At 56.5% G+C, this 115,343-nt stretch carries 110 protein-coding genes, 1 pseudogene and 1 other annotated feature (2 of these 112 running past the window's edge); of the genes and pseudogenes, 41 read left to right on the top strand and 70 right to left on the bottom strand.

The genetic code is table 11. The features are described 5' to 3' along the window. The 13 genes from BLU11_RS16665 to rpmH all read right to left on the bottom strand — a co-directional run. Positions 1–167, bottom strand: the start of a protein-coding gene (locus BLU11_RS16665; RefSeq protein WP_090275339.1) for a F0F1 ATP synthase subunit B. Its footprint begins 304 nt before the window's first position; 167 of the gene's 471 nt are visible here — the first part of the coding sequence; its start codon is at positions 165–167; its stop codon lies off the left edge, out of view. Positions 168–259: 92 nt separating this feature from the next. Beyond that, entirely contained in the window at positions 260–499 is a 240-nt protein-coding gene (gene atpE / locus BLU11_RS16670; protein ID WP_036991621.1) for a F0F1 ATP synthase subunit C, read from the bottom strand. 64 nt (positions 500–563) lie between these two features. Continuing rightward, a complete protein-coding gene (atpB, locus tag BLU11_RS16675; RefSeq protein ID WP_090275342.1) occupies positions 564–1,415 on the bottom strand; it encodes a F0F1 ATP synthase subunit A in 852 nt (283 codons plus the stop codon). A gap of 13 nt (positions 1,416–1,428) precedes the next feature. Continuing rightward, on the bottom strand, positions 1,429–1,956 hold the full coding sequence (locus BLU11_RS16680) for a F0F1 ATP synthase subunit I (RefSeq protein ID WP_331456685.1): 528 nt from the start codon (positions 1,954–1,956) through the stop codon (positions 1,429–1,431). A gap of 37 nt (positions 1,957–1,993) precedes the next feature. Then, positions 1,994–2,854: a ParB/RepB/Spo0J family partition protein gene (locus tag BLU11_RS16685; protein WP_090275345.1), complete on the bottom strand. Its 861-nt coding sequence runs from the start codon at positions 2,852–2,854 to the stop codon at positions 1,994–1,996. A 22-nt stretch (positions 2,855–2,876) separates the two neighbouring features. After that, positions 2,877–3,674 carry a ParA family protein gene (locus BLU11_RS16690; RefSeq protein ID WP_090275347.1) on the bottom strand — a complete coding sequence of 266 codons (798 nt, stop codon included), beginning with the start codon at positions 3,672–3,674 and terminating at the stop codon, positions 2,877–2,879. 25 nt (positions 3,675–3,699) lie between these two features. Next, positions 3,700–4,338, bottom strand: coding sequence for a 16S rRNA (guanine(527)-N(7))-methyltransferase RsmG (rsmG, locus tag BLU11_RS16695; protein WP_172828720.1), 639 nt, complete (start codon positions 4,336–4,338; stop codon positions 3,700–3,702). Then, positions 4,335–6,233, bottom strand: coding sequence for a tRNA uridine-5-carboxymethylaminomethyl(34) synthesis enzyme MnmG (gene mnmG, locus BLU11_RS16700; RefSeq protein WP_090275351.1), 1,899 nt, complete (start codon positions 6,231–6,233; stop codon positions 4,335–4,337). Before mnmG ends, rsmG begins: the two co-directional genes overlap by 4 nt. A gap of 535 nt (positions 6,234–6,768) precedes the next feature. Next, positions 6,769–8,139, bottom strand: a complete 1,371-nt coding sequence (gene mnmE, locus BLU11_RS16705) for a tRNA uridine-5-carboxymethylaminomethyl(34) synthesis GTPase MnmE (protein WP_090275353.1) — start codon at positions 8,137–8,139, stop codon at positions 6,769–6,771. A gap of 79 nt (positions 8,140–8,218) precedes the next feature. Next, positions 8,219–9,907 carry a membrane protein insertase YidC gene (gene yidC, locus BLU11_RS16710; RefSeq protein ID WP_090275355.1) on the bottom strand — a complete coding sequence of 563 codons (1,689 nt, stop codon included), beginning with the start codon at positions 9,905–9,907 and terminating at the stop codon, positions 8,219–8,221. A 3-nt stretch (positions 9,908–9,910) separates the two neighbouring features. Continuing rightward, on the bottom strand, positions 9,911–10,153 hold the full coding sequence (yidD, locus tag BLU11_RS16715) for a membrane protein insertion efficiency factor YidD (protein ID WP_090275357.1): 243 nt from the start codon (positions 10,151–10,153) through the stop codon (positions 9,911–9,913). Further along, the gene (gene rnpA, locus BLU11_RS16720; protein ID WP_090276620.1) at positions 10,146–10,544 is read right to left on the bottom strand and encodes a ribonuclease P protein component; all 399 of its coding nucleotides are present in this window, start codon (positions 10,542–10,544) and stop codon (positions 10,146–10,148) included. The genes yidD and rnpA overlap by 8 nt, the downstream gene beginning before the upstream one ends. 14 nt (positions 10,545–10,558) lie before the next feature. Beyond that, complete coding sequence (gene rpmH, locus BLU11_RS16725; RefSeq protein ID WP_090275358.1) at positions 10,559–10,693, bottom strand: 50S ribosomal protein L34; 135 nt, start codon at positions 10,691–10,693, stop codon at positions 10,559–10,561. 575 nt (positions 10,694–11,268) lie between these two features. Between rpmH and dnaA the strand changes: the two genes are divergently transcribed. The 5 genes from dnaA (at position 11,269) to BLU11_RS16750 (ending at position 18,312) form a co-directional block, all read left to right on the top strand. Continuing rightward, entirely contained in the window at positions 11,269–12,747 is a 1,479-nt protein-coding gene (gene dnaA, locus BLU11_RS16730) for a chromosomal replication initiator protein DnaA (protein WP_090275360.1), read from the top strand. 49 nt (positions 12,748–12,796) lie between these two features. Next, complete coding sequence (gene dnaN / locus BLU11_RS16735; RefSeq protein WP_090275362.1) at positions 12,797–13,900, top strand: DNA polymerase III subunit beta; 1,104 nt, start codon at positions 12,797–12,799, stop codon at positions 13,898–13,900. A gap of 5 nt (positions 13,901–13,905) precedes the next feature. After that, positions 13,906–15,000, top strand: a complete 1,095-nt coding sequence (gene recF / locus BLU11_RS16740) for a DNA replication/repair protein RecF (RefSeq protein ID WP_090275364.1) — start codon at positions 13,906–13,908, stop codon at positions 14,998–15,000. A gap of 20 nt (positions 15,001–15,020) precedes the next feature. Continuing rightward, complete coding sequence (gene gyrB, locus BLU11_RS16745; protein ID WP_090275366.1) at positions 15,021–17,435, top strand: DNA topoisomerase (ATP-hydrolyzing) subunit B; 2,415 nt, start codon at positions 15,021–15,023, stop codon at positions 17,433–17,435. A 229-nt stretch (positions 17,436–17,664) separates the two neighbouring features. Further along, entirely contained in the window at positions 17,665–18,312 is a 648-nt protein-coding gene (locus BLU11_RS16750; protein ID WP_090275368.1) for a metallophosphatase domain-containing protein, read from the top strand. 74 nt (positions 18,313–18,386) lie between these two features. On the opposite strand, the gene BLU11_RS16755 is transcribed toward BLU11_RS16750, so the two are convergent. From BLU11_RS16755 to ppnN, 5 genes are all read right to left on the bottom strand, one after another. Then, positions 18,387–19,121 (bottom strand): lysophospholipid acyltransferase family protein, encoded by a 735-nt coding sequence (locus BLU11_RS16755; RefSeq protein ID WP_090275370.1) that lies wholly within the window; start codon positions 19,119–19,121, stop codon positions 18,387–18,389. 4 nt (positions 19,122–19,125) lie between these two features. Then, the gene (gene gmhB / locus BLU11_RS16760) at positions 19,126–19,659 is read right to left on the bottom strand and encodes a D-glycero-beta-D-manno-heptose 1,7-bisphosphate 7-phosphatase (RefSeq protein ID WP_090275371.1); all 534 of its coding nucleotides are present in this window, start codon (positions 19,657–19,659) and stop codon (positions 19,126–19,128) included. After that, positions 19,656–21,710, bottom strand: a complete 2,055-nt coding sequence (glyS, locus tag BLU11_RS16765; protein WP_090276622.1) for a glycine--tRNA ligase subunit beta — start codon at positions 21,708–21,710, stop codon at positions 19,656–19,658. The genes gmhB and glyS overlap by 4 nt, the downstream gene beginning before the upstream one ends. Further along, complete coding sequence (gene glyQ / locus BLU11_RS16770; RefSeq protein WP_090276624.1) at positions 21,710–22,657, bottom strand: glycine--tRNA ligase subunit alpha; 948 nt, start codon at positions 22,655–22,657, stop codon at positions 21,710–21,712. The genes glyS and glyQ overlap by 1 nt, the downstream gene beginning before the upstream one ends. 215 nt (positions 22,658–22,872) lie before the next feature. Continuing rightward, on the bottom strand, positions 22,873–24,246 hold the full coding sequence (gene ppnN, locus BLU11_RS16775; protein WP_172828721.1) for a nucleotide 5'-monophosphate nucleosidase PpnN: 1,374 nt from the start codon (positions 24,244–24,246) through the stop codon (positions 22,873–22,875). Between the two features lie 135 nt (positions 24,247–24,381). Here ppnN and BLU11_RS16780 point away from each other — a divergent pair, with 135 nt between their 5' ends. The 6 genes from BLU11_RS16780 to BLU11_RS16805 are packed head-to-tail and all read left to right on the top strand — an operon-like array spanning position 24,382 to position 29,642. Next, entirely contained in the window at positions 24,382–24,987 is a 606-nt protein-coding gene (locus BLU11_RS16780) for a DNA-3-methyladenine glycosylase I (protein ID WP_231702224.1), read from the top strand. A 15-nt stretch (positions 24,988–25,002) separates the two neighbouring features. Then, positions 25,003–25,956, top strand: a complete 954-nt coding sequence (locus BLU11_RS16785; RefSeq protein WP_090275377.1) for a TAXI family TRAP transporter solute-binding subunit — start codon at positions 25,003–25,005, stop codon at positions 25,954–25,956. Positions 25,957–25,982: 26 nt separating this feature from the next. Continuing rightward, a complete protein-coding gene (locus BLU11_RS16790) occupies positions 25,983–28,007 on the top strand; it encodes a TRAP transporter permease (protein ID WP_090275379.1) in 2,025 nt (674 codons plus the stop codon). Continuing rightward, on the top strand, positions 28,004–28,402 hold the full coding sequence (locus tag BLU11_RS16795) for a DUF1850 domain-containing protein (protein WP_090275381.1): 399 nt from the start codon (positions 28,004–28,006) through the stop codon (positions 28,400–28,402). Before BLU11_RS16790 ends, BLU11_RS16795 begins: the two co-directional genes overlap by 4 nt. Before the next feature lie 50 nt (positions 28,403–28,452). Beyond that, positions 28,453–29,340, top strand: a complete 888-nt coding sequence (locus BLU11_RS16800) for a lysophospholipid acyltransferase (RefSeq protein WP_090275383.1) — start codon at positions 28,453–28,455, stop codon at positions 29,338–29,340. Positions 29,341–29,372: 32 nt separating this feature from the next. After that, positions 29,373–29,642: a PilZ domain-containing protein gene (locus tag BLU11_RS16805; RefSeq protein WP_090275385.1), complete on the top strand. Its 270-nt coding sequence runs from the start codon at positions 29,373–29,375 to the stop codon at positions 29,640–29,642. Between the two features lies 1 nt (position 29,643). Here BLU11_RS16805 and BLU11_RS16810 read toward each other — a convergent pair whose 3' ends face one another. The 5 genes from BLU11_RS16810 to def form a co-directional block, all read right to left on the bottom strand. Next, complete coding sequence (locus tag BLU11_RS16810) at positions 29,644–31,092, bottom strand: TrkH family potassium uptake protein (RefSeq protein WP_090275387.1); 1,449 nt, start codon at positions 31,090–31,092, stop codon at positions 29,644–29,646. Positions 31,093–31,120: 28 nt separating this feature from the next. After that, positions 31,121–32,494 (bottom strand): Trk system potassium transporter TrkA, encoded by a 1,374-nt coding sequence (gene trkA, locus BLU11_RS16815; RefSeq protein ID WP_090275390.1) that lies wholly within the window; start codon positions 32,492–32,494, stop codon positions 31,121–31,123. Continuing rightward, the gene (rsmB, locus tag BLU11_RS16820) at positions 32,491–33,840 is read right to left on the bottom strand and encodes a 16S rRNA (cytosine(967)-C(5))-methyltransferase RsmB (RefSeq protein ID WP_090275392.1); all 1,350 of its coding nucleotides are present in this window, start codon (positions 33,838–33,840) and stop codon (positions 32,491–32,493) included. The genes trkA and rsmB overlap by 4 nt, the downstream gene beginning before the upstream one ends. Beyond that, positions 33,837–34,790 (bottom strand): methionyl-tRNA formyltransferase, encoded by a 954-nt coding sequence (gene fmt, locus BLU11_RS16825; RefSeq protein ID WP_090275394.1) that lies wholly within the window; start codon positions 34,788–34,790, stop codon positions 33,837–33,839. The genes rsmB and fmt overlap by 4 nt, the downstream gene beginning before the upstream one ends. A gap of 111 nt (positions 34,791–34,901) precedes the next feature. Further along, positions 34,902–35,414, bottom strand: coding sequence for a peptide deformylase (gene def / locus BLU11_RS16830; protein ID WP_090276625.1), 513 nt, complete (start codon positions 35,412–35,414; stop codon positions 34,902–34,904). Positions 35,415–35,555: 141 nt separating this feature from the next. Between def and BLU11_RS16835 the strand changes: the two genes are divergently transcribed. From BLU11_RS16835 to BLU11_RS16860, 6 genes are all read left to right on the top strand, one after another. Then, positions 35,556–36,581, top strand: a complete 1,026-nt coding sequence (locus BLU11_RS16835; protein ID WP_090275396.1) for a LysM peptidoglycan-binding domain-containing protein — start codon at positions 35,556–35,558, stop codon at positions 36,579–36,581. Positions 36,582–36,661: 80 nt separating this feature from the next. After that, positions 36,662–37,780, top strand: coding sequence for a DNA-processing protein DprA (gene dprA, locus BLU11_RS16840; RefSeq protein ID WP_197674214.1), 1,119 nt, complete (start codon positions 36,662–36,664; stop codon positions 37,778–37,780). A gap of 97 nt (positions 37,781–37,877) precedes the next feature. Continuing rightward, complete coding sequence (locus tag BLU11_RS16845; protein ID WP_090275398.1) at positions 37,878–38,435, top strand: L-threonylcarbamoyladenylate synthase; 558 nt, start codon at positions 37,878–37,880, stop codon at positions 38,433–38,435. A gap of 9 nt (positions 38,436–38,444) precedes the next feature. Further along, the gene (gene hemF / locus BLU11_RS16850; protein ID WP_090275399.1) at positions 38,445–39,377 is read left to right on the top strand and encodes an oxygen-dependent coproporphyrinogen oxidase; all 933 of its coding nucleotides are present in this window, start codon (positions 38,445–38,447) and stop codon (positions 39,375–39,377) included. Then, complete coding sequence (gene aroE / locus BLU11_RS16855; protein WP_090275401.1) at positions 39,377–40,189, top strand: shikimate dehydrogenase; 813 nt, start codon at positions 39,377–39,379, stop codon at positions 40,187–40,189. Before hemF ends, aroE begins: the two co-directional genes overlap by 1 nt. A gap of 137 nt (positions 40,190–40,326) precedes the next feature. Continuing rightward, on the top strand, positions 40,327–41,040 hold the full coding sequence (locus BLU11_RS16860; RefSeq protein ID WP_090275403.1) for an SDR family NAD(P)-dependent oxidoreductase: 714 nt from the start codon (positions 40,327–40,329) through the stop codon (positions 41,038–41,040). A 48-nt stretch (positions 41,041–41,088) separates the two neighbouring features. Here BLU11_RS16860 and BLU11_RS16865 read toward each other — a convergent pair whose 3' ends face one another. The 7 genes from BLU11_RS16865 to BLU11_RS16895 form a co-directional block, all read right to left on the bottom strand. Beyond that, a complete protein-coding gene (locus BLU11_RS16865; protein ID WP_197674215.1) occupies positions 41,089–42,105 on the bottom strand; it encodes an NAD(P)H-quinone oxidoreductase in 1,017 nt (338 codons plus the stop codon). 45 nt (positions 42,106–42,150) lie between these two features. Then, positions 42,151–43,629, bottom strand: a complete 1,479-nt coding sequence (locus BLU11_RS16870) for a tripartite tricarboxylate transporter permease (protein WP_090275405.1) — start codon at positions 43,627–43,629, stop codon at positions 42,151–42,153. Positions 43,630–43,665: 36 nt separating this feature from the next. After that, entirely contained in the window at positions 43,666–44,217 is a 552-nt protein-coding gene (locus BLU11_RS16875) for a tripartite tricarboxylate transporter TctB family protein (RefSeq protein WP_197674216.1), read from the bottom strand. Between the two features lie 26 nt (positions 44,218–44,243). Next, positions 44,244–45,230 carry a Bug family tripartite tricarboxylate transporter substrate binding protein gene (locus BLU11_RS16880; protein WP_090275407.1) on the bottom strand — a complete coding sequence of 329 codons (987 nt, stop codon included), beginning with the start codon at positions 45,228–45,230 and terminating at the stop codon, positions 44,244–44,246. Positions 45,231–45,646: 416 nt separating this feature from the next. Then, positions 45,647–46,432: a zinc ABC transporter permease subunit ZnuB gene (gene znuB / locus BLU11_RS16885; RefSeq protein ID WP_090275409.1), complete on the bottom strand. Its 786-nt coding sequence runs from the start codon at positions 46,430–46,432 to the stop codon at positions 45,647–45,649. Next, positions 46,425–47,201, bottom strand: a complete 777-nt coding sequence (gene znuC / locus BLU11_RS16890; RefSeq protein ID WP_090275412.1) for a zinc ABC transporter ATP-binding protein ZnuC — start codon at positions 47,199–47,201, stop codon at positions 46,425–46,427. Before znuC ends, znuB begins: the two co-directional genes overlap by 8 nt. After that, positions 47,198–47,692, bottom strand: a complete 495-nt coding sequence (locus BLU11_RS16895; RefSeq protein ID WP_090275414.1) for a Fur family transcriptional regulator — start codon at positions 47,690–47,692, stop codon at positions 47,198–47,200. The genes znuC and BLU11_RS16895 overlap by 4 nt, the downstream gene beginning before the upstream one ends. A 71-nt stretch (positions 47,693–47,763) precedes the next feature. On the opposite strand from BLU11_RS16895, the gene znuA reads away from it, so the two are divergent. Then, a complete protein-coding gene (gene znuA / locus BLU11_RS16900) occupies positions 47,764–48,711 on the top strand; it encodes a zinc ABC transporter substrate-binding protein ZnuA (protein WP_090275415.1) in 948 nt (315 codons plus the stop codon). A 21-nt stretch (positions 48,712–48,732) separates the two neighbouring features. Here znuA and BLU11_RS16905 read toward each other — a convergent pair whose 3' ends face one another. Next, a complete protein-coding gene (locus BLU11_RS16905) occupies positions 48,733–49,506 on the bottom strand; it encodes an SDR family NAD(P)-dependent oxidoreductase (RefSeq protein ID WP_090275416.1) in 774 nt (257 codons plus the stop codon). 194 nt (positions 49,507–49,700) lie between these two features. On the opposite strand from BLU11_RS16905, the gene BLU11_RS16910 reads away from it, so the two are divergent. Further along, a complete protein-coding gene (locus tag BLU11_RS16910) occupies positions 49,701–51,464 on the top strand; it encodes a SulP family inorganic anion transporter (RefSeq protein WP_090275418.1) in 1,764 nt (587 codons plus the stop codon). A 96-nt stretch (positions 51,465–51,560) separates the two neighbouring features. Then, positions 51,561–52,028 carry a c-type cytochrome gene (locus BLU11_RS16915; RefSeq protein ID WP_090275421.1) on the top strand — a complete coding sequence of 156 codons (468 nt, stop codon included), beginning with the start codon at positions 51,561–51,563 and terminating at the stop codon, positions 52,026–52,028. 33 nt (positions 52,029–52,061) lie between these two features. Here the strand turns inward: BLU11_RS16915 and BLU11_RS16920 are convergent, their stop codons facing one another. The 4 genes from BLU11_RS16920 to BLU11_RS16935 all read right to left on the bottom strand — a co-directional run bounded on the left by BLU11_RS16920 (position 52,062) and on the right by BLU11_RS16935 (position 54,399). Continuing rightward, a complete protein-coding gene (locus tag BLU11_RS16920; protein ID WP_197674217.1) occupies positions 52,062–52,733 on the bottom strand; it encodes a cytochrome b/b6 domain-containing protein in 672 nt (223 codons plus the stop codon). 101 nt (positions 52,734–52,834) lie between these two features. Further along, positions 52,835–53,161, bottom strand: a complete 327-nt coding sequence (locus tag BLU11_RS16925; RefSeq protein ID WP_090275427.1) for a YajD family HNH nuclease — start codon at positions 53,159–53,161, stop codon at positions 52,835–52,837. A 168-nt stretch (positions 53,162–53,329) separates the two neighbouring features. After that, positions 53,330–53,494: a DUF1328 domain-containing protein gene (locus BLU11_RS16930; RefSeq protein WP_036991535.1), complete on the bottom strand. Its 165-nt coding sequence runs from the start codon at positions 53,492–53,494 to the stop codon at positions 53,330–53,332. Positions 53,495–53,553: 59 nt separating this feature from the next. After that, positions 53,554–54,399 carry a BON domain-containing protein gene (locus BLU11_RS16935; RefSeq protein WP_090275430.1) on the bottom strand — a complete coding sequence of 282 codons (846 nt, stop codon included), beginning with the start codon at positions 54,397–54,399 and terminating at the stop codon, positions 53,554–53,556. Between the two features lie 216 nt (positions 54,400–54,615). On the opposite strand from BLU11_RS16935, the gene algB reads away from it, so the two are divergent. The 3 genes from algB (at position 54,616) to BLU11_RS16950 (ending at position 58,341) form a co-directional block, all read left to right on the top strand. Continuing rightward, positions 54,616–55,959, top strand: a complete 1,344-nt coding sequence (gene algB / locus BLU11_RS16940; protein WP_090275433.1) for a sigma-54-dependent response regulator transcription factor AlgB — start codon at positions 54,616–54,618, stop codon at positions 55,957–55,959. Beyond that, positions 55,956–57,722, top strand: coding sequence for an ATP-binding protein (locus BLU11_RS16945; RefSeq protein WP_090275436.1), 1,767 nt, complete (start codon positions 55,956–55,958; stop codon positions 57,720–57,722). The genes algB and BLU11_RS16945 overlap by 4 nt, the downstream gene beginning before the upstream one ends. A 64-nt stretch (positions 57,723–57,786) precedes the next feature. Beyond that, a complete protein-coding gene (locus tag BLU11_RS16950) occupies positions 57,787–58,341 on the top strand; it encodes a DUF4136 domain-containing protein (RefSeq protein ID WP_090275438.1) in 555 nt (184 codons plus the stop codon). Positions 58,342–58,357: 16 nt separating this feature from the next. On the opposite strand, the gene BLU11_RS16955 is transcribed toward BLU11_RS16950, so the two are convergent. Both BLU11_RS16955 and alr read right to left on the bottom strand, forming a co-directional pair. Next, entirely contained in the window at positions 58,358–58,903 is a 546-nt protein-coding gene (locus BLU11_RS16955; protein ID WP_090275440.1) for a cupin domain-containing protein, read from the bottom strand. A gap of 100 nt (positions 58,904–59,003) precedes the next feature. Further along, positions 59,004–60,074, bottom strand: coding sequence for an alanine racemase (gene alr / locus BLU11_RS16960; RefSeq protein WP_090275442.1), 1,071 nt, complete (start codon positions 60,072–60,074; stop codon positions 59,004–59,006). Between the two features lie 189 nt (positions 60,075–60,263). On the opposite strand from alr, the gene BLU11_RS16965 reads away from it, so the two are divergent. Next, positions 60,264–61,562 carry an NAD(P)/FAD-dependent oxidoreductase gene (locus BLU11_RS16965; protein WP_090276634.1) on the top strand — a complete coding sequence of 433 codons (1,299 nt, stop codon included), beginning with the start codon at positions 60,264–60,266 and terminating at the stop codon, positions 61,560–61,562. 23 nt (positions 61,563–61,585) lie between these two features. Here BLU11_RS16965 and BLU11_RS16970 read toward each other — a convergent pair whose 3' ends face one another. Genes BLU11_RS16970 through BLU11_RS16980 form a run of 3 tightly spaced genes read right to left on the bottom strand, consistent with a single transcriptional unit; the run spans position 61,586 to position 65,389 of the window. Further along, positions 61,586–62,392, bottom strand: coding sequence for a DUF3037 domain-containing protein (locus BLU11_RS16970; RefSeq protein ID WP_090275443.1), 807 nt, complete (start codon positions 62,390–62,392; stop codon positions 61,586–61,588). After that, entirely contained in the window at positions 62,389–63,129 is a 741-nt protein-coding gene (locus BLU11_RS16975) for a HipA family kinase (RefSeq protein WP_090275445.1), read from the bottom strand. Before BLU11_RS16975 ends, BLU11_RS16970 begins: the two co-directional genes overlap by 4 nt. Positions 63,130–63,145: 16 nt before the next feature. Further along, on the bottom strand, positions 63,146–65,389 hold the full coding sequence (locus BLU11_RS16980) for a class I SAM-dependent DNA methyltransferase (RefSeq protein ID WP_090275447.1): 2,244 nt from the start codon (positions 65,387–65,389) through the stop codon (positions 63,146–63,148). Positions 65,390–65,655: 266 nt separating this feature from the next. Here BLU11_RS16980 and BLU11_RS16985 point away from each other — a divergent pair. Beyond that, a protein-coding gene (locus tag BLU11_RS16985) for an IS3 family transposase (protein ID WP_090275450.1) occupies positions 65,656–66,893 on the top strand; the annotation gives its coding sequence in 2 pieces (ribosomal slippage) (positions 65,656–65,941 and positions 65,941–66,893; 1,239 coding nt in all). Further along, positions 65,934–66,065, top strand: a sequence feature (AL1L pseudoknot). Its footprint overlaps the gene before it by 132 nt. Here the strand turns inward: BLU11_RS16985 and BLU11_RS16990 are convergent. Next, positions 66,875–67,141, bottom strand: a complete 267-nt coding sequence (locus BLU11_RS16990) for a hypothetical protein (protein ID WP_090275452.1) — start codon at positions 67,139–67,141, stop codon at positions 66,875–66,877. The two genes, BLU11_RS16985 and BLU11_RS16990, sit on opposite strands and share 19 nt — an antisense overlap. A 214-nt stretch (positions 67,142–67,355) precedes the next feature. Here BLU11_RS16990 and BLU11_RS16995 point away from each other — a divergent pair, with 214 nt between their 5' ends. Then, complete coding sequence (locus tag BLU11_RS16995; protein WP_090275454.1) at positions 67,356–67,691, top strand: DUF2790 domain-containing protein; 336 nt, start codon at positions 67,356–67,358, stop codon at positions 67,689–67,691. A gap of 179 nt (positions 67,692–67,870) precedes the next feature. On the opposite strand, the gene BLU11_RS17000 is transcribed toward BLU11_RS16995, so the two are convergent. The 10 genes from BLU11_RS17000 to BLU11_RS17040 all read right to left on the bottom strand — a co-directional run bounded on the left by BLU11_RS17000 (position 67,871) and on the right by BLU11_RS17040 (position 79,695). Then, a complete protein-coding gene (locus BLU11_RS17000; RefSeq protein WP_268895863.1) occupies positions 67,871–68,212 on the bottom strand; it encodes a DUF3147 family protein in 342 nt (113 codons plus the stop codon). A gap of 27 nt (positions 68,213–68,239) precedes the next feature. Next, the gene (locus tag BLU11_RS19840) at positions 68,240–68,344 is read right to left on the bottom strand and encodes a hypothetical protein (RefSeq protein WP_407920216.1); all 105 of its coding nucleotides are present in this window, start codon (positions 68,342–68,344) and stop codon (positions 68,240–68,242) included. Positions 68,345–68,799: 455 nt separating this feature from the next. Then, complete coding sequence (locus BLU11_RS17005; protein ID WP_090275456.1) at positions 68,800–69,702, bottom strand: cation diffusion facilitator family transporter; 903 nt, start codon at positions 69,700–69,702, stop codon at positions 68,800–68,802. Positions 69,703–69,795: 93 nt separating this feature from the next. Then, a complete protein-coding gene (locus BLU11_RS17010; protein WP_090275458.1) occupies positions 69,796–72,927 on the bottom strand; it encodes an efflux RND transporter permease subunit in 3,132 nt (1,043 codons plus the stop codon). Between the two features lie 14 nt (positions 72,928–72,941). After that, positions 72,942–74,174 (bottom strand): efflux RND transporter periplasmic adaptor subunit, encoded by a 1,233-nt coding sequence (locus tag BLU11_RS17015; RefSeq protein ID WP_090275460.1) that lies wholly within the window; start codon positions 74,172–74,174, stop codon positions 72,942–72,944. A gap of 223 nt (positions 74,175–74,397) precedes the next feature. Beyond that, positions 74,398–75,684: a TolC family protein gene (locus BLU11_RS17020; RefSeq protein ID WP_090275462.1), complete on the bottom strand. Its 1,287-nt coding sequence runs from the start codon at positions 75,682–75,684 to the stop codon at positions 74,398–74,400. A 48-nt stretch (positions 75,685–75,732) separates the two neighbouring features. Continuing rightward, positions 75,733–77,133, bottom strand: coding sequence for a heavy metal sensor histidine kinase (locus BLU11_RS17025; RefSeq protein ID WP_231702225.1), 1,401 nt, complete (start codon positions 77,131–77,133; stop codon positions 75,733–75,735). Continuing rightward, positions 77,130–77,804 (bottom strand): heavy metal response regulator transcription factor, encoded by a 675-nt coding sequence (locus BLU11_RS17030; protein WP_090275464.1) that lies wholly within the window; start codon positions 77,802–77,804, stop codon positions 77,130–77,132. Before BLU11_RS17030 ends, BLU11_RS17025 begins: the two co-directional genes overlap by 4 nt. Positions 77,805–78,144: 340 nt before the next feature. Then, entirely contained in the window at positions 78,145–79,113 is a 969-nt protein-coding gene (locus BLU11_RS17035; RefSeq protein ID WP_090276301.1) for an IS5 family transposase, read from the bottom strand. A 366-nt stretch (positions 79,114–79,479) separates the two neighbouring features. Then, positions 79,480–79,695, bottom strand: coding sequence for a hypothetical protein (locus BLU11_RS17040; protein ID WP_090275465.1), 216 nt, complete (start codon positions 79,693–79,695; stop codon positions 79,480–79,482). A 251-nt stretch (positions 79,696–79,946) separates the two neighbouring features. Here BLU11_RS17040 and BLU11_RS17045 point away from each other — a divergent pair, with 251 nt between their 5' ends. Next, a complete protein-coding gene (locus tag BLU11_RS17045; protein WP_090275467.1) occupies positions 79,947–80,276 on the top strand; it encodes a DUF2790 domain-containing protein in 330 nt (109 codons plus the stop codon). A gap of 406 nt (positions 80,277–80,682) precedes the next feature. Here BLU11_RS17045 and BLU11_RS17050 read toward each other — a convergent pair whose 3' ends face one another. The 5 genes from BLU11_RS17050 to BLU11_RS17075 all read right to left on the bottom strand — a co-directional run bounded on the left by BLU11_RS17050 (position 80,683) and on the right by BLU11_RS17075 (position 87,870). Next, positions 80,683–81,144, bottom strand: coding sequence for a methyltransferase family protein (locus tag BLU11_RS17050; protein WP_090275469.1), 462 nt, complete (start codon positions 81,142–81,144; stop codon positions 80,683–80,685). 528 nt (positions 81,145–81,672) lie between these two features. Beyond that, on the bottom strand, positions 81,673–82,017 hold the full coding sequence (locus tag BLU11_RS17060) for a copper-binding protein (protein WP_090275473.1): 345 nt from the start codon (positions 82,015–82,017) through the stop codon (positions 81,673–81,675). Next, positions 82,017–85,178: an efflux RND transporter permease subunit gene (locus BLU11_RS17065; protein WP_090275475.1), complete on the bottom strand. Its 3,162-nt coding sequence runs from the start codon at positions 85,176–85,178 to the stop codon at positions 82,017–82,019. The genes BLU11_RS17060 and BLU11_RS17065 overlap by 1 nt, the downstream gene beginning before the upstream one ends. Next, positions 85,175–86,620 carry an efflux RND transporter periplasmic adaptor subunit gene (locus tag BLU11_RS17070; RefSeq protein ID WP_090275476.1) on the bottom strand — a complete coding sequence of 482 codons (1,446 nt, stop codon included), beginning with the start codon at positions 86,618–86,620 and terminating at the stop codon, positions 85,175–85,177. The genes BLU11_RS17065 and BLU11_RS17070 overlap by 4 nt, the downstream gene beginning before the upstream one ends. Then, positions 86,617–87,870, bottom strand: a complete 1,254-nt coding sequence (locus BLU11_RS17075; RefSeq protein WP_090275477.1) for a TolC family protein — start codon at positions 87,868–87,870, stop codon at positions 86,617–86,619. Before BLU11_RS17075 ends, BLU11_RS17070 begins: the two co-directional genes overlap by 4 nt. 731 nt (positions 87,871–88,601) lie before the next feature. Here BLU11_RS17075 and BLU11_RS17085 point away from each other — a divergent pair. Beyond that, positions 88,602–88,931 carry a four-helix bundle copper-binding protein gene (locus tag BLU11_RS17085; RefSeq protein ID WP_090276638.1) on the top strand — a complete coding sequence of 110 codons (330 nt, stop codon included), beginning with the start codon at positions 88,602–88,604 and terminating at the stop codon, positions 88,929–88,931. 52 nt (positions 88,932–88,983) lie between these two features. Here BLU11_RS17085 and BLU11_RS17090 read toward each other — a convergent pair whose 3' ends face one another. Then, positions 88,984–90,390: an Imm58 family immunity protein gene (locus BLU11_RS17090; protein WP_090275479.1), complete on the bottom strand. Its 1,407-nt coding sequence runs from the start codon at positions 90,388–90,390 to the stop codon at positions 88,984–88,986. Positions 90,391–90,393: 3 nt separating this feature from the next. Beyond that, the gene (locus BLU11_RS17095; RefSeq protein ID WP_090275480.1) at positions 90,394–91,077 is read right to left on the bottom strand and encodes a heavy metal response regulator transcription factor; all 684 of its coding nucleotides are present in this window, start codon (positions 91,075–91,077) and stop codon (positions 90,394–90,396) included. Between the two features lie 316 nt (positions 91,078–91,393). Between BLU11_RS17095 and BLU11_RS17100 the strand changes: the two genes are divergently transcribed. Continuing rightward, a complete protein-coding gene (locus BLU11_RS17100) occupies positions 91,394–93,718 on the top strand; it encodes a heavy metal translocating P-type ATPase (RefSeq protein WP_090275481.1) in 2,325 nt (774 codons plus the stop codon). A gap of 102 nt (positions 93,719–93,820) precedes the next feature. On the opposite strand, the gene BLU11_RS17105 is transcribed toward BLU11_RS17100, so the two are convergent. The 7 genes from BLU11_RS17105 to BLU11_RS17135 form a co-directional block, all read right to left on the bottom strand. After that, positions 93,821–94,165: a c-type cytochrome gene (locus BLU11_RS17105; protein WP_197674218.1), complete on the bottom strand. Its 345-nt coding sequence runs from the start codon at positions 94,163–94,165 to the stop codon at positions 93,821–93,823. Between the two features lie 135 nt (positions 94,166–94,300). Next, entirely contained in the window at positions 94,301–94,792 is a 492-nt protein-coding gene (locus BLU11_RS17110) for a cupredoxin domain-containing protein (RefSeq protein ID WP_090275483.1), read from the bottom strand. Positions 94,793–94,857: 65 nt separating this feature from the next. Further along, on the bottom strand, positions 94,858–95,862 hold the full coding sequence (locus tag BLU11_RS17115) for a copper resistance protein B (protein ID WP_231702226.1): 1,005 nt from the start codon (positions 95,860–95,862) through the stop codon (positions 94,858–94,860). 32 nt (positions 95,863–95,894) lie between these two features. Next, the gene (locus BLU11_RS17120) at positions 95,895–97,703 is read right to left on the bottom strand and encodes a copper resistance system multicopper oxidase (RefSeq protein ID WP_090275485.1); all 1,809 of its coding nucleotides are present in this window, start codon (positions 97,701–97,703) and stop codon (positions 95,895–95,897) included. A gap of 159 nt (positions 97,704–97,862) precedes the next feature. Further along, on the bottom strand, positions 97,863–99,788 hold the full coding sequence (gene dsbD, locus BLU11_RS17125) for a protein-disulfide reductase DsbD (RefSeq protein WP_197674219.1): 1,926 nt from the start codon (positions 99,786–99,788) through the stop codon (positions 97,863–97,865). 109 nt (positions 99,789–99,897) lie between these two features. Further along, positions 99,898–101,157 carry an IS256 family transposase gene (locus tag BLU11_RS17130; protein ID WP_090271862.1) on the bottom strand — a complete coding sequence of 420 codons (1,260 nt, stop codon included), beginning with the start codon at positions 101,155–101,157 and terminating at the stop codon, positions 99,898–99,900. Positions 101,158–101,272: 115 nt separating this feature from the next. Then, positions 101,273–101,533 carry a DUF2933 domain-containing protein gene (locus BLU11_RS17135; RefSeq protein ID WP_090275489.1) on the bottom strand — a complete coding sequence of 87 codons (261 nt, stop codon included), beginning with the start codon at positions 101,531–101,533 and terminating at the stop codon, positions 101,273–101,275. A gap of 118 nt (positions 101,534–101,651) precedes the next feature. Here BLU11_RS17135 and BLU11_RS17140 point away from each other — a divergent pair, with 118 nt between their 5' ends. The 6 genes from BLU11_RS17140 to istB all read left to right on the top strand — a co-directional run bounded on the left by BLU11_RS17140 (position 101,652) and on the right by istB (position 107,336). Next, complete coding sequence (locus tag BLU11_RS17140) at positions 101,652–102,806, top strand: cytochrome D1 domain-containing protein (protein WP_197674220.1); 1,155 nt, start codon at positions 101,652–101,654, stop codon at positions 102,804–102,806. Positions 102,807–102,894: 88 nt separating this feature from the next. After that, positions 102,895–103,713 carry a class I SAM-dependent methyltransferase gene (locus BLU11_RS17145; protein WP_231702227.1) on the top strand — a complete coding sequence of 273 codons (819 nt, stop codon included), beginning with the start codon at positions 102,895–102,897 and terminating at the stop codon, positions 103,711–103,713. A 482-nt stretch (positions 103,714–104,195) separates the two neighbouring features. After that, positions 104,196–104,633 carry an STY4534 family ICE replication protein gene (locus tag BLU11_RS17150; protein WP_083392344.1) on the top strand — a complete coding sequence of 146 codons (438 nt, stop codon included), beginning with the start codon at positions 104,196–104,198 and terminating at the stop codon, positions 104,631–104,633. Positions 104,634–104,747: 114 nt separating this feature from the next. Then, entirely contained in the window at positions 104,748–104,951 is a 204-nt protein-coding gene (locus tag BLU11_RS17155) for a JAB domain-containing protein (RefSeq protein ID WP_090275490.1), read from the top strand. A gap of 127 nt (positions 104,952–105,078) precedes the next feature. Then, positions 105,079–106,599, top strand: a complete 1,521-nt coding sequence (gene istA / locus BLU11_RS17160) for an IS21 family transposase (RefSeq protein ID WP_090271454.1) — start codon at positions 105,079–105,081, stop codon at positions 106,597–106,599. Next, the gene (istB, locus tag BLU11_RS17165; RefSeq protein WP_090271457.1) at positions 106,596–107,336 is read left to right on the top strand and encodes an IS21-like element helper ATPase IstB; all 741 of its coding nucleotides are present in this window, start codon (positions 106,596–106,598) and stop codon (positions 107,334–107,336) included. Before istA ends, istB begins: the two co-directional genes overlap by 4 nt. A 106-nt stretch (positions 107,337–107,442) precedes the next feature. On the opposite strand, the pseudogene BLU11_RS17170 reads toward istB, so the two are convergent. Beyond that, a pseudogene (locus tag BLU11_RS17170) lies at positions 107,443–108,586 on the bottom strand (IS3 family transposase). A 441-nt stretch (positions 108,587–109,027) separates the two neighbouring features. Further along, entirely contained in the window at positions 109,028–109,462 is a 435-nt protein-coding gene (gene merR, locus BLU11_RS17180; protein ID WP_000429838.1) for an Hg(II)-responsive transcriptional regulator, read from the bottom strand. A gap of 71 nt (positions 109,463–109,533) precedes the next feature. Here merR and merT point away from each other — a divergent pair, with 71 nt between their 5' ends. The 6 genes from merT to merE are packed head-to-tail and all read left to right on the top strand — an operon-like array spanning position 109,534 to position 112,681. Beyond that, entirely contained in the window at positions 109,534–109,884 is a 351-nt protein-coding gene (gene merT / locus BLU11_RS17185) for a mercuric ion transporter MerT (protein WP_001294667.1), read from the top strand. A 15-nt stretch (positions 109,885–109,899) separates the two neighbouring features. Next, positions 109,900–110,175: a mercury resistance system periplasmic binding protein MerP gene (gene merP / locus BLU11_RS17190; protein ID WP_000735441.1), complete on the top strand. Its 276-nt coding sequence runs from the start codon at positions 109,900–109,902 to the stop codon at positions 110,173–110,175. Positions 110,176–110,177: 2 nt separating this feature from the next. After that, on the top strand, positions 110,178–110,423 hold the full coding sequence (merF, locus tag BLU11_RS17195; protein ID WP_000654684.1) for a mercury resistance system transport protein MerF: 246 nt from the start codon (positions 110,178–110,180) through the stop codon (positions 110,421–110,423). Next, positions 110,420–112,066 (top strand): mercury(II) reductase, encoded by a 1,647-nt coding sequence (merA, locus tag BLU11_RS17200; RefSeq protein WP_000136268.1) that lies wholly within the window; start codon positions 110,420–110,422, stop codon positions 112,064–112,066. Before merF ends, merA begins: the two co-directional genes overlap by 4 nt. A 16-nt stretch (positions 112,067–112,082) precedes the next feature. Continuing rightward, positions 112,083–112,448, top strand: a complete 366-nt coding sequence (gene merD, locus BLU11_RS17205) for a mercury resistance co-regulator MerD (protein ID WP_003465059.1) — start codon at positions 112,083–112,085, stop codon at positions 112,446–112,448. Next, positions 112,445–112,681 carry a broad-spectrum mercury transporter MerE gene (gene merE, locus BLU11_RS17210; protein ID WP_001087809.1) on the top strand — a complete coding sequence of 79 codons (237 nt, stop codon included), beginning with the start codon at positions 112,445–112,447 and terminating at the stop codon, positions 112,679–112,681. The genes merD and merE overlap by 4 nt, the downstream gene beginning before the upstream one ends. A 52-nt stretch (positions 112,682–112,733) precedes the next feature. Here the strand turns inward: merE and BLU11_RS17215 are convergent, their stop codons facing one another. The 3 genes in view from BLU11_RS17215 to BLU11_RS17225 are tightly spaced (at most 60 nt apart) and all read right to left on the bottom strand, a layout consistent with a single transcriptional unit that may run on beyond the window. After that, entirely contained in the window at positions 112,734–113,348 is a 615-nt protein-coding gene (locus tag BLU11_RS17215) for a recombinase family protein (protein WP_000904941.1), read from the bottom strand. Positions 113,349–113,408: 60 nt separating this feature from the next. Next, entirely contained in the window at positions 113,409–114,626 is a 1,218-nt protein-coding gene (locus BLU11_RS17220; protein WP_090275497.1) for a TniQ family protein, read from the bottom strand. Next, on the bottom strand, positions 114,623–115,343 hold the 3' portion of the coding sequence (locus tag BLU11_RS17225) for a TniB family NTP-binding protein (protein ID WP_003465065.1). Its footprint extends 188 nt past the window's final position; the window shows 721 of its 909 coding nt (coding positions 189–909); its start codon lies beyond the right edge, outside the window; the stop codon is at positions 114,623–114,625. The genes BLU11_RS17220 and BLU11_RS17225 overlap by 4 nt, the downstream gene beginning before the upstream one ends.

Genomic DNA, 115,343 nt, shown 5'->3' on the forward strand with positions numbered 1-115,343 from the left:
AGGCCCAGGTCGCGCTGGGCGCGGCCAGCCGCATCCAGGCCTTCGGCGATTTTTTTCTGGCGTTCCTGCATGGCGTGAGTAATCGGCGGCCATACGAACTTCATGGTAAACCAGACAAAAATAGCGAAGGCAATCGTTTGACCGAACAGCGTCAGATTAATATTCACAGCGATTCACCTCGTGCTATTTCGTTGAGTCCTGGGGATAACATTGATACGGCAGGACCTGCGCCCTGCCGTTCATCGTTACCAGTCAAAAATTAACCGGCAACACCAGGGGCAACAACGAAGATCAGGTACATCGCGATACCAACACCGATCATCGGAACGGCGTCGAGCAGACCAGCCATCAGGAAGGTCTTGGTTTGCAGCTGCGGGCCCAGCTCAGGCTGGCGTGCAGTGGATTCCAGCAGCTTGCCACCGAGGATGGCGAAGCCGATACCGGTACCCAGAGCGCCCAGACCGATCATGATAGAGGCAGCGATGATAACGAGTTCCATAAATACTCCTAGAGTTCAAAGTTGACGTTCAAGTTTATCGTTGGTTGAACAAGGTTCCGGCTGCTTAATGATCCTCATGAGCAGCGCTCAGATATACCACAGTCAACACCATGAAGATGAAGGCCTGCAGCGGAATTACCAGAATGTGGAAGATGGCCCACGGCACGTTCAGCGCCCATTGCACGTAGAAGGGCAGCAATGCAATCAGGATGAACACGACTTCACCGGCGTACATGTTGCCGAACAGACGCAGTGCCAGACTCAGCGGCTTGGTCAACAGACCGAGAACCTCAAGAAACAGGTTGAAGGGAATCAGCGCCCAGTGGTTGAACGGGGTCAGCGTCAGCTCCTTGGTGAAACCACCTACACCCTTGATCTTGATGCTGTAGTAGATAATCAGCGCAAAGACGGCGATGGAGATGCCGAATGTAGCGTTGGGGTCGGTCGTGGGGACGATCTTGAAGTAATCCAGCCCCAGCGCCATGCCCAGACCCGGGATGTAGTCCACCGGAATCCACTTCAGGGAGTTCATCAGGAACACCCAGACAAAGATGGTCAGAGCCAGGGGCGCGATCAGCGGGTTGCGACCATGGAAGGTGTCCTTGACGATGCCCTGGACAAATTCCACGATGATTTCAACGAAATTCTGCAGACGGCCGGGGGTATCCACAGTGGCGCGGGTAGCGACATAGCGGAACAGACCGATAAAGATGAGGCCCATGAACACGGCCCACCCCAGGGTATCGAGGTGTAGTGCCATGAATCCCATGTCGGCGGCTTCAGTGCCGGTCCTGGCCATTGTCCAGGTCGCTTCGTTGACGATGCTGCCGTCAGCCCGCTCATAACCTGCCGGTAGTTTACCGAAGGTCAGGTTCTGCAAATGGTGCTGAATGTATTCAGCTGATGTGGTTGCCATATCTGCCTCAGAACTAATGCTTTGGAAAGCTTTTGACGATAAGAAGTGCGCTGGCTCCCACAGCCAGCACCACCAGGTAGCCGATGAATACAGCAGCGACCTCCAGCGGTTTCACTCCAAGCCAGACTGCTATGAACAGTACGGCTGTCAGTATCAGTTTGCCTGCCTCGCCGGAGTACAGTTCTCCGACGATGGCGCGGGCCGAACGGGCTCCGCTGTAGCGGTACACCCGAAAGGCGAAATAGCTGTTGGGCAAAAAAGCGACCAATCCGCCCAACAGACCTGAGTAGCCGGCTATCCAGCCCCGGAAAAACCACAGGGTTATTGCCACTACCAGAGTCGTTATCAGCTGCAGTAAAAGCACCGGGAAGGCAGGCGTCCGATAAAGGGGGGATTTGTTGGGCGTTCTTGCGTCCATTCCGACCTTCTCGATGAGACCTTGCAGCTTCAACCGCGTATTTTTACTGCTTGGCCAGCTGTTTTTACCTAGCCAAAATAGCGCGAGGAGTATATGTGCATTAGTCGGGCGATTCAACCGCAACTATTGATTTCCGGGGCGCGCCGCAATGTCGCAGTTGTTACTTAATGTGCATCAACACGCCGTCGAGTTCATCCAGAGAGTTGTAACTGATGACCAGCCGCCCTTTGCCTTTGGCGCCGTGCTGTATTTTCACTTCCGCGCCAATGCGTTCAGCAAGATCCTGTTGCAATCTGTCTATATCCGGATTGCTGCGCTGACTTCCGGAATCCGAACGCGGACTCAGCCATTGACGAACCAGTGCCTCGGTCTGACGCACGGTCAAGCCCCGTGCAACCACCTGTCTTGCGGCTTCGATCTGCTGCTCCGCCGCCAGGCCGAGCAGCGCCCGGGCATGCCCCATTTCGATATCGCCGCGCTCGAGCAACAGCTTGACCTCGTCGTGCAGCGACATCAGGCGCAGCAGGTTGGTGATGGTCACCCGGGATTTGCCCACCGCATCAGCCACCTGCTGCTGAGTCAGTTCGAACTCCTGTTGCAGGCGCTGCAGAGCGATGGCTTCTTCAATCGGATTGAGGTCTTCGCGCTGGATGTTCTCGATCAGCGCCATGGCAATGGCGGCTTCATCGGGCACATCGCGGATCACTGCTGGAATACTATTCAACCCGGCCTGTTGCGTAGCACGCCAGCGCCGTTCACCGGCGATGATTTCATAACGGTCGCCAGCGATCGGGCGCACCACGATCGGCTGCATGACGCCCTGGGCCTTGATTGACTGAGCCAGTTCTTCCAGCGCCTGGGGGTCCATATCACGTCGCGGCTGATATTTTCCACGTTGAATAAGGTCAATCGGCAGGTCACGCAGCTGCTGATCTTCACTGCCTTCGGTCTTATCGTTGGGGCTGGCCTGCCCCAGCAGTGCATCCAGTCCCCGTCCCAAGCCGCGCTTCTTGACCGCCATGCCTGTTCTGTCCTTTTTCCGGTTAATCGTTTACAGCGGCAGCCTGTTTGGCTGCCTTGCGCGTGCGTCTGACCAGTTCTCCGGCCAGTGCGAGATAGGCGACAGCACCGCGCGACTGCTTGTCATAGGTCAGCACCGGCATGCCGTAACTGGGCGCTTCGGCCAGCCGAACGTTGCGCGGAATGACGGTCTGGTACAACTGGTCACCGAAATGACTGCTCAGCTGCTCGGACACTTCACGGGTCAAGCTGTTGCGCGGGTCATACATGGTACGCAGCAACCCCTCGATCTGCAGCGCCGGGTTGAGCACCGCGCTGACGCGCTGAATGGTGTTGACCAGTGCCGACAACCCTTCCAGCGCATAATATTCGCATTGCATGGGGATGATCACGCCGTCCGCAGCGACCAAGCCATTGATCGTCAGCATGTTCAGCGAAGGCGGGCAATCAATGAGAATGAAATCGTATTTATCGCGCAAATTGGTCAGTGCATCGCGCAGCCGACTTTCCTTCATCTTGAAATCCAGCAATTCGACTTCGGCGGCAGTCAGGTCGGCGTTGGCCGGGAGCAGGTCGTAGCCGCCATGTTCGGATTGGTGCAAGGCCTGATCCAGAGTGCAGCGCTCGGTGAGCAACTCATAGACTGAATTGTCCAGCTGCGACTTGTCGATACCGCTGCCCATGGTCGCATTGCCCTGAGGATCGAGATCGATCAACAGCACCTTGCGTTTGGTTGCCGCCAGAGACGCAGCCAGATTCACCGTGGTGGTCGTTTTGCCGACGCCGCCTTTCTGGTTGGCAATTGCCAGTACCTTGCCCACTACGATCTCCTCTCGGGTTTGAATCTTATGCCGTGCGTCGCAGTATCAGCAGATGGCGGCTGGCCTGACAACCGGGTACCAGTAATTCTTCGCTTCGCAGCACGCAGAAGTCATCCGGCATCCCCTGCAGTTCTGCATCCGGATACAGGCCTTTCATCGCCAACCAGTTGGTATCCGGGGTACTCAGGTGTCGGGTCAGTCCGGTGAAATCCGCCAGCGAACTGAATGCTCGGGACACTATACCGTCAAAAGGTTCGGCCGGGGTAAAGGCTTCTACTCGGCTGTTGACCACCTGCAGATTGTGGAGTCCCAGCTCCAGCTTGACCTGGGTCAGAAAACGGGTCTTCTTGCCGTTGCTGTCGAGCAGCGTGAAGTCGCTGTCGGGCAGCATGATCGCGAGGATAGCTCCGGGCATACCGCCACCACTGCCCACATCCAGCCAGCGGGGTCCGGTGACGAAGGGCAGCACACTCAGACTGTCGAGCAGATGACGGCTGACCATTTCATCCGGGTTGCGTACAGCAGTCAGGTTGTACGCCTTGTTCCACTTGTTCAGCAATGTCAGGTAGTTCAGCAGCTGGGCTACCTGCTGTTCGGTCAATGTCAGACCCAGCTGTTCTGCACCGCTGACCAGTTGCCTGGCGTGATCAACCATACCGCTTATGCCTCCTGGGCCAATTTACCGTCGTTCAGTGCATTGCGCTTTTTCAGATGTACCAGCAACAGACTCACGGCAGCCGGGGTTACCCCGGGGATACGTGATGCCTGACCGAGAGTCTGGGGACGAATGCTCGCCAGCTTCTGACTGATTTCCTTAGACAGGCCGCTCAGCGCAGCGTAATCCAGATCAGCCGGCAGCAGGGTTTGTTCATGCTGACGCAACTTGTTGATCTCGTCCTGCTGTCGCTCGATGTAGCCTGCGTACTTGGTGTGAATTTCCACCTGTTCGGCAGCGTCGACCGGGATATCCACCACACCGGTGATCTGCGTCAGCGTCTGATAATCGACTTCCGGTCTGCGCAGCAGATCCAGCAGACTGTACTCGTGGGTCAGCGGCGTCTTGAAATGCTCGGCAAATACCTTGCCGATGTCACTGCCCGGTTGTACCCAGGTGGAACGAAGGCGCTGATGTTCTGCTTCGATGGCTTCGCGCTTGGCGCTGAACACAGCCCAGCGGGCATCGTCCACCAGCCCCAATTCACGGCCTTTTTCGGTCAGACGCAGATCGGCATTGTCTTCGCGCAATACCAGTCGATATTCCGCGCGCGAGGTGAACATGCGATAAGGCTCACGGGTGCCCATGGTGATCAGATCATCGACCAATACACCGATGTAAGCTTCGTCGCGACGCGGGCACCAGCTGTCCAGCCCCTGGGCGCGACGCGCTGCGTTCAGTCCAGCGAGCAGACCCTGAGCACCGGCCTCTTCGTAACCCGTGGTTCCGTTGATCTGCCCAGCGAAGAACAATCCGCCGATCACCTTGGTTTCCAGCGAGTATTTCAGGTCCTGTGGGTTGAAATAATCGTATTCGATCGCGTAACCGGGACGCAGGATGTGCGCATTCTCCATGCCGCGAATCGACTGCACCACCTGCAACTGCACGTCAAACGGCAAGGAAGTGGAAATGCCGTTGGGGTACAGCTCATGAGTGGTCAGGCCTTCGGGCTCGATGAAAACCTGATGCGAATCCTTGTCGGCGAAGCGATGGATCTTGTCTTCGATCGACGGGCAGTAGCGTGGCCCCACGCCCTCGATGACTCCGGTAAACATCGGCGAGCGATCGAGATTGTTGCGGATGATCTCGTGGGTACGCTCGTTGGTATGGGTGATCCAGCAGTTGACCTGCTCGGGATGCTCCTCTGCACTGCCGGTGAAGGACATTACCGGGATCGGCGTATCGCCCGGCTGTGCGGTCATCTTGGAAAAATCCACGGTACGCCCGTCGATGCGCGGTGGCGTGCCGGTTTTCAACCGATCAACTCGTAACGGCAATTCCCGCAGACGGTGGGCCAGGGCGATGGCGGGGGGATCACCAGCGCGTCCGCCGGAATGGTTATCCAAGCCAATGTGAATAACACCACCGAGGAAGGTACCAGCGGTCAACACCACGTTATCTGCGAAGAAGCGCAGGCCCATCTGGGTCACAACGCCGCGTACCTGATCCTGTTCAACGATAAGATCATCGCAAGCTTGCTGGAATATCCACAGATTCGGCTGGTTTTCCAGCGCGTGGCGAATCGCCGCTTTGTACAGCACGCGGTCAGCCTGGGCACGGGTTGCCCGAACGGCAGGGCCCTTGCGCCCGTTGAGCACCCGAAACTGAATGCCGGCGCGGTCGGTTGCCTTGGCCATGGCGCCACCGAGGGCATCGATTTCCTTGACCAGGTGGCTCTTGCCAATCCCACCGATGGCCGGGTTGCAGCTCATCTGCCCCAGGGTCTCGACGTTGTGACTGAGCAGCAGAGTTTTCACGCCCATGCGGGCAGCCGCCAAGGCAGCCTCGGTACCGGCATGGCCGCCACCTATCACAATCACGTCAAAACGATCTGGGAAATCCAACGTACACCTCGTTGTCCGGAGCTGAGCCGGGCGTCGGGAAAAGGGGCTGATTATAGGGGCAGGGCAGAAAAATTACAGCCCTGACTGAACATTTTTTGAACAGCGCCCATGAGCCACTCACTCAGCCGATCTGTTAATAGATTAAAGATAGAGAATATTTAAAAACCTTTATGTTAATGCTGTATATGGTGAAGCATTTTTCTGTGGGTAAGTGAAAAAATACCAATAAATTCAGTATTTTGAAGAAAGCACAAGCCTGTGCGCTGCTTGGGCACAGGCGGTGTCGGGATGGAGGTACATCCTGTGTATAAGCCAGCCGGTTATCCACAGGCAGGTTTGGCCTCTGGTTACACACAGGGTTATAGGTAGGGCTCAGGTAAGTTGTACACAGGGCTTACTGGCGAAAATGTGCCGCTAAACTAACGCGAAGACGGAGCTTGCGGAGACTTTCAGCAAGGAATTGATAATCCAGAAACAGATTCAGTAAAGGAAGGAAGATGAATGGCAGCCATTCATTGCGAATGACTGCGTGTTTTTACTTGCCGATACAGAAACTCGAAAAAATCCGTCCCAACAGATCATCTGCGCTGAACTCACCGGTGATACTGCCCAACGTCTGTTGTGCCATGCGCAGATCCTCCGCCAGTAGCTCACCGGCACCGGCCAGGGTCAGTTGCTGGTAGCCATGCTGCAAATACTCCCCGGCTTCTTCCAGGGCGTCCAAGTGTCGGCGGCGGGCGCTGAACAGGCTCTCTGCAGTCTGCTCGAAGCCCATGCAGGTTTTGAGGTGTTCGCGTAACAGATTGATACCCTCGCCACTGCGGGCACTGAGACGCAGACTGACGCTTCCATCTTCGGCTGCTTCCAGACCGGTTGTTTCACCACTGATATCCACTTTGTTGTAGATCAGAGTGACCTTGGCGGGGTCGGGTTTCTTTTGCAGAAACTCCGGCCAGAGTTGTTCCGGGTTGCCGGCTTCGGGTTGAGTTGCGTCGATCATCAACAGGATACGGTCAGCTTCGGCAATGGCAGCCATGGCCCGTTCCACGCCGATTTTTTCCACCACATCATCGGTATCCCGCAGCCCAGCTGTGTCGATGATATGCAGCGGCATGCCGTCGATGTGGATATGTTCACGCAGAATGTCCCGCGTGGTACCGGCAATATCGGTAACGATAGCGCTGTCACGACCGGCCAGCGCGTTCAGCAGGCTGGACTTTCCGGCGTTCGGACGCCCGGCGATGACCACGGTCATACCGTCGCGCAGCAGCGCCCCCTGTCCGGCCTCCCGGCGCACCTGAGCCAGCTGTTGCTGTACGGCCTGCAGCTGACTGAGGACATGCCCATCGGCCAGAAAATCGATTTCCTCTTCGGGAAAATCAATCGCAGCTTCGACGTAGATGCGCAGGTTGATCAAGGCTTCGGTCAGTGCATGGACGCGTTGGGAGAAGGCACCCTGCAGTGATTGCACGGCATTGCGTGCTGCCTGTTCAGAGCTGGCTTCGATCAGATCGGCGATGGCCTCGGCCTGGGCCAGGTCCAGTTTATCGTTGAGAAAGGCGCGCTCGCTGAATTCGCCCGGGCGAGCCGGGCGCGCACCGAGAGTGAGACAGGACTTGAGCAGCATATCCATTACCACCGGGCCGCCATGCCCGTGCAGTTCCAATACGTCTTCACCGGTGAACGAGTGGGGGCCCGGAAAATACAGTGTGAGCCCTTGATCCAGGGACTCGTCCTGATCCCAGAACGCCCCGTAATGGGCATGTCGCGGTCTGGGTTCAAAGCGGCAGATCTGTCTGGCGATCGGCAGGGCGTCCGGGCCGGAGATCCGGACAATTCCCACGCCGCCCTGACCTGGGGCGGTGGCAATGGCGGCAATGGTGTCGGCGTGGTAACTGCGGCTCATGATCCGTTCCTGTACGGCGGAAGATGGATGGCAAAACGCCCCGAAATCGGGGCGTTTGCGTCTGGCTTGGTAGCGGCGATCAGTCGTTTGCCGCGGCCCGTTCGATCTGCCGGGTAATGTACCACTGTTGTGCGATCGACAGGACGTTGTTGACCACCCAGTACAGTACCAGACCGGCTGGGAACCACAGGAAGAAGAAGGTGAAGATGATCGGCAGCATCTTCATCACCTTGGCCTGCATCGGATCCGGCGGAGTCGGGTTGAGCTGCTGCTGGATGAACATGCTCACGCCCATCAGAATCGGCAGAATGAAGAAGGGATCCTTCAGAGACAGGTCAGTGATCCAACCCAGCCATTCAGCCTGGCGCATCTCGACACTTTCCATCAGCGTCCAGTACAGCGCGATGAATACCGGCATCTGCACCAGGATCGGCAGACAGCCGCCCAGTGGATTGATCTTCTCCTTCTTGTACAGCTCCATCATGCCCTGGGACATTTTCTGACGATCATCACCGTACTGCTCGCGCAAGGCCTGCAGTTTCGGGGCGACCCGGCGCATGTTGGCCATGGAGCGGTAACTGGTAGCCGACAGCGGGAAGAATACCAGCTTGATCAGTACGGTGAGCAGGATGATGCTCCAACCCCAGTTACCCACCACGCTGTGAATCAGACTCAACACCCAGAACAGTGGTTGGGCTATCCACCAGAGGAAGCCGTAATCCACAGTCAGCTCCAGGCCGGGAGAGATTTCCTTCAGACGATCCTGAATTTTGGGCCCGGCGTAGAAATTGGCGCTGATACTGGCCTGTTCACCGGCAGATACATTCACTGCAGGGCTGACAAAACCGACAATGTAATTACCCTGGCTATCCTTACGCGTCTGATAGACGTGCTGCTGCTCGGCGTTGGGTATCCATGCACTGACAAAATAGTGCTGCAGCCAGGCAATCCAACCACCGTTGACGGTTTCCTTCAGTCGGTTGTCATCCAGTTTGCTGAACTTGAGCTTGGTATATTCGTTATCGGCATTCCAGTAGGCAGCGCCCAGGAAGGTGGCCATGCCCGTGGCGCTCGAGCTGGATGGATCACCGCTCTGGTCACGCTTGATCTGACCGAACAGGCTGCCGGTCCAGGCGGAATCACTCTGGTTGTCGATCAGATAATCGACATCGACCAGATACTCACCGCGAGTAAAGGTGAAGCGCTTGATGTAGTTGACGTTGGCTTCGCTGAAGCGCAGATCGACGGTCAGAGTATCGCTGCCTTCTTCCATCTGGTAGCTGGTCTGCTCGACAGAATACAGCGGCCGGCCGTTGGCGCGAGCATCGGGACCATTGCGTCCGGCGAGTCCGCTTTGCGCGATATAGGTGCGGTTGTTGGTCTGCTCCAGCAGTTGGAATGGCAGATCCGGACGATCCTTGCGCATCGGATAGTCTGGAAGCGACAGGGAAACGATATCACCACCCAGCGGGTTGATACTCAGGTGCAACGTATCGGTCTGCACACGGATCAGATCGGAGGTAGCAGCTGCAGTCTGCACCGACGTGGTGGGGATATCACCCGCATCGGGCTCCACAGCCTGAGGCACATCGCCTTCAGCGCTATTATCGTTCGTCTGCAGGGTCGGCAAATCACCATTGCCAGCCGACAGCTCGGTTTCGCTGGCCGGTAGTGGCTCACCCTGACCATAATCATTGTTCCACTGCAGAACCATGAGATAGGTAATCACGAGCAAGGCAGCTATCAGGATGTTTCGTTGCATGTTCATGGTTTATTTGGCCATCTGAGAAGAACGATTGTTCTGAAGGGGTACTGGATCATATCCACCTGGATTCCAGGGATGACAGCGAGACAGGCGTCGTGCGCTGAGCAGACTGCCCTTGAGAAAACCATGATGTTCGATGGCTTCCTGGGCGTAGCAGGAACAGGACGGATAGAAACGACAATGACTGGCCATCATTGGGCTGATGGCGTAACGGTAAACCTTGATCAGTCCGAGCGCGATACTACGCATTGGATGATGGGGATCCGGAATTGCGGGAGCGATTGTACTTGTCAGCGGCCTTGTTCAACCGTCGCCACATATCCTGAAACAGGCTATGCAGTGCGGCATTGTCAAGCTCGCCCAGACCCTTGCGGGCCAGGACGACAATATCCAAGTGATCCAGCTCAGCACGATGGTGTCTGAAGGATTCACGGGCGATGCGTTTGATCTTGTTGCGATCGACCGCATGCCGGACATTTTTCTTGGCAATGACCAGTCCCAATCGTGCATGTGTCTGGCTGTTATGCCGGGACAGCAACAGAATATTGGGACCTGAGGCCTTACAGGTGGCTCCATCGAATACATTCTTGAACTGTGCAGGCGTCAATAGCCGTTGTTCAGGACTGAATCCGAGATCCACCTGCAATACCGATCTTAAGCTGACAGCTGATGACGGCCTTTGGCACGACGACGAGCCAGAACGGCACGACCGTTCTTGGTAGCCATACGGGCACGGAAACCGTGGTTACGTTTGCGCTTCAAAACGCTGGGTTGGAAAGTTCTTTTCATCTTCAGATACCTGAGTAATTCACGACAGAGCCGCTAAGCCCTTTCAAGGGATCGGGAATTCTAGAGAAGAAGCGGGCTCAGGTCAATTTGAATTCTCAGTAGGTAGATAAATAACAATACAAAGAAAAGATTTTTAAAAGATTATGTATGTAGATCTTAATGAGGAAGGGATTTTCTGTGGATAAGGGGGCCCACGCCAGATAGGCCGCTCGATTGCCGAGAGCACAACTCGGTGAGTAAATTGTTCACAGAGGGCATCATCCATTGTGCAGCCCCTGTGGATAACAGGTCTTGATATCCACAGGGGGATTTATCCCCTGTTTTCACTCCCGTTTGCCAACAGACTGATACAGACCTTGTCCACAAGGCTCATGCTGCCGGTTTTACAAGGACGAGCGCTGATAAATGCAACGTAATTCAGGCGCAAGAGCCTCGGGCGATCCTATCTGTGATGTGGATAAGTAAGGGGGGAAAGGCTAGAATGACGGGTGTTTCCCCGGGGCTGACGAGTGCTGCTTCGGGGAAGGTTTTTATCAACAACTCGAGCCGCTCAGGCTTGGAGTCGGGGGAATTCAGTGTCCGTTGTACTCTGGCAGCAATGCATAGATTTTTTGCGTGATGAGCTTCCATCCCAGCAGTTCAATACCTGGATTCGTCCGCTTCAAGTGGAAGGGGATCCAGACGAACTGCGCTTGTACGCTCCGAACCGATTTGTGCTGGATTGGGTCAACGACAAATACCTGAACCGTATTCAGGAATTGCTTGATGATCTATCTCAGGGCCAGGCTCCCCTGGTCTCACTGTTAATCGGCAGTCGACGCAGCAGCCCCGCTGTTGCTCCAGCGCAAACTGCACCGGCGAGAGCGCCAACGCGTACCGAGCCGGTGGAGCAAAATCCGCCGCCTGCCGTTCCCCGGGCGCAGGCCACCACGCAAGGGTTTCAACCCGAGCCGAGTCCTTATGACAAGCGCGCCGAGGAAGATCCCCGTCCGCCGCAACGTGCCGACCAGGCTAATAATACGGTGGTCAAGCACACCAGTTATCTGAATCGCAGCTTTACCTTTGAAAATTTCGTTGAGGGTAAATCAAACCAGCTGGCTCGGGCTGCCGCCTGGCAAGTGGCCGATAACCCGCGGCATGGTTATAACCCCCTGTTCCTATATGGCGGCGTCGGTCTTGGTAAGACGCACTTGATGCATGCCGTCGGCAACCACCTGCTGAAGAAGAACCCTGCCGCCAAGATTGTATATCTACATTCCGAACGCTTTGTCGCCGACATGGTTAAGGCGTTGCAGATGAATGCCATCAATGATTTCAAGCGTTATTACCGTTCGGTTGATGCGCTGCTGATTGATGACATTCAGTTTTTCGCCAAGAAAGAGCGATCACAGGAAGAATTCTTCCATACTTTCAATGCCTTGCTTGAAGGTGGTCAGCAGGTGATTCTTACCAGCGACCGTTACCCGAAAGAGATTGATGGGCTGGAAGAGCGGCTCAAATCCCGTTTCGGCTGGGGACTTACCGTTGCGGTCGAACCGCCAGAGCTGGAGACGCGGGTGGCTATTCTGATGAAGAAGGCCGAGCAATCGCGGATCGATCTGCCCCACGATGCGGCCTTCTTCATCGCCCAACGGATCCGCTCCAATGTCCGTGAACTTGAAGGTGCACTCAAGCGGGTCATTGCCAGCGCTCACTTTATGGGCCGCGATATCACTATCGAACTGATCCGCGAGTCACTCAAGGATCTGCTTGCCTTGCAGGACAAGCTGGTGAGTATCGACAATATTCAGCGCACCGTGGCCGAATATTACAAAATCAAGATAGCGGATATCCTGTCGAAGCGGCGTTCGCGCTCGGTAGCTCGCCCGCGTCAGGTCGCCATGGCGCTGTCCAAGGAGCTGACCAACCACAGTTTGCCGGAGATCGGTGACGCCTTTGGCGGACGAGATCACACAACTGTGCTCCATGCCACACGAAAGATCGCAGAATTACGTGAAATAGATGCGGATATCCGCGAAGATTACAAGAATCTGCTACGGACACTGACCACCTGAGTCTGAGTGCCCAGCAAACAGCCAACCTGCACGAGGTCGAAGGAAGACAATGCAATTTACCATCCAACGCGAAGCCCTGTTGAAGCCACTGCAACTGGTGGCTGGTGTCGTTGAACGCCGGCAGACGTTGCCGGTGCTGTCCAATGTTCTTGTGATAGTTGATGGCAACACGCTGTCGCTGACCGGCACTGATCTTGAAGTCGAATTGATCGGGCGGATTCCGCTGGAAGAACAGGCTGAGCCAGGCGAGATTACCGTCCCGGCCCGTAAATTGATGGATATCTGCAAGTCGTTGCCAGAGGATTCCACGATCAATTTCCGGGTGGAAGAAGGCAAGGCTATCGTCAAGGCCGGCCGCAGTCGTTTCACTCTGACCACACTGCCCGCTGCCGACTTCCCGAATGTGGAAGACGGGGAAGGTGCAATGAGTTTTGCCGTCAGTCAGAGCAAGCTGCGGCGTTTGATTGAGCGAACCGGCTTTGCCATGGCGCAGCAGGACGTACGCTATTACCTCAACGGCATGCTTCTGGAAATCAATAATGGCCAACTGCGCGCAGTCGCTACAGACGGTCACCGCATGGCAATGTGTACTGTCGATGCCAATATCGATTACCAGGAAAAGTATCAGCTGATCGTGCCGCGCAAGGGGATCCTGGAGCTTGCCCGACTATTGGGTGAGGCTGACGATCTGATCAATATCGTTCTGGGCACCCATCACATCCGCGCTACTACAGGTGATTTCACCTTTACCTCCAAGCTGGTTGACGGCAAATTCCCGGATTACGAGCGGGTGTTGCCCCGTGGCGGTGACAAGATCGTCCTGGCTGATCGTCAATCCTTGCGCAATGCATTCAGCCGTACCGCCATTCTGTCCAACGAAAAATACCGAGGCATCCGCCTGATGCTCAGTGATTCGCTGCTGAAAATTCAGGCTAATAACCCCGAGCAGGAAGAAGCAGAAGAAGATGCGGTAGTTGATTATTCTGGCGCACCGCTGGAAGTTGGCTTCAACGTCAGCTATTTGCTGGATGTCATGAATGTGTTGAGCAATGAACAGATCAAGATAATTCTGTCCGATGCCAATAGCAGTGCGCTGATTCAGGAATCCGAATCGGACGACAGCCTCTACGTCGTCATGCCCATGCGTCTCTGAGCCGCATGCCGCTCAAGCGACTCTCCGTCACCGCGGTGCGCAATCTGCACCCGGTGACACTTCACCCCTCCCCCCGCATCAATATCATTTCTGGCTCCAACGGCAGTGGCAAAACCAGTCTGCTGGAAGCCATCCATATTCTCGGGCTGGCTCGCTCCTTTCGAAGTACTCGACTGCAACCGGTTATCCAACACGGTGAGGATGCCTGCACCGTGTTTGCCGAAGCAGTGCTTAAGAACGGGACCGCTTGTTCCATAGGCATTACCCGCAGTAAACAGGCTGACTATCAGATACGTATTGATGGCCAGACGATACGCAGCGCCGCCCAGTTGGCGGAAACTCTACCCCTGCAGCTGATCAACCCGGACAGCTTTCGATTATTGGAAGGAGCACCGAAACAGCGACGGCAGTATTTGGATTGGGGAGTGTTCCACGTGGAACATCAATTTCTTCCTGTGTGGCAGCGTTTGCAAAAAAGCCTCAAACAGCGTAATAGCTTGCTCCGTCGTGGTAGAATACAACGTTCGATGCTGGTGCCTTGGGAATCAGAACTCATAGCGGCTGGCGAGCGTATCGACGAATTCAGGCAAGCTTACCTGCTGAAATTGAAGCCGGTGTTTGAAAATATACTGGGTCGACTCGTGCTGCTCGACGATCTCACCCTTAGTTATTATCGGGGTTGGGATAAAGAGCGCTCTTTGAACCAGGTGTTGGATGATCAGTTCGAGCGCGATGCGCAATTGGGATATACACAGTCAGGCCCGCAGCGGGCAGATTTGCGTTTGCGTATCAAAGGGATGAATGCGGTTGATATCTTGTCCCGGGGCCAGCAGAAGTTGGTGGTATGCGCAATGAAGATCGCCCAAGGTTATTTGTTGCAAGAAATGGGCGCCGCACAGAGTTGCGTATTTCTTGTGGATGACTTGCCGTCCGAATTGGACGAGAAACACCGAAAGGCGTTGTCCAGCTTGCTGGAAGATCTGCAATGTCAGGTTTTTATCAGCTGCGTGGAGGCGCAACAAATGCAGGATTGTTGGCAAAACGATACACCATTGTCGATGTTCCACGTGGAACATGGACGCATTGTGCAGACCGTATGACGTCTGGGAGTGATTATAAAATGACCGAAGAAAGAGCTTACGATTCATCAAGTATCAAGGTACTCAAGGGCCTTGATGCGGTGCGTAAACGCCCCGGAATGTATATCGGTGATACGGATGACGGAACCGGTCTGCACCACATGGTATTTGAAGTAGTCGATAACTCCATCGACGAGGCATTGGCTGGACACTGTGCTGATATCAGCATCACCATTCATACCGATGAATCCATTACCGTAAGGGATGATGGTCGCGGTATTCCGGTGGATATCCACGAAGAAGGGGTTTCCGCCGCCGAAGTGATCATGACGGTACTGCACGCTGGCGGGAAGTTCGACGATAACAGCTACAAGGTTTCCGGTGGTCTGCACGGCGTAGGGGTTTCCGTGGTCAACGCCCTCTCGGAGGAGCTGGTGATGACTATTCGCCGCGCCGGTAAGGTCTGGGAGCAGACTTATCACCATGGCGTCCCTCAGGCGCCTCTGGCGCCGGTAGGTGATACCGATGAGTCCGGTACACAGATTCATTTCAAGCCCTCTGCGGAAACCTTCACCAGCATCAGCTTCAGCTGGGATGTGCTCGCCAAGCGTCTGCGCGAACTGTCTTTCCTCAACTCGGGTGTGGGTATTCATCTGATTGACGAGCGTAGCGGAAAGCAGGAGCTGTTCAAGTACGAAGGCGGCTTGCGGGCCTTTGTTGAATACCTCAACGTCAATAAGTCCACCATCAACTCGGTATTTCATTTTGATATCCAGCGGGATGACGGCATTGCAGTTGAAGTCGCGATGCAGTGGAATGACAGCTTCAACGAAAGCCTGCTGTGTTTTACCAACAATATCCCGCAACGGGATGGCGGTACTCACCTTGTCGGCTTTCGCAGTGCACTGACTCGCACATTGAACAGTTACATCGAACAGGAAGGCCTGCTGAAAAAGATGAAGGTCAGCACTTCCGGTGATGATGCCCGGGAAGGTCTGACTGCCATTGTTTCTGTGAAGGTTCCGGATCCGAAGTTCTCTTCCCAGACCAAAGACAAACTGGTTTCTTCGGAAGTGAAAACGGCCGTAGAGCAGGAAATGAACAAATGCTTCAGCGATTACCTCTTGGAAAAGCCCGGCGAGGCCAAAGCAGTCGTCGGTAAGATGATCGATGCCGCGCGTGCCCGAGAAGCCGCACGTAAAGCCCGTGAAATGACCCGCCGAAAAGGCGCTCTGGATATTGCCGGGTTGCCGGGCAAACTGGCTGACTGCCAGGAGAAAGATCCCGCTCTTTCCGAACTCTACATTGTGGAAGGAGATTCTGCGGGTGGCTCAGCCAAACAGGGCCGCAACCGCAAGACCCAAGCCATCCTGCCGCTCAAGGGCAAGATTCTCAACGTGGAAAAGGCGCGTTTCGACCGCATGTTGTCCTCCCAGGAGGTCGGTACGCTGATTACCGCGCTGGGTTGCGGTATTGGCCGTGACGAATTCAACATCGAGAAGCTGCGCTACCATAACATCATCATCATGACCGATGCCGATGTGGACGGCGCGCATATTCGTACGCTGTTGCTGACCTTCTTCTTCCGTCAGATGCCGGAACTGATCGAGAAAGGCTACATCTACATTGCGCAGCCGCCGCTGTACAAGATCAAGCGAGGAAAGCAGGAGCAGTACCTCAAGGACGACGAGGCTCTCCAAGACTACCTTACCCAATCCGCCCTCGAAGATTCCTACCTGTACGTAAATGAGCACGCGCCCGGGATTACCGGCGAGGGCCTGGAACGTCTGGTAAATGAATACCGTGGTGTCATGAAGACGCTGAACCGGCTCGGCCGTCTGTACCCGCAGGAACTGATGGAACACTTCATCTACCTGCCACGCCTGACCCAGGAACATCTTGGTGATCGCGAGTTTATGGCTAACTGGTTGATTTCTTTTGCAAAATTGGTAAAAAGTGGTGAACGCTCGGGTCAGGAATACGAGATCAGTTTGCGTGAGGACAGGGAGCGCCAGCTGTGGCTGCCTGAGGTGGAAACCATTTCCCATGGGCAGACCAGCTACATCACCTTCAACCGCGATCTGTTCGCCAGTAATGACTACCGCAGCATGGCCGACCTGGGTGAGAAGCTGCAAAGCTTGCTGGAAGACGGCGCTTATATGCAGCGTGGCGAGAAGAAGAAGCCGATCAGGTTCTTCAAGGAAGGCATGGAATGGATGATGAACGAAACGGCACGTCGGCATACCATCCAGCGCTATAAGGGGCTGGGTGAAATGAACGCCGATCAGCTGTGGGAAACCACCATGGATCCGGAAAATCGTCGTATGCTGCAGGTCAGCATCGACGACGCCATCGCTGCTGATCAGATCTTCAACACGCTGATGGGTGACCACGTGGAACCACGCCGCGAGTTCATCGAGCGCAACGCGTTGGCGGTATCCAACCTGGATGTGTGATTTCTATCTACAGTAGTAGGTCAAGGGCTCAGCCAGCGGCTGACTCGTGCGAGAAGAGAGAGGCCCGATAGCGTTTTTATCGGGCCTTTTATTTGAGGCTACTGAGAGCCAAGCCTGGGTATGTTCCCGCTCGGCGTCATTCTGGGGGGACAACGTAATATGATCCGCTTATCGCCGTCCGATGTAGCCGCTGCACAATGTAAATTGTTGACCCAGCCAAGGGACAAAGATGAAGCTCGTGTGCGTATCCGATACCCACAGCCTGCATTGGGACATCCCGGACATCCCGGATGGAGATGTACTGATTCATGCGGGAGACAGCCTTGGCCAAGGCACGCTGAATAACGTTGAAGACCTCAATAACTGGCTGGGGGCCTTGCCTCACCGCCACAAGATCGTCATTGCCGGCAACCATGACTGGGCGTTTCAGGACACCCCCGAGTTGGCCCGGAAGGCGTTGAGCAATGCTATCTATCTGGAAGACAACGGTGTCGAAATTGAAGGCGTCCGGTTCTGGGGTTCGCCCTGGACGCCGGCTTTTATGGACTGGGCCTTCATGCTGGACCGAGGGCAGCCGTTGCATGATGTGTGGGCTCTCATTCCAGAGAATACGGATGTGCTCGTTACCCACGGACCACCGCTGGGATATGGCGATACGGTTGATCTGGGCCTGGGCAGCCATAATGTGGGTTGCCGGGATCTTCTGGAGCGGATCGATGAGCTACGCCTGAAAGCAGTCATTTTCGGCCATATCCATGAGGGTTACGGGGTGTACCAGCGGGGCGGTACGCCGCTGCTCAACGCCAGCTCGTGTACCGAGCGTTATGAGCCTTATAACCCGCCCATTGTCCTCGATCTGGATCACGCAGGAGAATAAAGTTTCCCTGCCGATATTTCCGGCAAAAAAACTCCGGTCAGAGTGATCTGCCGGGGATTTTTTATGCGTTCGACTCAGCCAGCCTGCATTTCCTGTATCGCCTTGTTCACCCAAGCCTCGGCCTGCTTGTTAACCTCGACGATGGAGCGTGGATCCGCACCTTTGGGGTAGATGGCGGGCCCGATCTTCACCTGTACTGTACCGGGGCGCTTGCCCCAGCCGTTGCGCGGCCAGAACTCACCGGCATTGTGCGCTACAGGCACCACAGGGGCGTTGTTGGCGCAGGCCAGGGCACTGCCCCCGCGGGTGAACTTGATCGGGCTGCCAGGCAGCACCCGGGTGCCTTCAGGGAATACCAGCACCCACATGCCATCCCGCAGGCGCTGACCACCGATGCGGTTCAGTTGCTGTAAGGAGCTACGCGCCTTGCTGCGATTGATGGCGATGGGTTTGAGCAGGGCGTAGGCCCAGCCGAAGAAGGGTACGTATAACAGTTCCTTCTTGATCAGCTGTGTTTGTGGACGGAAGATCTGCTGCAGGAAAAAGGTTTCCCAGGTGCTCTGGTGATTGGACAAGATCACGCCGGGCTGATCCGGGATGTTCTCCAGACCGGTCACTTCGTAGCGAATACCGACCATGCGTCGCGTCAGCCAGATAGCGAAACGGCACCACCATTCCAGCACCAGCTTGAAGCGCATACGGTATGGCAGAAACGGAGCGATAACCAGCATCAACACACCCCATATGGCGGCGCTGGCGGACAGTAGCAGATAGAACAGGGTGACGCGCAGAACCATCAACACGGACATTGGATCAGGATTCCAGCAGGTAACTGGCCACGGCGGCCAGATCATCAAACACACGGGTACCGGCAGGCAGGTCTTTACCTTCGGTCATCCGTCCTTTCCCGGTACGTACCAGATAGGGCTGACAGCCCATCGCCGCACCGGCTTGCAAGTCGCGCAGACTGTCTCCAACCGTTGGCACGCCATCAAGAGCAACAGCGTAATGCGCGGCAATCTGTTGAAACAGGCCGGACAGCGGTTTGCGGCAATCGCAGCCATCATCCGGGCCATGCGGACAATGCCGGATCAGGTCAATCCGCCCGCCTTGCTGAGTGACCAGGTCATGCAACCGCTGATGCATGGCCTGCAACGTCTGCTCGCTGAAATAGCCGCGCGCCAGACCGGACTGATTGGTGGCGACGGCTACCGTCCAGCCGGCTTGGCTAAGCCGGGCGATGGCATCGATGGACCCCGGTAGCGGGATCCACTCATCCACTGATTTGACGAAGGCGTCGGAGTCTTCGTTGATGACCCCGTCGCGGTCGAGAATGATCAGTTTCATCCGAGCAGGGAGATGTCAGCGACGCCCAGGAACAGCCCGCGCAGACGGGCCAGCAACGCATAGCGGTTGGCTTTGACCTGTGGATTCTCGGCTTTGACCAGTACCTGGTCAAAGAACGCATCCACCGGTTCGCGCAAAGCCGCCAGCTGTTCCAGCGTGGCGCGGTACTGACGCTCTGCGGCCAAGGGGGTGACTTTGGCCTCCGCGTCCAATACAGCGTCGGCCAGGGCCTGCTCAGGGGTTTCATTCAACAATGCCGGGTCTATGGCGGCTGGCACGGCGCTGTCAGCCTTGGCCAGAATGTTCGACACCCGTTTGTTGGCAGCCGACAGCGCAGCGGCTCCCGGCAACTGGCGGAATGCCTGAACCGCCTGCACACGCTGATCAAAGTCCAGCGGCGAATCAGGATGGACGGCGCGCACCGACTGATACACGGCCACATCGATACCTTCATCTTCATAGCGCGCACGCAGGCGGTCGAAGATGAAGTCCTGTACCTGATCGACCAGACCTTCGCTTTTTACTGCGACGCCATATTGCGCAATGGCGGTTTCCAGGGCAGCGTGCAGATCCAGTTCCAACCGCTTCTCGATGAGGATGCGCAGTACACCCAGCGCAGCGCGGCGCAATGCATAGGGGTCCTTGCTACCGGTCGGCAGCATGCCGATCCCGAAGATGCCGACCAGCGTATCGAGCTTGTCAGCCAGGGCCACAGCGGCGCCGGTCAGCGTGCTCGGCAGCTCGGCACCGGCGCCGCGCGGCATGTACTGCTCGTTCAGCGCCAGCGCCACATCCTCGGCCTCGCCATCGTGTCCGGCATAATAGTAGCCAGCGATACCCTGCAGCTCAGGAAACTCGCCGACCATTTCACTGGCCAGATCGCATTTGCTCAGCAGACCGGCGCGCGCAGCATTGGCCGTGTTGCCGCCGATGCGCTGGGCGATGAAGGCGGCCAGGCTGGAAACCCGTACGGCCTTGTCATACACGCTGCCCAACTGCGCCTGGAATACCACATTGGCCAGCCGCTCATTGTTCTGTTCCAGCGTGTGCTTCTTGTCCTGCTGGAAGAAGAACTCGGCATCGGTCAGACGCGGACGAACTACCTTTTCGTTACCGGAAATGATCTGCGCCGGATCGCTGCTCTCGATATTGGCCACAGTGATGAAGCGCGGCAGCAGACGACCATTGGCGTCCAGCAGGCAGAAATACTTCTGGTTGTCCTGCATGGTGGAAATCAGCGCTTCCTGAGGTACGTCGAGGAAGCGTTCCTCGAAGCTGCACACCAGCGGCACCGGCCATTCGACCAGCGCGGTCACCTCGTCCAGCAGATCTTCGGGAATGATTGCGGTGCCCTGCTGTTCGCTCGCCAGTTGCTCCACTCGCTGGCGGATCAATTCGCGGCGCTCGGCGAAGTCAGCGATCACATGGGCCTGACGCAGGTCATCTGCGTAACTGGCCGGGGTGCTGATACGCACTTCGTCCGGATGGTGGAAACGGTGGCCCAGTGAGGTACGACCCGCCTGTTGGGACAGAATATCGCAAGGGATCATGCTGTCGCCCTGCAGCATCACCAGCCATTGGGTCGGACGCACGAATTCGGTCTTGCCAGCACCCCAGCGCATGCGCTTGGGAATCGGCAGCGCGGCCAGTGCGTTATCCACAATGGCTGGCAGCAGGTCGGCAGAAGCCTGTCCGGGAATGTTCTGTACATGGCGCAGGCGTGGGCCGCTCTGGTCCAGCTCGCTCAGTTCAACACCGCACTTGCGGGCAAAACCCAGCGCGGCCTGGGTCGGCTGGCCGTCGGCATCAAAAGCCGCCTTGAGTGGTGGGCCGTCCATTTGGCTGGTGCGGTCGGGTTGCTGCGTCGCCAATTGCTCGACGAACACCGCCAGACGCCGGGGGGCGGCGAAGTAACGTGCCGACTGATATTGCAGACCGGCCTCGTTCAGGCCCTTCTCCACGCCTTCCTGAAAAGCGTCGGCCAGACGCTTCAACGCTTTGGGTGGCAGTTCTTCGGTACCCAGTTCAACCAGAAAATCCAAAGCCAGCATCATTCGGCCTCCTTCAGTTTGGCCAGTACTTCATCACGCAGTTCGGGGCTGGCCATGGGGAAGCCGAGCTTGGCGCGGGCATGCAGATAGCTGTGAGCAATGGCGCGAGACAGAGTCCGCACGCGCAGGATGTAACGCTGACGCTCGGTCACCGAGATCGCGCGGCGGGCATCCAGCAGGTTGAAGGTGTGGGACGCCTTCATCACCATTTCGTAGGCCGGTAGCGGCAATTCGGCCTCGATCAGCCGATTGGCTTCGCTTTCGTAGAAACTGAACAGTTCGAACAACTTTTCGACGTTGGCATGCTCGAAGTTGTAGGTCGATTGCTCCACCTCGTTCTGGTGGAACACGTCACCGTAGGTGACCTTGCCGAACGGACCATCGGAATAGACCAGGTCATAGACCGAATCCACACCTTGCAGATACATGGCCAGACGCTCCAGACCGTAGGTGATCTCACCGGTGACCGGGTAGCATTCAACACCGCCGACCTGCTGGAAGTACGTGAACTGGGTCACTTCCATGCCATTCAGCCAGACTTCCCAACCCAGACCCCAAGCGCCCAGAGTCGGCGATTCCCAGTTGTCTTCCACGAAGCGGATATCATGTACCAATGGGTCGATGCCGATATGGCGCAGCGAATCCAGGTACAGCTCCTGGATATTGTCCGGATTCGGTTTGAGCACCACTTGGAACTGGTAGTAGTGCTGCAGACGGTTGGGGTTCTCGCCGTAGCGGCCGTCAGCCGGGCGGCGACTGGGTTGAACATAGGCCGCGTTCCAGTTTTCCGGGCCGATGGAGCGCAGGAAGGTCGCGGTATGGAAAGTGCCGGCACCTACTTCCATGTCATAGGGCTGGAGCAATACGCAGCCCTGCTGCGCCCAGTAGTTCTGCAGCGCAAGGATCAGGCCCTGGAAGGTTTGGGCGGCTGGATTAGTCTGAGTCACGTTTTCACCGGTCAACTGTGAAGAAAGGGCGAAGTATACAATCCCGACGGGATGGCATACAGCTCGGACATCTCTGAAAACTACTGCGCTCGGTCATGCTGCGTTGAAATCCTCCTCAAGATGCTCATTTACTACAGTAAACTGCGCTCTTGCGTCGGGTTTCGCCTTGCCTGACCGTCGCTCGCTGCGTTTTCAGAGGCGTCCTATCCGAGAGATCAACTGACGACGCGGTAGGAGGGCTGGTAGGCGGAGCCGTTTGGCAGTTTCATCCGCTGCTGCTCGACGAAGGCGGTGAGCAACGCCTCCAGTGGCTGCATGATCTCCGGATCGCCGTGGATCTCATAGGGTCCATATTGCTCGATCAGGCGTATGCCCTTGTCCTTGACGTTCCCGGCGACAATGCCGGAAAACGCCCGGCGCAGGTTGGCGGCCAGTTCATGCGGTGGTGTGCTGCGGCGCAGCTCCAGGTTGGCCATGTTTTCATGGGTCGGCTCGAAGGGCCGCTGGAAGCTTTCCTCGATTTTCAGCAGCCAGTTGAAGTGGAAGGCATCGCTGCGCTCGCGACGAAACTGTTTCACTTCTGCCAATCCCTGTTTCATCTTGCGTGCCACCAGCACCGGATCTTCGATGATGATCTCGTAGCGCGCCTGCGCCGCTGGACCCAGGGTGGCGCCAACGAACTCATGCAGTTGTTGCAGATAGCCGGCCGATTCCTTCGGTCCGCTGAGGATCAGCGGGAACGGTAGTTCGCGGTTGTCCGGGTGCAGCAAGATCCCCAGCAGATAGAGGAATTCTTCGGCAGTACCCACGCCACCCGGGAAGATGATGATGCCATGCCCGACCCGGACAAAGGCTTCCAGACGCTTTTCGATATCCGGCAGGATGACCAGCTCATTGACGATGGGGTTCGGCGCTTCGGCGGCAATGATGCCCGGCTCGGTCAGACCCAGATAGCGACCGTCCGTCACCCTCTGCTTGGCATGGGCGATGGTCGCACCTTTCATCGGGCCCTTCATCACCCCGGGTCCGCAGCCGGTGCAGATGTCCAGGTTGCGCAGGCCCAGTTCATGGCCGACCCGTTTGGTGTACTTGTATTCTTCGGTGTTGATCGAATGACCACCCCAGCACACCACCATCTTCGGTTCAACGCCGGGCGTCAGAGTGCGGGCATTGCGCAACAGGTGGAAGACGTAATCGGTGATGCCATTCGAGTTGCTCAGATCCGCTCGCTGATTGCGCAGTTCGCTTTCGGTATAGACGATATCGCGCAGGGCGCTGAACAGCATTTCCCGAGTGCTGGCGATCATATGGCCATCGACAAAGGCATCGGCCGGCGCGTTGCGCAGCTCCAGGCTGACACCGCGGTCGAGCTGATGGATGTGCACCTCGAAATCGGCATAGGCTTCGAGAATGGTCTTGGCGTTATCGACGCGGGCACCGGTATTGAGAATCGCCAGCGCACACTGGCGGAACAATTGATAAGTACTGCCCGAGCCGAACTGGCTCAAATTCTGGACTTCACGCTGGGACAGGATTTCCAGACTGCCCCGGGGGGTTACTGAAACGTTGACGACTTGTCTTGGCATTATCACTTCCGCGTTGAAAATGGACGCCCCATCTTACGCTACCGCACCCAGGCAAGTGCAACGGGGCTTTTTGCAGCGTTGGTTTTCGGTACGATGCAGGGTATAAAACGAACTCAATTGTCAATCAGGAGTTGCGCATTGAACCCCTCTCGCAATGACGTCACCCGCTGCCGATGGTGCTCTGCCGATCCTGTGTATCAGCACTACCACGACCATGAATGGGGCGTGCCGGAATATGATGCGCAGCGGTTATTCGAGAAGCTGCTGCTTGACGGGTTCCAGGCAGGACTGTCGTGGATCACCATACTCAAGAAGCGCGAGCGCTATCGACAGGTGTATCGTGGTTTTGATGTGCAACTCATGGCGGCGCAGAGCGATGCCGATCTGCAGATACTGATGCAGGACCCAGGCATTATTCGCAATCGGCTGAAGATCCAGGCTGCAAGGCAGAATGCCCGGGCCTGGCTGGTCCTGGCGAAGCGGACCGACCCGGCAGCCTGGCTCTGGCAGTTTGTCGATGGTCGGCCGCTGATCAACCAGTTTGCCAGCCATGCCGAGGTGCCGGCCATTACGCCGCAGGCTCAGGCCATGAGCAAGGCGCTGAAGAAAGCCGGTTTCAGTTTTGTCGGGCCGACAATCTGTTATGCATTCATGCAGGCGACCGGCATGGTTATGGACCATACTCTGGATTGTTTCCGCTACGCGGAATTGGGCTGTGGGACTTTTACCGTCGAACAACAATAATGATGGAGACCATCCATGCAACTGACCAAACGTTTGGGTCTGCTGGCCGCTGCTGCGGCGCTGACCGCCACCACTGCGGTGTTTGCCGCGCCGACCTATATCAATGTGCTCACTGGCGGCACCAGCGGAGTGTATTACCCCATCGGGGTGGCCATCTCGCAGCTGTATAATCAGATCGACGAGGCTAAACCCTCAGTGCAGGCGACCAAGGCCTCGGTGGAAAACCTCAATCTGTTGCAGGCCGGCCGCGGTGAATTGGCCTTTGCTCTCGGTGACTCGGTGGCCGATGCCTGGAATGGTGTGGAGGACGCCGGCTTCAAGGCGCCGCTCGAACGCCTGCGCGCCATTGCCGGCACGTACAGCAATTACATCCAGGTAGTGGCCAGTGAGGAATCCGGTATCAAGACGCTGGAGGATCTCAAAGGCAAACGGATCTCGGTTGGCGCGCCCAAATCCGGTACCGAACTCAATGCCCGGGCCATCTTTGCGGCAGCGGGGTTGAGCTACGATGACATGCGCCGTGTCGAGTTCCTGCCCTACGCCGAATCCGTCGAGCTAATCAAGAATCGGCAACTGGATGCAACCTTGCAGTCGTCTGGTCTGGGCATGGCCGCCATTCGTGATCTGGCCAGCACCATGCCGGTGACGTTCGTGCCGATTCCTGAAGAAGTGGTGCAGAAGATCAACAACCCCGCCTATCAGCCCGGGGTGATTCCAGCCGGCACCTACGATGGTCAGGAGCAGGATGTGCCGACTGTCGGTATTACCAATATCCTGGTCAGCCACGATAAGGTGCCCGAGGATATTGCCTATCAGATGACCAAACTGATCTTCGACAACCTGGATGCGCTGGGTAATGCCCATGCTGCAGCCAAGGCGATCAAGTTGGAGACCGCTGCGGGCAACCTGCCGATCCCATTGCATCCGGGGGCCGAACGCTTCTATCGGGAAGCTGGTGTTCTGGAATAAGCCTCGGCAATGCGCGGGAGTAGCTCATGAGTGAAGATCGGGGGCTCAGTGCGAGCCCCGCCGACTGGCCCAGAGCCCTGTTTTATGTGGCTCTGCTGTTTTCCTGTTATCAGATTGTCACCGCTGCCTTTCATCCGGTGTCGACCCAGGTGTTGCGGGCCGGACACGTGGGTTTTCTGCTGTTGTTGGTGTATCTCAGTTATCCGCTGCGTGGCAATGCGCGTCCCTGGCAACCCCTGGCCTGGATACTGGGGTTGGCAGGTATGGCGACTTTCGCCTACCAATGGTATTTCGAGGCGGATCTGATCCAGCGCTCTGGTGATCTGACTACCACTGACATGGTGGTTGGCATCATCTTGATCGCCTTGGTATTCGAGGCGGCGCGGCGGGTAATGGGCATTGCTCTGCCGATCATCTGCGGGCTGTTTCTCGCCTATGGCTTGTTCGGCAATCACCTGCCGGGCGATCTGGCCCATCGCGGCTATTATCTGGACCAGGTGGTCAATCAGCTGTCCTTCGGCACCGAGGGGCTGTACGGCACGCCGACCTATGTGTCCGCCACCTATATCTTCCTGTTCATCCTGTTCGGCTCGTTCCTCGAGCAGGCCGGAATGATCCGTCTGTTCACCGATTTCGCCATGGGCCTGTTCGGGCACAAGGCCGGTGGACCGGCCAAGGTGTCGGTAGTGTCATCGGCGCTGATGGGCACCATCACCGGGTCCGGCGTGGCCAACGTGGTGACCACCGGCCAGTTCACCATCCCCCTGATGAAGCGTTTCGGTTATCGCTCGGCGTTTGCCGGCGGAGTCGAGGCGACATCGAGCATGGGCAGCCAGATCATGCCACCGGTGATGGGCGCCGTGGCCTTCATCATGGCCGAAACCATCAACATGCCCTATGTTGAGGTGGCCAAGGCGGCTTTGCTGCCGGCGCTGCTGTATTTCGGCTCGGTATTCTGGATGGTGCACCTTGAGGCTCGCCGCTCGAAACTCAATGGCCTGCCGAAGGACGAATGCCCCAGTGCCTGGGCGGCGGTCAAGCAGCGCTGGTTCCTGCTGATTCCGCTGGCAGTACTGATCTGGCTGCTGTTTTCCGGGCGCACGCCGATGTTTGCCGGGACCATCGGCCTGGCACTGACGGCGATCGTGATCCTCGGGTCGGCGCTGATCCTGCGGGTGTCGTCCACGGCAATCCGGCTCATCTTCTGGGTGGCCCTCGGTGTGCTTTGTGCCGGCTTCTTTCAGTTGGGCATTGGCGTGATCTTCGGTGTTATCGGCGTACTGGTGGCGGCTTGCTGGTTCATCAAGGGTGGGCGCGATACCTTACTGATCTGCCTGCATGCGCTGGTGGAAGGGGCGCGCCATGCGATTCCCGTCGGGATTGCCTGCGTGCTGGTGGGGGTGATCATCGGTATCGTTTCGCTGACCGGGGTGGCCTCGACCTTTGCCGGCTATATTCTGGCAATCGGCCAGGACAATCTGTTCCTGTCGCTGCTGCTGACCATGCTTACCTGTCTGATGTTGGGCATGGGTATTCCGACCATTCCGAACTACATCATCACCAGCTCCATTGCCGCGCCGGCGCTGCTGGATCTGGGTGTACCGCTGATCGTTTCGCACATGTTCGTGTTCTATTTTGGCATCATGGCTGATCTGACGCCGCCGGTGGCGCTTGCGTGCTTCGCTGCCGCGCCGATCGCCCGTGCCAGTGGTCTGAAGATCAGCATGTGGGCCATACGTATCGCCGTGGCCGGCTTCGTGGTGCCCTTCATGGCGGTCTACAACCCGGCACTGATGATGCAGGGCGGTGACTGGGCGGCGACGCTTTACATGCTGTTCAAGGCGGCCTTTGCGATCGGCCTGTGGGGCACGGTTTTCACCGGTTATTTCATGCAGCGCCTGACGTGGTGGGAACTGCCGCTGGGTTTTGTCGCGGGTGGGCTGATGATTCTGGCGCTGCCGATCAGTGATGAACTGGGTTTCGCGCTGGGCGCCGTCTTCGTCGCACAACATTGGTGGCGCGCACGTCGCGCTCTGACCGCCGCGGCATGAATGCCCTGTGTCTCGGCTTGGCTGGAGTGATCTGGGCACAGCTGCCATTAGCCGAGTTCACCCTGGCCTGGAATCACAGTGTCGAAAAGATACGCTGGGAAGAGGACTGGCAGGTTGAAACTGCCGGCCTGTTATTGCGCGAGGCCAGAGTGCGCGGCAGTGGCGCGGGTATGGAAATACCTGAGGATGCTGTGCTGCGGCATGGCAGTTGGCACTACCGGCCGCAGCTGCCCGCACTGCAACCCTTGCGACTGGGGCGCAGCAGTGCCCCGGCGGCCGGCGATTATCAATTATGCACCGACACGGGCTGCCACCCCCTGGCCGATTGGCTGGGAGCGCCGGACCCGCAGCAACCGGTGGTGGAATTGTGGAGCTGTTCGGCGCCGGTGGGATGATGCCTGTGCTCAGGCTACAATGGCGTTTTTCAAATGCTGGAGTGTGGTGAGTGGAAAGGCTCAAGGGTGCTGTTGTAGTGGGTTTTCTCAAGCTGTTTTCGCTGCTGCCGTTCGGTGTAGCGCAGCGCCTGGGCGCCTTTGTTGGCTGGCTGATGTGGAAGCTGCCGAACCGTTCGCGTGAGGTGGTGCGTATCAACTTCGCCCATTGCCTGCCGGAATTGTCAGAGGTGGAGCGGGAAAAGCTGGTCGGTGAAACCCTGCTCAATATCGGTCGCAGCTTCGCCGAAAGCGCCTGCGCGTGGATGTGGAGCCCACAGAAAACCGTGGCCCTGATCAAGGAGGTGGAGGGCGAGCATCTACTGGATGAGGCCTTGGCCGAAGGCAAGGGGCTGGTCGGAATCACCAGCCACCTGGGTAACTGGGAAGTGCTCAACCATTGGTATTGCCTGAAATGCTCGCCGATCATTTTCTACCGTCCGCCGAAGCAGAAAGCGGTGGACGAGCTGCTGCAGAAACAGCGCACCCAGCTGGGCAACAAGGTGGCTGCCTCTACTCGCGAGGGCATCATCAGCGTCATGCGTGAGGTACGTCGCGGCGGCGCTGTGGGTATTCCCGCAGATCCCGAACCGGCGCTGAAAAGCGGCCTGTTCGTACCCTTTTTCGGCATTCAGGCATTGACCAGCAAATTCGTCCCCGGCCTGCTCAAGGGAGGGTCGGCCAATGGCGTCTTCCTGCATTGCGTACGCCTGCCCGATCACAGCGGTTTCAAGGTCATAGTGGAGCGGGCGCCCGAGGCGCTTTATAGTGAAGACGAGAACGTCGCGGTAGCCGGCATGAGCAAAGCCATTGAAGGCTATGTGCGGCGCTGGCCCAGCCAGTATATGTGGACCATGAAGCGCTTCAAGAAGCGCCCCGCCGGCGAGAAGAAATGGTATTGAAGAAGTAGTCTTGAAGACAAGGAATGTAAGCCATGAGTAACCAACGGCAATATCCACGGACGATGATGAAGTGCCGGATCAAGATCAGCCACCCTGCCTTTGGCTCGCTGACCGCCCAGACCAAGGATCTGTCCGACGGCGGGGTGTTCATCGAACATCCGGATCTGGCAGCGCTGGCGGTCGGTGATGAGGTGACCGGGCAGGTGCAGGACATGCCGATCGAGGCGCCCGTTCTGCGCATGGTGATCCAGCGTGTCGTTGCCGGTGGGGGCGTGGGCTTGGCCTTTCTCGACGAAGAATGACTCAGCGCCGCCAGAACATCGGGGTCAGCAATACCAGCAGGGTGAAGACTTCCAGTCGGCCCAACAGCATGGCGAAGCTGAGCATCCATTTGACCGTCGCCGTCATATCACCATAGTGCGCGGCGACATCTCCCAACCCCGGCCCCAGGTTGTTCATGCATGCCGTCAATGCCGAGAAAGCGGTAACGAAGTCCAGACCAGTGCTGAGCAGCAATAGAAACAGTACCGCAAATGTGAACACATATACCGAGCAGAAACCCCACACTGCTTCCACCACCCGATCACCCACCGCCGTACTGCCAAGCTTGACCGGGAACACGCCGTTGGTATGCAGCAGCCGCTTGATCTCGCGCACACCTTGCTTGAACACCAATACCACCCGAATGACCTTCATGCCGCCCCCGGTGGAGCCGGCGCAGGCGCCGACGAAACTGGCGTACAACAGCATGAACGGCAGCACCGATGGCCAGGAGGCAAAGTCGGTCACCCCGAAACCCGTGGTGGTGGCGATGGAAACTGTCTGGAAAGCAGCAAAGCGGATTGACGAGGCAACGTCGTAATACTGGGAATAGATCAGTATCATGCTGCAGATAATGAACAGACCGACGAGAATCAGCAGATAGCTGCGGCACTCGGAGTCCTGCCAATAGCTCTTGATGGAACGGAATCGCCAGGCAGCAAAGTGCAGAGCGAAGTTGATTCCCGAGATGACCATGAACAGCATGCATATGAGTTCGATGAGCGGACTATCGAAATAGCCGATACTGGCGTCGTGGGTCGAGAAGCCGCCAATTGCAACGGTAGAAAAACTATGCCCAATGGCGTCGAACAGCGACATCCCGGCCAGCCAGTAGGCACCGGCGCAGGCCAGAGTCAGACCGGTATAGATGAACCACAACACCTTGGCGGTTTCGGCAATACGCGGGGTCAGTTTGTTGTCTTTCAGGGGGCCGGGCATTTCCGCCCGGTACAGCTGCATGCCGCCGACACCCAGCAGCGGCAGGATGGCCACCGCCAGCACGATGATGCCCATGCCGCCGAACCACTGCAGCTGCTGGCGATAGAAAAGCAGTGAGCGTGGCAGGGTATCCAGCCCGGTAATCACCGTGGCCCCGGTAGTGGTGAGGCCGGAGAAGGACTCGAACACCGCATCGGCTACCGTCAGGTCGGGCATGTCCAGCAGATACAGGGGTACCGCGCCAAACAGTCCCAGTACGAGCCAGAACAATACCGTGATCAGATAACCATCGCGGGTGCGCAGCTCGTTGCGTCGTTTGCGCACCGGTAACCACACCAGCAGGCCGACGAACAGGGTAATGGCAAAACCCACCAGGAAGGCTTCTCTGGCCTGCTCGCCGTAGTGCAGACCGACCGCCGCTGCCGGCAGCATGCTGAGGGAGAACAGCATCAGCAGAATGCCGAGAATGCGCTGAATCTGAGAATACTGCATGCGCTGTGCTACCTGTCCGGATAGAAAGTCAGAGGAAAGTCAGACCGACCTGGAACAACCGCTCGACATCACGAATGTGTTTTTTGTCGATCACAAAAAGGATGACGTGATCATCGGATTCGATAGCCGTGTCGTCATGGGCGATCAGGACTTCTTCCTTGCGCACCACCGCACCAATAGTGGTCCCCGGTGGCAGCTTGATCTCGCTGATAGCCTTGCCTACCACTTTGGACGAGCGGGCATCACCATGGGCGATCACTTCAATAGCCTCGGCGGCGCCCCGACGCAGGGAATACACATTGACGATATCGCCGCGGCGCACATGGGCGAGCAAGGTGCCTATGGTGGCCTGGGACGGCGAAATGGCGATGTCGACCTGACCACCCTGAACCAGATCCACATACGCCGGGTTGTTAATCAGCGCCATTACCCGACGAGCACCCAGCCGCTTGGCCAGCATGGACGACATGATATTGGCTTCATCATCATTGGTGACCGCAATGAAGATATCCACTTCCTCGATATTCTCATCAATCAACAGCTCGCGGTCCGAAGCGCTTCCATAGAGTACGATGGCCTGCTCCAGGTTTTGCGATAGGTAGTCGGCGCGGGCGCGATTGTTCTCGATGATCTTCACTCGATAGCTGCTCTCGGTGGCTTCAGCCAGACGCTCACCGATATTGCCGCCTCCGGCAATCATGATGGTCTTGTTGCGTTTTTCCACTCGCCGCAACTCGCTCATCACCGCACGGATATCCTGCGAGGCAGCGATGAAGAACACCTCATCATCGGCTTCGATGACGGTATCGCCCTGGGGAGTGATTGGCCGGTCGCGGCGAAAAATCGCTGCCACACGGGTTTCCACACCGGGCATGTGCTGGCGCAGATAACGAAGTTCCTGGCCAACCAGAGGACCGCCGTAGTATGCGCGGACAGCTACCAGCTGTACTTTACCTTCGGCAAAGTCGAGTACCTGCAGCGCGCCGGGATGTTGGATGAGACGCTTGATGTAGTTGGTGACGGCCTGCTCGGGGCTGATCAGCACGTCAATCGGGATAGCTTCATTCTGAAACAGCTGACCACGAACCAGATAGGCCGACTCGCGGATACGGGCGATCTTGGTGGGGGTGCGAAACAGGGTATAGGCGACCTGACAGGCGATCATGTTGGTCTCGTCACTGCTGCTCACCGCGATCAGCATATCTGCGTCGTCAGCTCCGGCCTGGCGCATGATCGTCGGCAGCGAGCCGCGCCCCTGCACCGTGCGAATATCCAAGCGATCGCTCAACGCCCGCAGGCGCCCGGCATCGGTGTCCACAACAGTGATGTCGTTGGCTTCACTGGCCAGTTCGGCAGCCAGACTACCGCCGACCTGACCTGCGCCGAGAATGATGATCTTCATGCGTCTTCCTTGTTGCCCACGTCAGTGTAGCTGTTCACCGGTGGGTTGCTGGCGACCTTCAGCAGTTTGGCCAGATAGAAGCCGTCGTGACCGTCAGGCTGGGGCAACAATTGGCGTCCGCAGGGCTGCTCCAGGCCGAAATCATTATTGATGGGCAGCTGCCGGGCGCCGGATTGGCGCGCCAGAAAGGCCTCGATCAACTGGGTATTCTCCTGTGGCAGCACCGAACAGGTGGCATATACCAGAATGCCGCCGACCGCCAGGGTGCGCCAGATCTGGTCGAGCAGTTCAGCTTGGAGTACCACCAGTGCGGCGATATCGTCCGGTTGGCGAGTCAGCTTGATATCAGGATGACGACGAATTACCCCGGTGGCAGAACAGGGCGCATCCAGCAGGATGCGGTCGAATGGTTGGCCATCCCACCAGACATCCAGATCCCGCCCATCGGCGGCCTTGAGTGTCGCCTGCAGGCCCAGGCGCTGCAGGTTCTCCTGCACACGCACCAGCCGGGTCGGCTCCAGATCCAGCGCCACAACTTCCTGCAGGTCGCTTTGCTGTTCGAGAATATGGCAGGTCTTGCCTCCCGGAGCGCAGCAGGCATCCAGCACCCGCTGGCCGGCTTGCAGTTCCAGCAGCGGTGCTGCGAGCTGAGCGGCTTCGTCCTGCACACTCACGGCACCAGTGGCGAAACCGGGCAGCTGCTGCACGTCGCAGGGCTGGGCCAGGGTCACGCCGTCGACGCTGAACGGACAGGCAGTTGCAGTGATACCGGCAGCGTGCAGTTGCTCGAGATAGACATCGCGACTGTGCTGGCGGCGATTGACCCGCAGGGTCATCGGCGGATGCAGATTATTGGCGGCGCATAGCGCCTCCCAGTGCTCGGGCCACATCTGTTTGAAGGTCTTCTGCAACCAGCGCGGATGCGAGACGCGGATCACCGGGTCATGTTCCAGCTCGGCCAGCAGTTCGGTGCCTTCGCGCTGCACACGCCGCAGTACGGCATTGAGCATGCCCTTGGCCCAGGTTTTCTTCATGGTGACGGCCAACTGTACCGTCTCGCCAATCGCCGCATGGGCCGGTACCCGGGTATACAGCAGCTGATACATGCCGATCAGCAGTAACGCATGCAGATCACGATCAGCGGCTTTCAACGGCTTTTGCATCAGGTGCCCGGCAAGCCCATCCAACCGTTGAAACCAGCGCGCGGTGCCCAGCGCCAATTCGCGGGTGAGCGCATGGTCGCGGGGCGCTACCTGTTTCAACTGTGCTGGCAGACTGCTGCCCAACGACGCCTTGCCGGCCATCACGGTGGCCAATGCATTGGCTGCGGCCAGACGCGGACTCATTGGCCGTTAGCCAGTGATTGACCGACGGCGAACTGGTCGCGCCGGGCGTTATACAGGTCAGCAAAAGCCAGTGGTTTGCCGCCAGGCAGTTGCAGGCGGGTCAGGCGCAATGCTCCTTCGCCACACGCCACCAACAGACCCGATTTGCTGCAATCGAGAATTTCCCCCGGCTGGCCCTGGCCGGCTTCCGGCTGTGCTGCCCAGACTTTCAACGGCTGATCCTGCCATCGCGCGTGAGCCAGTGGCCAAGGATTGAAGGCGCGGATCATGCAATCCAGTTCCGCGGCGGGGCGGGTCCAGTCGATGCGCGCATCGGCCTTGCCCAGCTTGTGCGCGTAGGTGGCCAGACTGTCATCCTGGCTGTTATCTGCCAGCGTGCCAGCGGCGAGCCCGTCGATAGCCTGCAACACGGCCTGGGGTCCGAGTTCTGCAAGTCGGTCGTGCAGGCTACCGCCGGTATCTTCGGCACTGATCGGTGTGCTGCTCTTAAGCAGCATGGGCCCGGTATCCAGCCCTGCTTCCATGCGCATCACGGTGACGCCGGATTCGCTGTCGCCGGCTTCAATGGCACGCTGAATCGGCGCCGCCCCGCGCCAGCGCGGCAACAGCGAGGCATGGCTGTTGATACAGCCCAGACGCGGGATATCCAGCACCGCCTGCGGCAGGATCAAGCCGTAGGCCACTACCACCAGCAGGTCCGGTTGCAGGGCTGCCAGTTCGGCCTGCGCCTCGGCATCACGTAGCGTCACTGGTTGATGGACCGGCAATTGGTGTTGCAGCGCCAGCTGCTTGACGGCGCTCATGGTCAGCTTGTGGCCGCGCCCGGCAGGCCGGTCCGGCTGGCTGTAGACGGCGACGATATTCAGCCCGGCCTCCAGCAGTGCCTGCAGATGGGCTGCGGCAAATTCCGGTGTGCCGGCGAAAACGATGCGTAGATCAGAGCTGCTCATGCAATGGCGCCTTGTTGGATAAGCAAGCGAGTGCACTGATCGGCACAGCTTGGTGAATGGTTGTATTCCGGGTAAAGAAAAGGCTTGCCGGAGCAAGCCTTGGGCTCTTTATCACGCGTTGCCCTGCGCTTTGTGGATTTTTTCCAGCTTCTTGCGAATGCGGTCACGCTTGAGGTTGGACAGATAATCCACAAACAGTTTACCGTTCAGGTGATCGCATTCGTGCTGGATGCACACTGCCAGCAGACCTTCACAGACGATATCGAAGGCTTCGCCATCGCGCCCCAGCGCTTTGACGCGGACTCGCTCGGGACGGGTTACCGTCTCGTAGAAACCGGGCACTGAGAGACAGCCTTCCTGCATCTCTTCGAGCTCCTCGGTCAGCGGCAGCAGCTCCGGGTTGATGAAGACCATTGGTTCACTGTGGTCTTCGGAAAGGTCGATGACGATGACGCGCTCGTGAACGTTCACCTGGGTAGCCGCAAGGCCAATGCCCGGCGCGTCGTACATGGTTTCAAACATGTCGTCGACCAGTTGTCGGATGCGTTCATCGACAACCTCGACCGGCTTGGCAATGGTGCGCAGCCGGGAATCGGGAAATTCGAGAATATTTAATATAGCCATGTCGGTTTGTGATGTACGTTTGTAGAACTGATTCATAAGGTGCTGCTAATATGGCAGGCAGCTTGGAAGTATAGCTGGTCCACGTGCCGGAGAAGGCATGGGACTTTGGGTGCTGGCCTCTATAATAAAGGGATTCATGTCATGAGGAAAACATTACTCGGCCTGTTGCTGCTCTCGGTGAGCATTCTGGTGCAGGCTCAGGAGTCGGTGTTCAGGGAAAACCACCCGGAGCGGTACCAGGTAGTCAGGGGTGACACCCTGTGGGACATTGCCGGTCGATTTCTCAGTCTGCCCTGGAAGTGGCCGGAAATCTGGCATGCCAATCCGCAGATCAACAACCCCCATCTCATCTACCCCGGCGATATCATCTCACTGGTGTACATCGACGGCCAGCCGCGTCTGACAGTCAACCGTGGCCAGGGTGGCACCATCAAGCTGTCACCCACTGTACGTTCTTCGCCTGTGGCCGAAGCCATCCCGACCATTCCGCTGGAGGCCATCAATGCCTTCCTGAATGCCGGCCGTATCATGGACGATGCCGATCAACTGGAAGCAGCACCCTATATCATCGGTGGCGAAGCTGAAAGTGTCGTGGCCGGTGCCGGCAACCGCGTCTACGCCCGGGGTGATGTCGTCGAGGGCATGCCAGCCTTCGGTCTCTATCGCCGCGGCAAGGCCTACACCGATCCGCAGAGCGGCGAATTCCTCGGTATCCACGCTCAGGAAATCGGCAATGTCGACGTGCTGGCGACAGAACGTGACATCACCACACTGATGGTCACCCGTAGCCGCCAGGAAGTACGCATCGGTGACCGGCTGCTGGAAACCGAAGAGCGCGCAGTCGCCTCGACCTTCTTCCCCAGCGATCCGGAAGGTGAAGTCGATGGTCTGATTCTCGACGTGCCCAATGGTGTCACCCAGATCGGTCAGTATGACGTGGTGATCCTGAACAAGGGCGCCCGGGACAATCTCCAGGAAGGCAACGTGCTGGCGATCTACAAGACCGGCGAAACGGTGCGCGACCGCGTGCAGAACGAGCGGGTGCAATTGCCCGACGAACGCGCCGGTCTGCTGATGGTATTCCGCGTCTATGACCGCATGAGCTACGGCATCGTGCTGAACGCCCAGCGTCAGCTGGCGATCATGGACAAGGTCCGCAACCCCTGATGAACAACCGCGCCGCCCTGAATCGGGTGGCGCGGTTGTGCTGTTCTCAGCCCTTCATTTTTTCTGCCGAAGGCTGATCTATGCCCCTGCACCTGACCGACCGCCGGCAAGCCTGGCTGGCCCTGAGCATGCTCGATGGGCTGGGACCGGCTGCGCGGCGTCATCTGCTCGACCATATCATCGCCCCCACCGAGCTGTTTGCAGCCGACCTGTTAACGCTCGGAGGTCTGGGTTTCAACAAGCGTATTCAGGATGCCATTCTGCAATGCCAGCAGGGCGATAGTGTCGTCCTGGAACGTGTCGAGCAGTGTCTGGCATGGTCGCGGCAGCCCGACTGTTATTTGCTGACGTTCGACGATCCAGGCTATCCGCCGCTGCTGCGTGAAATCACCGATCCGCCACTGGTGCTGTTTGTGAGGGGTAATCCGGCGCTGCTGACTGATCCTCAGATCGCCATGGTAGGCACCCGTAATCCGGGGCCCCAGGGCGCAGCCACGGCCCGCGCCTTTGCGCGCAGCTTTACCGATAACGGCCTGCTGGTGACCAGCGGTATGGCACTGGGTATTGATGGCGCCTGCCATCAGGGTGCGCTGGATGTTAGTGGCCAGACCATTGCGGTCTGGGGCACTGGCTTGGACAACTGCTATCCCCGGCGGCACCGCCAGCTGGCTGAACAGATTCTGGACGCAGGGGGCGCACTGGTATCCGAGCAGCCGCCACCCACCAGCCCTCACGCCGGGCTATTTCCGCTGCGCAACCGCATCATCAGTGGCCTGAGCCTGGGCACCCTGGTTATCGAGGCGAGTCTCAACAGCGGCTCGCTGATCACTGCCCGGCTGGCTATGGAGCAGAACCGTGAGGTGTTTGCCATGCCCGGTTCTATCCACAATCCACAGGCGCGTGGTTGTCATCGACTGCTGCGCGACGGCGCCACCCTGGTGGAAACCGTGCAGGATGTGTTCAATGTGTTGCAGGTGCCGCTGCATGCGGCTCTGGCGACGACGCAGCGGCCGGCAGAACCCCGGCAGGTCAAACATCCACTGTGGCGTTGGCTGGGGCATGACGCCGTCACCGCAGACTGGTTGGCAACCCAGAGCAACCTGCCGATCCATCAGGTGTTGCAGGGGTTGATGGAGCTTGAGCTGAGCGGGTACGTACAGCACACCCCTCACGGGTATTCGCGCCGGGCTGATTTCTGACCCTCAGAAACAATGGACCACAGGTTTTTCCGAGCTCCCCTTGAGCCTGACCGCTGGCTCGGCTAATGTCGCCACTCGCAAATCGAAGAGGTGCACTATGCTGGCGGGCTGGCGGGTGAGGCAGGTACAGAGAATTCTGCAGGCCGGGGGCGTCATCGCCTATCCGACCGAGGCGGTATGGGGCTTGGGGTGCAATCCCTGGAAACCCGAAGCGGTGGAACGACTGCTATTGCTCAAGCAGCGGCCGGTGGAAAAAGGCTTGATTCTGGTTGCCGGGAGCATGGACCAGTTCGAATTTCTGTTATGGGATCTGCCGCACAGCCAACTGGCCAAACTGCAGCTGTCCTGGCCGGGCCCCAATACCTGGCTGGCACCGCACCAGGGCCGTTTGCCGCCGTGGATCACCGGCGATCATGCTACCGTTGCCCTGCGCGTCAGTGATCATCCACAGATCCGCCAGATGTGTGCCATCACTGGCCCCTTGGTGTCGACCTCATGCAACCCTGCCGGACGCCCGCCGGCCCGTTCGCGGCTGCGCGTAGAGCAGTATTTTCACGGTTACCTGGACGATATCGTGCCGGGGGTTTTGGGACAGCAGCGCAACCCCAGTATCATCAGAGACCTGCAAACCGATACCGTCATCCGCCCGGCCTGAGAGGTACCCATGAAATCCATTCCCGATGCCGCTGATGTGGCCGCGGTAAAAGACTATCTGATGAGCCTGCAGGACCGCATCTGCACGGCGCTGGAACAGGCTGACGGCAATGCCGGGTTCATCGAAGACAGCTGGAGCCGGCCCGGCGGCGGTGGCGGACGTTCACGGATCATCGAGAACGGCGCGCTGCTGGAAAAGGGCGGAGTCGGTTTTTCCCACGTGTTTGGCGAGGGCATGCCACCGTCGGCCACGGCCCATCGCCCGGAACTGGCGGGCCGCGGCTTTCAGGCCATGGGTGTGTCGCTGGTGATGCATCCCGAGAACCCTCATGTGCCGACCTCCCATGCCAACGTGCGCTTCTTCATTGCCGAGAAAGAAGGCGCGGAGCCGGTCTGGTGGTTCGGCGGTGGTTTCGACCTGACGCCCTATTACGCCACCGAGGAAGACTGCATCCACTGGCACCGCGTTGCCCGTGCCGCCTGTGCGCCCTTCGGTGAAGAGGTTTATGCTCGGTACAAGAAGTGGTGCGATGAATACTTCTATCTCAAGCATCGCGACGAAGCGCGTGGTATTGGCGGATTGTTCTTCGATGATCTGAATGAATGGGGTTTCGAGCGCTGCTTCGAGTTCATGCGTGCCATCGGCGATGCCTACGTCGAAGCCTATTTGCCGATCATCGAGCGCCGCCGAGCCACGCCCTGGACCGAGCAGCAGAAAGCCTTCCAGGAGTACCGTCGTGGCCGGTATGTGGAGTTCAATCTGGTCTGGGACCGGGGCACCTTGTTCGGGCTGCAGTCGGGCGGACGCACCGAGTCGATTCTCATGTCGTTGCCACCGACCGTACGCTGGGGCTACAACTGGCAGCCGCAACCCGGCAGCGAAGAAGCACGCTTGGTAGACGAATTTCTGCCGCCACGCGACTGGTTGAAGGAGGTCAACTGATGGACCGTTATGCGGTGATCGGTAACCCGATCGCTCACAGCAAATCGCCGCTGATCCACAGTATGTTCGCCCGGCAGACCGGCGAAGACCTGCAGTACGAGGCGCTGCTGGCGCCACTGGACGATTTTTCCGGCACCCTGCGCAGCTTCCTCGATGAAGGCCTGGGTGTGAACATTACTGTGCCCTTCAAGGAACAGGCGTGGGCACTGGTCGACAAGCATACAGCCGCTGCTGAACGGGCCGGCGCGGTGAATACCATCAAGCGTATGGCTGACGGCAGCCTGCTGGGCGACAACACAGATGGCAAGGGGTTGGTGAGGGATATCCAGCACAATGCAGGCCTGACGCTGGCCGGTATGCGGGTTCTGCTGGTTGGCGCGGGAGGGGCTGCGCGCGGTGTCATCCAGCCGTTGCTGCAAGCCGGCCCGGCGCAACTGTGCGTGGTCAACCGTACAGTGGAAAAGGCCGAGCAATTGGCCATGTTGTTCAAGGATTTGGGACCGATCAGCGCTGCAGGTTTCGAATGGATCGAGGAGCCTGTCGATCTGATCATTAACGCCACCTCCGCCAGCCTGGACAGCAAACTGCCGCCCATCTCTCCCTCTCTGATCCGACCCGGCCATACTTGGTGCTACGACATGATGTATGCCAGCGAAGCGACGGTATTCAATCGCTGGGCTGCCGAACAGGGCGCAGCGCGCTGCATTGACGGTCTGGGCATGCTGGTGGAGCAGGCCGCAGAAGCCTTCGCCCTGTGGCGCGGCATACGCCCGGATACGTCGGAGGTATTGGCTGCGCTGCGCCAGAAGTGATCAGAGCGCTGCGTCGCCGGCAGCGCCGAGATGAACAGAACACCTGCCTGCACTGACATAGTCGATAGGCCAGATATCATGCCAATGATCAGCTGGTCGAGTGCTTTTGTTGAATATTCATGACCAGGAGTCAAGCTATGTCCGCACCCTGTGTGGTTGTCACCGGCGGAGCCAGAAACATTGGTCAAGCCATCGCGTTGCGTCTTCAGGAAGACGGTTATCGCACCATCGTTCTGGATATTGTCGAGCCAGAGGCCGATACACTGAGAGCGGATGCCTACCAGATAGATTTGTCCGATGTAGAAGCAACTCGCGAGATAATGCACGACATCATCGGGCGCCATTGTGTGACGCGCTTGGTCAACAATGTCGGTATTGTCGCACCAGCGTTGCTTGAAGACGCCCGTGTTGAGGATCTGGATCGATTGATGCACCTCAATGTGCGGTCGGCAATGGTCTGCACGCAGGCATTGTTGCCCACCATGCGCGAGCAGCGCTTTGGCCGCATCGTTCTCAATACCAGCCGAGTGGTACTCGGCAAGGAAGCGCGCACCATCTACAGCGCCACCAAGGGAGCATTGCAGTCGATGGCCAGGACTTGGGCGTTGGAGCTGGCCGGCGATGGCATAACGGTGAATTGCGTGGCCCCCGGCCCCATTGCCACCACAGCATTCTGGGAGAACAACCCACCGGAGTCCGATCGCGCCCGGCGTATCATTGACAATATTCCGGCGCAGCGAATGGGTCAGCCTGAAGATGTTGCTCAGGCCGTCAGCTTTTTCTGCGATGACCGCAGTGGCTTCATGACGGGGCAGACCCTGTTTGTCTGCGGTGGTGTGACTGTCGGTTGAGACGAGCAGAATGCGGCTTGGGCAACGGTGTCCTGGGCCGCACTATTGTTACAGGTCCCAGCTCAGCAGAATTTTTCCCTTGTGTGCGCCTGCATCCATGAGGCGGTGCGCCTCGATGATCTCACTGGCAGGCAGTACCGTCTCAATGACCGGTTTGATCACGTCTTGCTCTAACAGCGGCCAGACATGGGTAAGGAGGGCGCGGGACAACTCACCCTTGAACTCCACCGAGCGCGGGCGCAGCGTGGACCCGGTGATGGTGACGCGGCGGCGCAGGATGTCACTCAGGGGGATGGTGGCCTCTGCGCCTTTTTGCAGCGCAATGATCACAATGCGGCCGTCGTCAGCAGCGCAGGCTAGTTCTTTAGGCAGGTAATCGCCGCCTACCATATCGAGGATGACATCGACACCGACGCCATCGGTCAGCGCAGTGATAGCTGTCGCAAAATCTTCTTCATGGTAATTGATTGCCTTGGTTGCGCCCAGGGCTTCGCAGAACTCACATTTCTCTCGAGACCCTGCCGTGGCGAATACCTTGTGGCCACGCTGAACCGCCAGTTGGATCGCCACCGTACCGATCCCGCTGCTGCCGCCATGGACCAGCAGGGTCTCTCCCTTGCCCTTGGGACCATGGCCCAGCGCGCCTCTCTCGAACACATTGCTCCAGACGGTATAGAAAGTTTCCGGCAGCGCGGCGGCCTGGACATGGTCAAAGCCCGCCGGGTGCGGTAGGCACTGGGCAATGGGCGCCACGCAATACTCCGCATAGCCGCCACCCTGCAGCAGCGCGCAGACCGCGTCCCCTTGCGCCAACCCCGGATAGTTCGAGGGGTGGCTCAGATCGCCGGCAATGATTTCTCCGGAAACCTCGAGACCGGGGATGTCGGTTACCCCTGGCGGTACCGGATAGTTGCCCTTGCGCTGGGCGATATCAGGACGGTTGATACCAAACGCCGAAACACGAATTAGCACCTCACCCTGGCCCGGTACAGGTACCGGACGGCGGGTGATGCGTAACACTTCAGGCCCGCCCGGTTCGGTTATCTCAACGGCCTGCATTTCCATGTATTACTCCATATGCCAGGTGGACATCGTAGTGAGGTTCAACGATCAAGCTGCTTGTCGCCGTGAGACGATGTAGCGGCGTAATGCAAAGATGAACGAGCCGGCCGTCAGCGCAATGAAGAACCAGGTAATCGGTCCCCGGACGAAGATGGAAAGGTCATTGGAGCCGATCAACAGGGAGCGACGCAGGTTATCTTCGAACATGGGCCCGAGAATGAAGCCGATCAGGAACGGCGCTGCCGCCAGACCTACTCTGTTGAAGATATAACCCAGCACACCGAACACCAGCATCAAGCCGATATCAAAGGTGTCGTTGTTCACCGCATAGGCCCCGTACACGCAGAACATCAGCACGATCGGGAAGAGAATCGCCTTGGGGATATCGGCAATCAACGAGAAGTATTTGATTGCTGCACGGCCTATCCCGAACAGGAAGACCGAGCTGAGCATGATGCCGATGAACAGTGCATAGATCAGCGTCATGTTTTCCTGGAACATGACCGGCCCCGGACTCAAGCCGTGGACCATGAACGCGCCCAGGATGATGGCAGTGATCACGTCACCCGGAATACCCAGCGACAGCAAGGGGATCAATGTGGCGCCCGCCACGCCATTATTGCCGGCCTCTGCTGCTGCCACACCCTCTACCTCACCCTTGCCGAAATTATCCTTGTTCGGCGAGCGGCGGCGTGCCTCGCCGTAGGAAATGAAGGAAGCTGCAGTGGCGCCTGTGCCGGGAATAGCCCCGATCACCACCCCGATCAGGCTGCCACGAACGATACTTTTCATGCAGCGCTTGAGTTCGGCAAAGCTCAGACCAATCCCTTCGGCCTTGATTTTGATATGGGGCTTGGCCTTCTTGAAGTAGAACTCCATGATCTCCGGGATGGCGAACAGCCCTATCAGCAACGGAATAAAGGGAATGCCGTCCATCAGGTTGTAATTCTCGAACGTCAGGCGCTGAGTGCCATAGACCATGTCCAGGCTGACGGTCGACAGGAGTATGCCCAGGCAAGCGGCAATCAACCCTTTGATAACCGAGTCACCCGCCACGGAAATGATGACGGTCAGGGAAAAGCAGATCAGCCAGAAAAACTCCGGCGGACCGAAGTTGAGCGCGATCTTGGCCAGGTAGGCGGCGAAGAAAATCAACGCTATGTTCGAGATGAAGTCGGCAATGACCGAGGAGTAGAGGGCGGTCTCGAGCGCTTTTTTGGCATGGCCCTGCTGCGCCAGCGGGTAACCATCCAGGAGTGTACAGGCGGAAGCCGGTGATCCCGGTGTGCGAATCAGAATGGCGGTGATCGAACCGCCATACATGCCGCCTTTGTAGATACCGACGAGCAGAAGGATGGCCGTGATTGGTTCCATTGAGAAGGTGAAAGGTAATGCCAGAGCAACAGCCATGGTTGCCGTCAAACCCGGTATCGCACCGATAACTACGCCAAGGAACACCCCAACGCCAATGGCGATGAAGTTATCGAGGCTGAAAAAGATAGTCAGTATTTCAGAAATGTTTTCCATATAACCCCCAGCAGAAAAAAGACTTATTACCTGCTGTCAGAAAAAAAGTAACGGCAGAGGCACATTCATGACGTTGATGAAAATAACCGCAACGAGAATGGGAAGTACAAAGGCCAACGAATACTGCCACCATGTTCTGATCGGGTGGGCGATGAACAGAATGAGGGTTGCCAGAATACCCGCTATGATCGCGCCGAGCGCCTCAAAACACAGCAAATAAATGGCCAGCGCCACGACCATCGCGCCCCAGCGCAGCAGAGGGGCATTCTCCTCCTGACTCGATTGCTCGATGCTGGGCTTGCCGAATACGCCATCGAACGCCAGCAACAGAGAAAAAATTACCGTTAGCCAGCCTACGATCCCAGGTAGGAATCGGGGTGACATCATGGGGTTTTGCAGAAATGGGGGTTCCTGGATGTAATTGGGCACCAGGTAGAAAACAAAAAACAACGAACAGACGAAAATGACCACGCCGATGACGACGCTGCCCATATTAGCTGGCCGGACAGCCGCTTTCTCATCACGCTCTACTTTCATGGCACCGACCTCGAAGCGTCCTGACTGATCTAACGACAGCAAGCGAGGCATGCCTCGCTTGCTGTCGGCTATATTTCTTAGTTTGTAAGGTGTGCCTGCGCTGCAACCTTCTTCCAGCGCTGCACTTCATCGGCGATAAAAGCTTTGAACTCTTCATCGGACTGCTGGCCGGGTTCGGCGCCCAACTGGGCGATGAAAGAGAGGAAATCTTCTCCTTTCATGATCTTGTCAAGTGCCGCATGCACCTTCTCGACTGCCACGTCCGGGAATGACTTGTGCGCGATCAGGCCGAACCATGCAGTCGCGTTGAAGCCTTCCAGATTGTACTCACCGATCTCATCCAGCGTAGGGACATCCGGCAGGTATTCGGAACGCGTCAGCGAGGTAACTGCCAGCGCCCGCAGGCTGCCGGACTGAATGTGGGACAGGACCGTCGGCATGTTTTCGAAGGACACATCTACGTCACCACTCAACAGAGCTGGCAGCGCTTCACCGCTACCTCTGAATGGAACGTGAGTCATCTTGGTTTCAGTCAGGCTTTTGAACAGTTCACCGGACATATGGATGGAGCTGCCTACACCGCTGGAGCTGAAAGTCTTGTTTTCCTTGCGGGCAGCTTCGACGAACTCCTGTACCGTTTGATATGGGCTGTCGGCAGGAACAACCATCACATTGGGGATGTCGATGATGTTCTGGATGAAGGTGAAGTCTTCGGTGGGGTTATAACGCAGCCCCGGATAGATAGCAGCGCCAATAGTGTGCCCTGGCGAGGCCATGAGCAGAGTGTGGTCGGCGTCACGTCCACCACGAGCCAGGCGGCCGGTGCCTGTGGTAGAGCCGGCACCCGGTCTGTTCTCCACCACCACATTGCCCAGCTCGCGCTGCAGCAGTTCTGCTACGCGACGCGATAGCACATCGGTCGTGCCGCCAGCGGCATAAGGTACGACCAGACGGACCGTATCTGTCGGCCAGTCTTCTTTAGCCTGAACGCTGGCAGACATCAGAGGCAGGGCCAGCGCACCGCCCAGGGCGGCCGCGAGTGTCACACGGAGCAATTTTTTCATTTTTTATACCTTTCTGAACTGATTGTTCTTAACTGCTTGCAATATGAATGCGCGACATACCGCATCAAGCGTATGTAATACGCAAACTGGGCCGATTTGGTCTAGCCACAGAATAGACCTCTCTTCAGAGTTGAGAACTCTTTGGGATATCCGCCGTGAGATAAATGTTCGCATGGCGAACATTAAGTCTTTCTGCGAACAATCTAGCTTAGAAATGGATCTTGCGTCAAACGCGAAGGCACTCGATGCCCTTTGTCGAGGATTGGCACAGAAAAGACAAAACGATGATTAACAAAGAGTTGGCGCTGATAGAGAGCGGCCGAGAAGTGACGTGGAAGTAGGTAGACTACTACCAATGTCTATAGGCGCGACTCTACAAGAAACCCGGGCTGCGCCTATATCTGTGTAATACCGGATCACGCCTTGCGCGGCACCAGCAGCGCCAACATGAACAACCCCGCCGCACTTACTACAATTGATGGGCCGGCCGGCGTATCCAGATTCCATGACAGTACCAATCCACCGAGCACGGCCAGACAGCCCAGAAAGCTGGCGCCGAGGGCCATTTGCTCCGGGGTGCGCGCATGGCGCTGGGCAGCAGCCGGGGGAATGATCAGCAATGACGTGATCAGCAGTACACCCACCACTTTCATCGCCACGGCGATGACGATGGCAATCAGCAGCATCAGTGCCAGCCTGATTGCGCTCACCGGCAAGCCTTCGACCCGGGCCAGCTCTTCATGCACAGTCACCGACAGCAAACGCCGCCAGAGCCATATCATGAGCACCATTACCAGCACCAGCCCACCGAGCATCCAGGCCAGGTCCGTCGAGGTGATCGCCAGCAGATCGCCGAACAGGTAGGCCATCAGGTCCACTCGCACATTGTCAGTCAGCGCCAGCACCACCAGTCCGAGAGACAGGGTGCTATGCGCGAGAATGCCCAACAGTGTGTCGCTGGCCAGCCATTTGCGGTTCTGCATGGCAACCAGCAACACCGCCAGCAAGACGCAGCCGACGGTCACGGCAAGGGTCAGGTTGATCTGAAGCAGTGTGCCCAAAGCCACGCCGAGCAGTGCGGAATGCGCCAGGGTGTCGCCGAAATAGGCCATGCGCCGCCAGACCACGAAAGAACCCAGGGGACCTGCTACCAGCGCCAGCCCGAGGCCCGCCAGTAGTGCATAGAGAAGAAAGTCAGGCATGGTTGCAGGCAGATCCGTCCGGGTGGTGATGAGAGGTATCGATGACTTCGCCGTGCATGTCGTGGCTGTGGTCATGCTGGTGGTTGTAGATCGCCAGAGCACTGGCCTGCTTGCCGAACAGAGCGACGAAGGCGGGGTCGGCACTGACCTGTTCCGGGCGACCTGAGCAGCAGATATGGCGGTTGAGACAGACCACGGTATTGGTGGTAGCCATGACCAGGTGCAGATCATGGGATACCATCAATACGCCACAGCCGTAGCGGTCACGCAGGCGGGTGATCAATTGGTACAGTTCGATCTGACCATTGACGTCCACGCCCTGCACCGGCTCGTCGAGTACCAGCAGATCGGGCTGACGGAGCAGTGCCCGCGCCAGCAGGATGCGTTGCTGCTCGCCGCCGGAAACCTGCTGCAAGGGCCGCTGCGCCAGATGCGCCGCGCCGACTTCTTCCAGCGCCTGCAGCGCCGCTGGCCGCTTGACTCCTGGTGCCAGCAGCAGAAAGCGCAGCACGCTCAACGGCAGGGTCGCATCCACTTGCAGCTTCTGTGGCATATAACCGATACGTAACCGCGGCTGACGATGAACCGCGCCGCTGTCCGCCTTGAGCAGACCCAGCACGATACGTACCAGACTGGTTTTGCCGGCACCGTTGGGGCCGATCAGGGTAACGATTTCACCGCGCCGCACCTGCAGTGAGATGTCTTCAAGAATGGTATTGCCGTGGCGTTGCAGGGCGACATTACTCAGGCTCAGCAGGCTGTCGCTCATGCAGCCTCCTGACAATGCGCGCACACACCGGCTATTTCCACGGTTTCGGCTTCCACGACAAAGCCCATCTGCTGGGCGATGTCTGCAATAGTTGGCTGGAGCAGCGTCTGGTCCAGTTCTATCGCTACCCGACATGTACGACAGATGAGGAAATGACCCTGATGCACATGCTCGGGGTTGGCGCAGCCGATGAAGGCGTTCAGTGAGGCGATTCTGTGAACCAGACCTTGTTCCTGCAGGAAATCCAATGCGCGGTATACCGTGGGTGGCGCGGGGCGTCGGTCATCTTCCCGCGTCAGCGTATCCAACAGATCATATGCACCCAGGGGCCTGTGGCTCTGCCAGACCAGTTCCAGTACGCGTTTGCGCAACGTGGTCAATCGCGCCCCGGCCCGCTCACAGACTAGCTCGGCCGCAGTCAGTGCATCGCTGACGCATTGGCTATGATCATGCGGACAATGGGGGTCTTCCAGCACTGTGGGGTCATTCATCTCGCACCTGTAGCGAACTTGGGAAAGCGGCTGTTATTATATAACAATTAACCTGCCCTGAGGTATCCTCAATGTTGCCGCGTTTCCTGTTTGCTCTGGCCTGTACCCTGAGCATGTCCATGTCTGCCATGGCCGCGACGCCCAGCGTGCTGACCACCATCAAGCCAGTGCAGCTGATTGCTGCCGCCGTGCTGGATGGTGTCGCCGAGCCCGATGTATTGTTGCCGCCAGGCGCATCACCGCACAATTACGCGCTACGCCCCTCGGACCGCCGGCGAATTGCCAGCGCTGATCGTCTCTACTGGGTTGGCCCGGATCTGGAGCGCTTTCTGCAACAGTTGCTCGACAGCCAGCCCAGAGCTCGCCGTCTGGATGTCATATCGGGAGTGACGCTGCGCAGCTTCGATGACGCGCACCAGCATGCTGACGAGCATGACGAGCACGGCCATGATACTCAACATTCAGCCCATGAGCATGACGATCACCAACATGCACCCGGCAGTCGCGATCCGCATATCTGGTTGTCGGTGCGCAATGCGCAGCATATTGCTCAGTGGATGGCGACGGACCTTGCGGGGTTGTACCCCGAGCATGGCGAACGCCTGCAGCGTAACGCTGCGGACTTCATCCAGCGCCTCGACCAGTTGCACGAGCGCCAGCGTCAGCGCCTGCAGCCACTGGCCGACAAACCCTACTTCGTCTTCCATGATGCCTATGGCTATCTGCAGGACAGTCTCGGTGTCCACCCGCGCGGGGTGTTCACCCTGTCCGAAGAAATTCAGCCCGGCGCCAGGCATGTCAATACTCTGCGTCAACAGCTCACCGCTGCCGGACCCAGCTGCGTATTCCGCGAGCCGCAGTTTCCGGCGCGACGGGCGGAAACCATTACCGCCGGCCTGCCGGTACGCAGCGCCGAACTGGACCCGCTGGGCATGGATATAACACCCAACGCACAAGGCTATGAACAATTGCTGGAGACGCTCGGCAATACCCTGGCCAGCTGTCTGGAAAAGCTCTGATTGACTGGCGACAGCCATGCCTCAGAGGCTGTTGCTCACATGTCCGCCATCCACGTTGATGATGGTGCCGGTGATGAATGAGCCTGCTTCGCTGGCGAGCAACAGCAGCGGGCCGTCCAGCTCGTCAAGTTGGCCCAGCCGGCGCATGGGTACCTTGCTGCGGATATAGTCCTGGCCCTGAGGGGTGTCGAAGTAATCGCCATTCATGTCGGTGCGGAAATAGCCGGGAGCAATGGCATTGACGCGGATATTATTGCGCGCCAGCTCCAACGCCATGGCCTTGGTCAACTGCACTATACCCGCCTTGGCCACGGCATAATGACTCAGCGCGGTGCCCACGCGCAGTCCGAGGATGGAGGCGATATTGATCACGCAGCCGCCCCGTTCCGTCCTGGCCATGGCCAGGCTGGCCCGATGAGCTACCCGCCAGGCGCCATCCAGATTGGTGTCGATCATGCTGCGCCAGTTGCCTTCGGTCATGTTCAGAAACATCACCGGATCGGCGATGCCGGCGTTATTCACCACAATATCCACCAGATCCCACTGCTGTTCGGCCTGCTCGAAGCCGTGATTGACGCTGTCGGCATCGGTGACGTCCATCGGCACCGCCAGCGCTTGGTGGCCCGCTGCCTGCAGTTCGGCCACCAGTGTCTGCAGCCGATCGATACGGCGTGCGGCCAGCACGACCCGAGCGCCGGCACTGGCCAGTACCCGTGCGAAATGCGCGCCGAGGCCGCTGGATGCACCGGTTACCAGCGCTGTTTTGCCTGTCAGATCAAAGCGTTGTTGGTTCATGGGGTCCCTGCCAGTTACTGGTTATTTGCGAAGGTTTGAGTATCAATGATTCGCTCAACCGGCTCCAGTCCCGGAATGACGACTCATTCACCAACCCGTCCCGGCCAGTCCCCGCTGATTGACCGGCAACCATGCGCTGCCTAACGGCTGGCGCTACACTATGGCCATCGCAGGGCCATGGAGACGTTCATCTGATGCACATCAACCCCCGGTTGCAGCCACCCGGCGGCGAGGAGCTGTTGGCCTGGCTGCGTCACTACCGTCTCGCCTGGCTCGGCGGGGATCTGGTGGCGGGTGTGGTTACGGCCATCATGATCATTCCACAAAGCATGGCCTATGCCATGCTGGCCGGCTTGCCGGTACAGATTGGCCTGTATGCCAGCTTGCTGCCGCTGATCGGTTATGCCCTGTTTGGCACCAGCATGAGCATGTCCGTCGGCCCGGTGGCGGTAACCGCACTGATGACCGCAGCCCTGTTGGCGCCGCTGGCCAGTATCGGCAGTGAGCACTATCTTCAGCTGGCCATCTGGCTCGCGCTGCTGTCGGGCGTCATGCTGTTCGTGCTGGGTCTATTGCGCATGGGTTTTCTGGCCAACTTTCTCAGTCATCCGGTCATCAGCGGTTTCATCAGCGGTGCGTCCATCCTGATCATGTTCAGTCAGCTGCCGCATCTGTTCGGTCTGGCCAGTCTGCCGTCGTCTCCCGCGCAGTTGCTGGCAGCATGGACGCCGGTCAACAGCCTGGTGCTGGGCATGGGGCTGGTGGCACTGGCCTGGCTGCTGTATGCCCGCAGCCGCCTGGCCGGGCACCTGCAGCGGTTCGGCATCGGCGCGTCAGCGGCACGCCTGCTGGCACGCTTGGCGCCCATACTGGTTGTGCTGCTCGGGTTACTGCTCACCATCGTCGGGGATTTGGGTGCGCGTGGGGTGCCGGTGGTGGGTAGCTTGCCGGCGGGGCTGCCATCGCTGGTCTGGAGCTCGCCGGATCTGTCCACCTTGCAGGCATTGCTGTTGCCCGCTGCACTGATCAGTCTGGTGAGCTTCGTTGAAAGTGTCTCCATCGCCCAATCACTGGCGCGGCGCAAGCGCCAGAGCATCGATCCCGACCGCGAGTTGTTGGCGCTGGGCACGGCCAATGTGGGTTCGGCATTAACCGGTGGTTTTGCCGTATGTGGCGGTTTTTCACGTTCGGGAGTGAACGTCGAGGCCGGGGCCAATACCCCGCTGGCCGGCGTGGTATCCGCGCTGGTGATCGGTCTTATCCTGCTGACCATTGCGCCCCTGTTTGCCTGGCTGCCATTGGTGGTACTGGCGGTGGTGATTCTGGTGGCGGTGGTGCCGTTAATCGATACTGCTGCTCTGCGCCGTGCCTGGCGTTACGACCGGCGCGAAGGATTGACCCTGGCGGGCACCGCCGCCGGCGTATTGGTGCTGGGTATTGAAGGCGGCATCGTGTTGGGTGTCGGTCTGTCGATCGTGACTCAGCTATGGCGCGGCAGTCGGCCTCATGTGGCGATTGTCGGTCGCGTACCGGGGACGCATTATTTCCGCAATACCCAACGTCACCTGGTGGAAACCGAGCCGCAACTGCTGGCTATCCGTATTGATGAAAATATCTTTTTCGCCAATACCAAAGCCATCGAGCGATCGATTCTGCAGGCCCTGCGCGATTATCCCGATACCCGCGAGCTGTTGCTGATCCTGTCAGCGGTTAACCATATCGATAGCACCGGGCTGGATATGCTGCTCGAGCTGAGCCTGGGCCTGAACGAGCGCGATATCCAGATCCATCTGGCAGAGGTCAAAGGGCCGGTAATGGATCAGCTGGAGCAGACAGACTGGATAAGGGAGCAGGTCGCCGAGATATTTCCCAGCACACATATCGCCTTCAATACCCTGAGTGGCTTCAAGCGGCCATTGTCGGAAGCGGACGCAGAGCACACCCCCAAAACAGCTTGAAACCATTGGCTACTGGTATTTTACCGGCGCGCCCGTTATATAACGTGGCGCGGCAGCCTGGCTGCCTCCGAGACAACATCAAACAAGGAGTAAAACGTGAACAGATCCGTGATAGCCGGTGTACTGAGCGCGGCGCTGCTAAGCCTCAGCCTGAGCGCACAGGCCGTATCGCCTGAAGAACAGATCGAACTGCGCAAAGCCGGTTACAGCTATATGTCCTGGAACATGGGCAAGATCAAGGCACAGGTCATCGACCAGAGCGTCGCCTACAATCAAACTCAGGTTGCTACGGCGGCCAACACCATTGCCGCCATCGCCAATTCAGGGATGGGTGCGCTTTACGGACCGGGTACTGACAAGCAGGTCGGTGCTCAGACCACCCGCGTCAAGCCGGAAATGTTCGACAATTTCGATGACGTTGCAAAGATCTCTGCTCGCCTGAGCGACACCACGGGCAAGCTGGCAGCGGCAGCCGCCAGCGATGATCAGGCGGCTATTCGAGTGGCTTTCGGTGAAGTGGGTCAGACTTGCAAATCCTGCCACGACAAGTATCGGCAGAAGTAACTCGGTCCCCTGTGCGGGCTCGCCCGCACAGACTTACCAGGCCGGCGCGGGCGCGGGAGCTGGCATTGGAATCCAGCTGCCGTTGGCGGCCCACACCACCGCTGCAGCTATCAATAATGTCACGATAAAGGCAACCAGCCCCCCACCTCGCGGCTTCTCGGTCGTCTCGTGTGCATCAACCTGGCCATGGATCATCGGTCCCACCAGCTGTTTGCCGCGCAGGCGATAGATGATAATCGCCAACAGGTGCAGTCCGACCAGCAGATACATCCACCACTCGGTCTGACGGTGCCAGCTGCTCAAGGTCGCCACTGTGCTGGAAGAGACCGCCCGCGTCAGCGGACCACCAAAGGCGATGTCATCACTGGCGAACAGACCGCTGATAGCCTGAAAGGCAAACAGGCCGAGCGAAGCGTAAACTGACAATGCTCCGAGCGGATTGTGTCCGAGGCCCTGCCACTGCCCACGATAATAGCGGCCGATGGCTGCAAGTGAGGGGAAAAAGTTGGCAAACCGGGAATGTGTGGAGCCCAATACGCCCCAGACCAGACGGAAAGCCATCAGACCGACCACGGCCAGGCCGAACCTGGCATGCCATTCCATCCAGCTGCCACCGAGGTTGATGGTGACCAGCGCACCGGTCACTGCCAACACCAGCAGCCAGTGAAATAACCGCAAAGGCAGATCCCAGACTGTAATCCGCACAGCGACGATGCTCCTTGAAAGAATAAGGGCGACAAGGCTATACGTTGGAGATGAAGCGGGGCAAGAGGCTGAAAGTCGCAGTTACAAAGCCCTGCGCCGACTCAGTCGGCAGCGTCCCGCGCTGTCAGCAGTTCCGCCAGTCCCGCTAGAGCCTTGTGTTTGGCGACACTGGCCTGCGGACTGGCCGTGGAAGAATCGCTGAAGTACTGCTGATCGGTGTAGCGGGAGTGTTCGTTGTCATGACAATACAGGCACAGCAGCTCCCAGTTGGAACCGTCTTCGGGGTTGTTGTCATGATTATGGTCCCGGTGGTGCACGGTCAATTCGCTGATGCGCTTGCCGGTGAACTCCCGCGCGCAGCGCCCGCATACCCAGGGATACATTTTCAGTGCCTTCTCGCGGTAGCCCTCTTCCAGCTTCCTCGACATGATGACTCCCGTTATCGCGCACGGCGAGATGCAGTGCTGTACCGAGCATAACTCGGGTGCCCGGTGCTGTCACTGTGGGAACAGGCCGGTGGGGGGAGTCAGTGTGAGCACAACCAAAACCGGCCACATTACGTGGCCGGTACGAGTTTGCGCTTCAGTTGATGCAGTCTATAGCTTGGGTCGACGACCCATGATAAAGGACACGACGAAGAGCACCAGAAAGACCACAAACAGAATCTTGGCGATCCCCGTAGCGGTGCCTGCGATACCACCGAAGCCCAGTACGGCGGCGATGATGGCGATGATCAGGAAAGTAATAGCCCAACTTAACATGGCATTTCTCCTCAATTGTCTGAAAGCTGTTCAATGCATCGGCCAGGCCGACGCCGGGTTCAGCTATCGGTTCCGACTTTCAGGGCGTCGGCATTGACACTCTTCACACCGCGCAGGTTTTCGGCAGTTTCCACGGCCAGATCTTTCTCGGCAGAGGTATTCACATGACCGCTCAATGTGACTTCACCGCCCTTGGTATCCACTGAAATATCCAGACCGTCGAGATTGCTGCTGAGCAGGAAGCTGGATTTGACCTTGCTGGTAATCCAGGCATCGCTGATGGCGCCACCGGCCTCGTTCGCTTTGGCCTTGGCCTTGTCAGCGGTACCCGCTTCGGCATTGATATTCAGCTTGTTGTCTACCTGGCGAACACCTTCAGTATTGCGCGCCAGCCGTTCGGCCAGTTCACTGGCGGTGTCGGAGTTGGCATTGCCTTCCAGCGTCACCACGCCATTCTTGGTAGTAACATTGATATCCAGCCCTTCAGTATTACGATTCCACAAAAGCTTGGACTTCACTGTCGCGGTGGTGGTTGCATCATTGAAGCGATCGGAAAAGCTGCCGTCCTTGTTGTCAGTACGGTCGGCGTTTTCACCCTCGACCTTGAGCTGGTTGTCCACTTCGCTGACACCTTCTACTCCAAGTGCCACCTGTTCGGCGAGATCCCGATCGACTTGCGATTCGACTTCACCGGTCAGCACTGCGACGCCATTTTCAATCTCGACATCAATGCTGAAAGGACTGAGATGCTGGTTGAGAGCGAAGGCGGTCCAGACAGAACCTTCCTGACGGGCTTCGGTGAGCTGACGAGTCATGTCACCGTCTTCGGCATGGACTGCCATCGGGCTCAGGGCCATGAATCCAACGGTTGCGGTAGCAATGGCGAGTTTCTTCAATGTATGCATTTCTGTGCTCCTATTCAGCGGCATGTTGCCGTTCGCTTATTACCGTTGCAGTAGTCATGCCAATTATGTTTTATAAAAATATTCAATTAATTCAGATGGTTACTGTTTTTCGAAAAAGTCGTTGCCGTGCACATTGCAAGAGTCGTAAAAAATAACCGTGCAACTTGCACGACGGACCGGTGACTAAATAAGCAACAGGGAAAACCGGAGCGGGCGATGCACACAATTGATAAAGAAGGACGCATTCTGCTGGTGGACGACGAGCCGGCCATCCTGCGCACCTTTCGTTACTGTCTTGAGGATGAGGGATACGCTATCGCAACCGCCAGCACGGGGGAACAGGCGGAAGCCCTGGTACAGGCTCAGGTATTTGATCTGTGCTTTCTTGATCTGCGGCTGGGTGCTGATGATGGCCTGGATGTGCTGGCGCGGCTGCGGGTTCTGGCGCCGTGGATGCGGGTGGTGATAGTGACCGCACACTCGGCGATCGACACGGCGGTCAATGCAATGCAGGCAGGTGCGGCGGATTACCTGGTCAAACCCTGCAGTCCTGAACAGCTGCGTATGGCGGCCGCCGGGCAGCTTGAGACCAGCCGCATGGCGGCGCGCCTGCAGGCGCTGGAGCAACAGGCGCCGGCGGCGGGTACTGATCTGAACTCACGTTGCCCGGCGATGAGATCGGTATTGGACACAGCGCGGCAGGTGGCCGATACCGACGCCAATATCCTCATCCTCGGCGAGTCGGGTACCGGCAAGGGCGAACTGGCGCGGGCCATTCACGGATGGAGCAAGCGCAGCAAACGCGATTGTGTGACGGTCAACTGCCCATCGCTGAGTGCGGAGCTGATGGAAAGCGAGTTGTTCGGCCACGCTCGCGGTGCGTTTACCGGCGCCACGGAGAATACCCTGGGCCGGGTCAATCAGGCCGATGGTGGTACCCTGTTTCTGGATGAGATAGGTGACTTTCCGCTGGCCTTGCAGCCCAAGCTGCTGCGTTTCATCCAGGATCGTGAATACGAGCGGGTCGGCGATCCACAGACGCGCCAGGCCGACGTGCGCATCCTGTCCGCCACCAACCGCAATCTGCAGGAAATGGCGGCCGAGGGTACGTTTCGCGAAGATCTGTTCTATCGGCTCAATGTCATTACGCTGACATTACCCCCCCTGCGTGAGCGACCTGAGGATATCCCCGATCTGGCGGAGCGGTTTCTGCTGCGTTTTGTCAGTGATTACGCACGGCCTGCCCGCGGCTTCAGCGAAGCCGCGCTGGCTGCGCTGCAGCGGTATCCGTGGCCCGGTAATATTCGCGAACTGCGCAACATGATTGAGCGTGCCAGCATCATCTGCACCGACGAACTGGTCGATCTGGCACATCTCGGATTTGAAGGCTTACCCACAGGTAATGTGCCGCGGGCAGGAGGGGAGCTCAGTCTTGAGGAGCTTGAGCGAGCACATATCACCGCCGTGCTGGGTAACAGTGGCACCCTGGATCAAGCCGCGCGGATACTCGGAATCGACTCCTCCACACTGTACCGCAAGCGCAAGCAGCTCGGCCTGTGAAGCTGCGCAGCCGGCTGTTTCTCAGCAATGGGGCGTTGCTCACAGTCGCACTTATCGGCCTGCTGCTGGGGATCTTCAGCGTACTGCATCTGACCCGCGCTCAGAGCCAGGCCATGACCAGCAACCTGAGCAGTATCGAATCGGCCATGGGGTTGAGTCAGGCCCTGAACCATCAATTCACCCTGCTATTAGCGGAAGAGCCCGATCTGGCGGCGATCCATGCGGCCGATGCGCGTTTCGATCGCTGGCTGGATAAGGCGAGACAGGAGGCTGTGGATGATCACGATATTCAGGAGTTGGAGCAGCTGGCTCAGGTCTATTCCGTGTTCGAGGAGCTGCTCGCCGAGCCATTGGCGGTACGCCAGCAGATGCTCGGCAGTGATGAGCTGCGAGACCATTTCAGTACTATCCACAATCGTATTGATGTCATGCTCAAATATTATCTGGTGCAGTTGCGCGCCGGCGAACAGCACGCCCGGGAGCGCGCCTGGCTGATTGCCGGCTTGCTGGGGCTGGTCGGCGTGGCGGTATTGGTGCTCGGGCTGATAACCGCCCACAGCATCGCACAGCGCTTCGGTCGCCCGATCGAGGCGCTGGCTGAGGCGGCCAACCTGATAGGCAAGGGTGATTTTCGCGTCACCCTGCCGGTGACCCCGGTGGCCGAACTGGCTACCTTGAGTCGACGCTTCGGCCTGATGGCCGCGGCGTTGCAGCAGTTCCGCCATAGTGACGTGGAGGCGCTGCTGACGGAACAGCGGCGGTTGCAGGCGGTGCTCGACAGCATTGATGACGGTCTGCTGATGTTTGATCGCAGCGGGCGCCTGGAACACTTCAACCCTGTCGCCGGGCGGCAACTGGGTTTGGGCTCGCGCCAGCTCGGCCTCAGCGCCAGTGAGGCATTGCAGCGTCCGGAACTGGATGAGCAGCTGTGGCAAGTGGCGGGGGGCATCACGCAGAGCGGGGTGTTGGGAGAACTGTCGGTGCATGATGAATCGCGCTTGCTGACCTACAGCATCACCCCTGTCAGTCACACCGGGGGCATGGTGATGGTGTTGCATGATGTCACCGAGCAGCGCGCCTTCGAGCGCATCCGCAGCGAGTTCGTGTTGCGCGCCTCACATGAGCTGCGCACCCCGGTAGCCGGTATGCATATGGCCTTTGCACTATTGCTCGAACGCCTGCGGTTTCCGGCCGACTCGCGTGAGGGCGAACTGCTGCGCACAGTGGACGAGGAAATGCACCGATTGGTGCGCCTGATCAACGAACTGCTGGATTTCTCCCGTTACCAGAATGGCTTGCAGAAACTGGAGCGCAGCCCCTGCCAGATTGATGCCTTGTTGACCCAGGCCCGCGAGCGGTTCAATGGTCCAGCAGAAGAGCAGGGGCTTACGCTGGAAGTGGACTGTGCTGCGGACCTGCCGACGGTGCAATGGGATCGTTTGCAGATCGAACGGGTGCTCGACAACCTGCTGGCCAATGCTTTGCGTCACAGTCAACCCGGCGGCACCGTACGCCTGCGCGCTATGATGCAGGACGAACGTTTGCTGATCGCCGTTGAAGACCAGGGAGAGGGCGTTCCTTACGGGCAACAGGCACGCATATTTGAACCCTTCGTGCAGATCGGTGCCAGTCGGGGTGGAGTCGGCCTGGGGCTCGCACTGTGCCGGGAAATTGTGCAGTTGCACGGTGGGCAGATCTCCCTGCACTCACATCCCGGCGAGGGTGCGCACTTCCAATTGCTGCTGCCAGTGGCTGCAACATAGCATAGAACCATCAACTGCTCAGACAGTCTGATTTCATATACCCACCGATGCAACCGAGGGTCCCATGTTGCGTTCAATGATATTGCTTTCGATGTTGCTGCTGGGGGCCTGTCAGGCCACCGGACCACGCGCGGATTTCGACCTGAGCCGGGATTTCAGCCAGTACCAGACATGGACCTGGGCTGATCCGCCGGTTACCTATACCCCTGCCAATGACCCACGTCTGGCCAGTGATCTGACCACTCAACGGGTACTGGAGGCAGTCAGTGCCCAATTGGATGTGCGCGGATTGCGCCCGGCGCAGGAAGCGGCGGGCGCAGATCTGCAGGTACGCACCTCAGTGGTTATCGAGCAGCGTCGGGATAACGTGACGACCCACTACGGCGGCGGCTGGGGTTACTGGGGGCCCTATTGGGGCGGCCCGAGCTACAGTCAGACCCGGACGATGGAGTATCAGGTCATGACCTTGCAGATCGACTTGCTCGACGCCAAGGATGGACGCCTGGTCTGGCGCGGCAGTGACAGCCAGACCGTGCGGGACCGCTCGACGCCCCTTGAACGCAGCCGTGAAATGCATGAGCGGGCAGCGCAGATTCTCAGCACCTATCCGCCCAATTGAGCGATGGGAGTGAGAATCAGAAATTTGCCGGTGTGGTTGCGCTGATCAGCACACAGGGCTCATCGAAGGGATTATTGAAACGATGCGGCTGGCTGCTCTCGAAATAGTAGCTGTCACCGGTGCCGAGGATATGCACCTCGGCGCCGACCGTGAGTTCCAGACAGCCTTGCACCACAATACCCGCCTCCTCGCCGTCATGACTGAGCATGTCCGGTCCGGTATCAGCGGCAGGCGGATAGGTTTCACGCAGAAATGACAGGTGACGACCGGGGTGGTCCTTGCCGACCAACTGCATGATCACTTCGTTACTGCCGATATCCAGCAGTTCGTCAGTGCGATAAACCACCTTGCGCGGCTGAGCGGGTGTTTCCACAGCGAAGAAATCCACCAGCGACATCGGTATGCCGGCCAGTACCTTCTTCAATGAGCTGACGGAGGGACTGACACTGTTCTTCTCGATCATCGAAATGGTGCTGTTGGTTACGCCGGCGCGCTTTGCCAGCTCCCGCTGGGACAGCCCTTTGAGCTTGCGGATAGTCTTCAGTCGGGCACCAACATCCAAGGTCGGAATCCTCTGGGTAAGGCGATATCAGGTGGAGGGCATGATTGCACGGCTGTGCAGTATATTCAACGCAGCCGGGGGCCGCCGTGCACTGTAAGCCTCAGTTCTGATAGCGACGTGGTACTCGGTTCAGGTTGCAGAACAACTGATAGGAAATTGTCCCGGCGCGGCTTGCCACTTCGCCGGCGTCCAGCCCGTCACCCCACAGGCGAACATAGCTGCCCAGGCCGCTGTTGGGCAGATCGGTCAGATCGATAGTCAGCATATCCATGGATACCCGTCCACTGATGCAGATGCGCTGACCGTCTACCAGTACCGGCGTACCGTCGGGCGCATGACGTGGATAACCGTCAGCATAACCCATGGCGACCACGCCGATACGGCTGGGGCGCGAGGTGACAAAGCGTGAGCCATAACCAATGGGTTCGCCGGCGGCAACCTGGTGTACCGCGATCACCCGGGAGTCCAGTTGCATCACTGGGCGTAGTTGGGCCGCCTGTTCCTGGGCAAAGCCGAAAGGGCTGGAGCCGTACAACATGATGCCCGGTCGTACCCACTCCCCATAGGCGCCGGGCCAAGCCAGTACCCCAGCCGAGTTGCTCAGGCTGGCAGGGCCTTCGAGCCCGGCGGTGGCTTGAGTAAACGTTTCCAGCTGCTGCTCGGTACGCCCGGTTGCCGGCTCGTCGGCACGGGCCAGGTGAGTAATCTTGGTCAGGCTGGCTACCTTGCCACTGCCTTGCAACTCTCGCCAGACCTGCGGATATTCGGCAACAGAGAAGCCGGTACGGTGCATGCCACTGTCGAGCTTGAGCCAGATATGCAACGGCCGGCTCAAGTTGGCTTCCCGCAGATCGACCAGTTGGCCATGATGGTGCACCACGGGCCACAGCTCATGACGGCAGATCAGCTCCAGCTCTGCCGCTTCGAACCAGCCTTCCAGCAGCACAATTGGCTGCTGATGCCCAGCCTCGCGCAGATCCAGCGCTTCCTCGATGGACGACACGGCAAAGCCATCGGCTTCATCATTCAGCGCCGCCGCGCACTGCAGAGCACCGTGACCGTAGGCATTGGCCTTGATCACCGCCAGAGCACGGCAGCCGGTCAGGCTTTTGGCCAGACGGTAATTGTGGCGCAGGGCCGATAAATCAATCAGAGCATGGGCTGGGCGCATAGCAGGTCCACAGGCAAGGTCGGTACTGAAACGGATGGGTCGTGGCGAGAGGTCGCCGGGGTCAAGAATATCAAATTATGCTGATAAAAACCCCGAGTCCTGGTGGAGGTCGGGATGGCAGGGCTTCTGCAGCAAGCCAAATACCGCTATTCTGCCGATCTGTGTCCCCGCTGTAACAGGTCCCTTCGCATGTCACGTCACGCCATACATTCTACTGAGCATCCGCACTCCTACTATGTTGCATCGCGCAATCCAGGCGCCGGTTACCCGGTCCTGCAAGGCGATGAGCAGGCCGATGTATGCATTGTCGGCGGCGGCTTCACCGGTCTGAACACCGCCATCGAGCTGGCCCAGCGCGGTCTCTCGGTGATTCTGCTGGAGGCGCGGCAGATCGGCTGGGGTGCCAGCGGTCGCAACGGTGGTCAGTTGATCCGCGGCGTCGGCCATGATGTTGATCAGTTTGCCGACACCCTGGGCCAGGACGGCGTACGCGATCTCAAGCTGATGGGCATCGAAGCGGTCCAGATGGTGCGCCAGCGGGTCGCCGAATTCGATATTGATTGCGACCTCACCTGGGGTTACTGCGATCTGGCGAACAAACCGCGGCATCTTGATGACTTCCGCGCGGACCGTGACGAACTGCTGTCGCTTGGGTATCAGCATGAACTGACACTCCTCGAACCACAGCAGATGCGCAGCGTGGTCGGCTCCGATCGCTATGTCGGCGGCATGATCGACATGGGCTCCGGGCATCTGCATCCGTTGAACCTGGCATTGGGCGAGGCTGCTGCAGCCGAGTCGCTGGGCGTTCGCCTGTTTGAGCAATCCGCCGTAACCCGTATTGATTATGGCCCCACCATCACCGTGCATACGGCTCAGGGACGGGTGCGTGCCACGCAATTGGTGCTCGGCTGCAACGCCTACCACAGCGGCCTGGAGCGCCGCCTCGGCAATCAGGTGATCGCCGCCGGAAGCTATGTCATCGCCACCGAACCCCTGTCAGAAGCGCTGGCCGTGGAACTGATTCCGCAGAACATGGCACTGTGTGATCAGCGCGTGGCATTGGATTACTACCGGCTGTCTGCTGACCGCCGTCTGCTGTTCGGCGGCGCTTGCCATTACTCGGGACGCGACCCGGCGGATATCGCCACCTACATGCGGCCGAAAATGCTCAAGGTATTCCCGCAGCTGGAATACACCCGCATCGACTATCAATGGGGCGGCATGATCGGCATCGGCGCCAACCGCCTGCCGCAGATCGGGCATCTGCCCGACCAGCCCAACGTGTTCTACGCCCAGGCCTACTCCGGCCACGGCGTCAACGCCACCCACCTGGCCGCGCGCATCCTCGGCGAAGCCATCACCGGCCAGGCCAGTCGCGGTTTCGACCTGTTCAGTCAGGTGCCGCATATGGCGTTTCCGGGGGGCGAGCGTTTCCGGTCACCGCTGCTGGCGCTGGGGATGTTGTGGCAGAAACTCAAGGAATAGGGTTTTGAGTGGGCCCGCCAGGCTCAGGAAAACTGTTTGGCAAAGTCAGTGATTTTGTCGGTCTGATCAAAATTAACAAGGGGCAGCTTATAGTCGGTGATGATCTGGCGGGCTTCCGCGACAGCTTTGCGTTGCCCGGCAGTCCGCCCTGCCGATGGCGAGGTAACTGGAATCAACACGTTTTTCAGCTCGATGATTCCTTCACGTTCGGCACGGGCGAGTCTCATCACCCATTGCTCGCAGTGATCAAGAATGGCACTCGGCTCGGCCTGATCAAATGCTAGAGGTTTGATGGCTGCGACTACTGCATTGCGATGCACCAGAGGGAGATGCAGCTTGGTCAGTTCGCCGGTCAGAGTGTCGTCACGGAAGTTGCGAATGGCTGCGTCTGAAAATAGCGTCCTGATCTCTCTGACCATCTGTTCTTCACGCCGCGCACGGGGTTCCACCTGACGTTCAATGAAGCGGCCATAAAGGGTGTTGAGAGCATCATCAAAATCATCAACCAGAATGGAGCGCATTGGGCTGAAACGAATCAGTGATTCTCGAGCTTCGGTGAGGTAGCGGAAATGATTGACGATCTGGCTGTCCTTGGCTTGTGCGGTCATCATTTGCACACTTTCGAGCTCGCTCTGTGCGATCTCGATGGCCTTGGCGAAGAGCTGCGGGCACTCGAAGAACCGATTCACCCGTTTCCAGTTCTTGCGCGCCAGACGATAGTCCATGCGGCCGAATGTTGGTGCAGTGAGCACAATGCCGACGTTGGCGAACTCTTCGGTTTCAGCGTGTGGCGCAAAGCGCACAATGCTGTAAAGACAGGAATATTTCATTCGAGGACGCCCCAGAAGTCATCCATGCGGTAGCGGAGAAGGTTACGTTCAATCAGGCGGAGCTGTTTATCCAGCGCGGCATCACCTATTGCTTCACGCCACTGCTCAGATATGTCCGAGCATAGTTCATTGAATTGCAGAGCAGTATCTTTTATCCGCTGATGGTATTCAACATGACTGACCATATCCAGACGCCAGGAGCGATTGGCAGGACCAAAGGTATGATTGGCAATGAATTGTGGCACATCGACAGGCCATTGGAATGCCTGGTTATGGTCAATCACGCTCAGCGTACCGGCTCCATCCACCATCAGGTTGGGGCGACCGCCGAAACAAGTCAATTGTCGGTCACTGTTACCGACCCAGTAATCAAACACATACACGTCTTGTTGCAGCTCCATCGGTACTTGCTTGATCTGTGAAAACACCAGATCGCTTGCGTTATGCAAATATCCAAGGGCAAAGCAATCGCCCTCTCCCAAGCTGTTCTTGGCTTCAGGGAAATACCGGACCAACGCCTGATCGATATGAATTACCCCATGCTCAGCGATTGGCAAGCCGAAGGAGGCAGCCAGCCGAGCGCATAGCAGCTCTGCCAGCCGCTCGACTGGCGGCAATTCCAAGCCTTTGACAACGTAGTATTTACCGTTGTTTGCTCTGCATAGGAAAGGCCGGGTTATGCCTCCTTCCAATCTGCGAATGATCTCGATAGCTTCGATGTAGTGTCCGTCCAGCATCTCCCTCTCCGTCCGGCTATCGAGCCAGGCTGTAATTTTCTGCGCTTTTTGCCACCATACCGAGTTCTTCGAGCGCTTCCAGTACTGATTGCACCGCGGCTTTGGGTGAGCGTTTGAACTGGCCGGCGATGGCGTCGGTTGGCAGCGGCCCCTGGGCCAGTGCGTCGCGGACCGCGGCGACCTGTTCGCGCATTTGTTTTGGCCAGGTGAGTTTGCCCGCTGCTGCGGCTGCTGGCGGGACCTCGCTGGCAACGACGGCTTCAACCGGCCCCCTCTCCCCTTGTGGGAGAGGGCTGGGGAGAGGGGTGGCAGCGGCCGGGTTCTGGTACTCGGGCCGCTGCCAGCGAATATGCCCACGGGCTTCCTCGACCGAACGCTGGGTATTGAGCTCGACCAGTCGGCGCAGCAGTTCTTCCTCTGCTTCGGCCTGCGCCTCGGGCTTGTCCGGCAGCGGTGTGGTGGCACCCGGTCTGCCAACCAGTTGCGCAGCCAGGTCATCCCAGCCGTAGGCGGCAAACACCGCGCTGTCCAGCTCGTCGTGCAGTTCTCGCAGCACGGACACCAGCCCCTGTTCGTGGATGGTCTTGTCCTTGGCGTTCAGGGACTCTTCACTACGCAGTTTTTCCAGCACGTTGTACATGCCGGTCAGAGTCAGCGTGGGGTGCTGTTCCTGCTGGCGCTTGCGGTGGGCGTCGAGGCGCTCGGCCAGTTCGCCGATTCGAGCCTGCTGGGCGGGACTGGTTTCGGGGAAGGGGAAGGTTTCGAAGCAGCGGGTCTTGTTGTAGCGCGGATCGTTGCCGACACCGAGGCGGCCGCCGGCTGCCAACGCCCAAATGACATGTAATCTGCTAGAGAGCACACCTAGAGAACCGGCGTTTTCAAGAGCTATTGCGACCAGCATGTTGTCCGGCAAAATTGATGCGCAAAGGAACTGGAAAACACGATGCTTGGTTGTCTCTACGGTCGCTATATACCGAGGCAGTCCGGATATGTGGTTGCGGAGTTCAGCCCGTGTCCTTCCATGAAGCCACCAGTTTTGGCTAATAGCTCGGTCTTTATTTTGATCGCGCTCTGGTTTGACGCGCTCCAAGATGTGTTGATATGCAGCCGGGAAGCGCTCATGCACCTCATTTACGGAAAGTCCAAAAAAATCAATCACCATTACTCTTCGTGGCGACTGTGCTAAGTCTCGACCATTCCGATAGTCACGTATGTATCGCTCTAATCCGGGAGTAGCTCCAAGACCAAGATTGGTGGCCTCTTCAGGAGTAACGATAAAGCCAGCGCCGAAGAGCATCATGCCACGACTGGTTAATCCTTCGTTCGCTTGAAGCGATTCACTCGCTGCCACATCAGCGCCTATCTTCAGATCAGAGAATAAAGCCCCTCGGCGTTCATACAGCTGGACAGCAATATCGTCCTGATCCCGTTCGTTGCGATACTCATCCCGTACCTGCAATAGCCTGCCGTTATCCACCTCCCTGCCGCCCACCGTCATGGCAATCCGCACCTGCGCACCGTCGCCGGCATCCACCCACGGGTGGTCGGGAATGGCGAAAGCCAGCGACAGCGGATCCTTCTTCGCTTCCAGCTGCCCTTGAATCACTCGCCGGTTGAAGGTCTGGCGGATGCTGTTGGTAGTAATGAAACCAAACTGTTCAGCCTGGCCAGCGCGCACGGTTTCCGCTGCGATATACCACCAGTGCATGACAAAGTCCGCGGATTCCGGTACTTCCGGCCAGGTGCGGCGCACCGCATCGACATAGCCGTCACCCAGGGCGCGGCGCATGGTCGAGGCGCCGATAAAGGGCGGATTCCCGACAATATAATCCGCCGTTGGCCATTGGGCCTTGCGCGGGTTGCGATACACATACTGCTCAGCGCGGGCTGCTTCATCCGGCACCGGCTCGCCGGTGATCGGGCTGATGCGGGTGGTGATGCCATCCCAGCGGGTGATCGGCTTGCCGGCTTCGTCGGTCACCAGGTCCACTGCGTCATGGCTCAGCAGCGCATCGCGGTTCTCGATGTTCTTGAAATCGCGCAGCACCGGCTCGGGCGGGCTGACCTTGCCGTGGGTGCGGTAGTGCCATTGCAGGTAGCCGATCCACAGCACCATTTCGGCGATGCGGGCGGCGCGGGGATTGATTTCCAGGCCGAGAAACTGATGCGGGTCTACGGTAACGCCTTCCAGTTCCAGCAGCCCCTGGGATTCGCCCAGATCATGCAGCAGGTTGAGCACTTCGCCTTCCAGGCGCTTCATGTGTTCCAAGGTGACATAGAGAAAGTTGCCGCTACCACAACACCCGTAACGTTGCCTACTGGTGACAATGGTTGTAGGCCACGATTTTCCTGCATTGTAGGCGTTTCCAAAAATGTCCATGGGTTCCCACTATGAGTGGTGACATTTCCAATGGTTTTGTCACCACACATGGATACGATATTTATTGTTTCACACATACGTGCCAGAAAACTCTTTATGAATCGCACCGGGTTTCGTGGAGGCCTCAACTCTTGAGAGAATGAGGCATGAAGAAATCTAATAGCTATTCCCCTGAAGTCCGTGAACGTGCTGTGCGCATGGTTCTGGAGAACCTGAAGGACTACCCCTCCGAATGGGCAGCCATCGAATCCATTGCGCCCAAGGTTGGCTGTGTCCCCCAGACGCTGCATGGCTGGATACGCAAACACCAGACTGATATTGGCCACCGCCCCGGCCAGACGACCGAGGAACGAGAACGCATCAAGGCTCTGGAACGCGAGAACCGGGAACTGCGCAAAGCGAACGAGATTCTGCGCCTGGCCAGTGCGTATTTTGCCCAGGCGGAGCCCGACTGGCCGGCACCCCGGCGCCGCAACAAACCCTGAACGCCTTCGTTGACGAGTACCGTGACCGCTACGGAGTCGAGTCGATCTGTCGGGTAATCCAGATCGCTCCGTCCGGTTATTACGTGCATGCAGCCAAAGCCCGTCAACCCGAACTGCGAAGCGCTCGTGCCAAACAGGACGAGCTGTTGAGCGATAAAATCCAGCGAGTCTGGGATGACAATATGCAGTGCTATGGCGTCGTGAAAGTCTGGAAGCAACTCAAGCGTGAGGGCATTGATATTGCTCGCTGCACGGTACAGCGGCTGATGCGTCAACTGGGCCTGCAGGGCGTTCGTCGCGGTCATGTGATCCGCACCACCATCCCGAATGAGAACGCGATTTGTCCGCTGGATAGGGTCCAACGCCAGTTCCATGCGGATCGACCCAATCAGCTATGGGTGTCCGACTTTACTTATGTTTCAACGTGGCAAGGCTGGCTCTACGTCGCCTTCGTGGTCGATGTATTTGCCCGGCGTATCGTTGGCTGGCGGGTGAGCAACAGCATGCGAACAGACTTCGTTCTGGATGCCCTGGAGCAAGCGCTGCACGCTCGACAGCCGAGCCGCATGGACGGCCTGATACACCATAGCGACAGGGGTAGCCAATACGTCTCCATCCGATACACCGAGCGTCTCGCTGAGGCCGGCATAGAGCCCTCTGTAGGCAGCAAAGGCGATAGCTATGACAACGCTTTGGCTGAAACCATCAACGGGTTATACAAAGCGGAGCTGATCTATCGGCAGTCCTGGCGTAGTCGCGAAGCCGTGGAAATCGCCACTTTGAAATGGGTTCACTGGTACAACCACCAGCGTTTGCTGAGCTCGATTGGGTATATACCCCCGGCAGAAGCTGAGGCAAACTTCTACCAGCAACAATCCGGTCAGACCATGGCGGCCTGACTTAAACGAAATGGCCTCCATAAAACCCGGTACGATTCAGACGCGGTTGTAGCACCTCCAGTATTTTTCGTACTGTTTTTTACTTCATCCTCTTTTATTTGTTGATCACGGGCTTCTCTGCGCTCTTTGTTTTGTTCACGCAGGTTCTCTACCATCTGCCGGTAACGCATGCTCCCATCTTCTGCATGGACTACCGCAGTAACGTTCAGCGCAAATAAAAACATGAAAATCGTTGCTAGGGTTCTCATGGCTATACCTCTCATCTGAAATGGGTTTTTGGAGACTCGTTAGTATGGTACATGGCGTTACCTGTCCGGCTGGTGACGCTGCGATTACAAAGATGTCATGCTGAAATAGATCAGCGATCCGACTTTGTATTACCCCAATGTAATGTCCGTTTCACTTTGGTGACAGAAACGGTGTGCCATCATGTGCTTTGGATAATTCTAAAGGCAGGAAAAAATGAGTATTCAAACAAGAGTTGCAATGGTTTCTATTATGCTGATTTCCTCATTTGCCATGGCAGAGGGTAGTGCTGATAAAGTTTATGGATCTATGATTCAGGAAAACGAAAAGAGATGGAGAGAGTACGCACTATCGATTGATGAAAATCCGCCTGAAACCGTGCATTACCGCTATGGGATGGATGTAGATATTGAGCGTGTCATACATATTACATCAACACGCATTGGCTGCGGTGTAATGCCTGCCCAGATGACGTACAAAGATTCCAACGGGAATCTAAATATACTTGAGTATCGAGCCTCTGGCACGAAGTGCCCAGGGCAGGGAGGGTGATTTACATTTTTTTATTTATGCGACCTGGTTTGGACACGCAGTTGCCGTGACGACCATGTATTGACAGCGCATTTTCATGCTTATAGCTTGGCGGCCGCAATAGCTGAGTGCCTCTGCCCCCGGCAAGGTGTTGTACTCAGCTATTACGGCCGCCGCTCACCAGACTACCTATTGATCTATCAAAGCAGCTCTAATCCAAAGCGTCGTGCCACAAACGTAAACACGATGAAGCATACGCACGTTGCTAATACATAACCCATGAGGGCCAGCCAGAAGCCGAATCGTGACATGAGAGCGGGAAAAACAAGCATCGCTGGCAGCGTCGGGATTACATACCAGAAGGTGTACCATGCATGATTGGCAATTTTCTGGTCTGGCTGCTGCTCAACATGCAGCCAAATCAAGGTCAGCACAGTGACCATTGGAAGCGCTGCGATTAGACCACCGATACGATCACTGTACTTTGCCGCTTCAGACACCAGAATCACCATGAGCGCAGTGATCAAATACTTAGTGTAGATTCAAGTCATGGTGTTCTCCGTCTGAACCTAAACTTGAAGCCAGCCTTCAACCACAGCGGCACCGTATTGTCTTTTCCAAGACAGCAATCCTTTATAGTTGCCTCCCCTGGTCTCAATCGTTTCGCCGGCCATATACCTTCAGCTTACGGCGCTCCGGTTGAGCAGTCCTATGGACTTCGACAGCGTTCGTGTCTTTGCTTGCATCAGGATTGATGATGCTCATCGCAACCTGGAGGTCGAGTCCGTATTCGTGGATTAGTTGCTGGAATTTGGCTTAGAATTCCAATTATTTTTGCAAGATTTTGTCTTGAAGGAAAATCTTGAGTCTTGTCTTCTCTTCTTCAATTCGACGCTCGTTTATCACGATATTCAGCAAGGATTGAGTGATGCATAACGACTCCAGTTAACAAAACATAAACGTACCGTACCAAAAATACTCGGATAGCCAAGTAGCTACCACGTTTTCCACTGATCAGCAGGTTGTTGAAGTCTGCCAGCAGGTGCGACAGCTTGCGGTTTTTGGCTAGAGGCTGATGTTCCAGAACATGGCGCAATCAGGAATAGGCCTTCTGACCGGCTTCTCTTATTCAGTGCCCATATGTTTTCGCATCACCACACTCTCTCGACCGGGACTCCACTTCCAAGGTGGTATGGTTGATAGAGAATTCGTTATTTAGCATGTTTTTCACGTCATTTTTTATCGCTTCACTTCGATTAGTTAGTGTACCTTCAATCACAATATGGGCCTCAAGCGATGTCCGGTGCTCATCTATAGGCCATATGTGCAGGTGGTGCATGCCACAGACACCTGGAATGGCTAATGATCTGGATATTATTTCTTGAGGGTTTATATCTTTTGGTGTGGCAGACATGAGTATGCGTATTGCACCACCTATTTCTTTGAACGCTTGCCATAATATATATCCAGCTATCATTAGCGTTATCAGTGGGTCTACGATCACCCAGTCATACAAGATTATCAAGGTGCCTGCAATGATGACGGCGATGGATCCCAATGCATCGGACACGTTGTGTAAAAAGGCCGCCCGAATGTTTATGCTGGACTTTGATAACGAATAGGTCAGCATGGCCGTTATCGTATCAACAACTAAAGCGAAAGCTGCGATAATCACCACTGCCCACCCTTGGACGGGCTGAGGTTCTATGAAGCGAAATACTGCTTCGTAAATCAGGTAAAGACCGATCACTATCAGAGTGGTGTAGTTTATTAGCGCGGCTATCAGCTCAGCTCGGACGTAACCGAATGTCCATTCTTCATTTGCTGGGCGCCGAGCAATTCGCCTGGCGATGTAAGCGATGGCCATAGAGATGGCGTCGCTTAGGTTATGAATTGCATCGGCAACCAGCGAGAGGCTTCCTGACAATATCCCCCCCGCTATCTGGACCAAGGTTAAGGCAAGATTAACGGCGATAGCCCACCAGACGCGTTTATCACCAGCCTGATCATTAGGTAGGTGTTGATGTGCCACGTTGCCTCCGGTCACTAGTGAAAACGTCGATTTTGTATCGGTTGTTTCGCATTTGTGGGTGTGCCCTATTATCTTGCCGTGTCGAACTCGACGTTATGTCGTAGCCTCTTCAACTGCTTGGTACTTTCGATCGTTTCGGTGGAACATTGAGTACAAGATAGGCAAAACGAACAATGTCAGAAGTGTCGACGAAATGATCCCGCCTATCACAACCGTCGCTAGCGGTCTCTGGACCTCGGCACCGGTTCCCGTGTTGAGTGCCATTGGAACGAATCCGAGACTTGCTACCAACGCGGTCATCAAGACCGGTCGCAAGCGAACCAGGGCGCCTTCCACAACCGCAGTGATGAGATCGCCTTGTTCCCGCCACAGGTCGCGAATGAAGGCCACCATGACTAAACCATTAAGAACCGCCACGCCCGAAAGCGCAATAAAGCCAACGCCTGCCGAGATCGACAGCGGCATGCCCCGTAACCACAGGGACAACACCCCGCCAGTGAGCGCAAGCGGTACGCCGGTGAAAATGATCAAGGCGTCTTTCAACGAGCCGAACGCCATGATTAGAAGACCAATGATGATCGCCAGCGTGATCGGTACCACAATGGCGAGGCGCGCGCTTGCCGATTGCAGTTGCTCAAAGGTACCGCCGTAATCCAGCCAATAGCCATCCGGCAGATCTACTTCCTGTGCAATGCGTGCCTGTACCTCCTCGACGAAGCCACCCAAGTCACGATCCCGAACGTTGGCGGTTACCACCACTCGGCGCTTGCCGTTTTCCCGGCTGATCTGGTTGGGCGCTGGGGCTATTTCCAGTTCTGCGACTTCCGACAGCGGCACATAGCCGCCATCCGGTAAGGGAACAGGTAGGGAAGCCAAACTATCAATGTCCTGCCTGACGATTTCCGGCAGGCGTACCACCAACTCAAAGCGTCGGTCGCCCTCGTAGATCAACCCGGCGTTTTCACCGCCGATTCCGGTAGCCACCAGTGCTTGCAAATCTTCAACGTTCAGACCGTAGCGCGCCAGCACCATGCGTTTTGGATGAACCGACAGCATGGGCAGTCCTGTGACCTGTTCAACCTGAATATCCGCCGCACCCTCGATGGTTTCGAGCACTTCTTGAACTTCCATTGCCGAAGCCAGCAATTGATCCATGTCATCGCCGAACACCTTGATCCCGAGATCGGCCCGTACCCCCGAGATCAATTCGTTGAAGCGCATTTCGATAGGCTGGGTAAACTCGTAGTTGTTGCCCGGGAGTAGGGTCACAGCCGCCTCCATTTCCGCTACTAACTCCTCCTTGGTTTTGCCCGGATCAGGCCACTGATCGCGAGACTTGAGGATGACAAAATTATCCGCGACGCTGGGCGGCATGGGGTCGGTGGCCACTTCTGGCGTGCCGATCTTGGCGAACACCTTGTCTACTTCCGGAAACGCCTTCAATCGCTCTTCCAGCTGCGACTGCATCTTGATGGATTGCTCCAGTCCCGTGCCAGGAATGCGCAGAGCGTGCAGAGCAACATCCCCCTCATCTAATTGTGGAATGAATTCCGAACCCAAAGTGGTCGCAAGCCATATACAAACACCGAGGAGCGCAGTTGCTGCACCTAACACCAGCCAGCGAAACTTCATTGCGAGCAGCAAGGCGGGTTTGTACAGCGATTTGGCGCCGCTGATTACCAGACTTTCCTTCTCGCTGATTTTACCGCGCAGAAACACCGCCACGGCGGCAGGTACTACAGTTAGCGACAGTACCATCGCTGCCAATAGCGCCATCATCACGGTGGCTGCCATGGGGTGAAACATTTTGCCCTCGACACCGGTGAGGGCAAAAATTGGCAGGTACACCACGGTGATGATCGCGACACCGAATAGGCTCGGACGAATGACTTCGTTGGTAGCTTCGAACACCAGCTGAAGCCTTTCTCGTAACGGCAGCTCGCCATTGTGCTGGGCTTGAGACAGGCGCCGGATGCAGTTCTCAACGATAATCACTGCGCCATCGACGATCAGACCGAAGTCCAACGCGCCTAGGCTCATCAAGTTAGCCGATACGCCCGCTTGGACCATGCCAGTGATGGTGGCGAGCATGGACAAGGGAATCACCAATGCGGTAATCAAGGCGGCGCGCAAATTGCCTAACAATAGAAACAGCACCACGATCACCAGCAGCGCCCCTTCGAGCAGGTTCTTTTCCACCGTGGCAATGGCCTTGTCTACCAGCGTCGTACGATCGTACACCGCCTCAACCTTGACGCCCTCGGGCAGCGAGGGCTGGATGGCCTCCAGCTTCTGGGCTACGGCTTGCGCGACTGTGCGGGAGTTTTCTCCCACTAGCATCATGGCTGTGCCCATTACCGTTTCTTTGCCGTCGCGGGTAGCGGCCCCGGTGCGCAACTCCTTGCCAATTGCCACCTCGGCCACATCACTGACTTTCACCGGTGCACCGTGACGATTGGCGATCACGACCTGCTCGATTTCAGCGATGGAGGCCAACTGTCCCGGCGAGCGCACCAACAGCTGTTGCCCGTTACGTTCGATATAGCCGGCACCGTGGTTAATGTTATTGGCCCGAAGAGCCTTCACCAGTTCATCCGAGGTAACGCCAAATTGCAACAACTGCTGTGGCGAGGGCATGACGTGGTATTGCTTGTCATAGCCGCCAATAGTATTGATTTCGATCACCCCAGGGACTTGAGCCAGTTGGGGTTTAATAATCCAGTCCTGAATTTCCCGTAGCGCGGTGATGTCCAGAGGGTTACCATCCGCCTGGATAGCGCCGGGCAGTGCCTCCACTGTGTACGTCAATATCTCGCCAAGACCGGTTGCGATGGGTCCCATCTCCGGTTCCAATCCTGGTGGCAAGGCACTCTTGATGGAGCCAAGGCGCTCATTGATCAGATTGCGGGCAAAGTACAGGTCGGTGCCCTCCTCGAATACTACAGTCACTTGGGACAGGCCATAGCGGGAGAGAGAGCGGGTATAGGACAGATTGGGTAGCCCGTACAGCGCCGTTTCCACAGGGAAGGTGATTCGCTGCTCCGCTTCCAGCGGTGAATACCCCGGCGCTTCGGTATTGATCTGCACTTGGACGTTAGTGATATCTGGCACCGCGTCGATGGGCAGGCGCTGAAAGCTCCATAGACCAATACCGACCAGCACGAGAATGAGAGATAAAGTTAAAAACCGCCGCTCTACCGAGAAGCGTAAGATGGCATTGATCATCATAGCCTCCTGGTTTAGTGGTCGTGGGACGCGCCGGATTTTTCAAGATCCGCCTTAATTAGATAACTGTTTTCCACCACATAGCGATCACCCACCTGCAACCCGCCCAGCACTTCGGTCGAGGTGCTATCGCTGAGGCCGAGCTCGAGCGGCCGGATCTCGTAAGTGTCATCAACCTGGACAAACACTACCGTCCAGTCGCGGAAGGACTGCAGTGCGCGGTTGTCCACTGCCAACGGCACGTCAAGACGTTCTACCACGATATCTCCCGCTACCAGCAGGCCGGGGCTCAGCGCACCGTCCGTGTTCTCCACCTCAACACGAGCCAAGGTATAAGGGGCATTATCTGAGGAGGGTAGCAGGTGGTTGACGGTAGCTTGTCGATCGACTCCCTCGGCCTTCAAATGGACTTTTTGGTCGACCGCCAACTTGTTGCGCTGGCCCGGAAATATCTGCAAATCTGCCCACAAGGTCGTTAAATCGGTGATGGCCAATAAGGGCTGCTCACCGGTAATTTCGCCAACACTGATCGTGCGCTCACTCACTACGCCGCCAATGGGCGAGCGCAGATCATATGTTTTGAGGCTTTCATTGGATTCCACTTGTGCCAACCTATCGCCTTTGACAACACGGTCACCCAGTCGAACGTCTACCCTGGTAATGACGCCGGGAAATCGGGCGCGCACTCGCGCCATCTGTTCCGGCGCGGTAGTCAGTCGCCCATAAGCGGTCAGCGTTCGCTCGATTGAGCCCGGACCAGCCTCGGCTGTACGGATTCCAGCACTCTCAGCAATGTCAGCTGCAATGCGGGTACGACCTTCATGGGATTCCCACTGCCATTGGTATCGTTTACCGTTAAGGGCAAGCGTTACTTGCACATCAAAGGAATGAGGCTCGGTCACTACGCCATTGCCCTGCCAGTAGTCCCCCTGGAAGGCAAAGTCAAAGTTATCCACTTGTCCACCGAGACGGGTGAGTTGGACATTGAGGTCAATATCATCGGTCACGGGTGTTTCGTCTGTTGTCACCCAAGCGCGATACACCGGAGGGACTCCCTGCTCGAAAATCTGCAACTCCACGGTGGCACCATTCTGCTGTAGCAACAGGCCGCCGTGTGGTCCTTTGGTCTCGGGCGCGTCGTGCTGTGCCTCTTTGTGATCACCATGTTGGTCTTCCGCTGCGTGTATAGGGCTGATGCCCAAACAGGTAGCCACTAATATCCAGCAGAGTGGTTTTATTAATTGCATGGTTCAATAATCCTGTATTCGTTGATTAACGCTTGTGCACAGCCTGAAAGTAGTCGGCGCTGTCAACGTAGCTATAGCCGCCGCGCTCATCGACTCGCCTGGTAAGATCGAGTGTTCTGGTCAGATATGGCAGTACCGTATGGCGTAGCTTCTCAATGACGGTGATGTTTCGTTTTGAGGCTTGCAACGGTCCGGCAATTAACCATAAAACTTAAATATCGAATTAACGGCCTTCCAGTGGCTGACCTGTAAGTTGTTCAATTAATGCTTGGTTCAACAGTATTGAAGACGCTGTCTCGATGAGCGAGTGACGGGCAGATAGAAGATCAGCCTGAGCAGCGTTCCATTCCAGATAACTGTAGCGGCCTCTTTCATAGCCTTCTCGTGTTAAGCTTAGGGCCTCAGTTAAATCAGGAATTATCTGTTTATTTATGACCCGAAATGCTTCCAGGTATTGTTTTCGTGTTTGGTAAGCTTCAAATAGCTGCGCACGAAGTCTGAGCAATGCATTGTCTTTTCGATACAGTACTTCTTCCTGTGCGGCTAAAGCAGACCGTACTTGTCCGCGGTTTCGTTTACCTGAAAATAGTGGAATCGATGCGCTGGCAACCACGGAAAAATCGTTTGTTGCCTCCAGGCGGCGGGCACCGATAGCCCAGCGAATATCGCTATCAGCTTGGCTTTGAGCCAGTTGAACCTCTGCCTCTCGAACTCGCTGTTCATTGGCGAACACTTCGATGTTTGGGTTGTTGGCTGTACGTTCGAATAGACTCTCGAAGCTGCCGGAGGCTTCGAATCGAAACAAATCGCCGTGGAGGCGCGAATAATCTGCCGTCGTCTCGCCCCAACTTGCTGCTAGATTCGCTTTTTGAACCTCGTAATTCGCGGTGAGATTTGCCAGCTCAATCCGGGATTCCGCAAGCGCCGCTTTCGCACGAAAAACGTCCGCTTCAGAAGTCGCGCCTTGCTGTGCCCGCCGCGCGACGGTTTCATAGCTGGCCTCGGATATGTCAACGGCTTCAGCTGAGACGCGAATCTTTTCCTGAATAGCTAACGTGGAGATGAACGTCTGAGTGACCCTTCCGAGCAGGTCCAGTACGTCGGCCCGCCGTTCTGCTTCAACCAAATCATACTCGGCGTCGACAATGCCGATGCGGGCTTGGCGCTTGCCGCCCATCTCCAGAACGGATGATAGCGAGAGCGTGTATTCGGCAGTGTCGACTCCTTGATCTCCACTACCCACAATCCCTTCTGTTTCCAGGCCCAGCTCGTAAGCGGGTAGCTGCCCAGCGGTCATACGACTTCCGTCCAATGCTCTGATGCGAAGATCGAAGATCGGCAGATCCGGATTGCGGGCTATGGCGTGAGATATCGCTTCGCCCAATGACAACGAATTGTCAGTCTGCGCATGTGCAGACGGGATCGCTAACCAGGCGATTATGATAGCGAAACACAAAAGCCCACACTGTTTCGGTTTCTTTGGTCGGGCATTACCTGGTTCACCACGCATGTTTACTCTCCAAACTGTTGTCTAGGTCAGGACTGATTGCTTCGTTACTCAATGTGGCTTCGGGAACCATAAATGGAATACCGTAGGGCCTGATGTACTGGTATCTACAGTGACGCTGCCTTGGTGGAACTCCATAATTGACTGAACCATAGCCAGACCAAGGCCAATCCCCCCCTCAGCTCGGGCGCGGCCACTATCAACACGATAAAAACGTTTGAAGATGTTGCGTACATGTTGTTCGGAAATACCGGCACCTTCATTGGATACAGACAGCGATACTTGGTTGTTACGATCTCTGACTTTGATGGATACAGTACTGTCTACAGGTGCGTGTCTTATGGCATTGGATAGTAAGTTGGAAATTGCTCTCTGAATCATGAGCTTGTCACCTACAATAAAGCTGTCCGAATCGCCATCCAATACTGACAATCTAACCTTCTTTTCTTCTGCAATCGCAATAAATAAGCTAACTATATGGATGGCTTCTTTGTTCAATGACTGTGTGTCAAAGCCGGTGGTGTCTGACTGCGTGGTTTGTGCAAGATAGAGCATGTCAGAAACAATGCGGGAAACTCGTTCGAGCTCCTCTACACATGATTCCAATGTTTCCTTGTACTGACTAGACGTCCTATCTCTTGATAGTGCTACTTGGGCTTTGCCCATCAAATTTGTAATCGGGGAGCGCAGCTCATGGGCCAAATCGTCCGAAAAGTCGGAAAGTTGCTGTACCCCGTTCTCAAGCCGTTCCAGCATTAGATTTACGCTGTCGGCAAGCTTATTCAATTCTGATGGAAGACCCTGACATTTTATTCTTCCTTTAAGCTCGTTCGTGGTAACGGCTGATGTTAAATCGCGGAAGGTGTTAAGAGGGGCTAGGCCACGTTTCACGATCCACCATGCTCCCATTCCAATAATGATTAAAAAAATTGGCAGAGCCATTAAAGTGGAGTTTCGGTAAGCAGCAAGTAAATGAATGTCTTCTACACGGTCACTAATTAATGTTAACTGTATTTCTTCATTGCTTTCAGGAATCCGAAAACTGGCATTGGCTATTAATATATTAACTCCGTCTTGATTGAAACTGCTCGTATAATGGTCACGCCCTTTGTTGCATTGGATGAAATTGGTTATAGCTCTGGGAACCAGGCCAACGGTGAATTCAGGACTATCTGACTTGTCGGCGCCGCATACTAACAAGCTCAGTTCTGGGTGCCCGGAAATAAGATCACCCATCTTGTGTGGGCTGATATCTCCGATTGCCGCTGGGCTAAATTCTAATATGCTGTGCTCAATTTGTTCTAGTTTTTGTTCGAGCTTGGACTCGGCAATTATTTCCAGTTGAGAGCGCAATGCCAACCATGATTGGCTGAAAATAAGAACTACTAGAGCCGACCCCATTATGCTGACGGCAAGCCCTATACGTAGTGACAGACTGAGCGGCTTATTCACGTCCGATCCTCAAGGACATATCCGACTCCGCGTAGAGTATGGATCAGTTTCTTATCGAAGGGCTCGTCAATTTTTGCACGAAGCCTGCGAATGAATACGTCCACGACATTGGTATCACAGTCAAAATTTATATCCCAGACTAGGGAGGTTATTTGAGTTCGCGTCATAACAACGCCTGGATTGCGCATTAATAGCTGTAAAAGAGAAAATTCTTTCCCAGTCAGATCAATACGTAGCCCGGCTCGATATGCGCGGTGACCGATGTGGTCAAGCGTCAGATCAGCAACATTCAATGAATCGTTTTCGGTTATTTTTTCACTTCTTCTTAATAGCGATCTGATTCTTGCAACCAGTTCTGGGAATTCGAACGGCTTTACGAGATAGTCATCAGCACCCAAATCGAGACCTTTGACCTTACTTGAAAGTCTTCCGCTTGCAGTTAACATCATCACGCGGGCGTCGCTTGTGCGGCGTATTTCTTTTAATACAGTCCAACCATCTGCGCCAGGCAAGTTAACATCCAGAATTACCAGGCTGAAATCATGGTTTTTGAATATATGTAGGCCGTCAATACCATTCAAGGCAACTTCGACGGTGTAGCCGCATTCGCTGAGCCCTTGGTGGAGATATTCCGCTGTTTTAATCTCGTCTTCAATAATCAGGACTCTCATGGATATACCTTGGCTACAGTTTCAGTTATGGCGCTTAGTCTTACGATTTAATTTTGATTTCAGGTTTCATTATTTCATACCTTCGAAAGACTTTTTGATCTTCGGTCATCCTCGTTCTGAGGAAACACACTGAGTCTGACAGGAAGCATCCATTATGCACGCGAAGGCTGACGATAAAATTAGGGAAGGTCTGAAATACCGGCCATATGGGCGGCGATTATGACCTCGGCTCACAAAAAAAACATTTCAGGAACGATTTCATCGCCCTCAGTCGCGTTTTCAGCTCGTTGCAGCCCCTTTTCGGCCATCCAGGCCGCTGTACCCAGTACTCCGGGCGGATTTATCCTGCACTTAACAGCTGTTTTCGGGCCATCCATAGGTTGGCCAGGGCGAACAAGGTATGCAACTGGGCCGTGTTCTTCGCCAGGCCCTTGTAGCGCACCTTGGTGAATCCGAACTGGCATTTGATCACTCGAAACGGATGCTCGACCTTGGCTCGTGTACTGGCTTTGGCCCGCTCGATTCGGCGCAAGCCTTTCTCGATCAGCTTGGTTTTGCTCAATGTCTTGAGCTTGCCTGGGCGCATCGCAATCGACCAGACCACCTGCTTGCGCCCTTTGTGTTCATCCCGTTTCTGAACGCCGGTATAGCCGGCGTCACCGCATACATGGGTTTCTTCGCCATGCAGAAGCTTGTCTACCTGAGTAACATCGCCCGCATTGGCCGCCGTCCCCACGAGACTGTGAACCAGCCCTGACTCAGCATCAACGCCAATGTGGGCCTTCATGCCAAAATAATACTGGTTACCCTTCTTGGTCTGATGCATCTCGGGATCGCGCTTACCTTCTTTGTTCTTGGTCGAACTGGGTGCATGAATGATGGTTGCATCGACCACGGTGCCGTGGCGCAGCATTAGCCCGTGCTCACCCAGGTAACGATTGACCACTTCGAACAACGCCGTGGACAGGCCGTAGCGTTCCAGCAGCCGACGGAATTTGAGAATAGTGGTTTCATCCGGAATGCGATCAAGTTGAAGGCCCGCGAAGAGTCGCAAGATGGTGGTTTCATACAGCGCTTCTTCCATCGCTGGATCGCTGTACCCAAACCAGTTCTGCATCAGATGAACTCGCAGCATCGCGTCGAGCGGGTAAGCAGGTCGACCACCTTCGCCCTTGGGATAGTGCGGCTCGATCAGCGCCAGCAATGGCTTCCAGGGAACCACTCGATCCATTTCCAGCAGAAAGCGCTCACGGCGGGTCTGCTTACGTTTACCAGCGTATTCGGCGTCTGCAAAGCTCATCTGTTTCATGCGGTGGTCTCGAAAATGGCGCTGACGCATTTTACCTTTTCAGGAAGTCTTTTTCAGACCTTCCTTAATGCTAAATTACAATTTCGTCATTTTTGGGGGTGGGGTGCTGCTTCAGTCAGCGCACAATAACTGTTGGTGCGACGGCGATTCCGGAGGTTGACACAGGCGGGGGAGCAGCAGGTATGTAATAAGCATTTACCGGCTTGGCTTGAGAGGCTGTCGATGTCGTTTTTTCAATCGGCGTAGCATGTCGACAAGGAAGACATCAGCGTGCCGCTGGCGGGCTTTTGATCTTGAAATAGCCCAATCAGAGGAACATAAAACTCTGACTGGGCCCAGGTTTTGGGGATGAACAGCGTGAATCTGTCACTTCCTTTTCTTTGTAGAGTCTGATTCTTCTTCGCTGTTCCGAGTTATCTGCTCTTCATTTTTTTGCGATTGTTTGGCTTCGCTACGCTCTTTGTTTTGTTCACGCAAATCTTCCACCATCTCTCTATAGCGCATGCTTCCATCCTCTGCATGTGCTGTCGCGGCGATGGTGAAAGAAAAAAGGAGAGCAAAAATAGTGGTTATAGTCTTCATGGGCATTCCTGACGGTGATTGTAGGATTTCAGGTCGTGTTAACTATAGGATGTTAAATCTGAACACAAGATGACGACAGAATTACAATTATGTAATCCTTGTCATTGTCCATGCTGAGGGCATGGTTTGGGATGAGGGATAATTCAAACAAATATGTGAGATTGCAGTTTTGTAATGTCTACTTCATTTTGATGACAGGTTCATATGACATTATACCTTTTATTAATTTTAAGTAGAGCAGGGATATTGGAATGATAAATAAAATTGCGGCTTTCTCTATTATGTTTTTTTCTTCTTTCGCGCTGGCTGAGGGGAGTACTGATACTGTTTATGGTGAAATGATCAAAAAAAATGAGAAGAAGTGGCGCGAATACGCCTTGTCAATGGGCAAGAATCCACCGGAAACGGAACACTACCGATACGGAATGAAACTTGATGTAGAAAAAGTCCTACATCTTACCTCCAGAAATATAGGTTGTGGTGTCATGCCAGCTCAGATGGCATACAAAGATTCCAACGATGAGCTGCGTATCCTTGAGTATCGTACCTCCGGTACCAAGTGCCCAGGAGACGGAGGGTGATGGCCTGGATCTATGATCTGGTCGCGATCTCTAGCTAGGGAAGCGAGCGATATTATATCCAGATATGGAAATTCACTTCTATGCCTGTGGTTTCAGCTGCCGTCGTTGCTCTTGAGTGAAGGCTTGTCGGCAGCAACTGAATCTTCCATCGAGCATTACTCTTCTGCTAGCGACTGCTCTAGCTTGAAAGCTATCGTGTATTTTCTGCGTAGACATCATGGCATACCATTATCATGAATCGCGGCCGTCGCCATCTGAATTGAAGATTTCGCTGTTACTGTGTATTCCAGTGATGCGACACCCAGTTTCAGCGATCGTAACCCACGCGGGCTGGAGGATTTGCCCCTTTCATTCCAGTGGTTGTGATCCACTCCGCTGATGAACCTGACCCACCCCTAAGCCGACGTTAGAGCCAGCGACGCACTTGGGCTTGATAGGCCCGGAACTTGCCGCCGAACAGGGTTGTCAGGGCGCGCTCCTCAGGGCTGATTTGGAAGCGATTCATATACAGAACAAATCCCAGCACCCCAAGCAACGCCAACGGTGATGCCAGATAACAAGCCCAGGCCAGCAGCAACAGGGCAAAGCCGACGTACATCGGGTTGCGTGAGTACTGATAGATACCCGATCGTACCAGCGCCGATGCAGTTTCAGGTTTCAAGGGATTGACGGTGGTCTGAGCTTGCCGAAACGACAGAACTCCGGCCACACTGAAGCAAACGCCTACGGCCAAAACGAACAGCGCCATCAACACCCGCCCCAAATACGGCAGGTCAAGGCCCGGCATATAGTGGGCAGCCAACCACATTAGCAGCCCGAAGAGGGCGGTCACAATCGGCGGAGGTATCTTGTTTTCCAGTGCTCGCATATAAAACTCCTGATAAAGCAGTCACAGTACTTGCGCCAGTCTTTGTCGGCAATGGCTACAGCACAGATGGATATAGAGCACGCGGCTCTGCTGGTCGCGTAGCTGTGCCAGTTCGCTCGCCCTATCTTCGCAGCAACTATCCATGACCGATCCTCAGGTGTGCTGATTACGGCTAGTTTGGAGGTTATAGCGGCTATAGGGTCAAGCAGCGATGAGCACGACGAGTACACCATTAGTCAGTTAGCCAAGACAACAGACACTAAGGCGGTGACGGTCTGCTACTACGAGCAACCGGGCCTGCTGCCGTCGGCGGGCGCTCGCCTTCGGGAGTCCATCTACTCATCCTCGATGACTTCGGACTGGCTCTGGTAGAACCCACGGTGGGATATACCTTGCTGGATATTGTCGATCAGCACCTACAGTTGAAGCAGTAGCTGTATGTTGCAGATTAATTCAGGACTAACTGATGCGGCCGCCAACGAGCCGGTTGAAACAGCGACCGCCATAAATGACAGCCGCTTCCCTCGTTTACATTTTATCAATACTGATTATGGTCGAATGCATTCCACTGGATGTGAACTCGAACTCGATTACATCTCTTTCTTTCAAGTCTCGCATTAGATCAGGTGAAGCTTTGAAGCCCATGGTCATTGGCGGCCAGCCTAAAGATTCAACGGGACCGTGGGCGATCACCATCATTCCGCTTTCCAAATTAATCTTTTTAACCGTTCCGCTGGCTATGGCGATTGATTCGGATGCACTTTGACTCGTCGCGTTATGACTCATGTGTTTGTTTTTTCCTGGTTGCTCCGCCGCTGTGGCAGAAATAGGCGTTAACAATAGCATTGCTATACTTATAGATATGAGTCTCATCAATATTCTCCATATTTACTGGTCGGTTGTGTCGTTAAAGATCTTGAGCGCTTGCGGTGCATAAGCAAATAAGCTGCTGGCAATACAAACAGGGATAGTAGAGGGGCGGTGATCATTCCACCTACCATGGGAGCGGCAATACGGCTCATGATTTCGCTGCCGGTGCCGCTTCCCAGGAGTATGGGCAATAGCCCAGCGATAATAACCGCAACTGTCATGGCCTTCGGGCGTACCCGCTGTACGGCCCCTTCATGAATTGCATCAAGTAGATCGCCTTCGCCCTGAGCGCCTTTTTCCAGCCTTTCAACCCAGGCGTTTTTCAAATACAAGAGCATGATCACTCCGAATTCTGCCGAGACGCCTGCCAACGCAATAAAGCCGACGCCAGTAGAGATAGAGAAGTGATAGCCCAACAGGTACAAGAACCAGACGCCACCCGTGAGCGCAAAAGGCAAGGTCACCATGATCAGCATTGCTTCGCCAATACGTGAAAATATCAGGTAGAGCAGTACAAAGATGATCAGCATCGTGGCAGGTACGACAAGCTTCAGCTTGGCATTAGCGCGCTCCATGAATTCGAACTGGCCCGAATAGTTGATACTCATACCCGCTCCGATCTCAACGCTCTCGCTGACCCTTTCTTTCAGGTCGTTAACAACCGCAGCCATGTCCCGGCCGCGCGCGTCAATATAAACCACGCCTGATAATCTGGCGTTTTCACTATTGAGCATCGGTGGCCCATCAACCACCTGGATTTTAGCAACGGTACCCAAGGTAATCTGCGCGCCTTGCGGCGTAAATATCGGAAGTTCACGCAACGTCCCCAATGAGTCGCGCCATTCGCGTCCATAACGCAGGTTGATGGGGTATCTAGCGAGCCCCTCGACGGTTTCACCAATGGTCTGGCCACCGATAGCGCCTGCTACTATGGCCTGCACATCAGCGATATTCAGGCCGTAACGTGCTGCCGTCTGCCGATCAATATCCACGTCAATGTAGCGCCCGCCGGTAAGTCTCTCCGCCAACGACATGGTGACGCCTGGTATCGTTTTTGCTATGTCCTCAATTGCTTTGGTGGTTTTTTCAATCTGCGCAAGGTCGGTGCCATAAACCTTTACGCCTATCGGGCTTTTGATACCCGTTGCGAGCATATCGATGCGGTTACGTATCGGTGGTATCCAGAGGTTAGCCAAGCCGGGTACTTGTACTGTCTGATCCAGCTCCTCCACCAGCTTTTCAGCTGTCATGCCTGGCCGCCACTCTTCCTTGGGCTTGAACTGGATAGTTGTTTCAAACATCTCCAACGGCGCCGGGTCGGTGGCAGTGTCGGCGCGGCCCGCTTTGCCGAATACATGCGCAACTTCCGGAACTGTTTTGATAAGCCGATTCGTCTGCTGCAATAACTCCGATGCTTTGTTTGCGGATAACCCGGGGAGCGCTGTAGGCATGTACAGCAGGTCTCCCTCGTCCATGGGTGGCAGGAATTCACCACCCAGCTGAGATGCAGGCCATAAGCCGGTTAGAAAAACCAGAACTGCCACCATCAAGGTTGTTTTTGGCCAACGTAGGACTGCGTCGAGAACGGGCTCATACATTTTGATGAGGCCTCGATTAAGCGGGTTGCGGTGTTCGTTTGGAATTTTTCCTCGAATCCAATACCCCATCAGCACCGGCACCAAGGTGACAGATAAGCCAGCGGCCGCTGCCATGGCATAGGTTTTGGTGAAAGCCAGCGGGCCAAACAACCGGCCTTCCTGAGCTTCGAGAGTGAACACCGGGATGAATGAAAGGGTAATGATCAACAGGCAGAAAAACAGCGCAGGCCCAACCTCGACGGCCGCATCGGTGATCACCTTCCAGTGCGCCTCGCCTTTCAAGGTGGAGTCAGGATGCTCTCGGTGCCAGCTTTCGATATGTTTGTGCGTGTTTTCAACCATGACGATGGCCGCATCCACCATCGCCCCAATCGCAATGGCGATGCCGCCCAAGGACATGATGTTGGCGTTGATGCCCTGGCGCTGCATGATGATAAAAGCAATCAGGATGCCGATGGGCAAGGAAACAATCGCCACCAGGGATGATCGCAAATGCCACAAGAAAAGCGCACATACCAGTGCCACGATGATGAATTCTAGAATGAGTTTGGAGCTGAGGTTTTTGACCGCACTATCAATCAGCTTACTGCGGTCATAGGTCGTGACGATTTCGACCCCCTCAGGGAGGCTGGCCTTAAGCTCATCAAGTTTGCTCTGGACTGCGGCGATGGTTTCCCGTGCGTTCTTGCCGCTACGCAAGATAACAACTCCTCCCACCACCTCACCTTCGCCATCAAGCTCGGCTATCCCGCGACGCATCTCTGGGCCGAGTTGGATATGTGCTACGTCCCCCAGGGTCACGGGGACTCCGCTGTCGAGACGCAGGGGGATGGCGCGAAAGTCGTTCAAGGTTTGCAGATATCCCGTCGCACGCACCATGAATTCCGTTTCCGCGAGCTCCAGGACACTACCGCCTGTCTCCCGGTTGGCTTCGTCGATAGCCTGGGCGATCTGTTGCTGAGTTATCCCTCTGCTAGCCATACGCACCGGATCTAGGACAACCTGGTACTGTTTAACCATTCCACCTATGGGGGCTACTTCCGCAACATTGGGCAGAGTCTTGAGCTCGTAGCGCAGGAACCAGTCTTGCAACGAGCGCAATTGGGCGAGGTCATGATTTCCCGTGCGGTCTACCAGCGCATATTGGTAAATCCAGCCCACCCCTGTAGCGTCGGGCCCCAGGGCCGGCTTGGCAGTAGCCGGAAGGCGGCTTTGAACCTGGCTCAGATACTCCAGTACACGTGAGCGAGCCCAATAGAGATCAGTGCCGTCCTCGAACAGGACGTAGACGAAGCTATCGCCGAAGAAGGAGTAACCGCGAACGGTCTTGGCCCCGGGCACGGACAACATGGTTGTCGTCAGGGGGTATGTCACCTGATTCTCGACGATCTGTGGAGCCTGCCCAGGAAAGGGAGTACGGATGATGACCTGAACATCGGACAGGTCAGGCAGCGCATCCATTGCAGTATTCTTGACCGACCACACGCCCCAGGCCACTGCAAACAAGGTGGCCAGCAGAATCAAGAAACGGTTGGCTACCGACCACCGGATAATGACAGCAATCATTCTGGGGCCTCCAGTGTTTCGATGTGTTCAATGATCAGTCCCTCGTCGCTCTCGCGTACGGCAACACGAACCCGACTGCCCACTTGCACGCCTGCAAGCAGGGATGGGTCCGCGACCGGAAAAGCCATAGTCATCCCGGGCATATGCAGTGTTTTGAACGGCCCATGCGACAGACCAACCATGCCATCTTCCAGACTGACGATTGTGCCTTCGGCTTCATGCAGGACTGGTCCATGGGCATGATCAACGTCTTCCAGTGTTTGCGCGGTCAAACCGCGTAGGCTTGCCTCGGAGTCGAGTAGAAATTGTCCAGACGCTACGACTGTTTGTCCTGCATCCAGGCCCTCAAGTATCTCAGTCTTGTCGCCGAACTCGCGCCCAGTACGCACCTCAGTAGGGCGATAACGTCCCTCTGCTTCAGCCAGCATGACCAAGGCACGCCGACCGGTGCGAATAACCGCTTCCGCAGGAACGACCAGCGCATGCTCTATGTTCCGGTTCAGTGTCACTTCGGCGGTCATGCCCGGGCGAAGTCGTTGCTCGGGATTGGGCAGCTCAGCACGAACGCGCACCGTTCTGCTGTCCAGATTGGCCTGCGACAACAGCGCCTGAATGGTTGCTTCAAGCGGTTCGCCTGCAAAGGCGGGCAGGTGCACGGTGATGCTTTGTCCCGGAGCCAGGTTTGTAACCTGCGCCTCGGGTACCGCAATTTCCAGCCAGACGGTGTCCAGCCCATTGACGCTGGCCAAAGAGTCACCCGCTTGCACGGTCATCCCCTGGCGCACATCCAGTGTCTTCACTGTCCCGCCTATTGGGCTTGTTACTGTCCAGACCGGGTGTGCTTTATGACTTCTTTCCAGTTGGCCGATTGTTTCTGTCGGCATGCCCGTAAGCCGTAACCTTTGTTTCGCGGCTGCGAGCAGCTGTGCATCGCCTACCTTACTGATAGCCAGGTACTCTTCCTGAGCCGCTGCCCAGGCAGGCACGAAGATATCCACCAGGGGCGCGCCTTTGGCGATGACATCCTCTGGGGCAAGGTCGTAAACGCGCTCGACAAAGCCACTGCTGCGTGCCTGCACTATCGCCACATCCCTGTCATTGAACGCCAATGTGGCTGCTGCCCTGAATGACTGGTTCATCGACTCACGCTGTACAGTGGCCAGTCGCATACCGAGGTTCTGCGTGATACCTGGATCAATGCTCATGGTTGCACCATTACCGGCTTCGTCTGCATATCGAGGCACGAGATCCATGTCCATAAAAGGGGATTTGCCGGGCTTATCAAACTTCTGTTGCGGCATCATGGGGTCGTACCAATACAACACCTCCCTGTCTGCTATTTCAGAAGCAAAGCTTGCTGTAGGCAAGCTGGCTATAGTTGCGACTATGATGATCAAGGAAGAACTGAGACTGAAAGCAATGCGCTTGAATGGGGTGGTCATGGTTGGGTATCTCCAGAGGCGAAGTGCAGACGAGCGTTGCTGAGCGTTCTGTCGCGCGCTGTATCCACGCGGCGCAGACGTGTGTCGACCAGTTGGCGTCGTGCATCGATCACCGAGGTAAGCTCACCGGTACCGGCGCTGTAGTCAGCCAGAGAAAGGCGAACCTTCTCCTCGGCCAAAGGTAATAACGTCTGATCAAGGCGCGCCAGAGCGCGGTCGAGGCGCTGGTACTCAGCCAGATCGGCGGCAAGTTGCTGGGTGTGTATACGGAGGGCTACTTCACGTTCCGCCTCTAACTGGCTGAGTTTTGCGCGCTCGGCCGCAATTTTGGGGGTCTGACGGGAGCCGGTGAAAATAGGCAGGTCAAAGCTGACGCTGAGATTCACCATGTCGCTGAATTCATTGCCGCGACGAAGGTAATCGACGCCCCAGCTCCAGTCCGGTGTTTTCTCGGCGATAGCCTGGCGCACCTTGGCCTCTGCTTCGCGCGTCATCGGCTCGTAAGCGAGTAATGCAGGACGGCGCTGCAGGCTTTGCTGATGCGATGTGGGATCGGCTCGCCATCTGGGCCAGTCGCCTGCAAGAGTCTGGCTTGCCGCATCACCTATCCAACGACGGAGCTCGGCTCGCGCAATTGTCCGCATGGTTAACAGCTCATCCTCTTTTTCGGCGAGCAAGGCGGCCTCTTGCTGGGGCAGGACGCTATCTGCTGTCTGGCCTGCCCCTCCGGCAATACGCGCTTTGATAGCTTGCGAGAAAAGCTGATTCTCATGGTAAAAACCCTTGAAAAGAGTCAGCTTTTGCTCGATTGCGAAGGCGGCAAGCCATGCTTCGGCAGTTTGCTGGCGGACATTTAAAAGCTCCGCAAACTGCTGGACACCACGGGCCTCAATGCCGGCTTGTGCTGCTTCAGTTCGCGCCCGTCTTTTGGCACGGTTTGGAACCTCTTGCATCACTCCGATCATCTGCATGGTCATGGCGTCCCTGTCTGCCCGCCAGCGTGACTCGCCTTCGATAGGCACACTTTGCAACCCGAGCGTCAGTTTCGGGTCGGGGAGTTCGCCAGCAAAGACCGCCGAGCTTTGCGCAGCTTGCACATCTGCTGCCCTGGCCTCCAGCGAAGGAGCCGTCTGTTCGGCTAACTGCAAAGCTTGTTCCAGCGTTAATGCCGCCGCGAATGTTGGGTATAACAGCACACCCGCGATCAAGGTTACCGCGCAGAGCGGAGCCCTAGGTTTATTAGATCTCATGTTAAATTCCTGATCATCCATGCGAGCCAAAGGCGCGCAGTAACCAGCCCGGGGTATTAAATCCAGGCTGAGACTTGAATCAGATCAGTTGTGTACGGGGTGGATGCCAGACGCTGTCTGGGCTTCGAGCGAGGAGTGAGCGGACGTATGGAATAGGTATGGGCTTTGCCAAGGGGATCGCCTGTGCTTTTCCCGCAAGGACTTGAAGAAGGCTAGCTAGGTTGCATTGGTGTTCTGCTTTGCAGACGGGGGGCTTGTCCTGCTGCGCCTGCGCGCCATGACATTCAGATTCACCATCAAGCGTGGCGTGATGCATTGACGGCCATGTTGACATATACAGTTGCGCGATCCCATTAATGGGAAACGTAAGCGCTAATAGCAGGAGCAAGAGTCGCATAATCGCCTTCATAGCTAATCCATAAGCAGCTAAACCACGATGTAACCTTCCTATGGTTCTTGCCGTATTTACACAGAGTATATGGAAAATAACCTGACTTGAGCCTGACCTGAAAATGACATTTATGTCAGAGATCGGGGTTGGGCCATCCGTCACTACAAAACGCACCGAGATACTTCTGAAATAAAAGCGAAGGGTTATGTTCCTTACAGAATTGTAATGAAGATCGCCTGAACGGGGTCAGTTCATGTCGGTCGTATTTCATGTGGGCGACTCTTGAAGGAGCTCTCAAGCAACTATGTTTAACGATGAAAAAACGATTCCGGAGAACGCAATGACTAATTCCATGTACCAGTCTTGTATCCAGGCATGTTGGGCATGTGCTCAGGCATGTGAAATGTGCGCTTCCGCATGCTTGCGTGAGGAAGACGTGAAAGCGATGGCTCGTTGCATTGAGCTTGATCGGGACTGCGCAGATATTTGTTCGCTGGCGGCCGTATTAATGAGCCGTGATAGTGAGCTGGCCAAGGAGTTTTGTGCGCTGTGTGCGAAGGTGTGCCGGGCCTGTGCAGAGGAATGCGGGAAACATCAGATGGATCACTGTCAAGAATGCGCGGAAGCTTGCAAGAAATGTGCAGAGGAATGCGAGCGGATGGCAGCGTAATTCCTGGCCGCTGCCCTGTGGTTGCCGAGCTCCAGGGCAGCAATGTCGTCATCTACTCGATTTTTAGAGGTAATTGAACCTCAAACGTGGTTGCCTCCGTTGTGGAGAACGCTCTGATCTTCCCGCCGTGGGCTTCGATAATCGATTTCGTGATGGCCAAGCCCAGCCCGGCACCTTCGCTGCTACGTTGGCGGGATGCGTCGAGCCTGTAGAATCGTTCAAAAATATGATTCAAATGCTCTTCAGGTATAGGTGGCCCTGGGTTCTGTATGCGGATTCTTACGTTACCGGAGTTCACTTGAAGGGTTGTGGTTACGCTCTGCCCCTCTGGCGTATGCCGGACTGCATTGGACAGCAAGTTACTCAAGGCGCGACGGATCATTAGTCGGTCGCCAAGGACATGAACTTGCTCTCCGGTATTTTCTAACAGCACCTCCCGCTCTTCTGCCCAGGCGCTGAAATAATCGAACAGGTTTCTCAGCTCTGACTGAAGATCGATATCGACCAGTTCCGGTTTCAGCAGCTGATTATCAGCCTGAGCCAGGAAAAGCATGTCACCGACCATCTTGGCCATGCGATCATATTCTTCGAGGTTTGAATACAGCACTTCCCGGTACTGCTCCACGCTGCGCGCCTGGGTTAGCGCTACCTCAGTATGGGTTCTCAAATTGGTAACGGGTGTGCGCAGTTCGTGCGCGATGTCACCGGAAAAATCCGATAGGCGTCGGAATACATCTTCAAGCCTGCCAATCATTTCATTGAAGGAAATCGTCAGCTCTACCAACTCGGCGGGGACGGATCGCGGTTCAAGGCGAAAATCCATCTGATCAGACCTGATGCGTCTCATCTCTCGGCTGATACGTCGAATAGGAGCGTGTCCCTGGTAAACCGCGAACCAGGTTGCCAGAAGAGCTATCAAGCACGCGGCAAGGGTGACAATCCGAAGGTGGTTCCGAAAGCCGTCCAGGTAATGCAGATGAAAGTCGATACCTGTGGCGACCGCGAGTCTGAACTTGGCTGTGCCTTCAAGCCTGTCTGATTCAATCCACAAGACCGCACCACGAAAGGCTTCCTGATGATCATTCCAGTTCTCAACCGTATCGATAGTGATTTCTTCTACAGGTCGGGCAGTGCGGGCGAACGTGTCCAGATTGAAACCCGGTGTTGAGTAGATCAATGACCCGCTATCGGTACTGATTCGGTATTGGGCGTTACGATGGCCTGTTACCACGCTAGCGAGACGCTGATGCAGCTCGTCGGCGGGTATATCGGCCGGTACGGTCGCGAGGAGGTATTGCAACGCCTGAACTACTGAATTGAGCTCATCCACATCCTGCTGGACGAAATGATTATTGATAGAGCGCTCCATCATCCAGCCAAAGGTGAGGAGAACAGCGGTTATCACAGCGCCAATGGAGACGGTGAGTCTAACGACCAGAGATAGCGGGCGTCTTTTCATGGGCTAACCTGGCTGTGTCACGTCAAGCATATAACCCATGCCGCGTACGGTATGAATCAGCTTTGGTTCAAAATCATCATCGATCTTCGCGCGCAGCCGCCGGATAGCAACATCGATGACATTGGTGTCACTGTCAAAATTCATGTCCCACACCTGGGAAGCGATCAATGAGCGTGGCAACACTTCCCCTTGGCGCCGCACAAGGAGTTCAAGCAGGGCGAATTCCTTATTGGTCAAGTTGATCCTCACGCCATGTCGCTGTGCGCGACGGCGAGGTATATCCAGCATCAGGTCAGCCACCTGGAGTTGATCCTGAAAAACCGGCGCAGCACCGCGCCGTAACAATGTACGTACTCGTGCCAGCAGCTCCGAAAAAGCAAAAGGCTTGACCAGATAGTCGTCCGCTCCCAATTCCAGACCCTTGACCCGGTCTTCTACACTGTCCCTTGCGGTGAGAAATAACACAGGCGTGGTGGATCTGGCCTCTCTCAATGACTGCATAATTCGCCAGCCATCCACATCAGGCAGCATTACATCAAGGACAATCAAGTCATACGAGCCGGTAAGCGCCAGGTGGTGACCATCGAGCCCGGTCCGGGCGAGATCTACCACAAAGCCGGATTCCATGAGGCCCTGCCGGATATAATCCCCAGTTTTTACTTCATCTTCTACGATGAGAATCTTCATCGTTCCACTCCGCTCTACAGTTCAGGCCAAGGAAGCCAGTCCATTTCATTGTCGTCAATATCAATTTTATAGTCTGAAATCTGCCCACAACATGACCAGAAAATGACAAATATGTAATGTTGGTGGCCGGAAGCTAGGTTATATCGGTGAGAAAAGCGTTGTTCGCATAACATGACTAAAATGTAATGCTTGCGGGAGCAGCCTGGTCATCTTTAACTAATAAGCTTATGGCATCATGATTCATGTAATCTCCTCCTTTAAGAAACCGCTTAATACGCGGTGCAAACTGCCTGCTTATTTGAAAAGGTGCTTATCCATGGCGCACGATAATTCTGATTCTCATTGTCATCATCATGCTCCCTCCAACACGGGCTCAGGGCTTACAGACCCGGTCTGCGGCATGCGTGTAACGGCAGACTCTACCCACCATGTTGAGCATGCGGGTAAAACTCACTATTTCTGCAGCACCAAGTGCATGGATAGATTCGAGCATGATCCTGAGAAGTTTCTATCGCCAGCCTCAGAGCCACCTCCGGAAGCGGCCAAAGGCACAATCTATACCTGCCCGATGCATCCGGAAATACGGCAGGATCATGCCGGCATCTGCCCAAAATGCGGCATGGCTCTTGAGCCCCTGATGCCCAGTTTGGAAGACGACAATCCTGAGCTGGACGATTTTTCCAGGCGATTCTGGTGGACATTGCCTTTTACCGTCATTGTCACGGTGCTTGCCATGTTTGGGCCACAGCTTGGCTGGTTCGAGATGGCGACGCAAACGTGGATAGAGCTTGTACTGTCGCTTCCCGTGGTGCTGTGGGCCGGACAGCCGTTCTTCGTACGGGGTTGGCAATCAGTGGTCAACCGCAGTCCCAACATGTGGACGCTCATCGGCTTGGGTACCGGTGCCGCCTTCGTCTACAGCACGCTGGCAACCGTAGCTCCCGGTATATTTCCGGAAACATTCATGTCCATGGGGCGTGTGGCGGTTTATTTCGAAGCCGCAGTGGTGATCATTTCCCTTACGCTGTTTGGTCAGGTGCTGGAGCTTCGCGCGCGTTCCCAGACATCCGCTGCCATCCGGTCATTGCTCGGTCTGGCGCCCAAGACGGCCCGCCGTATCAATGCAGACGGAACAGAAGAAGATGTACCGCTGACGCATGTGCATGAAGGTGACCGTCTGCGCGTACGGCCCGGTGAAAAAGTTCCGGTCGATGGCATTGTTGAGGAGGGTGCAAGTTCTCTCGATGAATCCATGTTGACGGGTGAATCGTTACCCATCAGCAAGCGTCCCGGCGATAGGGTCATAGGGGCAACGATGAACACCTCTGGTGCACTTGTGATCCGGGCGGAGAAAGTCGGCTCGGCCACTGTGTTGTCACAAATTGTCCAGTTGGTGGCTCAGGCCCAACGCTCTCGGGCGCCGATGCAACGGATGGCTGATTTGGTGGCGGGTTACTTTGTCATGGCGGTGGTAGCCATCGCCATCCTCACCTTGGTCGTGTGGGGCATGTTCGGCCCGCAGCCAAGCTGGGTCTATGGCCTGATCAATGCGGTCGCTGTTCTGATCATCGCTTGCCCTTGTGCGCTGGGGCTCGCAACGCCCATGTCAGTCATGGTTGCTACCGGACGAGGCGCAACCCAGGGTGTTCTGTTTCGTGATGCAGCAGCAATAGAAAATCTGCGCAAAGTCGATACGCTCATCGTAGACAAGACCGGCACCTTGACAGAAGGCCGACCCGCATTCGATCAGGCTGTTTCCGCTGGCGAGTTGGACGCCGATGAAATCTTGCGCCTGGCTGCCAGCCTCGATCAAGGCAGCGAGCATCCTTTGGCTGACGCTATTGTCAGCGCTGCGCGCGAACGTAATTTGGTGCTCAGCCCAGTGGACGACTTTGACTCGGGTAGCGGCATAGGCGTACGGGGCAAGGTTGAAGGCAAAACACTGCTGTTGGGCAACACTGCGTTCATGCAGCAGGATAACGTCAATGTTGATGGCCTGGCTGCCACCGCTGAGGGATTGAGGACAAAGGGTGCGAGTGTGATGTACCTGGCGGTTGACGGCACACTGGTCGGCCTACTCGCCGTTTCCGACCCCATCAAACAGAGCACCCCTGAAGCGGTACAGGCGCTCAAGGCAGCGGGAATCAGAGTCATCATGGCCACCGGTGACGGTATCTCAACGGCCAAAGCGGTCGCCGCCCAGTTAGGCATTGATGAAATACATGGTGAAGTGAAGCCGGCCGATAAACTGGAGCTGGTGGACAAGCTGCAGTCCGAAGGCTGCATCGTTGCGATGGCGGGCGACGGCATCAATGATGCTCCGGCACTGGCCAAGGCGAATGTCGGTATTGCTATGGGAACCGGGACGGACGTAGCGATGAACAGTGCGCAAGTCACCTTGGTAAAAGGAGACCTGCGGGGTATCTCGATTGCCCGGGATCTGTCAAACAAGACTGTTCTTAATATGAAGCAGAACCTGGGTTTTGCGTTTATTTATAATGCGCTAGGCGTTCCGCTGGCGGCCGGCGTCCTGTACCCGTTTGCCGGGTTGCTTCTATCACCCATGTTTGCAGCCCTGGCGATGAGTCTGAGTTCAGCGTCCGTTGTATTCAACTCGCTGCGGCTTCGTGGTTCGGTTTAAGTTGGATACGTCGAGGGCGTAACGAAGAATGGCGAGTCTCTACTCGCCATTCTTCTTCGATTTTCTAGCTATAAGAAAGTATCCCGTATTGCACGCTCCGCGTCATTGCTGACGCAGTGTGGTTTGTTTCTGCGCCTGTAGAACCTCAGGTGGCCAGGTACTTTTAATGTAAGCCAGCACCGCGACAATATCCTCGTCAACCAGAATGTTCCGATACGCAGGCATATCGCTTTCGTAGCCGGGCGGCGCCGTTCTGCCGGGTACCAGGCCGTTTTTAACCATATCCACCAGCATGGGGTCCGAATGATGCCACGTATGCCCGGTTGGGTCATGGGGCGGCGCGGGTAATCTCCCATTGGGGAGACGCTGGCGCCAGTTTTCCTGCCCCTGCAGCGACTCCCCATGACAGACCGCGCAATGCATTACGTAGATGGACTGACCAAGCATGACCAGATTCTGATCGGCAGGATCTATGAATTCTGGGCCAGACTCACGTGTGGCCGTATAAAGGAAGGCGACGACGCCAATTATCGCAACGCCGATCGCTCCTAATATTTTATTTCTTCCAGGCATTTATGTGGCTCAAATGACTTCAACCTTGCCTACCATCCCAGCCTCGGTATGGCCAGGAATAAGGCAGGCAAAATCAACCATGCCTGGCTGATCAAACTGCCATACCAGACCACCTACCTTGCCTGGTTGCAATGTGATCATGTTGGGCTCTTCGTGTTCCATACCCGGCATTGCCAGCATTTCAGTGGCATGTGCTTTCAGTTCTTCTATTGAGCCGATCACCATTTCGTGCGGCACTTGCCCTACGTTCTTGATGAAAAATCGAACTGTTTCGCCAGCTTCCACTTGTATATTGCTGGGTGTGAAGCGCATGTTGTCGTCCATGGTGATTTCAATCGTCCGGGAGACGTTTGCTGGATCGCCAGGTTGACCCACCGCAGAGGCAGTCTGCGGCATGGATGACATATCATGACCCTGCATGCCGTGCCCTGAGTGATCAACAGCTGCGATAGCAAAGGCTGGCAGGAGGCTGAATGCGAGAATGGTAAAAGTCTTTTTCATATTGAATACTCTCCTAGAGTTAAATGGCGGGGGAGCTGATTGAGCTACCCCATTAAAAGCCACTGTCAGAAGCGGAAGCTCAGGCCGGTGACAAAACGGGTTTCCTGTCTGGACTCACCCGCCGCCCTGGCGTAATCCGCTGTTTTACTGAATTTGCTGGACCATTCCACGCCGACATAAGGAACGAACTGGCGGGTGATCTCATATTTGACACGCAAACCTGCAGTGCCGTCCGTCAGTCCGTTGCCGACTCCCCAGCGTTCATCGTCTTTGCCATGGAAATTCAATTCCACGCTTGGCTGGAGGTAGAGCTTCTGGGTAAGCCGTATGTCGTATTCCGCTTCCAGTGCCAAGGCCGTACGTCCGCTGGGGCCAACATAGGCGGTTGCATCCACTTCAAACCAGTACGGCGCCAATCCCTTGAAGCCAAATGCCAGCCACTCCCGGTTCGGCGCGCCGTTAGCATGGTCGAATCGAAAGCCAAGCTCCGTATCCCAGAATGTTGAAACCGCATGACGCCATAGCAGTTGCGTCTCGGACTCCTGTAGCTTACCGCCAGCCACGTCACCTTCTGCCTTGATCACAGCGCGGTTATAGGTGCTGCCATACCAGGCCTCGCCCTCATATGCCGCCCATTCCTCGCCTCGCGCCTTGACGTACTCCAACCGGTCGAAGTAAACGGAACCGAAGTTGTGCATATCCGACATGATGAGTGCATCTGATGGGGGTAGCGCATATTGACCCGCATTGCGCACATAGCCATCGGAGTAGACATCGGGGTCGCGGGCATCTGTCGGAGCCGAACCGCCTTGCATCTGCATATCGCCGTGATCCATTTCGCCACTGCCGTGATCCATACCCGACATATCCATGGACCCATGATCCATACCTGACATGTCCATGGCCCCATGATTCATGCCAGAGGCCTCCACCGGTACGCTGGACTCTGGCGCGGCAGGCATGTGGTCTGCGTGTCCTGCATGTTGGGTTTGCCCATAGGCAAACACCGGCATCACAGCTCCTGTAACCATCGCCGCAGCAAGCAGTTTCTTTTTCAAGGGATTGTTCATGATCCGGATGCCTGAGCTGTTAAGTGTTGCTCTCATGCCACCACCACTTCACGAAACATCCCCGCGTCCATGTGCAGCATCAGGTGGCAGTGCCATGCCCATCGCCCCAGGGCATCAGCCGTAACGAGGAAGCTGATGCGCTGAGCAGGCTGCACAGGAATTGTGTGGCGTCGTGCCAGAAACTGTCCGTCAGGCGTTTCCAGCTCACTCCACATGCCGTGCAAATGCATGGGGTGCGTCATCATGGTGTCGTTGTGCAATATGATCCTGACCCGCTCGCCGTACTGAAAGCGCACCGGCGTCGATTTCCCATACTCAACACCGTCGAACGACCAGCTATAGCGCTCCATATTTCCAGTCAGATGGAGTTCGATCTCACGCTCTGCACCGCGCGGATCCATCGGGCCGCCGACGGTGTGCAAGTCGGCTAGCGTGAGTACACGCCGCCCATTATTGCGCAGGCCGATGCCTGGGTCGTCTAGGTTGGCGCGCGGCGTATCTACCCGCATATCAATACTTGCGCCGTATTCGGTCCTGGCGTGGCGTACTTCGGTACTGGCACCAGCTGCCGCCATTGCGCCATGATCCATCCCCGCCATATTGCCGTGGTTCATGCCAGCCATACTGCCATGATCCATGGCACCACCATGACTCATCCCTGCCATGCCGCCACCCATGGCACCCATGGCACCCATCATGTCTCCCATGGTGAGCCATTCGACTGGGTCAAGCGCAGGAACTGGCGCTTCGAGACCGGCATGCGTGGCCAGCGTACCGCGCGCGTAACCTGTGCGATCCATGGCTTGGGCATAGATGGTGTAAGCGTCATCCTTTGGTTGCACCAGAACGTCGTAAGTTTCCCCGGGGCCAAACCGGAACTCATCTACGGTTACTGGCTCAACATTTACGCCATCGGCCTGAACAACGGTTAGCTCAAGGCCCGGGATACGGACATCGTAGAAGGTATTGGCGGCGCCGTTGATGAAGCGCAACCGTACACGCTCACCGGGTCGAAACAGGCCCGTCCAGTTACCTGCCGGGGTAGTACCATTCATCAGGTAAGTCAGTACATCGGCGGACAAGTCGGCCAAGTCCGTGGGACTCATCCGCATTTCATTCCACATCTTGCGCTTATCAATTGCTGCTTTCAGCCCCGTGCGCGAGGCGTCCTGGAAGAACTCCACTGCGGTAGGCTGGTTGTAGTTGTAATAGTCACCCTGCATCTTGAGCTTGGCCAGCACGCGCATTGGGTCCTCATCAGTCCAATCAGACAGTTGCACTACATATTCGCGGTCTGCACGAATAGGGTCGGCTTGAGCCGGATCGATAATGATCGCACCGTAGACCCCGGTCGCCTCCTGCATTCCAGAGTGCGAGTGGTACCAGTACGTACCGCTTTGCTGCACTTTGAACTGGTAGGTGAAGGTTTCGCCAGGCTGGATCCCTCGAAAGCTGATGCCTGGTACGCCATCCATTTCAAATGGCAGGATGATGCCGTGCCAATGAATAGATGTGGCTTCCTTCAGCCGGTTCGTCACTCGAATGGTGATGGTATCGCCTTCACGCCAGCGTAATGTTGGGGCTGGCAGTGAGCCGTTAATAGTCGTGGCTATGCGGGGGTTGCCCGTAAAGTTGACAGCGGACTCACCTATCTCTAGATCGAACTGGGTACCGCTCAGAATAGTTGCCGTACCCGTTTTCGTGCCCGCAGCTGATAGCAAGCCTGTAGCGCGCGCCAATGGAGAAAGGCTCAGCAATACACCACCGGCTGCCAGGCCTTGAACAAAACGGCGGCGAGACAAGCCCGGGTTAAGAACGGGGAGTTCAGTTATGTATTTCACGCAATAAGAATCCTTTATCCGGTAATTGTATGACACAGCGGCGTACGCTCGGGTTACGCCATCGGCAGCGGTCACTTGACTCTAGTCAAATAGAGCTGTCACACGAGTGACGCCTGCATTACTTTTCTGTAATCCAGGCGTCAGAAATACGTGGCGTATTCAGAGAGGAATAGCGGTGTCGAGCGAACGGATGAATTTTTTAGGTGATTGAAAACCAATCACTTGAAAATCGATTTCCATGCCTTCCCGATCATAAAAGATGATGCCAGGCGGCCCAAAAAGCCCGAAGCGTCTTTGTAATGCCTGGTCATCCGCATTATTGGCGGTCACATCTGCTTTCAACAGCAATACATCCTTGAGGCGTGCTTTGACCCGCTCATCACTCAAGGTAAAGCGCTCCATCTCATGGCAGGAGACACACCAGTCCGCCCAGAAATCGAGCATGACGTAGCGCCCTTCAGCCGCCTGGATTTGAGATTCAAGCTCAGCGAGACTGGTAACCCTTTCAAATTGCAGTTCGGTCGAGGAGCTCGCCTCCGAGGCGTATTTACCTCCAAAGCCATCCAGCGGCTGCAGGATGTCTCGCCCACCCGAGAGAACGCCGATCAACAGAGCCAGGCCGTATACCAAGGTTATGACGCCAACTCCCTTGCCGAAGCGTCTTAAACCAGAGGCGTTGTCAGGAAGAGGGTCCAGTGCTTTCAAATACATTGCGGAGACAATGAGCAGAGCAGCCCATAGTCCCATGTGAATCACCGAAGGTATGATCGGGGAGATCATATAAATAGCAACGGCGAGCAGAGTTACGCCAAAAAAACGCTGGACTGATGACATCCATGGGCCGGCTTTTGGCAGCAACGTTCCAGCTGTAGTACCAAAGACCAACAAAGGGATACCCATACCTATGGCCATGGAGAAAAGCGACACGCCGCCTAGAACTACATCTCCTGTCTGGCCTATATACAGCAAAGCGCCAGCCAGCGGGGCGGCGACACAGGGGCCCACAATGATCGCGGATAGTGCTCCCATCAGACCCACGCTGACTGTCTTGCCGCCCGCTGTTCGGTTCGCCAACCCGGAGAGTTTGCTCTGAATGAAAGACGGCATCTGAAGCTGGTAAAACCCGAACATGGAGAAGGCAAGAAGTACAAAAACTCCTGCAAAGCTGCCCAGGACCCATGGATTCTGCAGGTACGCCGTCAGCATCGTTCCAGCTAGGCCAGCAGCGACCCCAGCCAGGGCGTATGTCAATGCCATGGCCAGAACATAAACCAGCGACAGACCGAAAGCATGTCTACGACTTAACGCAGGGCTCTGTCCTGCGATCAGCCCCGAAAGTATCGGGATCATGGGCAGCATGCAGGGTGTAAACGCTAGAACCAAACCAAATCCAAAAAACGCAGCGATCAATGCCCAGGTATTACCTTGCCCGAACAGCTCCCGAACGAGTGAACTTTCTGATAGTCCAGCGTTTGTGGACTTTGGCGCATTGTTATACCGGCTGGCTTCGAGGTTTGGTAGAGCTAGCAAATCGAGCGAAACGGACAAGGATTTTTGCGTAGGTGGATAGCACACACCCACCGGATCGTTACATCCTTGGTAGGCAGTATCCAGGGTCAGCACATCTGGCTTCGAACCAGGAGAAAAACTGAGCGTGATAGGTACCTGAATGGCACCATAATAAACCTGTACACGACCGAAAATGGGGTCGTCTTTCAGCTCGCTAGGGGGAAGCTCGACATTTTCGATTACGCCATCGGTAGACTGAAGACTGAACTCTATCTCATCGCGATAAAGATAATAGCCATCTGCCGCAATGAACGTAGCTATCAACGAGTCAGGACTACTGGCAGTCAAAGATACTTTGAAGGCCTCGTCCGGTGGCAGTAGAGCTGCTGGGACGGCCTTTGCGCCGCCAAACCAGCCTTTGAATGAGTCAAAAATGTCACTGCTTGCCGAGTTTACTGGCAACGATGATGTATTCGAGACAATGGGGAGAGCTTGATTCTCCTGTGCAACGGTGATGTTTGGCAAGTATGCCAGCATCAATATCACAGCTGATAAGACTATGCGTTTGATTTTCACTTCACGGGCTCGATGACAAAAAATAAATCTTTTATTAACAGGTTGAAGCGGGACTGTCAGATTTTTTGTGTTCGGGCCGTTAATGGCCTGCCATCAGGTAGGCCCTCACTTACCAGGTCGGCCTGGTGAAGCGATCTTCGTATAGGATCGCGAACTGATTCATAGCGGCTTTCCAGTCATGTGCCGCGTTACCCCAGTTGGCAGTGATATTACGTAGCGCCAACCAGATCAACTTCGTCGCGGCCTCATCCGTTGGGAAGTGGCCCCGGGTTTTAATGATCTTACGCAACTGAGCGTTGATGCTTTCAATCGCATTGGTCGTATAGATCACCTTTCGTATGGCGGGCGGGAACACAAAGAACGGAATGACCCTATCCCACGCACGCCGCCAGGCTGCTGTGACCGTCGGGTACTGCTTACCCCATGGCCCAGCTTCAAACGCGTCCAAAGCCTGCGCTGCGACCTCGGCGTTGAGCGCCTGATAGATGGGCTTGAGAGCTTTGGCCAGCTCTCTGCGCTTGTCCCAGCCTGCATAATCAAGGCTGTTGCGGATCAGATGTACAATGCAGGTCTGCAAGGTGGTATCCGGGAACACCGCACTCAGGGCTTCAGGTATGCCCTTCAGGCCGTCAGTCACGGCGATCAATATATCTTCTACGCCTCGGGTCTTCAGATCGTTGAACACCTTCATCCAGAATTTGGCGCCCTCCGTCGTTTCGATCCAGATGCCCAGAATATCCCGTGTACCGTCCGGTAACACCCCAAGCGCTAGGTAAACGGCCTTATTGCGAACCAGGCCCTCGTCCCGAATTTTGACCCTCAAGGCATCGAAAAAGATGACCGGGTACATTGGCTCCAAGGGGCGTTGCTGCCAAGCGCTAATCTCTTCCAATACGGCATCGGTAACCGAACTGATGAAGTCATGAGAAACATCGGTTCCGTACTGCTCGGCCAGGAAGGCTCGGATTTCACGAACCGTCATGCCTCGGGCATACATGGCAATGATCTTGTCGTCAAAGCCGGTAAAGCGGCGCTCATGCTTGGGAATCAGGATCGGGGCAAAGCTGCCGTCGCGGTCTCGGGGGATGTCCAGACGCAGCGGGCCATCATCGGTGAGCACTGTCTTGCCGCTCCGGCCGTTACGCTGGTTGCTCGCCCCCTCTGGGCGCTCAGCACCTTCAGGGTAGCCAAGGTGATGCCCTAGCTCGGCACCAAGGGCCCGCTCGATCAACGCCTTCTTGAACGCCATCGAGGCATCCTGAATGGCTTCAGCGCTCATCGGGCCATTGACGAACTGATCAATCAGCTCTTTGGGAATTGCTGGTAGGTCTCGCGGGGTTTCACGCCCCGGCTTCTTCTTGGTCGGCATACATGCATCCTCTGCTGCAACATGTTATGCCCAAACACAAAATTTATGACACCCCCGTTGAAGCTTGCTCATTGCTCCACGATATTTGTGGCTATTTAAGCATCAAGAGGTTTTTTCAAAATTCAATCTTTCTTTTTAACTGTTCATCCTGCGCAGGATTATAAGAATGAGTTGCTTCGTTTTTTTCACTATCCGTATGACAGGATTGCATGCTTTTCATCATGAACAACATCATCAACGGGCAAAGCAGCAAGAATAAAAACGGGCTTACCCCCATAAGCCATTCGCGGGAGCTAGGGAAAACCACATAAACCCCAGTAACCAGAGCTGCTAGCCAAAGACCGGCTTTCAACATCGTTTTAATGTCGCATTTCATTTTTTCACTCCTGACGGGAATTCTGGCATGGCCTGCAGTATCAACATTACCCCGTAGCGCCTGTCAGGTAGATTGCTCTTTCATTACAACGTTGTAATCCATGAGAAGGCGTTTCATATTGGGTATTGCTTTGGGGGATGACAAAAAGGTAATCAAGCCGTCATCTAATGGTCAGCAGTCACCGAATATAGTTTTCATAGGTTATCGACACTTCCATGCCCGCCCGGAGATTTATATCATGCTCAAGCTTCGACCTATCCTCGTCTCAATTTCATTAGCCCTCTCCATTGGTACGGCCCACGCGGCACCCATGCCTGATGGTGTCGTTTATAGTGCCAATGAGGGTGACGGCTCCATTAGCGCAATTGAGTTGCGTACCGGGGCTGTGAGCACTACAAGTATTTCCATCACGCCCCATAACGTTCAGATATCCCCCGATGGGCAAATATTGCTCGCTGTAGGTAGCCCGAAATCTGGATCGAAAGAGCATGGCGATCATGGTGGCCATGGCCAAACGGAAGCTGGTGATAAAGGTCTACTGCTACTGGAGTCTGAGCAGCCAGCAAACGTATTGAAGGCGCTGCCTTCAGGCAACCATCCTGCCCATGTCGTTACCAGCCAGGACGGGCGCTATGCCTACATCACAAATACGGATAATGATCTTTTGACCGTCGTTGATACGCAGTTGGAAATCGTTGCTGCAGAAGTAGATACTGGAAGCTATCCCCATGGCTTACGCCTGAGCCCGGATGGTGCTGAACTCTATATCGCCAATGTCACTGATAATAGCGTATCGGTTATAGATACGGAAAATCTCAAGGAAACGGCACGAATTCATGTGGGCCAAGCTCCTGTTCAGGTGGCTTACACGCCGGATGGTAAATACGTGTATGTTTCATTGCGGGATGAGAATAAGGTTGCGATCATAGATACCGAGACGAGAGAAGTGGTTGATCGTGTTAGCGTAGGACGCAATCCTATCCAGCTATTCGCCGCATCAGACGCTAAAATGTATGTCGCGAACCAGGGCGATGCGGCCGACCCAGATGATAGTGTTACTGTAATTGATACAAACAACAGGACAGTTGTGAGTACGATAGTAACGGGGAAAGGGGCGCACGGTCTGGTGGCCAGTGATGACGGAGATTTTATGTTCGTCACCAATAACGTGGATAATACGGTAAGCGCCATTGATGTAAGGAAAGAAAAGGTAATCGCCACGTTTTTGGTTGGCCCAAATCCGAATGGCATCACCTATCGCAGCGTTCGTTAGTTATCTCCTACCAGCTTCGATAAAGCTAAAGCAGCCCGGCCTTCAGTCCAACCTGAAGGCCGGGCTGAATATTCAGTAGAGGAGTCAGATGATGGATAGACAATTTCAACCAAACCTGGGGCCCGCAGAGGTATACGAACGCTATCTCAGCCGGAATATTGCAGATCCGTGGGCACGTGTGCTGCTTGACCTGGTTTCCCCCCAGCCAGGTGACCATGTTCTGGATCTGGCATGCGGTACGGGTAGTGTGGCAAGGCAGGTTGCGCCGCTGGCCGGGGAGGATGGTCGCGTTGTTGCGGTCGATATAAATCCAGACATGTTGAAGGTCGGCAGCAAACAACAGATTCCGGACGGGGCCGCCATCATCTGGCACTCAGGGGATGCCACGCAGCTCGACCTTCCGGATAACGAATTCGATATTATTTTCTGCCAACAAGGGTTTCAGTTTTTCCCAGACCAGCCTGCAGCTGTGCTCGAAATGCGACGGGTACTGCGTTCCGGTGGTAAAGTAGTTGTCAGCGTATGGCAGTCGTTAAACCAGCAGCCCTTATTCCAAATCCTGTTTTCTTCAATTTCAAAGCATCTTGATGTGCCAGTTGCTGATTTGGATATCGCGTTTTCTTTGGGTAATGAAGAAACGCTGCATCAATTATTCAGCACCCAATTCAAAGATGTGCAGGTCGCCGCTATAACTTTACCTGTCCGAATTCCTGAACCTGAAAAATTTGTACAAATTTCAATATTAGGGGCTGCTACTTCGATTCCATCATTTGCAAACATGGATGCTACAAGCCGTCTTGCCCTCATAGAGAAGGTGACTAGCGATACGCTTGCGGCCGTGCAGGGGTTTGCGGAAGGAGGAGTTTTGGTTTTCGACATGAGCACGCATATTGTGGTTCTGAGTTGACAGCGAGCCAGTGTCATCGTTTACCTAGATAAAGCAGAAGACGCTATCGGTTTACGGGGCTTTCAAACACTGGGTTCGCGTCTGCCTTGATGTTAGACAGGTATACAATCTTTGCCTCTTGGCCAAAACAGCCGTTTTATCAAAAGCTAGCGGTTTTCTTTCGCATTCGAGCCTAATGAAGGCAAAGCATTTCCAGCGCAGTGTGACTGCCACGACCTTGACAACCTCTGGCTGTTCGACAATCATCACTCATGTATTCCGTCGTCCACGCCCGGTAATCGTGGAGCCCTTAGCGCTGAGAAGCGCCTCCTTTGAGCGGCTGCGCATTCCGAAAAGCCGCCAGCACCCGGTGCTGAATGCTCGTCTCATCACGCTTTATCGCTTGACCTCAAATCCGCGGTACCCACCTTGCGGGGAATGCTTTCCCTGCAAGGGAAAAGCTGTCTCCGCTTTTCAGCACGTTCAGAAATCGGAGAATTGCCATGAGCGCTACTCAAACCTCAGAAACCAAATACTTTGACCTTCACACCACTGGTATCGGTTACCTCAATCGCCTGCGGGAGGTGACTCCGCGCAAGGGAAAACCTTTCATGGCTGTGACCGTCGCCGCTCTGAAGGGGGCGACTGATGCTGTCGAGTACACCTACGTTGATTGCAATGTTGTCGGCGAAGAGGCTGAAAAGCAGATTCGTCGTTGCCAACAAGCGGTAGATGCTGAAATGAAGGTTCTGGTTGGCTTCCGGATTGGTGACATCTGGCCGGATGTTTTTACCTACCAGAATGGCCCCAAGCAGGGTCAGGCCGGTGTTTCACTGAAAGGTCGACTGCTGTATATCGGCTGGATCAAGATAAACGGCAAGATGGTCTACCAGGCCAAAGCGGTCACTGCCATGCCTGAACAGGAGCAAGAGGTAGCCTGATTTCAGGGCAGAGCAACCGCCCTTTCATATTCAATACACTCAAACCCATCGGGGAGCAATCTCACTCCCGGCGGGCGTGATGATTCTCCCCTTATTTCTGTTCGGAGAATCGACATGCTTTCAAAACAATTGTTGGTGGAAAATCCGCAGGGACATTACGCCCCGGCAACCATGGATCAGGTGTTCGAAGCTGCTCGGGATGCCATGCAGCAAAAGTTCCGCCGCGGAACAGCCTTCACCGCCCCAAGTGCTGTCAAAGAATATCTTTGGGTCCAGATGGTTAACTATGAACACGAAGTATTCGTTGCACTATGTTAATGGCCAATTAAACTGACCCACCTCTGGCCAACAATTTTGACCCACCCATGGTGGCACTGGCCACCGATCCATGTAGCGTCACCCGCCTTATGCACAGGCCGGGGACAGATCATTGAAGGAGTGGGTTGTGATTCACAAGATCAAGGGGTTGTACGACCAGGGCCGGGGTTTGTCGGTCCGTGCCATCAGCCGTGAGCTGGGGATTTCCCGGAATACCGTACGCAAGTATCTTCACCTGGATGAAACGCAGATCAGCGTCGCCATTGCTGACCCTTCGCGGACCAAGCTGCTCGACGGGCACCGTGATTATCTGATCAATCAGCTGATCCAGTTTCCAGCACTCAGTGCGGTCAAGTTGGCCCGACGTCTGAGAGAGCGCAGCGTTGATCTGGCGGTATCTGACCGGAGCATCCGCCGGTATGTACAAACGCTCAAGCAGCAGGTTGCCTGCGGCCAGTTCCGCTATTACGAACCGGTCGTTGAGTCGGTGCCGGGCGTTCAGTGCCAGGTCGATCCCGGTGAGTTGCGTGGCGTCATGATCGGCGGCGTGGAGCGCGTGGTGCATTTTGTGGTTTTTGTGTTGTCCTGTTCCCGGCTAATGTATGTCGGCCTGAGCTTCCGTCCGTTGGATACCGAGCGTTTTATCCAGATGCATGACGAGGCATTCCGTTACTTCGGCGGCGTCACTGAGGAGTGCATTTACGACCAGACCAAGATGGTGGTGATCAGCGAGCAATATCGAGAGCTGACGCTCAACCAGCGCTTCCACCAGTATGCAACCACGGCTGGCTATCGTATCCATGCCTGTGAGGGCTATGACCCGGAGAGCAAGGGCAAGGTGGAGGCCGGCGTCAAGTACGTCAAGCGTGACTGTTTCTATGGCGAGCAATTTGCGGACGAGAACGCCGTTCACCAGCATCTGCATGACTGGCTTGAGACCGTAGCCAATGCGCGTGTGCACGGCACGACCGGACAGCATCCTCGGGAGCATTTCGAGGCGCTGGAGCGCAGCCAGCTCAAGCCCTATCTGGTCCCGCAGAGCCTGCTGCACTTGATGCCTGCAAGAGAAACGCGCAAGGTCGACAAGACCGGGCTGATCTCCTGGCAGGCTAACAAGTATTCGGTACCCATGGCTTGGCAGCAAGCCCGTGTCGGTGTCAGCGCACAGGACAACCAGCTGCTGATCCATGACCTGGAGAGCGGCGAGCTCATCGCCACCCATGACCTGTGCAAGGCCAAGGGCCGGATGATCAAGAACAACAACCACTACCGAGACCAGACCCAGCGCATTACCGATCTGGAACACAGCATTGATGCGATCCTCTCCGATGATCTGGGCTCTGCCCTGTGCCAATTGCTTAAGCGGACCTCACCGCGTATCTACAAGGACCAACTGGTCGCCGTGCGTGATCTGCTCATGGCCCACGCGCCGGTTGATACCAAGCTGTTGGGTGAGTTGTGCGAGCGCAGCGAGCTGACCGCCACCGGACTCAGGCGCTACCTCGAAGCCTGGCAGCAAGCCAGGGCGCGAGGACGCGCCATCAGTGACCGCGAGTATGCGCCGGAGGCGGGTAGCCGCGTCGGCCATGCCGATCTGAATGCTTACGCCCACGTTGGCCAGTCGACTGGCCACGGAGTGACCCCATGAGCCTACTCGATAGCACCGTAGCGCAGTACCGCAGCCTTCGCCTCAGCGCGACCGCCGGTGAACTGACCGCCCTGCTGGCCAGGGCTGAAGCCAATGAGATGTCTTACCTGAATTTCGCCCAGTCGTTGGTTGAGCATGAGATCAACGCCCGTTCGAGTAGTCGTGTGAGCCGCAACCTCAAACAGGCCCAGTTCCCCTCGGAGAAGCACCTGGAGGCCTTTGATTACCGGCATCAGACCACGATCACCAAGCGACAGGTCAGTGCCTTGCTGGACTTCAGCTTTATCGATAACCGCGACAACCTGGTGTTCATTGGGCCACCGGGGGTGGGCAAGACCCACCTGGCCATTGGGATTGGCCACAAGGCCGTCCAGGCTGGCTACAAGGTGCTGTTCCGCACTGCACTGGCACTGGTCGAGGACCTGGAGTTGGCGGAGATGAAGGGCGAGCTGAAGAAGCGACTGAACCAGCTGAGCAAGTACGATGTGCTGATCATCGATGAGCTGGGCTACCTGCCGATGACCCGTCAGGCCCGGTATAACCTGTTCCAGTTGATCAACAACTTGTACGAGTACCGCTCGGTGATCCTGACCACCAACAAGGACTTCACCAGCTGGGGCGAGTTCTTCCATAACGACAACGTGGCAGTGCCCATCATTGACCGTGTAATCCACCATTCACACATTTTTATGCTGGGAGGGGAGAGCTACCGCTTGAAGCAGAAAACCGCCGGTTAGCGGTGAGCAAGTGGGTCAATTCTATTGGCCAAAAGTGGGTCAAAATTAATGGCCATTGACACACTATTTCTCGATAACCAGCATCGCTTGATTGCTTGTACGGGTTCTACCCCGCTTCCACGGACGGTTTTAAAGAGCCGAAAACTTCAGATCTTGCTGAGCAACTCTACGACGCATTCGTGGGTTATGAAACCGCTCAATATAGTCGAACAGATCCGCTCGCGCTTCATCAAGTGTCCGGTACGATTGATGAGCAACACGCTCGCGCTTGAGTTGGCCGAAGAAGCCCTCACAAGCCGCGTTATCGCCACAATGGCCAACGGCACTCATGCTGCAAACCAGCGTGTTTCGGCTCAGAAAGCGCTGATAGTCGACGCTGGTAAATTGGCTTCCCCTGTCAGAATGTAAAATGACCGACCAGTTACCCTGACGCTGCCAAATCGCCATCTCCACTGCCCGGATGACCATCTGCCTATCTTGGCGATGATGCATCGACCAGCCAATCACTAGCTTGCTGTACAGATCCAGCACTACACACAGGAAGAGCTTGCCCTCCAGCGTGGCTATCTCCGTGATATCCGTGACCCATTTGCGCTCCGGCTCCAAGGCATTGAAGTCGCGTTCCAGTAGATTTTCCACACCTGCTGGGCGGCCAGACGTTACTCGGCCAAAGCCACGTCTCTTCCTGCGCGGCCAACCTTGAATTTGCTCTGCGGCCATCAAGCGAGCAACACGGTTCAGGCTGGCGGTTTCAGCTTCGAATAGGAGATCCTCGTGCATGCGAGGCGCACCTATTGCACCGCGGCTATCCTCATGGATCTCACGAATACGCTTTATCAGGCGCGCATTATCCTGAGCGCGTGGGCTTGGCTCACGATCTTGCCAGTCGTAATAGCCACTGGCAGACACCTTCAAACAACGGCACATCAGTCGGACTGGGTACTCGTTGCGGCAGCGCTGGATCACCGAGTACCGTTCGATGACTCCCTGGCAAAGTACGCTGCCGCGTCTTTTAAAAAATCACGTTCCTTCGTCACTCGGGCCAGCTCGCGCTTGAGGCGGGCAAGTTCTTCATCTCGCGGGTTGCCTGTGCCGGGAAAAGGCTTCTCAGCTGCTCGCGCCTCACGCACCCAGCGATTTAGCAAGCTTGGCGCCACCCCGATTATCTGACGACAACTGGTGCCTGAGCGACGGGCCAGTTCTACGGCCTCCCGTTTGAACTCCGGGCTATATTGTTTGCGCTTGGACATGAACACTCCTATGACTCCACATGAGTCTACTTGAAAGTGTCCGTGGAAGCGGGGTAGAACCCGAAGGGGACGCTGCATTGAAAGAGTTAATGTCCGCCATTGTGCCATCATGCAATCACTCGCGGAAGCATGCATGGCATCCACCAAGCGCTAGGTGGCGGTTTTTTGAGGGGCCTGCTAGGTTCGATCTTTATAGTCTAGCGGCCGCTTTTGGCCGACACCTGCCTGTCATAAATGGTCGGCTCCAGTCAGCCAATTTGGCTATACCCATACTGGCGAGTCTGGTGTTGGCTGGTTAAGAAATTATTATCCGGGGTTAAATTTGTCACTTTCAGAAGGCGACAGCACGAAATATCAAAAGTCGACCGCACGGTCTTTTCTGACGTTGGAGTCGCCTCAGAAAACGGAAAATAAAGCACGCTAAGGCGTAGTTCCCTCGGGCTACACGGCGTCCGCACTGCGCGGTTCTTTCTTCCCTTGCAGTGACGCAATCAGCGGGCAGGAAACGTTCCCCTTCCGCGCATGGCAGGCGCACACCAAATCAGACAGCACGGCCTCCATGCGCGCCAGGTCAGCCATCCTCTCGCGCACGTCCTTGAGCTTGTGCTCGGCCAGGCTGCTGGCTTCCTCGCAATGGGTGCCATCCTCCAGCCGCAGCAGCTCGGCGATCTCATCCAGGCTGAAGCCCAACCGCTGGGCTGATTTCACGAAGCGCACCCGCGTTACATCCGTCTCGCCATAGCGGCGAATGCTGCCGTAAGGCTTGTCCGGTTCCGGGAGCAAGCCCTTGCGCTGATAGAACCGGATGGTCTCCACATTGACCCCGGCCGTCCTGGCGAAAACGCCAATGGTCAGGTTCTCCAAATTGTTTTCCATATCGCTTGACTCCGTACATAACTACGGAAGTAAGCTTAAGCTATCCAATTCAGATTCGAAAGGACAAACGTATGTCTGAACCTCAAAACGGGCGCGGCGCGCTCTTCACTGGCGGGCTGGCCGCCATCCTCGCCTCGGCTTGCTGCCTCGGGCCGCTGGTTCTGATCGCCTTGGGGTTCAGCGGCGCTTGGATCGGCAACTTGACGGTGTTGGAACCCTATCGCCCCATCTTTATCGGCGTGGCGCTGGTGGCGTTGTTCTTCGCCTGGCGGCGCATCTACCGGCCGTCAGCCGCCTGCAAACCGGGTGAGGTTTGCGCGATTCCCCAAGTGCGAGCTACTTACAAGCTCATTTTCTGGGGCGTGGCCGTGCTGGTTTTGGTCGCGCTCGGATTTCCCTACGTCGTGCCATTTTTCTATTGATCACAGGAGTTCACCATGAAAAAGCTGCTTTCCGCCCTTGCCCTCGCTGCCGTTGTTGCCCCCGTGTGGGCCGCCACCCAGACCGTTACGCTGTCCGTACCGGGCATGACCTGCTCGGCCTGTCCGATCACTGTCAAGAAGGCGATTTCCAAGGTCGATGGCGTCAGTAAAGTTGACGTGACCTTCGAGACGCGCGAAGCGGTGGTCACCTTCGATGATGCCAAGACCAGCGTGCAGAAACTGACCAAGGCTACCGAGGATGCGGGCTACCCATCATCAGTCAAGAACTGATCATGAAAGACCCGAAGACACTGCTGCGGGTCAGCATCATTGGCACAACCCTCGTGGCGCTGTGTTGCTTCACCCCTGTTCTGGTCATTTTGCTCGGTGTGGTCGGCTTGTCCGCGCTGACCGGCTATCTGGACTATGTGCTGCTGCCTGCGCTGGCGATTTTCATCGGCTTGACCATCTACGCCATCCAACGAAAACGCCAAGCCGATGCCTGCTGCACCCCGAAATTCAATGGAGTAAAAAAATGACCGAAATCACCGTGAATGGCATGACCTGCACATCCTGCGCCACCCATGTCAAAGATGCTTTGGAAAAGATTCCCGGCGTGAATGCCGCTGTGGTGTCCTATCCAGAAAGCCGCGCGCAAGTCATGGCAGACACCGCCGTGAGCCACAACCAACTGCTGGCCGCCATCGCCGCATTGGGTTATCAAGGCTCGATCCGGGTTGGTGATTTCAAAGATGAACCAAAAATCCGTGATGCACTTGAGGGCGCCGGTTTGCATATCGCCATCATTGGCAGCGGCGGGGCCGCGATGGCGGCGGCGCTGAAGGCCGTCGAGCAAGGCGCGACGGTCACGCTGATCGAACGCGGCACCATCGGCGGCACCTGCGTCAATATCGGCTGTGTGCCGTCCAAGATCATGATCCGCGCTGCCCATATTGCCCATCTGCGCCGGGAAAGTCCGTTCGACGGCGGTATTGCGGCAACTGTGCCTGCGATTGACCGCAGCAAACTGCTGGCCCAGCAGCAGGCCCGTGTCGATGAACTGCGGCACGCCAAATACGAAGGCATCCTGGACGGCAATCCAGCCATCACCGTTTTGCACGGTGAAGCGCGTTTCAAGGACGACCAGAGCCTGGTCGTCCGTTTGAACGAGGGTGGCGAGCGCGAGGTAACGTTCGACCGCTGCCTGGTCGCCACCGGTGCCAGTCCGGCCGTGCCGCCGATTCCGGGCCTGAAAGAGTCACCCTACTGGACTTCCACCGAAGCGCTTGTCAGCGACACCATTCCCGCACGCCTGGCCGTGATCGGTTCGTCGGTGGTGGCGTTGGAACTGGCGCAAGCCTTTGCCCGGCTCGGCAGCCAGGTCACGATCCTGGCACGCAGCACCTTGTTCTTCCGGGAAGACCCGGCCATCGGCGAGGCCGTGACAGCCGCTTTCCGCGCCGAGGGCATCGAGGTGCTGGAGCACACGCAAGCCAGCCAGGTCGCCCATGTGAACGGCGAATTCGTGCTGACCACCGGACACGGTGAATTGCGCGCTGACAAGTTGCTGGTTGCCACCGGTCGGGCACCGAATACGCGCAGCCTCGCGCTGGACGCGGCGGGGGTCACTGTCAATGCGCAAGGGGCCATCGTTATCGACCAAGGCATGCGCACGAGCAACCCGAACATCTACGCGGCCGGCGACTGCACCGACCAGCCGCAGTTCGTCTACGTGGCAGCGGCCGCCGGCACCCGTGCCGCGATCAACATGACCGGCGGCGACGCAGCCCTCAATCTGACCGCGATGCCGGCAGTGGTGTTCACCGACCCGCAAGTCGCCACCGTGGGCTACAGCGAGGCGGAAGCGCACCACGATGGCATCGAGACCGACAGTCGCACGCTGACACTCGACAACGTTCCGCGAGCGCTTGCCAACTTCGACACACGCGGCTTCATCAAGCTGGTCATCGAGGAAGGTAGCGGACGGCTCATCGGCGTGCAGGCGGTGGCCCCGGAAGCGGGCGAACTGATCCAGACGGCGGTGCTCGCCATCCGCAACCGCATGACGGTGCAGGAACTGGCCGACCAGTTGTTCCCCTACCTGACAATGGTCGAGGGGTTGAAGCTTGCGGCGCAGACCTTCAACAAGGACGTGAAGCAGCTTTCCTGCTGCGCTGGATAAAAAAAGGAGGTTTTCAATGAGCGCCTACACCGTGTCCCGGCTGGCCCTTGATGCCGGGGTGAGCGTGCATATCGTGCGCGACTACCTGCTGCGCGGATTGCTGCGTCCGGTGGCGTGCACCCCGGGCGGCTATGGCCTGTTCGATGATGCCGCCTTGCAACGGCTGTGCTTCGTGCGGGCGGCCTTCGAGGCGGGCATCGGCCTGGACGCGCTGGCGCGGCTGTGCCGGGCGCTGGATGCTGCGGACGGCGATGAAGCGGCCGCGCAGCTTGCCGTTCTGCGCCAGTTCGTCGAGCGTCGGCGCGAAGCGTTGGCCGATCTGGAGGTGCAGTTGGCCACCATGCCGACCGAGCCGGCACAGCACGCGGAGAGTCTGCCATGAACAGCCCCGAGCGCTTGCCGTCCGAGACGCACAAACCGATCACCGGCTACCTGTGGGGCGCGCTGGCCGTGCTCACCTGTCCCTGCCATTTGCCGATTCTCGCCATTGTGCTGGCCGGCACGACGGCCGGCGCGTTCATCGGAGAGTACTGGGGTATCGCAGCCCTCACGCTGACCGGTTTGTTCGTCCTGTCTGTGACACGACTGCTGCGGGCCTTCAAAGATCGATCATGAGCGCTTCCCATTGAGACAAACCACGCTGTCGCTACGTTGCCTCATGCCGGCATCAAATTCGGCTGAGTAGCTTCTCGCCATCTGGACGTAGCTCACCCTTGGGTGAAACATGCCGATACAGGGTCTGCCGCGTGACGCCAAGTTCCTGGCACAGGTCGCCGACCTTGGTCTCTGGCTGACCCATTGCCGCCATCGCCAGCCGCAGCTTGGCGGCGGTCATCTTGAACGGCCGGCCGCCTTTCCGCCCGCGCGCGCGGGCCGAGGCTAGGCCGGCAATCGTGCGCTCCGCGATCAACTCGCGCTCGAACTCGGCCAGGGCGGCGAAGATGCCAAAGACCAGCTTGCCGGCGGCGGTCGTGGTGTCGATGGCCGCGCCGTGCCCGGTTAATACCTTCAAGCCGATGCCGCGCCCAGTCAGGTCGTGCACGGTGTTGATGAGATGTCGCAGGTCGCGTCCGAGCCGATCCAGTTTCCACACGACCAGTGTGTCGCCAGTTCGCAACGCCTTCAGGCAGCTCGTCAAGCCGGGCCGATCCTCGCGCATGCCGGATGCCTGGTCCTCGTAAAGATGTACTGGATCGACCCCGGCGGCAATCAGCGCGTCGCGCTGCAAATCGGTAGCCTGGGAGCCGTCCGCCTTCGATACCCGCATGTAGCCTATCAGCATGTCGTACCTGTCACATATACGTTCGATTATGTGACAGTGTGAGCCAGAAAGTTCTCGCCGTCAAAAACTGTCACTTAACCCGTCATTTAGTCTAAGACCTGCAAACGGCCATTCAGGCTCGTAATGTGACAAAAACTCCGGCGGGATGCCCTCCTTGGTGAACGTGGCGCGCAAACGTTCCAGGGATTCGGGGTCGCGTCGCCCGTAGGACGCCAGTGTGAACAGCAAGCGGGCCGTCTCCGGGTTGTGTCGCGCTTCAATGATGGCCTCATCGATGGCCTGGGCTGCTCGTTGCCAGTGGTTGATGGGTTCCGGCTTCGGCACCTTCGCCGGCAGGCCGTTGGTGAAACCAGTGTGCGGCTCCGTCTGAAACAGCGCGGCCTGTTCCCCGCGCGGGATCAGCGCCTTTGACTCGATCAGCGTGATGGCGGTGGCCGCCGCCTCCAGCATCTGCCACTGCACCGCCGGGGCCAGAATCTCGTAGGGACGCCACAGACTCTGCCCGGCGCGCAGCGGATGGCCGCAGCGCTCCCAGACATGGCGGATGCTCGCCGAGCAACTGCCGCAGTGCGAGAGCGGCGTGTTCAGCTCATCAAGCAGGGTGCGCAGCAGCCGGAACCACAAGCCGGCGTGGACACGCCGACGCGGCAGCTCCACAAAACCCGTCGTCAGCGCCTGCCAGGTGCGCCGGTCCATGCAGGCGATTGCGTCATCGGCAGGGCGCGGCGCAGCATCGGCGATTTCCCACTGAAGATACCGGCCGGGCATGCCCCAGTAGGACTCCAGCCAGCAGCCATGCTGCGGGCAGCTCAGCATCAAGGGGAGCTGCCAGACGAGTAGCACAGCTTGATTCGTTGGATCGTTCAGACACTGCGGACACGCCCGGCGAATCGTCTGGCTCGGTAGCCAGGCACGCCAGCGAGTGATGGACCGCACCTTGCGGGTGCGCTTGGGCAGGAGCACCGTGCATTGGAATGTATAGGTTTCCAAGGCTGCTGGTACCGAATCGTCGAGACTGTCGAGCAGCCACGGCACCCAGCCTGCAAGACTCATGCTGCGCAACCGCTCCAGCTCGACGCCACTGCGCTGGCAGAGCGCCGTCAGCAACGACAAGGATGGTGCGGTATCCAGGTCATCAAGTTGGCTGTGACCAAGATCGTGGGCCAGCAGCTCGTGCACGTCCATCTGGTAGCAGGCGGCGACCCGGTTGAGCCATGAGGACAGGGCTTCGCCTTCCTTGGGTGCCGGATGCAGCGGCCAGCGCGGCGCGGACTTCACATCAGTTCCCGCTCGAACTGTCGCCGCCGCTCACTGGGGCCGATGTAGTCGGCCATGCTGAGCGTGCGGTGGTTGATCGCTTCCTCGCCACTCTCCACGGCGGCGACGGCCGCCGCCACCAGCAGATGTGCAAGCTCGCCGATGGTGCCTTCGCTCCGGGTGAGCAGGTAGCGGGCCATGTCCAGCGTGGCAATCGGGGATGGCCGCCGTAGCGGGAGTGACGCCGCGAAGCTGGCCAGCAGCGAGCAGCAGTCCTCATTGGCCTCCCACGGCGGCAGCAGCATCGGCTCGAAGCGGTTTTCCAACTGATCGTCCGAACGGATGGCCAGGTACGCCTCGCGCGTGCCGACCCCGACCAGGGGGATACGCAGCTCGTTGCCGAGGAAGCGCAGCAGGTTGAGGAACTCGCGCCGGTTAACGCTGTTGCCAGCCAGTACATTGTGCAGTTCGTCGATCACCAGCATGCGCACGCCGACCTTGCGCAGCAGGGCCAGCGCCAGTTGCTCCATTTCCGGCAGCCGTGGGCGCGGGCGCAGCGGCGCGCCCATCGCAGCCAGCAGCGCGACATAGAAGCGGATCACCGATGGCTCTGACGGCATCTGCACGACCAGCACCGGGATATGTTCTTGGTCAGCGTCGGTGCCGACCGGGTGCGCCCGCCGGAATTTCTCGACGATCATCGACTTGCCGTTGTTGGTGGGGCCGACCAGCAGCAGG

Origin of the sequence: Halopseudomonas litoralis (assembly GCF_900105005.1) — a bacterium.
GTDB lineage: Bacteria > Pseudomonadota > Gammaproteobacteria > Pseudomonadales > Pseudomonadaceae > Halopseudomonas > Halopseudomonas litoralis.

Bases quoted from the DNA above. Each gene is read 5' to 3' on its own strand.
- atpE (WP_036991621.1), bottom strand. From the start codon at position 499: ATGGAACTCGTTATCATCGCTGCCTCTATCATGATCGGTCTGGGCGCT.
- atpB (WP_090275342.1), bottom strand. From the start codon at position 1,415: ATGGCAACCACATCAGCTGAATACATTCAGCACCATTTGCAGAACCTG.
- BLU11_RS16685 (WP_090275345.1), bottom strand. From the start codon at position 2,854: ATGGCGGTCAAGAAGCGCGGCTTGGGACGGGGACTGGATGCACTGCTG.
- mnmE (WP_090275353.1), bottom strand. From the start codon at position 8,139: ATGAGCCGCAGTTACCACGCCGACACCATTGCCGCCATTGCCACCGCC.
- yidC (WP_090275355.1), bottom strand. From the start codon at position 9,907: ATGAACATGCAACGAAACATCCTGATAGCTGCCTTGCTCGTGATTACC.
- yidD (WP_090275357.1), bottom strand. From the start codon at position 10,153: ATGCGTAGTATCGCGCTCGGACTGATCAAGGTTTACCGTTACGCCATC.
- rpmH (WP_090275358.1), bottom strand. From the start codon at position 10,693: ATGAAAAGAACTTTCCAACCCAGCGTTTTGAAGCGCAAACGTAACCAC.
- dnaN (WP_090275362.1), top strand. From the start codon at position 12,797: ATGCAATTTACCATCCAACGCGAAGCCCTGTTGAAGCCACTGCAACTG.
- recF (WP_090275364.1), top strand. From the start codon at position 13,906: ATGCCGCTCAAGCGACTCTCCGTCACCGCGGTGCGCAATCTGCACCCG.
- gyrB (WP_090275366.1), top strand. From the start codon at position 15,021: ATGACCGAAGAAAGAGCTTACGATTCATCAAGTATCAAGGTACTCAAG.
- BLU11_RS16750 (WP_090275368.1), top strand. From the start codon at position 17,665: ATGAAGCTCGTGTGCGTATCCGATACCCACAGCCTGCATTGGGACATC.
- BLU11_RS16755 (WP_090275370.1), bottom strand. From the start codon at position 19,121: ATGTCCGTGTTGATGGTTCTGCGCGTCACCCTGTTCTATCTGCTACTG.
- gmhB (WP_090275371.1), bottom strand. From the start codon at position 19,659: ATGAAACTGATCATTCTCGACCGCGACGGGGTCATCAACGAAGACTCC.
- glyS (WP_090276622.1), bottom strand. From the start codon at position 21,710: ATGCTGGCTTTGGATTTTCTGGTTGAACTGGGTACCGAAGAACTGCCA.
- BLU11_RS16785 (WP_090275377.1), top strand. From the start codon at position 25,003: ATGCAACTGACCAAACGTTTGGGTCTGCTGGCCGCTGCTGCGGCGCTG.
- BLU11_RS16790 (WP_090275379.1), top strand. From the start codon at position 25,983: ATGAGTGAAGATCGGGGGCTCAGTGCGAGCCCCGCCGACTGGCCCAGA.
- BLU11_RS16795 (WP_090275381.1), top strand. From the start codon at position 28,004: ATGAATGCCCTGTGTCTCGGCTTGGCTGGAGTGATCTGGGCACAGCTG.
- BLU11_RS16805 (WP_090275385.1), top strand. From the start codon at position 29,373: ATGAGTAACCAACGGCAATATCCACGGACGATGATGAAGTGCCGGATC.
- BLU11_RS16810 (WP_090275387.1), bottom strand. From the start codon at position 31,092: ATGCAGTATTCTCAGATTCAGCGCATTCTCGGCATTCTGCTGATGCTG.
- trkA (WP_090275390.1), bottom strand. From the start codon at position 32,494: ATGAAGATCATCATTCTCGGCGCAGGTCAGGTCGGCGGTAGTCTGGCT.
- rsmB (WP_090275392.1), bottom strand. From the start codon at position 33,840: ATGAGTCCGCGTCTGGCCGCAGCCAATGCATTGGCCACCGTGATGGCC.
- fmt (WP_090275394.1), bottom strand. From the start codon at position 34,790: ATGAGCAGCTCTGATCTACGCATCGTTTTCGCCGGCACACCGGAATTT.
- def (WP_090276625.1), bottom strand. From the start codon at position 35,414: ATGGCTATATTAAATATTCTCGAATTTCCCGATTCCCGGCTGCGCACC.
- BLU11_RS16835 (WP_090275396.1), top strand. From the start codon at position 35,556: ATGAGGAAAACATTACTCGGCCTGTTGCTGCTCTCGGTGAGCATTCTG.
- dprA (WP_197674214.1), top strand. From the start codon at position 36,662: ATGCCCCTGCACCTGACCGACCGCCGGCAAGCCTGGCTGGCCCTGAGC.
- BLU11_RS16845 (WP_090275398.1), top strand. From the start codon at position 37,878: ATGCTGGCGGGCTGGCGGGTGAGGCAGGTACAGAGAATTCTGCAGGCC.
- hemF (WP_090275399.1), top strand. From the start codon at position 38,445: ATGAAATCCATTCCCGATGCCGCTGATGTGGCCGCGGTAAAAGACTAT.
- aroE (WP_090275401.1), top strand. From the start codon at position 39,377: ATGGACCGTTATGCGGTGATCGGTAACCCGATCGCTCACAGCAAATCG.
- BLU11_RS16860 (WP_090275403.1), top strand. From the start codon at position 40,327: ATGTCCGCACCCTGTGTGGTTGTCACCGGCGGAGCCAGAAACATTGGT.
- BLU11_RS16865 (WP_197674215.1), bottom strand. From the start codon at position 42,105: ATGGAAATGCAGGCCGTTGAGATAACCGAACCGGGCGGGCCTGAAGTG.
- BLU11_RS16870 (WP_090275405.1), bottom strand. From the start codon at position 43,629: ATGGAAAACATTTCTGAAATACTGACTATCTTTTTCAGCCTCGATAAC.
- BLU11_RS16875 (WP_197674216.1), bottom strand. From the start codon at position 44,217: ATGCCTCGCTTGCTGTCGTTAGATCAGTCAGGACGCTTCGAGGTCGGT.
- BLU11_RS16880 (WP_090275407.1), bottom strand. From the start codon at position 45,230: ATGAAAAAATTGCTCCGTGTGACACTCGCGGCCGCCCTGGGCGGTGCG.
- znuB (WP_090275409.1), bottom strand. From the start codon at position 46,432: ATGCCTGACTTTCTTCTCTATGCACTACTGGCGGGCCTCGGGCTGGCG.
- znuC (WP_090275412.1), bottom strand. From the start codon at position 47,201: ATGAGCGACAGCCTGCTGAGCCTGAGTAATGTCGCCCTGCAACGCCAC.
- BLU11_RS16895 (WP_090275414.1), bottom strand. From the start codon at position 47,692: ATGAATGACCCCACAGTGCTGGAAGACCCCCATTGTCCGCATGATCAT.
- znuA (WP_090275415.1), top strand. From the start codon at position 47,764: ATGTTGCCGCGTTTCCTGTTTGCTCTGGCCTGTACCCTGAGCATGTCC.
- BLU11_RS16905 (WP_090275416.1), bottom strand. From the start codon at position 49,506: ATGAACCAACAACGCTTTGATCTGACAGGCAAAACAGCGCTGGTAACC.
- BLU11_RS16910 (WP_090275418.1), top strand. From the start codon at position 49,701: ATGCACATCAACCCCCGGTTGCAGCCACCCGGCGGCGAGGAGCTGTTG.
- BLU11_RS16925 (WP_090275427.1), bottom strand. From the start codon at position 53,161: ATGTCGAGGAAGCTGGAAGAGGGCTACCGCGAGAAGGCACTGAAAATG.
- BLU11_RS16930 (WP_036991535.1), bottom strand. From the start codon at position 53,494: ATGTTAAGTTGGGCTATTACTTTCCTGATCATCGCCATCATCGCCGCC.
- BLU11_RS16935 (WP_090275430.1), bottom strand. From the start codon at position 54,399: ATGCATACATTGAAGAAACTCGCCATTGCTACCGCAACCGTTGGATTC.
- algB (WP_090275433.1), top strand. From the start codon at position 54,616: ATGCACACAATTGATAAAGAAGGACGCATTCTGCTGGTGGACGACGAG.
- BLU11_RS16950 (WP_090275438.1), top strand. From the start codon at position 57,787: ATGTTGCGTTCAATGATATTGCTTTCGATGTTGCTGCTGGGGGCCTGT.
- alr (WP_090275442.1), bottom strand. From the start codon at position 60,074: ATGCGCCCAGCCCATGCTCTGATTGATTTATCGGCCCTGCGCCACAAT.
- BLU11_RS16965 (WP_090276634.1), top strand. From the start codon at position 60,264: ATGTCACGTCACGCCATACATTCTACTGAGCATCCGCACTCCTACTAT.
- BLU11_RS16970 (WP_090275443.1), bottom strand. From the start codon at position 62,392: ATGAAATATTCCTGTCTTTACAGCATTGTGCGCTTTGCGCCACACGCT.
- BLU11_RS16975 (WP_090275445.1), bottom strand. From the start codon at position 63,129: ATGCTGGACGGACACTACATCGAAGCTATCGAGATCATTCGCAGATTG.
- BLU11_RS16980 (WP_090275447.1), bottom strand. From the start codon at position 65,389: ATGAAGCGCCTGGAAGGCGAAGTGCTCAACCTGCTGCATGATCTGGGC.
- BLU11_RS16990 (WP_090275452.1), bottom strand. From the start codon at position 67,141: ATGAGAACCCTAGCAACGATTTTCATGTTTTTATTTGCGCTGAACGTT.
- BLU11_RS16995 (WP_090275454.1), top strand. From the start codon at position 67,356: ATGAGTATTCAAACAAGAGTTGCAATGGTTTCTATTATGCTGATTTCC.
- BLU11_RS19840 (WP_407920216.1), bottom strand. From the start codon at position 68,344: ATGGCCGGCGAAACGATTGAGACCAGGGGAGGCAACTATAAAGGATTG.
- BLU11_RS17010 (WP_090275458.1), bottom strand. From the start codon at position 72,927: ATGATCAATGCCATCTTACGCTTCTCGGTAGAGCGGCGGTTTTTAACT.
- BLU11_RS17015 (WP_090275460.1), bottom strand. From the start codon at position 74,174: ATGCAATTAATAAAACCACTCTGCTGGATATTAGTGGCTACCTGTTTG.
- BLU11_RS17020 (WP_090275462.1), bottom strand. From the start codon at position 75,684: ATGCGTGGTGAACCAGGTAATGCCCGACCAAAGAAACCGAAACAGTGT.
- BLU11_RS17030 (WP_090275464.1), bottom strand. From the start codon at position 77,804: ATGAGAGTCCTGATTATTGAAGACGAGATTAAAACAGCGGAATATCTC.
- BLU11_RS17035 (WP_090276301.1), bottom strand. From the start codon at position 79,113: ATGAAACAGATGAGCTTTGCAGACGCCGAATACGCTGGTAAACGTAAG.
- BLU11_RS17040 (WP_090275465.1), bottom strand. From the start codon at position 79,695: ATGAAGACTATAACCACTATTTTTGCTCTCCTTTTTTCTTTCACCATC.
- BLU11_RS17045 (WP_090275467.1), top strand. From the start codon at position 79,947: ATGATAAATAAAATTGCGGCTTTCTCTATTATGTTTTTTTCTTCTTTC.
- BLU11_RS17050 (WP_090275469.1), bottom strand. From the start codon at position 81,144: ATGCGAGCACTGGAAAACAAGATACCTCCGCCGATTGTGACCGCCCTC.
- BLU11_RS17060 (WP_090275473.1), bottom strand. From the start codon at position 82,017: ATGAGACTCATATCTATAAGTATAGCAATGCTATTGTTAACGCCTATT.
- BLU11_RS17065 (WP_090275475.1), bottom strand. From the start codon at position 85,178: ATGATTGCTGTCATTATCCGGTGGTCGGTAGCCAACCGTTTCTTGATT.
- BLU11_RS17070 (WP_090275476.1), bottom strand. From the start codon at position 86,620: ATGACCACCCCATTCAAGCGCATTGCTTTCAGTCTCAGTTCTTCCTTG.
- BLU11_RS17075 (WP_090275477.1), bottom strand. From the start codon at position 87,870: ATGAGATCTAATAAACCTAGGGCTCCGCTCTGCGCGGTAACCTTGATC.
- BLU11_RS17085 (WP_090276638.1), top strand. From the start codon at position 88,602: ATGACTAATTCCATGTACCAGTCTTGTATCCAGGCATGTTGGGCATGT.
- BLU11_RS17090 (WP_090275479.1), bottom strand. From the start codon at position 90,390: ATGAAAAGACGCCCGCTATCTCTGGTCGTTAGACTCACCGTCTCCATT.
- BLU11_RS17095 (WP_090275480.1), bottom strand. From the start codon at position 91,077: ATGAAGATTCTCATCGTAGAAGATGAAGTAAAAACTGGGGATTATATC.
- BLU11_RS17100 (WP_090275481.1), top strand. From the start codon at position 91,394: ATGGCGCACGATAATTCTGATTCTCATTGTCATCATCATGCTCCCTCC.
- BLU11_RS17105 (WP_197674218.1), bottom strand. From the start codon at position 94,165: ATGCTTGGTCAGTCCATCTACGTAATGCATTGCGCGGTCTGTCATGGG.
- BLU11_RS17110 (WP_090275483.1), bottom strand. From the start codon at position 94,792: ATGAAAAAGACTTTTACCATTCTCGCATTCAGCCTCCTGCCAGCCTTT.
- BLU11_RS17115 (WP_231702226.1), bottom strand. From the start codon at position 95,862: ATGAACAATCCCTTGAAAAAGAAACTGCTTGCTGCGGCGATGGTTACA.
- BLU11_RS17130 (WP_090271862.1), bottom strand. From the start codon at position 101,157: ATGCCGACCAAGAAGAAGCCGGGGCGTGAAACCCCGCGAGACCTACCA.
- BLU11_RS17135 (WP_090275489.1), bottom strand. From the start codon at position 101,533: ATGAAATGCGACATTAAAACGATGTTGAAAGCCGGTCTTTGGCTAGCA.
- BLU11_RS17145 (WP_231702227.1), top strand. From the start codon at position 102,895: ATGATGGATAGACAATTTCAACCAAACCTGGGGCCCGCAGAGGTATAC.
- BLU11_RS17150 (WP_083392344.1), top strand. From the start codon at position 104,196: ATGAGCGCTACTCAAACCTCAGAAACCAAATACTTTGACCTTCACACC.
- BLU11_RS17155 (WP_090275490.1), top strand. From the start codon at position 104,748: ATGCTTTCAAAACAATTGTTGGTGGAAAATCCGCAGGGACATTACGCC.
- istB (WP_090271457.1), top strand. From the start codon at position 106,596: ATGAGCCTACTCGATAGCACCGTAGCGCAGTACCGCAGCCTTCGCCTC.
- merR (WP_000429838.1), bottom strand. From the start codon at position 109,462: ATGGAAAACAATTTGGAGAACCTGACCATTGGCGTTTTCGCCAGGACG.
- merT (WP_001294667.1), top strand. From the start codon at position 109,534: ATGTCTGAACCTCAAAACGGGCGCGGCGCGCTCTTCACTGGCGGGCTG.
- merP (WP_000735441.1), top strand. From the start codon at position 109,900: ATGAAAAAGCTGCTTTCCGCCCTTGCCCTCGCTGCCGTTGTTGCCCCC.
- merF (WP_000654684.1), top strand. From the start codon at position 110,178: ATGAAAGACCCGAAGACACTGCTGCGGGTCAGCATCATTGGCACAACC.
- merA (WP_000136268.1), top strand. From the start codon at position 110,420: ATGACCGAAATCACCGTGAATGGCATGACCTGCACATCCTGCGCCACC.
- merD (WP_003465059.1), top strand. From the start codon at position 112,083: ATGAGCGCCTACACCGTGTCCCGGCTGGCCCTTGATGCCGGGGTGAGC.
- merE (WP_001087809.1), top strand. From the start codon at position 112,445: ATGAACAGCCCCGAGCGCTTGCCGTCCGAGACGCACAAACCGATCACC.
- BLU11_RS17215 (WP_000904941.1), bottom strand. From the start codon at position 113,348: ATGCTGATAGGCTACATGCGGGTATCGAAGGCGGACGGCTCCCAGGCT.